109 protein-coding genes, 2 pseudogenes and 1 riboswitch (2 of these 112 only partly in view) are annotated in these 113,052 nt (G+C 55.6%); of the genes and pseudogenes, 72 read left to right on the top strand and 39 right to left on the bottom strand.

What is annotated here, in order from left to right:
* The 11 genes from JOE09_RS09705 to xylB all read left to right on the top strand — a co-directional run.
* A protein-coding gene (locus tag JOE09_RS09705; protein WP_105590683.1) for an amino acid ABC transporter permease crosses the window boundary here: on the top strand, positions 1-309 show its 3' portion. It extends 357 nt beyond the left edge of the window; the window shows 309 of its 666 coding nt (coding positions 358-666); the start codon falls outside the window, past its left edge; it ends in the stop codon at positions 307-309.
* Positions 309-965: an amino acid ABC transporter permease gene (locus tag JOE09_RS09700; protein ID WP_123335480.1), complete on the top strand. Its 657-nt coding sequence runs from the start codon at positions 309-311 to the stop codon at positions 963-965. The genes JOE09_RS09705 and JOE09_RS09700 overlap by 1 nt, the downstream gene beginning before the upstream one ends.
* Positions 946-1,680: an amino acid ABC transporter ATP-binding protein gene (locus JOE09_RS09695; RefSeq protein ID WP_105590685.1), complete on the top strand. Its 735-nt coding sequence runs from the start codon at positions 946-948 to the stop codon at positions 1,678-1,680. Before JOE09_RS09700 ends, JOE09_RS09695 begins: the two co-directional genes overlap by 20 nt.
* Positions 1,681-1,823: 143 nt before the next feature.
* Entirely contained in the window at positions 1,824-3,059 is a 1,236-nt protein-coding gene (locus tag JOE09_RS09690; RefSeq protein ID WP_200547633.1) for a pyridoxal-phosphate-dependent aminotransferase family protein, read from the top strand.
* Positions 3,059-4,321 (top strand): allantoate amidohydrolase, encoded by a 1,263-nt coding sequence (hpxK, locus tag JOE09_RS09685; RefSeq protein ID WP_205065605.1) that lies wholly within the window; start codon positions 3,059-3,061, stop codon positions 4,319-4,321. The genes JOE09_RS09690 and hpxK overlap by 1 nt, the downstream gene beginning before the upstream one ends.
* Before the next feature lie 141 nt (positions 4,322-4,462).
* Positions 4,463-5,350, top strand: coding sequence for a helix-turn-helix transcriptional regulator (locus JOE09_RS09680; RefSeq protein ID WP_205065604.1), 888 nt, complete (start codon positions 4,463-4,465; stop codon positions 5,348-5,350).
* Positions 5,351-5,593: 243 nt separating this feature from the next.
* The gene (locus JOE09_RS09675) at positions 5,594-6,967 is read left to right on the top strand and encodes a glycoside-pentoside-hexuronide (GPH):cation symporter (protein WP_205065603.1); all 1,374 of its coding nucleotides are present in this window, start codon (positions 5,594-5,596) and stop codon (positions 6,965-6,967) included.
* Positions 6,964-8,568: a glycoside hydrolase family 43 protein gene (locus JOE09_RS09670; RefSeq protein WP_205065602.1), complete on the top strand. Its 1,605-nt coding sequence runs from the start codon at positions 6,964-6,966 to the stop codon at positions 8,566-8,568. Before JOE09_RS09675 ends, JOE09_RS09670 begins: the two co-directional genes overlap by 4 nt.
* Before the next feature lie 37 nt (positions 8,569-8,605).
* Positions 8,606-9,802, top strand: coding sequence for a XylR family transcriptional regulator (locus tag JOE09_RS09665; RefSeq protein WP_205065601.1), 1,197 nt, complete (start codon positions 8,606-8,608; stop codon positions 9,800-9,802).
* Positions 9,803-9,995: 193 nt separating this feature from the next.
* Positions 9,996-11,315, top strand: coding sequence for a xylose isomerase (gene xylA, locus JOE09_RS09660; protein WP_205065600.1), 1,320 nt, complete (start codon positions 9,996-9,998; stop codon positions 11,313-11,315).
* Between the two features lie 45 nt (positions 11,316-11,360).
* Positions 11,361-12,821 (top strand): xylulokinase, encoded by a 1,461-nt coding sequence (gene xylB / locus JOE09_RS09655; protein WP_205065599.1) that lies wholly within the window; start codon positions 11,361-11,363, stop codon positions 12,819-12,821.
* 47 nt (positions 12,822-12,868) lie between these two features.
* Here xylB and JOE09_RS09650 read toward each other — a convergent pair whose 3' ends face one another.
* Positions 12,869-13,636 carry an amidohydrolase gene (locus JOE09_RS09650; RefSeq protein WP_205065598.1) on the bottom strand — a complete coding sequence of 256 codons (768 nt, stop codon included), beginning with the start codon at positions 13,634-13,636 and terminating at the stop codon, positions 12,869-12,871.
* On the bottom strand, positions 13,624-14,784 hold the full coding sequence (locus JOE09_RS09645; protein WP_205065597.1) for a pyridoxal phosphate-dependent aminotransferase: 1,161 nt from the start codon (positions 14,782-14,784) through the stop codon (positions 13,624-13,626). The genes JOE09_RS09650 and JOE09_RS09645 overlap by 13 nt, the downstream gene beginning before the upstream one ends.
* Positions 14,785-14,931: 147 nt before the next feature.
* On the opposite strand from JOE09_RS09645, the gene JOE09_RS09640 reads away from it, so the two are divergent.
* The 3 genes from JOE09_RS09640 to JOE09_RS09630 are packed head-to-tail and all read left to right on the top strand — an operon-like array spanning position 14,932 to position 16,771.
* Positions 14,932-15,546, top strand: a complete 615-nt coding sequence (locus tag JOE09_RS09640; protein ID WP_205065596.1) for a methylthioribulose 1-phosphate dehydratase — start codon at positions 14,932-14,934, stop codon at positions 15,544-15,546.
* Positions 15,543-16,232 carry an acireductone synthase gene (gene mtnC, locus JOE09_RS09635; protein ID WP_205065595.1) on the top strand — a complete coding sequence of 230 codons (690 nt, stop codon included), beginning with the start codon at positions 15,543-15,545 and terminating at the stop codon, positions 16,230-16,232. The genes JOE09_RS09640 and mtnC overlap by 4 nt, the downstream gene beginning before the upstream one ends.
* Positions 16,229-16,771: a 1,2-dihydroxy-3-keto-5-methylthiopentene dioxygenase gene (locus JOE09_RS09630; protein WP_105590698.1), complete on the top strand. Its 543-nt coding sequence runs from the start codon at positions 16,229-16,231 to the stop codon at positions 16,769-16,771. Before mtnC ends, JOE09_RS09630 begins: the two co-directional genes overlap by 4 nt.
* Positions 16,772-16,977: 206 nt before the next feature.
* Here the strand turns inward: JOE09_RS09630 and mtnA are convergent, their stop codons facing one another.
* Entirely contained in the window at positions 16,978-18,003 is a 1,026-nt protein-coding gene (mtnA, locus tag JOE09_RS09625) for an S-methyl-5-thioribose-1-phosphate isomerase (RefSeq protein ID WP_205065594.1), read from the bottom strand.
* Between the two features lie 110 nt (positions 18,004-18,113).
* Here mtnA and mtnK point away from each other — a divergent pair, with 110 nt between their 5' ends.
* Entirely contained in the window at positions 18,114-19,313 is a 1,200-nt protein-coding gene (gene mtnK, locus JOE09_RS09620; protein WP_205065593.1) for an S-methyl-5-thioribose kinase, read from the top strand.
* 162 nt (positions 19,314-19,475) lie between these two features.
* On the top strand, positions 19,476-19,640 hold the full coding sequence (locus JOE09_RS09615; RefSeq protein ID WP_205065592.1) for a hypothetical protein: 165 nt from the start codon (positions 19,476-19,478) through the stop codon (positions 19,638-19,640).
* 167 nt (positions 19,641-19,807) lie between these two features.
* Here JOE09_RS09615 and fadE read toward each other — a convergent pair.
* Positions 19,808-22,216: pseudogene (gene fadE / locus JOE09_RS09610) on the bottom strand (acyl-CoA dehydrogenase FadE); the annotation flags it as partial.
* A gap of 218 nt (positions 22,217-22,434) precedes the next feature.
* Here fadE and lpcA point away from each other — a divergent pair.
* Together lpcA and JOE09_RS09600 are read left to right on the top strand one after the other, a co-directional pair.
* The gene (gene lpcA / locus JOE09_RS09605; RefSeq protein ID WP_105590702.1) at positions 22,435-23,013 is read left to right on the top strand and encodes a D-sedoheptulose 7-phosphate isomerase; all 579 of its coding nucleotides are present in this window, start codon (positions 22,435-22,437) and stop codon (positions 23,011-23,013) included.
* Between the two features lie 81 nt (positions 23,014-23,094).
* A complete protein-coding gene (locus JOE09_RS09600) occupies positions 23,095-23,862 on the top strand; it encodes a class II glutamine amidotransferase (RefSeq protein WP_105590703.1) in 768 nt (255 codons plus the stop codon).
* On the opposite strand, the gene dpaA is transcribed toward JOE09_RS09600, so the two are convergent.
* Entirely contained in the window at positions 23,833-24,567 is a 735-nt protein-coding gene (dpaA, locus tag JOE09_RS09595; RefSeq protein WP_205065590.1) for a peptidoglycan meso-diaminopimelic acid protein amidase, read from the bottom strand. The two genes, JOE09_RS09600 and dpaA, sit on opposite strands and share 30 nt — an antisense overlap.
* 225 nt (positions 24,568-24,792) lie before the next feature.
* Here dpaA and dinB point away from each other — a divergent pair, with 225 nt between their 5' ends.
* Complete coding sequence (dinB, locus tag JOE09_RS09590; RefSeq protein WP_205065589.1) at positions 24,793-25,848, top strand: DNA polymerase IV; 1,056 nt, start codon at positions 24,793-24,795, stop codon at positions 25,846-25,848.
* A 215-nt stretch (positions 25,849-26,063) separates the two neighbouring features.
* On the opposite strand, the gene pepD is transcribed toward dinB, so the two are convergent.
* Positions 26,064-27,521 carry a beta-Ala-His dipeptidase gene (gene pepD / locus JOE09_RS09585; RefSeq protein ID WP_205065588.1) on the bottom strand — a complete coding sequence of 486 codons (1,458 nt, stop codon included), beginning with the start codon at positions 27,519-27,521 and terminating at the stop codon, positions 26,064-26,066.
* A gap of 258 nt (positions 27,522-27,779) precedes the next feature.
* Here pepD and gpt point away from each other — a divergent pair, with 258 nt between their 5' ends.
* From gpt to crl, 3 genes are all read left to right on the top strand, one after another.
* Positions 27,780-28,238, top strand: a complete 459-nt coding sequence (gene gpt / locus JOE09_RS09580; RefSeq protein WP_105590707.1) for a xanthine phosphoribosyltransferase — start codon at positions 27,780-27,782, stop codon at positions 28,236-28,238.
* 118 nt (positions 28,239-28,356) lie between these two features.
* Positions 28,357-29,607 (top strand): esterase FrsA, encoded by a 1,251-nt coding sequence (frsA, locus tag JOE09_RS09575; RefSeq protein WP_205065587.1) that lies wholly within the window; start codon positions 28,357-28,359, stop codon positions 29,605-29,607.
* 56 nt (positions 29,608-29,663) lie between these two features.
* Positions 29,664-30,065, top strand: a complete 402-nt coding sequence (gene crl, locus JOE09_RS09570; protein WP_205065586.1) for a sigma factor-binding protein Crl — start codon at positions 29,664-29,666, stop codon at positions 30,063-30,065.
* An 83-nt stretch (positions 30,066-30,148) separates the two neighbouring features.
* Here the strand turns inward: crl and ompC are convergent, their stop codons facing one another.
* A complete protein-coding gene (ompC, locus tag JOE09_RS09565; RefSeq protein ID WP_205065585.1) occupies positions 30,149-31,261 on the bottom strand; it encodes a porin OmpC in 1,113 nt (370 codons plus the stop codon).
* Positions 31,262-31,562: 301 nt separating this feature from the next.
* Between ompC and proB the strand changes: the two genes are divergently transcribed.
* The 4 genes from proB (at position 31,563) to JOE09_RS09545 (ending at position 36,456) form a co-directional block, all read left to right on the top strand.
* Positions 31,563-32,666, top strand: a complete 1,104-nt coding sequence (proB, locus tag JOE09_RS09560; protein WP_105590711.1) for a glutamate 5-kinase — start codon at positions 31,563-31,565, stop codon at positions 32,664-32,666.
* Positions 32,667-32,675: 9 nt separating this feature from the next.
* On the top strand, positions 32,676-33,929 hold the full coding sequence (gene proA / locus JOE09_RS09555) for a glutamate-5-semialdehyde dehydrogenase (RefSeq protein ID WP_205065584.1): 1,254 nt from the start codon (positions 32,676-32,678) through the stop codon (positions 33,927-33,929).
* A gap of 848 nt (positions 33,930-34,777) precedes the next feature.
* Positions 34,778-35,407: a LysE family translocator gene (locus JOE09_RS09550; RefSeq protein WP_205065583.1), complete on the top strand. Its 630-nt coding sequence runs from the start codon at positions 34,778-34,780 to the stop codon at positions 35,405-35,407.
* 299 nt (positions 35,408-35,706) lie between these two features.
* On the top strand, positions 35,707-36,456 hold the full coding sequence (locus JOE09_RS09545; protein WP_205065582.1) for a glycosyltransferase family 2 protein: 750 nt from the start codon (positions 35,707-35,709) through the stop codon (positions 36,454-36,456).
* 250 nt (positions 36,457-36,706) lie between these two features.
* Here the strand turns inward: JOE09_RS09545 and JOE09_RS09540 are convergent, their stop codons facing one another.
* The 3 genes from JOE09_RS09540 to JOE09_RS09530 all read right to left on the bottom strand — a co-directional run bounded on the left by JOE09_RS09540 (position 36,707) and on the right by JOE09_RS09530 (position 39,131).
* The gene (locus JOE09_RS09540) at positions 36,707-37,189 is read right to left on the bottom strand and encodes an Hcp family type VI secretion system effector (protein ID WP_205065581.1); all 483 of its coding nucleotides are present in this window, start codon (positions 37,187-37,189) and stop codon (positions 36,707-36,709) included.
* Positions 37,190-37,420: 231 nt separating this feature from the next.
* Positions 37,421-38,071 carry a hypothetical protein gene (locus tag JOE09_RS09535; protein WP_205065580.1) on the bottom strand — a complete coding sequence of 217 codons (651 nt, stop codon included), beginning with the start codon at positions 38,069-38,071 and terminating at the stop codon, positions 37,421-37,423.
* A gap of 277 nt (positions 38,072-38,348) precedes the next feature.
* On the bottom strand, positions 38,349-39,131 hold the full coding sequence (locus JOE09_RS09530; protein ID WP_200562464.1) for a DeoR/GlpR family DNA-binding transcription regulator: 783 nt from the start codon (positions 39,129-39,131) through the stop codon (positions 38,349-38,351).
* Positions 39,132-39,440: 309 nt separating this feature from the next.
* Between JOE09_RS09530 and gatZ the strand changes: the two genes are divergently transcribed.
* From gatZ to JOE09_RS09500, 6 genes are read left to right on the top strand one after another with little or no spacing between them, the layout of a single operon-like run.
* Complete coding sequence (gene gatZ, locus JOE09_RS09525) at positions 39,441-40,736, top strand: tagatose-bisphosphate aldolase subunit GatZ (RefSeq protein WP_205065579.1); 1,296 nt, start codon at positions 39,441-39,443, stop codon at positions 40,734-40,736.
* On the top strand, positions 40,729-41,187 hold the full coding sequence (gene gatA / locus JOE09_RS09520; protein WP_200547591.1) for a PTS galactitol transporter subunit IIA: 459 nt from the start codon (positions 40,729-40,731) through the stop codon (positions 41,185-41,187). The genes gatZ and gatA overlap by 8 nt, the downstream gene beginning before the upstream one ends.
* Positions 41,188-41,224: 37 nt before the next feature.
* Positions 41,225-41,509, top strand: a complete 285-nt coding sequence (gene gatB, locus JOE09_RS09515; protein ID WP_105590718.1) for a PTS galactitol transporter subunit IIB — start codon at positions 41,225-41,227, stop codon at positions 41,507-41,509.
* A gap of 4 nt (positions 41,510-41,513) precedes the next feature.
* A complete protein-coding gene (locus tag JOE09_RS09510) occupies positions 41,514-42,887 on the top strand; it encodes a galactitol-specific PTS transporter subunit IIC (protein WP_205065578.1) in 1,374 nt (457 codons plus the stop codon).
* Between the two features lie 39 nt (positions 42,888-42,926).
* A complete protein-coding gene (locus JOE09_RS09505) occupies positions 42,927-43,991 on the top strand; it encodes a zinc-binding dehydrogenase (protein WP_205065577.1) in 1,065 nt (354 codons plus the stop codon).
* Positions 43,991-44,845 (top strand): tagatose bisphosphate family class II aldolase, encoded by an 855-nt coding sequence (locus JOE09_RS09500; protein ID WP_200562453.1) that lies wholly within the window; start codon positions 43,991-43,993, stop codon positions 44,843-44,845. The genes JOE09_RS09505 and JOE09_RS09500 overlap by 1 nt, the downstream gene beginning before the upstream one ends.
* A 143-nt stretch (positions 44,846-44,988) precedes the next feature.
* Here JOE09_RS09500 and JOE09_RS09495 read toward each other — a convergent pair whose 3' ends face one another.
* Positions 44,989-45,807, bottom strand: coding sequence for a shikimate 5-dehydrogenase (locus JOE09_RS09495; RefSeq protein ID WP_205065576.1), 819 nt, complete (start codon positions 45,805-45,807; stop codon positions 44,989-44,991).
* Between the two features lie 106 nt (positions 45,808-45,913).
* On the opposite strand from JOE09_RS09495, the gene JOE09_RS09490 reads away from it, so the two are divergent.
* A complete protein-coding gene (locus JOE09_RS09490; RefSeq protein ID WP_205065575.1) occupies positions 45,914-47,677 on the top strand; it encodes an SgrR family transcriptional regulator in 1,764 nt (587 codons plus the stop codon).
* A 62-nt stretch (positions 47,678-47,739) separates the two neighbouring features.
* Positions 47,740-47,812: riboswitch (Fluoride riboswitch) on the top strand.
* A gap of 81 nt (positions 47,813-47,893) precedes the next feature.
* On the top strand, positions 47,894-48,271 hold the full coding sequence (gene crcB, locus JOE09_RS09485; RefSeq protein WP_123335560.1) for a fluoride efflux transporter CrcB: 378 nt from the start codon (positions 47,894-47,896) through the stop codon (positions 48,269-48,271).
* Positions 48,272-48,378: 107 nt separating this feature from the next.
* Here the strand turns inward: crcB and JOE09_RS09480 are convergent, their stop codons facing one another.
* Positions 48,379-48,549: a hypothetical protein gene (locus tag JOE09_RS09480; protein ID WP_205065574.1), complete on the bottom strand. Its 171-nt coding sequence runs from the start codon at positions 48,547-48,549 to the stop codon at positions 48,379-48,381.
* Between the two features lie 230 nt (positions 48,550-48,779).
* Between JOE09_RS09480 and JOE09_RS09475 the strand changes: the two genes are divergently transcribed.
* The gene (locus JOE09_RS09475; RefSeq protein ID WP_205065573.1) at positions 48,780-49,010 is read left to right on the top strand and encodes a hypothetical protein; all 231 of its coding nucleotides are present in this window, start codon (positions 48,780-48,782) and stop codon (positions 49,008-49,010) included.
* Between the two features lie 94 nt (positions 49,011-49,104).
* On the opposite strand, the gene JOE09_RS09470 is transcribed toward JOE09_RS09475, so the two are convergent.
* Positions 49,105-49,359: a hypothetical protein gene (locus JOE09_RS09470; RefSeq protein WP_205065572.1), complete on the bottom strand. Its 255-nt coding sequence runs from the start codon at positions 49,357-49,359 to the stop codon at positions 49,105-49,107.
* Positions 49,360-49,564: 205 nt separating this feature from the next.
* Positions 49,565-49,768 (bottom strand): KTSC domain-containing protein, encoded by a 204-nt coding sequence (locus JOE09_RS09465; protein WP_205065571.1) that lies wholly within the window; start codon positions 49,766-49,768, stop codon positions 49,565-49,567.
* A gap of 356 nt (positions 49,769-50,124) precedes the next feature.
* On the opposite strand from JOE09_RS09465, the gene JOE09_RS09460 reads away from it, so the two are divergent.
* On the top strand, positions 50,125-50,319 hold the full coding sequence (locus tag JOE09_RS09460) for a hypothetical protein (RefSeq protein ID WP_200547585.1): 195 nt from the start codon (positions 50,125-50,127) through the stop codon (positions 50,317-50,319).
* Between the two features lie 65 nt (positions 50,320-50,384).
* Here JOE09_RS09460 and JOE09_RS09455 read toward each other — a convergent pair whose 3' ends face one another.
* Together JOE09_RS09455 and JOE09_RS09450 are read right to left on the bottom strand one after the other, a co-directional pair.
* Positions 50,385-51,965 carry an ABC transporter substrate-binding protein gene (locus JOE09_RS09455; protein WP_205065570.1) on the bottom strand — a complete coding sequence of 527 codons (1,581 nt, stop codon included), beginning with the start codon at positions 51,963-51,965 and terminating at the stop codon, positions 50,385-50,387.
* A gap of 112 nt (positions 51,966-52,077) precedes the next feature.
* A pseudogene (locus tag JOE09_RS09450) lies at positions 52,078-52,248 on the bottom strand (ABC transporter ATP-binding protein); the annotation flags it as partial.
* Between the two features lie 68 nt (positions 52,249-52,316).
* On the opposite strand from JOE09_RS09450, the gene JOE09_RS09445 reads away from it, so the two are divergent.
* Together JOE09_RS09445 and JOE09_RS09440 are read left to right on the top strand one after the other, a co-directional pair.
* Complete coding sequence (locus tag JOE09_RS09445; RefSeq protein WP_205065569.1) at positions 52,317-54,653, top strand: AAA family ATPase; 2,337 nt, start codon at positions 52,317-52,319, stop codon at positions 54,651-54,653.
* A gap of 1 nt (position 54,654) precedes the next feature.
* Positions 54,655-55,383, top strand: a complete 729-nt coding sequence (locus JOE09_RS09440; protein ID WP_205065568.1) for an HNH endonuclease family protein — start codon at positions 54,655-54,657, stop codon at positions 55,381-55,383.
* Positions 55,384-55,426: 43 nt separating this feature from the next.
* On the opposite strand, the gene JOE09_RS09435 is transcribed toward JOE09_RS09440, so the two are convergent.
* The 6 genes from JOE09_RS09435 to JOE09_RS09410 all read right to left on the bottom strand — a co-directional run bounded on the left by JOE09_RS09435 (position 55,427) and on the right by JOE09_RS09410 (position 61,206).
* Entirely contained in the window at positions 55,427-56,092 is a 666-nt protein-coding gene (locus JOE09_RS09435; RefSeq protein WP_205065567.1) for an ABC transporter ATP-binding protein, read from the bottom strand.
* The gene (locus JOE09_RS09430; RefSeq protein WP_105590732.1) at positions 56,085-56,933 is read right to left on the bottom strand and encodes an ABC transporter ATP-binding protein; all 849 of its coding nucleotides are present in this window, start codon (positions 56,931-56,933) and stop codon (positions 56,085-56,087) included. Before JOE09_RS09430 ends, JOE09_RS09435 begins: the two co-directional genes overlap by 8 nt.
* Positions 56,923-57,774 (bottom strand): ABC transporter permease, encoded by an 852-nt coding sequence (locus tag JOE09_RS09425; RefSeq protein WP_105590733.1) that lies wholly within the window; start codon positions 57,772-57,774, stop codon positions 56,923-56,925. Before JOE09_RS09425 ends, JOE09_RS09430 begins: the two co-directional genes overlap by 11 nt.
* Positions 57,771-58,838, bottom strand: a complete 1,068-nt coding sequence (locus tag JOE09_RS09420; protein ID WP_205065566.1) for an ABC transporter permease — start codon at positions 58,836-58,838, stop codon at positions 57,771-57,773. Before JOE09_RS09420 ends, JOE09_RS09425 begins: the two co-directional genes overlap by 4 nt.
* Positions 58,838-60,406, bottom strand: a complete 1,569-nt coding sequence (locus JOE09_RS09415; RefSeq protein ID WP_205065565.1) for an ABC transporter substrate-binding protein — start codon at positions 60,404-60,406, stop codon at positions 58,838-58,840. Before JOE09_RS09415 ends, JOE09_RS09420 begins: the two co-directional genes overlap by 1 nt.
* A gap of 143 nt (positions 60,407-60,549) precedes the next feature.
* Positions 60,550-61,206: a CPBP family intramembrane glutamic endopeptidase gene (locus tag JOE09_RS09410; protein WP_200547580.1), complete on the bottom strand. Its 657-nt coding sequence runs from the start codon at positions 61,204-61,206 to the stop codon at positions 60,550-60,552.
* Positions 61,207-61,637: 431 nt separating this feature from the next.
* Here JOE09_RS09410 and JOE09_RS09405 point away from each other — a divergent pair, with 431 nt between their 5' ends.
* The gene (locus JOE09_RS09405; protein WP_205065564.1) at positions 61,638-61,934 is read left to right on the top strand and encodes an I78 family peptidase inhibitor; all 297 of its coding nucleotides are present in this window, start codon (positions 61,638-61,640) and stop codon (positions 61,932-61,934) included.
* A gap of 27 nt (positions 61,935-61,961) precedes the next feature.
* Here JOE09_RS09405 and JOE09_RS09400 read toward each other — a convergent pair whose 3' ends face one another.
* The 3 genes from JOE09_RS09400 to JOE09_RS09390 form a co-directional block, all read right to left on the bottom strand.
* Entirely contained in the window at positions 61,962-62,495 is a 534-nt protein-coding gene (locus JOE09_RS09400) for a redoxin domain-containing protein (protein WP_239552999.1), read from the bottom strand.
* 280 nt (positions 62,496-62,775) lie between these two features.
* On the bottom strand, positions 62,776-63,021 hold the full coding sequence (locus tag JOE09_RS09395) for a biofilm development regulator YmgB/AriR family protein (RefSeq protein WP_205065563.1): 246 nt from the start codon (positions 63,019-63,021) through the stop codon (positions 62,776-62,778).
* Positions 63,022-63,260: 239 nt separating this feature from the next.
* Positions 63,261-63,932: a MarC family NAAT transporter gene (locus tag JOE09_RS09390; protein WP_205065562.1), complete on the bottom strand. Its 672-nt coding sequence runs from the start codon at positions 63,930-63,932 to the stop codon at positions 63,261-63,263.
* 430 nt (positions 63,933-64,362) lie between these two features.
* On the opposite strand from JOE09_RS09390, the gene cspE reads away from it, so the two are divergent.
* Both cspE and JOE09_RS09380 read left to right on the top strand, forming a co-directional pair.
* Positions 64,363-64,575, top strand: a complete 213-nt coding sequence (cspE, locus tag JOE09_RS09385; protein ID WP_012442280.1) for a transcription antiterminator/RNA stability regulator CspE — start codon at positions 64,363-64,365, stop codon at positions 64,573-64,575.
* Positions 64,576-64,795: 220 nt separating this feature from the next.
* Complete coding sequence (locus tag JOE09_RS09380) at positions 64,796-66,016, top strand: multidrug efflux MFS transporter (RefSeq protein WP_205065561.1); 1,221 nt, start codon at positions 64,796-64,798, stop codon at positions 66,014-66,016.
* Here JOE09_RS09380 and JOE09_RS09375 read toward each other — a convergent pair.
* Positions 66,005-69,085 (bottom strand): beta-galactosidase, encoded by a 3,081-nt coding sequence (locus JOE09_RS09375; RefSeq protein WP_275584421.1) that lies wholly within the window; start codon positions 69,083-69,085, stop codon positions 66,005-66,007. The two genes, JOE09_RS09380 and JOE09_RS09375, sit on opposite strands and share 12 nt — an antisense overlap.
* A gap of 297 nt (positions 69,086-69,382) precedes the next feature.
* On the opposite strand from JOE09_RS09375, the gene JOE09_RS09370 reads away from it, so the two are divergent.
* The 4 genes from JOE09_RS09370 (at position 69,383) to lpxO (ending at position 71,615) form a co-directional block, all read left to right on the top strand.
* Positions 69,383-69,547 (top strand): hypothetical protein, encoded by a 165-nt coding sequence (locus JOE09_RS09370; protein WP_172606523.1) that lies wholly within the window; start codon positions 69,383-69,385, stop codon positions 69,545-69,547.
* 219 nt (positions 69,548-69,766) lie between these two features.
* A complete protein-coding gene (gene iraP, locus JOE09_RS09365; RefSeq protein WP_105590744.1) occupies positions 69,767-70,027 on the top strand; it encodes an anti-adapter protein IraP in 261 nt (86 codons plus the stop codon).
* A 134-nt stretch (positions 70,028-70,161) separates the two neighbouring features.
* The gene (locus JOE09_RS09360) at positions 70,162-70,467 is read left to right on the top strand and encodes a PsiF family protein (RefSeq protein WP_105590745.1); all 306 of its coding nucleotides are present in this window, start codon (positions 70,162-70,164) and stop codon (positions 70,465-70,467) included.
* A 236-nt stretch (positions 70,468-70,703) separates the two neighbouring features.
* On the top strand, positions 70,704-71,615 hold the full coding sequence (gene lpxO / locus JOE09_RS09355) for a lipid A hydroxylase LpxO (protein ID WP_205065559.1): 912 nt from the start codon (positions 70,704-70,706) through the stop codon (positions 71,613-71,615).
* 82 nt (positions 71,616-71,697) lie between these two features.
* On the opposite strand, the gene proC is transcribed toward lpxO, so the two are convergent.
* The gene (gene proC / locus JOE09_RS09350) at positions 71,698-72,510 is read right to left on the bottom strand and encodes a pyrroline-5-carboxylate reductase (RefSeq protein WP_105590747.1); all 813 of its coding nucleotides are present in this window, start codon (positions 72,508-72,510) and stop codon (positions 71,698-71,700) included.
* A gap of 202 nt (positions 72,511-72,712) precedes the next feature.
* On the opposite strand from proC, the gene JOE09_RS09345 reads away from it, so the two are divergent.
* The 6 genes from JOE09_RS09345 (at position 72,713) to ppnP (ending at position 76,351) form a co-directional block, all read left to right on the top strand.
* Positions 72,713-73,168 (top strand): YaiI/YqxD family protein, encoded by a 456-nt coding sequence (locus JOE09_RS09345; protein WP_105590748.1) that lies wholly within the window; start codon positions 72,713-72,715, stop codon positions 73,166-73,168.
* A gap of 169 nt (positions 73,169-73,337) precedes the next feature.
* Entirely contained in the window at positions 73,338-73,862 is a 525-nt protein-coding gene (aroL, locus tag JOE09_RS09340; protein ID WP_205065558.1) for a shikimate kinase AroL, read from the top strand.
* A gap of 156 nt (positions 73,863-74,018) precedes the next feature.
* Positions 74,019-74,210, top strand: a complete 192-nt coding sequence (locus JOE09_RS09335) for a YaiA family protein (RefSeq protein ID WP_105590750.1) — start codon at positions 74,019-74,021, stop codon at positions 74,208-74,210.
* A gap of 298 nt (positions 74,211-74,508) precedes the next feature.
* Complete coding sequence (locus JOE09_RS09330; protein WP_205065557.1) at positions 74,509-75,294, top strand: IclR family transcriptional regulator; 786 nt, start codon at positions 74,509-74,511, stop codon at positions 75,292-75,294.
* Positions 75,291-75,968: an AroM family protein gene (locus JOE09_RS09325; RefSeq protein WP_205065556.1), complete on the top strand. Its 678-nt coding sequence runs from the start codon at positions 75,291-75,293 to the stop codon at positions 75,966-75,968. The genes JOE09_RS09330 and JOE09_RS09325 overlap by 4 nt, the downstream gene beginning before the upstream one ends.
* A gap of 92 nt (positions 75,969-76,060) precedes the next feature.
* Positions 76,061-76,351: a pyrimidine/purine nucleoside phosphorylase gene (gene ppnP, locus JOE09_RS09320; protein WP_205065555.1), complete on the top strand. Its 291-nt coding sequence runs from the start codon at positions 76,061-76,063 to the stop codon at positions 76,349-76,351.
* A 50-nt stretch (positions 76,352-76,401) separates the two neighbouring features.
* On the opposite strand, the gene rdgC is transcribed toward ppnP, so the two are convergent.
* Positions 76,402-77,313, bottom strand: coding sequence for a recombination-associated protein RdgC (gene rdgC / locus JOE09_RS09315; protein ID WP_105590754.1), 912 nt, complete (start codon positions 77,311-77,313; stop codon positions 76,402-76,404).
* A gap of 145 nt (positions 77,314-77,458) precedes the next feature.
* Between rdgC and mak the strand changes: the two genes are divergently transcribed.
* A complete protein-coding gene (gene mak, locus JOE09_RS09310; protein WP_200545339.1) occupies positions 77,459-78,364 on the top strand; it encodes a fructokinase in 906 nt (301 codons plus the stop codon).
* A 115-nt stretch (positions 78,365-78,479) separates the two neighbouring features.
* Here the strand turns inward: mak and eat are convergent, their stop codons facing one another.
* Positions 78,480-79,844 (bottom strand): ethanolamine permease, encoded by a 1,365-nt coding sequence (gene eat / locus JOE09_RS09305; RefSeq protein ID WP_105590756.1) that lies wholly within the window; start codon positions 79,842-79,844, stop codon positions 78,480-78,482.
* Positions 79,845-80,074: 230 nt separating this feature from the next.
* Between eat and JOE09_RS09300 the strand changes: the two genes are divergently transcribed.
* The 3 genes from JOE09_RS09300 to JOE09_RS09290 all read left to right on the top strand — a co-directional run bounded on the left by JOE09_RS09300 (position 80,075) and on the right by JOE09_RS09290 (position 83,362).
* A complete protein-coding gene (locus tag JOE09_RS09300) occupies positions 80,075-81,079 on the top strand; it encodes a phosphotransferase enzyme family protein (RefSeq protein ID WP_205065554.1) in 1,005 nt (334 codons plus the stop codon).
* Between the two features lie 149 nt (positions 81,080-81,228).
* Positions 81,229-82,296 carry an AraC-like transcriptional regulator QhpR gene (gene qhpR / locus JOE09_RS09295; RefSeq protein ID WP_239552998.1) on the top strand — a complete coding sequence of 356 codons (1,068 nt, stop codon included), beginning with the start codon at positions 81,229-81,231 and terminating at the stop codon, positions 82,294-82,296.
* A 580-nt stretch (positions 82,297-82,876) separates the two neighbouring features.
* The gene (locus JOE09_RS09290) at positions 82,877-83,362 is read left to right on the top strand and encodes an Hcp family type VI secretion system effector (RefSeq protein WP_205065553.1); all 486 of its coding nucleotides are present in this window, start codon (positions 82,877-82,879) and stop codon (positions 83,360-83,362) included.
* A 27-nt stretch (positions 83,363-83,389) separates the two neighbouring features.
* Here the strand turns inward: JOE09_RS09290 and JOE09_RS09285 are convergent, their stop codons facing one another.
* From JOE09_RS09285 to sbcD, 4 genes are all read right to left on the bottom strand, one after another.
* Positions 83,390-83,650, bottom strand: a complete 261-nt coding sequence (locus tag JOE09_RS09285) for a hypothetical protein (RefSeq protein ID WP_205065552.1) — start codon at positions 83,648-83,650, stop codon at positions 83,390-83,392.
* A complete protein-coding gene (locus JOE09_RS09280) occupies positions 83,619-84,146 on the bottom strand; it encodes a DUF2778 domain-containing protein (protein WP_205065551.1) in 528 nt (175 codons plus the stop codon). Before JOE09_RS09280 ends, JOE09_RS09285 begins: the two co-directional genes overlap by 32 nt.
* 406 nt (positions 84,147-84,552) lie before the next feature.
* Complete coding sequence (locus JOE09_RS09275; protein ID WP_205065550.1) at positions 84,553-87,924, bottom strand: AAA family ATPase; 3,372 nt, start codon at positions 87,922-87,924, stop codon at positions 84,553-84,555.
* Entirely contained in the window at positions 87,921-89,141 is a 1,221-nt protein-coding gene (gene sbcD / locus JOE09_RS09270) for an exonuclease subunit SbcD (RefSeq protein ID WP_205065549.1), read from the bottom strand. The genes JOE09_RS09275 and sbcD overlap by 4 nt, the downstream gene beginning before the upstream one ends.
* 219 nt (positions 89,142-89,360) lie before the next feature.
* On the opposite strand from sbcD, the gene phoB reads away from it, so the two are divergent.
* From phoB to proY, 6 genes are all read left to right on the top strand, one after another.
* On the top strand, positions 89,361-90,050 hold the full coding sequence (gene phoB, locus JOE09_RS09265; protein ID WP_105590763.1) for a phosphate response regulator transcription factor PhoB: 690 nt from the start codon (positions 89,361-89,363) through the stop codon (positions 90,048-90,050).
* Between the two features lie 23 nt (positions 90,051-90,073).
* Entirely contained in the window at positions 90,074-91,387 is a 1,314-nt protein-coding gene (phoR, locus tag JOE09_RS09260; RefSeq protein ID WP_105590764.1) for a phosphate regulon sensor histidine kinase PhoR, read from the top strand.
* An 18-nt stretch (positions 91,388-91,405) separates the two neighbouring features.
* Positions 91,406-92,329, top strand: coding sequence for a PstS family phosphate ABC transporter substrate-binding protein (locus tag JOE09_RS09255; protein WP_205065548.1), 924 nt, complete (start codon positions 91,406-91,408; stop codon positions 92,327-92,329).
* Positions 92,330-92,538: 209 nt separating this feature from the next.
* Positions 92,539-93,639, top strand: coding sequence for a cobalamin-independent methionine synthase II family protein (locus tag JOE09_RS09250; RefSeq protein WP_205065547.1), 1,101 nt, complete (start codon positions 92,539-92,541; stop codon positions 93,637-93,639).
* Positions 93,640-94,047: 408 nt separating this feature from the next.
* Positions 94,048-95,370: a branched-chain amino acid transport system II carrier protein gene (gene brnQ / locus JOE09_RS09245; protein WP_105590767.1), complete on the top strand. Its 1,323-nt coding sequence runs from the start codon at positions 94,048-94,050 to the stop codon at positions 95,368-95,370.
* A gap of 53 nt (positions 95,371-95,423) precedes the next feature.
* Positions 95,424-96,773 (top strand): proline-specific permease ProY, encoded by a 1,350-nt coding sequence (proY, locus tag JOE09_RS09240; RefSeq protein ID WP_105590768.1) that lies wholly within the window; start codon positions 95,424-95,426, stop codon positions 96,771-96,773.
* An 82-nt stretch (positions 96,774-96,855) separates the two neighbouring features.
* Here proY and JOE09_RS09235 read toward each other — a convergent pair whose 3' ends face one another.
* The 3 genes from JOE09_RS09235 to JOE09_RS09225 all read right to left on the bottom strand — a co-directional run bounded on the left by JOE09_RS09235 (position 96,856) and on the right by JOE09_RS09225 (position 99,455).
* Positions 96,856-97,845: a LacI family DNA-binding transcriptional regulator gene (locus JOE09_RS09235; protein ID WP_205065546.1), complete on the bottom strand. Its 990-nt coding sequence runs from the start codon at positions 97,843-97,845 to the stop codon at positions 96,856-96,858.
* A 227-nt stretch (positions 97,846-98,072) separates the two neighbouring features.
* On the bottom strand, positions 98,073-98,675 hold the full coding sequence (locus tag JOE09_RS09230) for a peroxiredoxin C (protein ID WP_056233921.1): 603 nt from the start codon (positions 98,673-98,675) through the stop codon (positions 98,073-98,075).
* A gap of 198 nt (positions 98,676-98,873) precedes the next feature.
* Positions 98,874-99,455, bottom strand: a complete 582-nt coding sequence (locus tag JOE09_RS09225) for an ACP phosphodiesterase (protein ID WP_200545518.1) — start codon at positions 99,453-99,455, stop codon at positions 98,874-98,876.
* 125 nt (positions 99,456-99,580) lie between these two features.
* Here JOE09_RS09225 and queA point away from each other — a divergent pair, with 125 nt between their 5' ends.
* From queA to secF, 5 genes are all read left to right on the top strand, one after another.
* Positions 99,581-100,654: a tRNA preQ1(34) S-adenosylmethionine ribosyltransferase-isomerase QueA gene (queA, locus tag JOE09_RS09220; protein WP_205065642.1), complete on the top strand. Its 1,074-nt coding sequence runs from the start codon at positions 99,581-99,583 to the stop codon at positions 100,652-100,654.
* A gap of 73 nt (positions 100,655-100,727) precedes the next feature.
* Complete coding sequence (gene tgt, locus JOE09_RS09215; protein ID WP_105590771.1) at positions 100,728-101,858, top strand: tRNA guanosine(34) transglycosylase Tgt; 1,131 nt, start codon at positions 100,728-100,730, stop codon at positions 101,856-101,858.
* 17 nt (positions 101,859-101,875) lie between these two features.
* Entirely contained in the window at positions 101,876-102,205 is a 330-nt protein-coding gene (yajC, locus tag JOE09_RS09210; protein WP_056233931.1) for a preprotein translocase subunit YajC, read from the top strand.
* Positions 102,206-102,231: 26 nt separating this feature from the next.
* Positions 102,232-104,079, top strand: coding sequence for a protein translocase subunit SecD (gene secD / locus JOE09_RS09205; RefSeq protein ID WP_205065545.1), 1,848 nt, complete (start codon positions 102,232-102,234; stop codon positions 104,077-104,079).
* Positions 104,080-104,116: 37 nt separating this feature from the next.
* A complete protein-coding gene (gene secF, locus JOE09_RS09200) occupies positions 104,117-105,058 on the top strand; it encodes a protein translocase subunit SecF (protein ID WP_234471790.1) in 942 nt (313 codons plus the stop codon).
* A gap of 47 nt (positions 105,059-105,105) precedes the next feature.
* Here the strand turns inward: secF and JOE09_RS09195 are convergent, their stop codons facing one another.
* On the bottom strand, positions 105,106-105,675 hold the full coding sequence (locus JOE09_RS09195) for a DUF3251 domain-containing protein (protein WP_205065544.1): 570 nt from the start codon (positions 105,673-105,675) through the stop codon (positions 105,106-105,108).
* Positions 105,676-105,864: 189 nt separating this feature from the next.
* Here JOE09_RS09195 and nrdR point away from each other — a divergent pair, with 189 nt between their 5' ends.
* From nrdR to pgpA, 6 genes are all read left to right on the top strand, one after another.
* A complete protein-coding gene (gene nrdR, locus JOE09_RS09190) occupies positions 105,865-106,314 on the top strand; it encodes a transcriptional regulator NrdR (RefSeq protein ID WP_105590775.1) in 450 nt (149 codons plus the stop codon).
* 4 nt (positions 106,315-106,318) lie between these two features.
* The gene (ribD, locus tag JOE09_RS09185) at positions 106,319-107,428 is read left to right on the top strand and encodes a bifunctional diaminohydroxyphosphoribosylaminopyrimidine deaminase/5-amino-6-(5-phosphoribosylamino)uracil reductase RibD (RefSeq protein WP_205065543.1); all 1,110 of its coding nucleotides are present in this window, start codon (positions 106,319-106,321) and stop codon (positions 107,426-107,428) included.
* Between the two features lie 132 nt (positions 107,429-107,560).
* On the top strand, positions 107,561-108,031 hold the full coding sequence (gene ribH, locus JOE09_RS09180) for a 6,7-dimethyl-8-ribityllumazine synthase (protein WP_105590777.1): 471 nt from the start codon (positions 107,561-107,563) through the stop codon (positions 108,029-108,031).
* 15 nt (positions 108,032-108,046) lie between these two features.
* Positions 108,047-108,466 carry a transcription antitermination factor NusB gene (gene nusB / locus JOE09_RS09175; RefSeq protein WP_105590778.1) on the top strand — a complete coding sequence of 140 codons (420 nt, stop codon included), beginning with the start codon at positions 108,047-108,049 and terminating at the stop codon, positions 108,464-108,466.
* Positions 108,467-108,518: 52 nt separating this feature from the next.
* A complete protein-coding gene (thiL, locus tag JOE09_RS09170) occupies positions 108,519-109,493 on the top strand; it encodes a thiamine-phosphate kinase (protein ID WP_205065542.1) in 975 nt (324 codons plus the stop codon).
* Positions 109,474-109,980 (top strand): phosphatidylglycerophosphatase A, encoded by a 507-nt coding sequence (gene pgpA, locus JOE09_RS09165; RefSeq protein WP_200545355.1) that lies wholly within the window; start codon positions 109,474-109,476, stop codon positions 109,978-109,980. The genes thiL and pgpA overlap by 20 nt, the downstream gene beginning before the upstream one ends.
* Positions 109,981-110,138: 158 nt before the next feature.
* On the opposite strand, the gene JOE09_RS09160 is transcribed toward pgpA, so the two are convergent.
* Both JOE09_RS09160 and dxs read right to left on the bottom strand, forming a co-directional pair.
* Positions 110,139-111,113, bottom strand: coding sequence for an aldo/keto reductase (locus tag JOE09_RS09160; protein ID WP_105590781.1), 975 nt, complete (start codon positions 111,111-111,113; stop codon positions 110,139-110,141).
* A 77-nt stretch (positions 111,114-111,190) separates the two neighbouring features.
* Positions 111,191-113,052 carry the 3' portion of a 1-deoxy-D-xylulose-5-phosphate synthase gene (gene dxs / locus JOE09_RS09155; protein ID WP_205065541.1) on the bottom strand. 4 nt of this gene lie beyond the right edge of the window, so the window shows 1,862 of its 1,866 coding nt (coding positions 5-1,866); the start codon falls outside the window, past its right edge; it ends in the stop codon at positions 111,191-111,193.

Here is a 113,052-nt window from a genome sequence, read left to right as displayed (position 1 = left end):
CAGTGGGAGGCCGGGCGGGTGCTGGGCTTAACCCGCACTCAGACGTTTATCCGCGTGGTGCTGCCGCCGTCAATGAAGCGTATTTATCCGGCGCTGGTGAGCCAGTGCATTATCGTGATGCTTGGCTCCTCGGTGGTGTCGCAGGTCTCTTATGAAGAGCTGACCTTTGCCGCCAACCTGATCCAGTCGCGGACGTTTTTGAGTTTTGAAGTGTATCTGGTGACCACGCTGATGTATCTGGCGCTGTCGATTGCCATGCGTCAGCTGCTGCTGGCCGCCGGGCGTAAATGGTTCGGGGAGCAGCCGTAATGACGACCTTTACCGACTGGGACATTCTGCGCAATCTGCTGCTCGCGGCGCGCTGGACTATCCTGCTGTCGCTGACGGCATTCTTTGGCGGCACGCTGGTGGCGATGCCGCTGGTGATGGTTCGCCTGACCCGTCGCCGCTGGCCGTGCCGCTTTATCCGCGCCTGGACCGAACTGTTCCAGGGAACGCCGCTGCTGATGCAGCTGTTTCTGGCCTTCTTCGGCGTGGCGCTGTTCGGCATTGACGTTTCGCCGTGGACCGCCGCCTCGCTGGCGCTGACGTTTTACACCAGCGCCTTCCTGATTGATATCTGGTACGGCAGCATCCAGGCGCTGCCGAAAGGGCAGTGGGAAGCCTGTCGCTGCCTCGGTCTGAGCTTTGGCCAGACGCTGTACCGCGTGGTTCTGCCACAGGCGCTGCGCATCGGCATCGCGCCGACCGTGGGCTTTGCCGTACAGGTGGTGAAAGGCACGGCGCTGGCGTCGATTATCGGCTTTATCGAGCTGACCAAAGCCGGAACCATACTGAACAATGTGACGTATCAACCGTTTAAAGTTTTCGGGCTGGTGGCGCTGGGCTACTTCCTGATGTGTTATCCGCTGTCCCGCTACAGCCAGTATCTGGAGAAGAAATTCAATGCCGCTCATCACCATTAATCAGGTGCAGAAATACTATGGCGACAACCACGTACTGAAAGGCGTGGATCTCGACATCGAAATGGGCCAGGTGATCTCCATCATCGGCCGCAGCGGTTCGGGGAAAAGTACCCTGCTGCGCTGCATGAACGGGCTGGAAGGCTATCAGGAAGGTAGCATTAAACTGGGCGGGATGACCATCACCGATCGTGAATCCCAGGCGCGTGAAATCAGCCATTCTGTCGGCATGGTGTTCCAGAACTTTAATCTGTTCCCGCATATGACCGCGCTGGAAAACGTCATGCTGGCACCACGCCGCGTGCTGAAAAAAAGCGACGCCGAGTGCCGGGCGCTGGCGGCGGAAATGCTCAATAAAGTCGGGCTGGGGGATCGCATGGATTACTATCCTGCCAACCTGTCCGGCGGCCAGCAGCAGCGCGTGGCGATTGCTCGTGCGCTGGCGATGTCACCGAAAGTATTGCTGTGTGATGAGATTACCTCGGCGCTCGATCCCGAGCTGGTTGGCGAAGTACTGAAAGTGCTGGAGCAGCTGGCGAAAGAGGGCATGACGCTGATCCTCGTGACGCATGAAATGAATTTTGCCCGCGAAGTGGGCGACCGCGTAGTGTTTATGCATCAGGGCCGCGTTTGGGAGCAGGGCGACAGTAAAACCCTGTTTGCCAACCCACAGACCAATGAGCTTAAACAGTTTATCTCCTCGGTGCGTGGGCTTTAGGCTACTTTGTTTGCCATTTTGCACCTGGGCAGTGCTCAGAATCCTCACGTACTACGTGTACGCTCCGGTTCTTGCGCGCTGTCCGTGTGCAAACTGCCTGCACCAGTAACGCCTGAAGCGTTATTTACATATAGGAATCGATGATGGATTTATCTAAATTTACCCAGATCAACCCGCCGCAGCGTTTACTGATGGGGCCGGGGCCGATTAACGCTGACCCGCGCGTGCTTCGCGCCATGTCCAGCCAGCTGATCGGGCAGTACGATCCGGCCATGACCCAGTATATGAACGAAGTGATGGCGCTGTATCGCGGCGTGTTCCGCACCAAAAATCAGTGGACCATGCTGATTGACGGCACGTCGCGCGCGGGTATCGAGGCCATCCTGCTGTCTGCTATTCGTCCGGGTGACAAAGTTCTGGTGCCGGTCTTTGGCCGTTTCGGCCATCTGCTGTGCGAAATTGCCCGCCGCTGCCGCGCGGAAGTTCACACCATTGAAGTACCGTGGGGCGAAGTGTTCACCCCGGATCAGATTGAAGACGCGATCAAAAAAGTGAAGCCGCGCCTGCTGCTGACCGTGCAGGGCGACACCTCGACGACCATGCTGCAACCGCTGGAAGAACTGGGTGCCATCTGCCGTAAATACGGCGTGCTGTTCTACACCGACGCGACCGCTTCCTTCGCCGGTAACGCGCTGGAAACCGATGCCTGGGGACTGGATGCGGTCTCTGCCGGCATGCAGAAATGCCTGGGCGGCCCGTCAGGAACTTCGCCGATCACCCTCAGCCCGCTGATGGAAGAGGCGATCCGCAAGCGCAAATGCGTGGAAGCGGGCATCCGTACCGATGCGCACCAGGACGGCGACGATGAGATGATCTACTCCAACTATTTCGATCTCGGCATGATCATGGATTACTGGGGGCCTGAGCGCCTGAATCACCATACCGAAGCTACCTCTGCGCTGTTCGGTGCCCGCGAATGCGCGCGCCTGATTCTGGAAGAGGGGCTGGATAACGGCATCGCCCGCCACAAGCTGCACGGCGACGCGCTGCTGAAAGGCATTCAGGGAATGGGGCTGGAAACCTTCGGTGACCTTAACCACAAAATGAACAACGTGCTCGGCGTGGTGATCCCGCAGGGCGTCAACGGCGATCTGGTGCGTAAGCTGGTGCTGGAAGATTTCGGCATTGAGATCGGCACCTCGTTTGGCCCGCTGATTGGCAAAGTGTGGCGCATCGGCACCATGGGCTATAACGCGCGTAAAGACTGCGTGATGCAGACCCTGAGCGCGCTGGAAGCCGTGCTGAACCACCTTGGATTCCGCACAACCCAGGGCGCTGCGATGCAGGCAGCCTGGGATCACTATAACGGGAGCCGTTAATGAGTGAGTGCCTGATGACGGCCGACGCCGCCGCTGAGGCAGCGGCGCGTGTGATGGCCCGCTGCGATGCGCTGGCAGAAATCAGCGAAACGCCGGGCGAACTGACCCGCGTTTATCTGTCGCCGGAGCTGCTGCGGGCTAACGCGATGGTTGGCAAGTGGATGACGGCGGCAGGGATGAAAGTGTGGCAGGACAGCGTCGGCAATATCTGCGGGCGCTATGAGGGCCAGCAGGTCGGCGCGAAAGCGCTGCTGCTGGGTTCTCACCTGGACACGGTGCGCAATGCAGGGCGCTATGACGGCATGCTCGGTGTGCTGACCGCGATTGAAACCGTGCAGTACCTGCACGATCGCGGCGAGCGCCTGCCGCTGGCCATTGAGATTATCGGTTTCTGCGATGAAGAAGGCACCCGTTTTGGTATCACCCTGCTGGGCAGTCGCGGCCTGACCGGCAGCTGGCCGGAAAGCTGGGTCGATCACCCGGATGCCAACGGCATTACCGTGGCGCAGGCGATGAAAAACTGCGGGCTGAATGCCGACCGCATCTGGCAGTCGGCGCGCGATGTCGAAGACTTCGTGGCCTATCTGGAGTTGCATATCGAGCAGGGACCGTGCCTGGAACAGGAACAGCTGGCGCTGGGTGTGGTGACGGCGATTAACGGTGCGCACCGCCTGAACTGTCGCTTTGTTGGCGAGGCCGGTCATGCCGGAACCGTGCCAATGAGCCACCGTAAAGACGCGCTGGCCGCCGCCGCCGAGTGGATAGTGTATATCGAACGCCGCACGCCGCAGATTGGTCCGCAGCTGGTGGCCACGGTCGGCACGCTGCAGTGCCAGCCGGGCGCGGTCAATGTGATCCCTGGTGATGTGGCGCTGTCACTCGACGTGCGCGGCCCGGAAGACGGTCCGCTCTCCGCACTGTTGGCCGATCTGCTGGCCGAAGGCGAGGCGATTGCCCAGCGTCGCGGCATCCGCTTCAGCGCCGAGGAGTTTTACTGCATTGCCGCCACCGCCTGTGATACAGAACTGCAGGCCGCGCTGACCCGCGCCGTGGTTCAGGTGCAGGGGCGCAGCGTATCGCTGCCGAGCGGTGCCGGGCATGATGCCATCGCCGTGGCCGAGCGCTGGCCGTCGGCGATGCTGTTCGTGCGCTGCGATCGCGGCATCAGCCATAATCCGGCAGAGTCGGTGACCACGGAAGATGTGGCGCAGGCGGTTCAGGCGTATGTGCAGGTGGTGAATGAGGTGGCGGGCAGGGCGTAATCCCGTGCATCAGCCCGCGTTTATCATGGCGTAGTGTTCCAGGTGGCGGCGCAGGGTGGGAGAAAGTTATATTGATTTTCTACCTTAAAACCTCTGATAGTGGGGGTTCCCTGCCGCCATTTTGTAAGAATCTTGCGCCTGATGTGGAACGACGATCGCTTTTTCGAAAAAATTGAAACCACCCTCGGCGTGGACTACCTGCTGCGCGCGCGCGAGGGGGTGCCCGAAAAAGGGGTATATATTCGCCCTCATGTGCATCTGGAACACGAGATTATGTGGTTCCGCCGCGCCGAGGGATCGTACTCAATCGGCAGTGAAAAACTCGCGCTGCGCGACAATACGCTGGTTTTTGTAGGATCGATGATCCTGCATGATATGGAGCTGGCGTTTACCCCCGATCACGAACGATTTTTACTGCAGTACAGCAATGCGGTGATGAACCGGCTCAAATGCCCGCTGCCCTTTACCGGCCAGCACGCCGGGTTTGTTCTTCAGCTCAATGAACGTGATGCGGAACGCATGCAGTTTCTGTTTACCTGGTTTACGCAGCTGCACGACGAGCCGCACAGCTCCCGCGAATCCAACCCGTTATTAACGCTGCTGCTGAATACGGTTTACGGCCACGCCGAGCAGGCCGTTAAGGTGAACGTTAGCGAAGACAAGAACAGCACCTTCGACAGCCTTATCGATTTTGTCGTGCAGATTGAACGGGATCGGACTTTCAGCATCACGCTGAACGACGCCGCCGAACGCTGCGGGCTTTCATCCAGCCACTTTTCCCGCACCTTCAAAAAAATCATGCAGATCAGTTTTAAAGACTATCTGGTCAGAAAGAAAATTGCCGTCTCAGCCGAGCTGCTGAGAAATACCGAATTGAGCATTACGGATATCGCCTACCAGTGTGAATTCACCGACAGCGCCTATTACTGTTTTAAATTCCGAACGCTGATGGGCGTAACGCCAAAAAAATTCAGGACCTACAGCCGCTCGACAAAGCAGCTATCCACGAAACACGACCCGCTGCCCTGACCGGTCCGCCGTTGGATCGCGAAAATATGCTCTCTGTGCTGACCGGCCGCCGGTGCGCTTCCTGAAGCTGTCGCTTAGACGAATTGCTTTTTTCAAAAGGGTGATCGTCGTTACACCCAAAGCGCAAAAAAATTATATAAAGCCGCAATCTCTCTACATTAACCCGCCCCGATAAAGCCTATTTTTGATACCAGCTGGCCCGCTACCCCCTGAACCTGCAGACACAACACCAGAAGGTAATCTATGTCCAAGCTGACGATTAAAGAGAAAATTGGCTACGGGCTGGGTGATGGCGCATCGAACATCATCTGGCAAACCATCATGCTGTTTATGGCCTACTTCTACACCGATATCTACGGCCTCAGCCCCTTTCATATGGGCGTGATGTTTCTTTTTGTCCGCATCGTTGACGCCTTTTTTGATATTTATATTGGCTTCCTGGCGGATCACACCTCAACCCGGCACGGCCAGTTCAGGCCTTACTTACTCTGGTTTGCCCTGCCGTTCGGCATTCTCGGCTCGCTGACCTTCTTCACGCCGGATCTGGGTGAAAGTGGTAAAATTATCTATGCCTACGTGTCGTATACGGCGCTGTCCCTGCTGTACACGCTAGTGAATGTGCCGTACTGCGCGATGATCAATAATTTATCTCAGGACCCCGATGAACGGCTGTCGATGCAGTCCTACCGCTTTGCCTTCGCGGCGCTGGGCGGGATTATCGTCTCCGCCGTGGCGCTGCCGCTGACCAAAGTGCTGGGCGGCGGCAACCTTCAGCAGGGCTATTTCTATGCCATGGTGCTGATGGGCGTGGCCAGCACCGTGATGTTTTATCTCTGCTTCGCCCTGACCCAGGAACGCTATATCCGCCCGGTGGATAAATCACAAAAATTCAGCATGGTATTCAGCGAGCTTCGCTATCTGACGTCGGATGCCAACTGGCGGCGTTTATTCCTGCTAAACGTAATTAACCTGACGGCGGGAATATTAAAGACCGGTGGGGCGATGTATTTTGTTACCTATTATCTTCATCGGCCCGAGCTGGTCGGCGTGGTTCTGACCATCATTCTCGGGGCTAAGTTTTTTGGTTCAATGTTTACCACTACCCTCTATTCCCGATTAGAGCGGGTGTTTGCCTATAAATTGGCGATGACGGTGCAGGCATTGATTATGATTGCGCTGTTCTTTATTCCGTCGCAGCATGCGGTGCTGATTTGCTGCATTATCGGCTGTATTCACGTTATCAACTCAACGGCAACACCGCTGCAGTGGAACCTGCTCAGCGATATTATCGACAATATTGAGAATAAAGCCGGCAAGTCCTTCAGCGGTCTGGTTTTCTCCACCAATATTTTTGCGATCAAGGTTGGTATTGCCGTGGGTGGCGCACTGATGGGGTGGATACTCACCGTCGGCGGCTACGTGGGCAACGTGCCAACCCAGTTGGATTCGGCCACGCTCTGCATCAGATTAATTTTTACTATTATCCCCGCACTGTTAATTCTCAGCCTGATTCTGGTATTGAGAAATTACGATCTCAGCCCGAAACATCCTGACGGCAGCAATGAGAACGAGGCCGCTAACGGCGTGCTGTCAGACGTGAAAGGAGAAGCAAGATGACCACCATTATTAATCCCATCTTACCCGGTTTTAATCCCGATCCGTCGATTATCTTTGCGAACAATGCTTATTATATTGCCGCTTCGACGTTTGAATGGTTCCCCGGCGTGAGCCTGTATAAATCATACGATTTAAAAAACTGGAAATTGATATCTTATCCCTTAAATCGGGTCAGCCAGCTGGATATGAAAGGCAACCCGGATTCCGGTGGCGTTTTTGCACCCTGCCTGACGTTTGATAAAGGTATTTTTTATCTGGTTTTTAGCGATGTTAAAAATCTGACAGGCCGCTTCTGGGATGTGAATAATTATATTGTCAGCACGACGGACATCGAAGGTGAATGGTCAGAACCCACCTATCTCAACAGCCGGGGCATCGATCCCTCTCTGTTCCATAAAAGCGACGGCACCAAGTGGCTGGTCAGCATGGAAATGAGCTATCGCGATGGCGGCAAGCCGGGATTCCCAAAATGGAACGGCATCATCATCCAGCAGTACGATGAACAGCGTAAGCAGCTTATCGGGGAATGCCGAAAAATTTATAACGGCAGCGAACTGGGGATCACCGAAGGCCCGCATCTTTATGAACGCGATGGCTGGTTCTACCTGCTGACCGCCGAAGGAGGCACTTTCTATAATCACGGCGTGACCATGGCGCGATCCCGGCAGCTAATGGGGCCGTATGAAACCGATCCCTGCGGCCAGATGATGACCTCTCGCTATGACTGCCGGCTGCCTCTTCAGCGCGCCGGCCATGCGGATCTGATTGAAACCGGGCAGGGGGAGTGGTTTATCGTTCACCTGTGTGGCAGGCCGCTGCCATCGCGGGGCAGAAGTCCGATGGGCAGGGAAACGGCCATCCAGAAAGTGTACTGGAACCAGGACGGCTGGCTGCGGCTGGTGAATGAGAAAAACACCCCGGAGCTGGTGGTTCATACGCTGCTGCCGGAAAAACCCTGGCCAGCGATGACGGGACGGGATGATTTCGATACGCCTGTGCTGCCGCTGCACTACCAGAGCCTGCGCATTCCCCTGACCGACGCGTTTTGCAGCCTGACGGCGCGGAAGGGCTGGCTTCGCCTGCATGGCCAGGAATCCCTCAGTTCTCATCATCATCAGAGCTTAGTGGCCAGAAGGCAGACCGATTTTGCCTTCCGGGCGCAGACCCGTATCGATTTCCAGCCCGCTTCCTTCCAGCAGATGGCCGGGCTGGTCTGCTACTACGACACGACCAATTACCTGTACCTTTATCTCACGCGTGATGAGCACGGCAGACGCACCGTCAATCTGCTGATTAACGATCTCAACCGGTTCAGTGAACCGAGCCGGAACGGCATCGCGCTCGACGATGACGGCCCGGTATACCTGAAAGTGGAAGTGGACCACGATGCCGCCTGGTTCTTTTACTCCCTTGATGAGCGGGAGTGGCATCGCGTGGGGGGCTATGTGGAATACAGCAAACTGTCCGATGAATACTTTAAGGAGCGTGGACACGAGCGCTTTACCGGGGCTTTTGTTGGGATCTGCTGCCAGGATTTCACCGGGCAGAACGCCTTTGCCGATTTCGACTACTTCTCTTATCAATCGCTGGACGAGGGCTGAGCGCTATCTTCGAATGGCCCGGCGTAACGGAGACGATATGGCATGGCATCCCCATCGCCGGGATACCCGGCGCCATCGTATTACCCTGTTGTTCAATGCCAACAAAGCCTATGACCGGCAGGTTATTGAGGGCGTGGGCGAATACCTTCAGGCATCGCAAAGCCGGTGGGATATCTTTATCGAAGATGATTTTCGTATGCGCTCAGCTCCGGCTGCTGACCGGCTGGGTGACGGGGTTATTGCAGACTATGACGATGCGGATATCGAGGCGCAGCTTGCTGGCGTTGCGGTGCCGGTGGTGGGGGTGGGCGGTTCCTTCCTGCATTCGCCGTATCCGCCGGTTCACTATATCGCCACGGATAACGCGGCCCAGGTCGAACTGGCCTGGCGGCACCTGCAACAAAAAGGAATTTCGCAGTTTGCCTTCTATGGCCTGCCGGACAGCCTGAATCACCGCTGGGCGAAAGAGCGTGAAATGGCCTTTCGACAGCTGGCCAGCCGCAACGGCTACCCGCTGCGCGTTTATCAGGGAAGCGAAACCTCGGCGGTAAACTGGCAGCATGCGCAAAATCGGCTGGCTGACTGGCTGCAACAGCTTCCTGCTCACTGCGGCATCATTGCCGTCACCGATTCTCGTGCCCGCCATATCCTTCAGGCCTGCGAGCATCTGAACATTCCGGTACCGGACACGCTGTCCGTTATCGGTATTGATAACGAAGAGCTGACGCGCTATTTGTCGCGCGTGTCTCTCTCATCCGTGGTTCAGGGAACCCGGCAGATGGGCTTTCAGGCCGCCAGGCTTCTCCAGCGGCTGCTTGACGGCGAGCCGCTGCCGCTGCAACGCATTCTTATCCCCCCGCAACGGGTGATTGGTCGGCGTTCGACCGATTATCGTTCTCTGAACGATCCCGTGGTGATTCAGGCAATGCACTTTATCCGTGGTCATGCCTGTCAGGGTATCCGCGTGGAGCAGGTACTGGATGCGGTTGGCCTCTCCCGGACCAGCCTCGACGGCCGATTTAAGGCAGAAACGGGGCAATCGTTGCATGCGATGATCCACGCGGAAAAACTGACCCGCGCCAGAGAGATGCTCAGCGCCTCGCCGCTGCCCGTGACTGAGATTGCACAGGTCTGTGGCTATCCCTCACTGCCGTACTTCTATGCGGTATTTCGAAAAGCGTATGGCATCACCCCCGGAGAATACCGGGAGCACAATCGCCACAGTGATCCCTGATTTGTCTTATTTTTATCTTTTAATTTCAATGAATTGATGTTGTGTCGCCGTGGGGGCTGCTGAAGAGTGTGATCGCCAGCACGGTTGCAAATTCTCGCAATCGGGTCGTGAAATATCGCAATTGAGGCGTCGGGCCATTACGAAGAGGATGAGGCAACACGGAGATTCATCATCCCTCAACCCGGAGTCTGCAATGAGCATCTATTTCGACAGGTTAGATAAAGTTCGCTACGAAGGCACACAGAGCCGCAACCCGCTGGCATTTCGCCACTACAACCCGGATGAGATAATCCTGGGTAAGAGCATGAAAGATCATCTGCGCTTTGCCGCCTGTTACTGGCATACGTTCTGCTGGAACGGCGCAGATATGTTCGGCGTTGGGGCTTTTGACCGCCCGTGGCAGAAAGTGGGGAATGAACTTGAGCTGGCTAAACTGAAAGCGGACGTCGCCTTTGAGTTTTTCCACAAGCTGGATGTGCCGTTCTATGCCTTCCATGATGTCGATGTGTCGCCGGAAGGCCAGTCGGTGCGGGAGTATCAGAGCAACCTGGCGGAAATGACCGATGTCCTGGCCCGCAAACAGGAAGAGAGCGGCGTCAGGCTGCTGTGGGGCACCGCGAACTGTTTCACTAACCCCCGTTATGCTGCCGGTGCCGCGACCAACCCAAACCCTGAGATTTTCTGCTGGGCGGCGACGCAGGTCTTTCATGCAATGAACGCCACGCACAAACTGGGTGGAGAAAACTATGTGCTGTGGGGCGGTCGTGAAGGCTACGAAACGCTGCTGAATACCGACCTGCGCCAGGAGCGCGAGCAGATCGGACGCTTTATGAATCTGGTTGTTGAGCATAAATATAAAATCGGCTTCACCGGCCCTCTGCTGATTGAGCCGAAGCCACAGGAGCCGACTAAACATCAGTACGACTATGATGCGGCGAACGTGTATGGCTTCCTCAAGCAGTTCGGCCTGGAGAATGAAATTAAGCTGAATCTGGAAGCGAACCACGCCACGCTGGCGGGTCACTCGTTCCATCATGAAATTGCGACCGCCATCGCGCTGGGTATCTTTGGCTCCGTTGACGCCAACCGCGGCGATCCGCAGTGCGGCTGGGATACCGATCAGTTCCCGGTCAGCGTGGAGGAAAATGCGCTGGTGATGTATGAAATTCTGAAGGCCGGTGGCCTGACCAGCGGCGGGCTGAACTTTGATGCCAAAGTCCGTCGTCAAAGCACGGACAAATACGATCTGTTCCACGGCCATATCGGCGGCATGGATACCATGGCGCTGGCGCTGAAAGTGGCTGCGCGGATGATTGAGGACGGCGAGCTGGAGCAGACGGTAGCCGATCGCTATGCCGGCTGGAGCAGTCCGCAGGGGCGTCAAATCCTGCAGGGCAATCTGTCACTGGAAGCGCTTGCTGACTACACCAGCGGAAACAACCTTGCCCCTCAGCACCAGAGTGGTCGCCAGGAGCAGTTGGAAAATCTCGTTAATCGTTACCTCTTCGGTTAATTCTTTTGCGCCACCTGCCGGTGGCGCCTGTTCAGGATACTCAACATGTACATTGGTATCGATCTCGGCACGTCGGGCGTCAAAGCGATCCTCGCGGATGAACAGGGACGAGTGATGGCCTCTCATACGGCAGCACTGACGTTGCAGCGGCCTCATCCGCTCTGGTCCGAACAGAACCCGGAAGCCTGGTGGCAGGCCACCGATAGCGCCGTTCGCTCACTGGGCCAGCAGCATTCGCTGATGGGCGTGAAGGCGATCGGGCTGGCGGGGCAGATGCACGGTGCCACGCTGCTGGATAAGCAGCAGCGGGTGCTGCGCCCGGCCATTCTCTGGAACGATGGCCGCAGCGGCGAAGAATGCCGCGATCTTGAGGCGGCCATTCCTGATCAAAGACGCATAACCGGCAATCTGATGATGCCGGGCTTTACCGCGCCAAAGCTGCTCTGGCTGGCGCGCCATGAGCCGGATGTGTTTCGCCAAATCGATAAAGTGCTGCTGCCGAAAGATTATCTGCGCTTTCGCATGACGGGCCGCTTTGCCAGCGATATGTCGGATGCGTCCGGCACGCTGTGGCTGGATGTGGCTCGCCGCGACTGGAGCGACCGCATGCTGGAAAGCTGCGGCCTGACCCGCGGCCATATGCCTGAACTCTTTGAGGGCAGCGCCATCACCGGCGTCCTCCACGCGGCCGTTGCCCGCGAATGGGGTGTTCCGGCGGTGCCGATCGTCGCGGGCGGCGGGGATAACGCGGCCGGGGCCATCGGAGCTGGTATTGTCGATCCCGGTGCGGCGATGCTGTCGCTGGGGACATCCGGCGTCTACTTTGCGGTCAGCGAGGGCTACCAGAGCAATCCTGAAAGCGCGGTTCATGCCTTCTGCCACGCGCTGCCCGACCGCTGGCATTTAATGTCGGTGATGCTCAGTGCGGCTTCCTGTCTGGACTGGGCCGCACGCTTAACCGGCGTGGATAGCGTTCCCGCCCTGATCGAAAAGGCACGGTCTGCCGCGCCCGGCGCAGGCGGACCGATCTTCTTACCTTATCTTTCCGGGGAGCGTACGCCGCACAATAACCCGCATGCCCGGGGCGTGTTTTTTGGCTTAGGCCATGAACACGGTCAGGCGGAACTGGCGAAATCGGTGCTGGAAGGTGTGGGCTATGCGCTGACAGACGGGATGAGCGTGGTGAACGCCGCCGGAGTTAATCCAGACAGCATCACGCTGATTGGCGGTGGCGCGCGCAGCCCCTGGTGGCGGCAGATGCTGGCCGATATTTCCGGCAAAGTGCTGGATTATCGCACGGGGGGAGATGTGGGGCCGGCGCTGGGAGCGGCCAGACTGGCACAGCTTGCCCTGTCGCCGCACTGCACCTTTAGCGATCTCCTGCCGCCGCTGCCGCTTGAACAGCAGCATATTCCTGATGCCGATCTGCACGCGCAGTATGCCGGGCAACAGGCGCGATTCCGTTCGCTGTATCGCCAGCTTTCGCCAATGATGTCGGGGGAATAAGCCACCTGCATGGTAAAGAAACGGCCCGTAGCGGGCCGTTTGTGTGATTAGAGGCTGAATGCGTCGGCATCCCGCCATGCCGGAAACTTCTCGCGATACTCGCGCAGGCTCTCCAGCGACAGCTCCGCTTCAAGAATCGCAGGCTGATGCGGCTCTCCGGCGGCAAGCACTTCACCCAGCGGGCTGAAAATCCGGCTGTCGCCGCTGTAGCCGTGACCGTTGCCGTCGGTGCCCACGCGGTTGCAACCGGCAATATAGGCCTGATTCTCAATCGCTCGTGCCTGCAACAGCGTCTGCCAGTGCAGGGCACGCGGGGCCGGCCAGTTCGCCACGTACAGCGCCAGATCGTAATCATTCTGGTTGCGGGCAAACACCGGGAAGCGCAGGTCGTAACACACCTGCGGCAGAATGCGCCAGCCGCGCCACTCGAACACTTCGCGGCGATCGCCCGCCAGATAGTGCTCGTGCTCACCGGCCATGCGGAACAGATGGCGCTTATCGTAGAAGTGCACCGCGCCGCCCGGCTCAACCAGGAAGAAGCGGTTAACCGCGCCTTTTGCCGTCTGGATCGCCGCGCTGCCCGCCACCATGGCGTGGGTCGCGGCGGCTTTCGCCTGTAGCCAGCTAATCACTTCGCTTTCGGGCAGCGAGCTTTTTGCCGCTTCCATCGCAAAACCGGTGGTGAACATCTCCGGCAGCACAATCAGGTCGCGGTCGTTCAGGCCGTCCAGCAGCGAATCAAAGAAACGCAGGTTGGCTTCGCCATCCATCCAGACCAGCGGTTGCTGGAGTACGCTAATTTTTAAAGTTGACACAGTCGCTCCGCAGCAGCATCCAGCGTGGCTTCCTGTTTGGCGAAGCACAGGCGGATCAGTTTATGAGGGAAGGCATCGGCACAGAACACCGACAGCGGAATCGCCGCCACGCCCACTTCTTTTGTTAACCACTGGCAGAATGCCACATCATCGAGATCCGAGATAGCGCTGTAATCCGCCAGCAGGAAGTAGGTGCCTTCGCAGGGCAGCAGCTTGAAGCGGCTGGCGGAGAGCGCCTCAACAAAACGATCGCGGCGGGCACGATAAAATTCCGGCAGCTCGCGGTAGTGTTCCGGGTGCTGCTGCAGCATGTCGGCCAGCGCCAGCTGCGCCGGTGTGTTGACCGAGAAGGTCAGATACTGGTGAACCTTACGCACTTCCGCGCTCAGCGCAGAAGGAGCTACGCAGTAACCCACTTTCCAGCCGGTCATATGGAAGGTTTTACCAAAGGAAGAAACGGCAATCGCCCGCTCGCGCAGCTGCGGATGTGCCAGCACGCTGGCGTGTCCGGCTTCATCAAAGCAGATGTGCTCGTACACTTCATCACTCAGGACATAAATTTCCTGCGCGGCAATGGCCTCCCACAGCTGGGCGAAATCACTTTTTTGCCACACGGTCGCGGAAGGGTTGTGCGGCGTATTGAGAATCACCAGACGGGTGCGCGGCGACAACAGAGCGGTGAATTCCGCCCAGTCAACGCGGAAGCCGGGCGGCTGTAGCGCGATACGCTTCATAACACCGCCTGCCAGCGTCACCGCCGGGGCGTAGCTGTCGTAGCTCGGGTCGAAGCAGATTACCTCATCGCCCGGGCGCACCAGCGCGGTGATCGCCGCGTACAGCGCTTCGGTGGCACCGGCGGTGACGGTAATTTCGCTGTTTACATCCGGCTGATAGCCGTACAGCTCAGCGGTTTTCTGTGCAATGGCTTCACGCAGCGGCGCCACGCCGATCATCGGCGCATACTGGTTTGCACCCTGACTGACATGATAAGCCAGGCGCTCCTGCAAATAGGCCGGGCCGTCAAAATCGGGGAATCCTTGGGAAAGATTGATCGCGTTGTGCTGCTGGGCGAGCGCGCTCATCTGTGTGAAGATGGTAGTACCCAGTGCGGGCAGCTTGCTCTCTGGCGTGAATGACGTCTGGCTCATGGTTACAACCCTTGCTGAATGCGGTTTTATGATGTTGTGTCCTGTGTTGCTGCCAATATATCACGGTGATACTATTTGGCAATCGAGACGCTTAGACGGCTAAATGTAAGCCCGGAATAAAATAGTCCCAGAGGAATAAAAAAAGAGATGACCCAGACCTCACAATTGGATCAGCTGGTTAGCGCCTGTCACTGGATTGGCGAACGCGGCTGGGCTCCGGCCACCGGCGGCAATATGTCCGTTCGTCAGGACGCGGAGTTTTGCCTGCTGAGTGAATCCGGTAAAGACAAGGGCAGCCTGACCCGTGATGACTTTATTCAGGTAGAAATTGCCAGTAATCGCGTGCCTTCGGGGCGTAAACCTTCCGCAGAAACCGGTCTGCATACGCTGATCTATCGCCTGTTCCCCGAAGCCGGAGCCGTTCTGCATACCCACACCGTTAACTCAACGGTGCTGTCACGCGTGGAGAAAGGCGCTGCGCTGGAGTTGCAGGGTTACGAAATGCAGAAAACGCTGGCGGGCCAGCACAGCCATCTGGACTGTGTGCCGATTGCACTGTTCGATAACGATCAGGATATTGATGGCCTGGCGAAGCGCATCGAGCAGTTTGCCGCGCAGAATCCGCTGCGCTACGGTTTTCTGCTGCGCGGCCACGGTCTGACCTGCTGGGGCAAAGACGTTAACGAGGCGCGCCGCCATCTTGAAGGACTGGAATTCCTTTTCCAGTGCGAACTGCAACGCCGCGTTCTGGAGAGCCAATGATCCGCGCTATTGTTACCGATATTGAAGGCACCACCAGCGATATTCGCTTTGTTCATAATGTTCTTTTCCCCTATGCCCGTGAAAACCTGCCTGCCTTTATTAAAGGCAACGAGCAGCAGCCTGCGGTGGCTCAGGCGCTGGCCGATCTGCGCGCTGAAGTGAACCGCCCGGATGCCACGGCACAGGAGCTGATTGAAGTGCTGTACGGCTTTATGGATGAAGATCGCAAGTCCACCGCGCTGAAAGCGCTACAGGGCATGATCTGGCGCGACGGCTATCTGAACGGCAGCTTTACCGGCCATCTGTATGCCGATGTGCTGCCTGCGCTGAAACAGTGGCAGCAGCAGGGCATCGCGCTGTATGTATATTCATCTGGCTCAGTAGCAGCGCAGAAATTGTTATTTGGCTACAGCGATGCGGGTGATATCACTGATCTGTTCAGCGGTTACTTCGATACTCACGTCGGTGCCAAGCGCGAAGTGAATTCCTATCGCAACATCGCGGAGCAGATTGCGCTACCCGCGGCGGAACTGCTGTTTTTATCCGATATCCACCAGGAGCTGGACACCGCACGGGAAGCGGGCTGGAATACCCTTCAGTTAATACGTGGCGAGGCCGATGCCGAAAGCAGCCATCGCCAGGTTTCAGGTTTTGATCAGATTAACCAGGAGCTGTTGAATTCATGAGTGCACTGACTATTTTTACCGATACCGATGCGGCCACCCAGGTCTGGCACAGTACCGATGCGGCGGAAATCGCCGAGAAGCTGAAATCCAAAGACGTGCGCTTTGAGCGCTGGGAAGCCGATCGCGATCTGGGGGAAAACCCGGATTCTGAAACGGTTATCAAAGCTTACCAGCATGCTATCGATCGCCTGGTCGCCGAGAAAGGCTATCAGAGCTGGGATGTGATCAGCATGCGTGCGGATAACCCTCAGAAAGACGTATTGCGCACCAAGTTCCTCTCGGAGCACACCCACGCGGAAGATGAAGTTCGCTTCTTTGTTGAGGGCGCAGGTTTGTTCTGCCTGCATCTGGATGGTCATATTTACCAGATCCTGTGCGAGAAGAACGATCTGATCTCAGTGCCGGAAGGCACCGCGCACTGGTTTGATATGGGTTCCGCGCCGCACTTCACCGCAATCCGTATTTTCGACAATCAGGAAGGCTGGATCGCCAATTTCACCGGCGACACCATCGCCGATGCCTATCCGCGCCTGCCGTAATTTGCATAACGGGGGCGCTGCTTCAGCCCCCGTACCCTTTACCCCGAACCCCTTTACCCCGAACCCCGTACTTCACACTCCGTTCACTTCGGAATACCCGTGTCGAGGAGAAGCGAGCGTCAGCCATAGCTTTGCAGCGATCCGTGCGCAAGGGGTAATGGCATTCTCGGTGCAGCGGACCCTTTCCGACCCGCTGATTCTATTCGTTAAACGCGTGGCTGGAAGACACCCGCAGTCACCTGCTCCGGTGTGACCACGCCGGTATCCAGAACCCATCCGCTGATTAACGACGCTGGCGTAACGTCAAACGCCGGGTTGTAAACCTGCGCGCCTTCCGGTGCCCAGGTGACGTCACCGAAGCTGCCCGCCACGCCGGTCACTTCGCTGGCCGCGCGCTGCTCGATCGGAATGGCGCTGCCGTCCGGGCAGTGGCGATCCAGCGTGGTGTGCGGTGCGGCAACGTAGAACGGCACATTATGATACTGCGCCAGTACCGCCAGGCTGTAGGTGCCGATCTTATTGGCAACGTCGCCATTGGCGGCAATGCGGTCCGCTCCGACCCAGATCGCATCAACTTTGCCCTGGGCCATCAGGCTGGCGGCCATTGAATCGCAAATAAGATGGTAGGGGACGCCGAGTTCACCCAGTTCCCACGCCGTTAAGCGTCCCCCCTGCAATAAAGGACGGGTTTCATCGACCCACACACTGGCGACTTTTCCCTGCTGCCAGCCGCGGGCGATGACCCCCAGCGCGGTGCCGACGCCAGCGGTCGCCAGTCCACCGGTATTACAGTGGGTCAGCAGGCGGCTGCCCGGAACGATCAGCGTGCTGCCCGCTTCGGCGATGTTGTCACACAGCGTTTTATCCTCAGCAACCAGACGCAGCGCCTCATCGGTCAGCGCGGTGGCATAATTGTCCTGCGCCAGCACTAACTTCATACGATCGAGATTGTTCATCAGGTTAACGGCCGTCGGGCGTGAAGCGCGCAGGATTTCCAGTGCCTCCGCAAGTTCAGCTCGCGGCATTCCCTGTTCCGCCAGCAGCGCCAGCAGCAGGCTGGCAGACAGTCCAATCAGCGGCGCACCGCGCACCCGCAGTGTTTTGATGTGTTCAACCAGGCTGGCCACATCGGGCGTCGGACACCAGGTTTTTTTCTGCGGGAGGGCCTGCTGATCGAGTACCCACAGTTGATTGTCGCGGATCTGTAGGCTGGTGGTGCTGAGTGTCTGCATAAGTGAAATCCTGGTTGCATTAATGCGACACATTGTGCCAACATGTCTGATGGATGTATAGACGTCTGAACGGCTTATTAAAACGAATTTGTCTTATGGGGGTTAGGGTAATGTCGCAATACCGTACGTTCACTGCAGCGGATGCCGTGGAATATGCTCGCCAGTTTGGCGGCGTGGATAATCCTGACAGCCTGGTTGATTCGCTGGAAGTGGGCGATGGTAATCTTAACCTGGTGTTTAAGATTTTTGATACCCAGGGCGTGAGCCGGATTATCGTCAAGCAGGCGCTGCCTTACGTCCGCTGCGTGGGCGAATCCTGGCCACTGACCCTCGACCGGGCAAGGCTGGAAGCGGAAACCCTGATTGAGCACGGCAGGTTTTGCCCGGAGCATACGGTTAAGATCCTGCATTACGATGCCGATCTGGCGGTGATGGTGATGGAGGATCTCTCCGATCACGCCATCTGGCGCGGCGAGCTGGTAAAAGGGAAAAACTATCCTCTGGCCGCGACGCAGCTGGGCGGTTACCTGGCGCAGACGCTGTTCCATACCTCTGATTTCTTCCAGCATCCGTATCAGAAGAAAAAGGACGTGATCCGTTTTACCAACCCGGAACTGTGTGACATCACCGAGGAGCTGTTCTTCAATGAACCGTACGAGCAGCACGATCGCAACGCCTATCCGCGTGAGCTGGAGCGCCTGGCCGAAGCCCTTCGCGACGATGAAGAGCTGAAAGTGGCGGTTGCCGGGCTGAAGCATCGTTTCTTCAGTAATGCCGAAGCGCTGCTGCACGGGGATATTCACAGCGGCTCGATTTTCGTTGCTGAAGGCCGCCTGAAGGTGATCGACGCTGAGTTTGGTTTCTATGGCCCGATTGGTTTTGATATCGGCACGGCGATCGGTAACCTGCTGATTAGCTACTGCGCCGCGCCGGGGCTGCTGGTGCCACGGGAAGCTGCTGATGCCCGCGAACAGCGCCTGAACGACGTGCGCGATACCTGGAACAGTTTTGCCGAAGGCTTCCTGGCGCTGGCCGCCGAGAAGAGTACCGATCGCGCGCTGGCGACGCCGGGATACGCGCGTGAGTTCCTCGGTAAGGTGTGGAGCGACACTATCGGCTACTGCGGCACCGAGCTGATCCGCCGTACCGTCGGCATGTCACAGGTCGCTGATATTAAAAACATCGATGACCGTGCGATGCAGGTGGAGTGCGTGCGCCAGGCGATTACCCTCGGCCGCAGCCTGATCCTGCTGGCTAACCACGTGCCGGATATTGATGCGCTGATTATGCGTATCCGCCAGAATGGCTGAATGCTGAATGCTGAATGCTGAATGCTGAATGCTGAATGCTGAATGCTGAATGCTGAATGCTGAATGCTGATGGCATGGGCAGGTTGCCCGTCGCGATAGCATGTGTAGCAGCTTAGTCAGCGAAATAAAAACGCCAACCCTTGCAGGCTGGCGTTTCTTTTATTGCGCGTTTCTGATGCGGTTGAGCTGCCTGAGCTGCCTGAGCTGCCTGAGCTGCCTGAGCTGCCTGAGCTGCCTGAGCTGCCTGAGCTGCCTGAGCTGCCTGAGCTGCCTGACAAAGGTAACCGCCAGGCAGCATCGTCAGGCCGTCAAACGCAGGCAGCCTGAAGCTACGCCGCTTCGGTTTTACCCGCCCCCTGCGGCTTTACCGCAGCGGGTTTCTCCAACGTGACCGTGGCTGCATCATCCTGCTTGCCCGATTGAGCCTGTACTGTCGCCGAAGATTCCCCAGACTTAGCGGATTTATCCAGCGCGACCTTACCAGAACCCTCGGCTTTCACCGGACGGGTCGCCAGCGAATCAGCGTCGAATTCGTCAACGTTAATGGAACGCAGGCGGCTGGCCTCGGCGCGGATCAGCACGTCGGCTTCGGCTTTGGTCAGCCACCCGGCCTGCTGACCTTCGGCGGCCAGCACGTCCAGGCGGGTGAACGGCAGGTGTTTTTTCTGCTCTTTCGACACGCGTTCGTGGATCACTTCCGCCGCCATGACATCGGTTAAGGCCTGCTCCAGCTGGCCCGCCGGATTGTGTTCACTCGGTGCCAGATACTGACCCCGTCCCAGACGGCTGCGAGTAGCCGAAGGCAGCTGCAGAATACGCGCCAGCTGGTGGTCCAGGCGATCGGACGGCGCACGACAGTGGCGGCCGGTCGGGAAGATCACCACGCGCAGCAGGCCCGCGACCATTCTGTTCGGGAAGTTACGCAGCAGATCGTCAATCGCCGTTTCAGCCTGATTCAGCGCATCCTGCACGCCCCAGTGCACCAGCGGCAGATCGGCTTCGTTACGGCCCTCATCGTCGTAGCGCTTCAGTGCCGCCGAGGCGAGGTAAAGCTGGCTGAGAATATCGCCGAGGCGCGCCGAGATACGTTCGCGGCGCTTCAGGCTGCCGCCAAGTACCGACATGGAAATATCCGACAGCAGGGCGAGGTTCGCGCTGATGCGGTTCAGATGCTGATAGTAGCGACGGGTGGCGTCGCGGGTTGGCGAGGCGCTGGTCAGGCCGCCGGTCAGGCCCAGCCACAGGCTGCGCATTTTGTTGCTGCCAACGTGGCCGATATGTTTAAACAGCGCCCGGTCAAAGGCCGCCACGTCGTTATTCTGCGCGGCTTCCATCTCTTCCAGCACGTAAGGGTGGCAGCGAATCGCCCCCTGACCGAAGATGATCATGCTGCGGGTCAGAATATTTGCGCCTTCAACGGTAATTGCAATCGGTGCACCCTGATAGGCGCGGGCGAGGAAGTTACTGTTGCCGAGCATAATGCCCTTGCCCCCGGCGATATCCATCGCATCCATAATCGCCCGCTGGCCGCGGTGGGTGCAGTGGTATTTCACAATCGCCGACAGCACCGCCGGTTTTTCTCCCTGCATAATGCCGTAGGTAATCAGCGACGCGGCGGCATCCATCACATAGGCGTTACCGGCAATGCGCGCCAGCGGCTCTTCAATGCCCTCCATCTTGCCAATCGGCAGACGGAACTGGCGGCGAATATGAGCGTAGGCACCAATCGCCAGCGCAATGCTTTTCAGGCTGCCGGTGGAGTTAGACGGCAGGGTGATGCCGCGACCAACAGAGAGGCACTCAACCAGCATCCGCCAGCCCTGACCGGCCATCGCCGGGCCACCGATAATAAAATCAATCGGCACAAAGATGTCTTTACCGCGGGTTGGGCCATTCTGGAACGGCACGTTAAGCGGGAAGTGGCGGGTACCGATTTCCACGCCCGGAGTTTGGGTTGGGATCAGCGCGCAGGTGATGCCCAGCTCTTCGGTGTTGCCCAGTAGATTTTCCGGGTCAGACAGTTTGAACGCCAGGCCCAGCACGGTGGCAACGGGAGCGAGGGTAATGTAGCGTTTGTTCCAGGTCAGGCGCATGCCCAGCACCTGCTCGCCCTGCCAGTCGCCCATGCAGACCACGCCGGTATCCGGGATCGCCCCGGCATCGGAGCCCGCTTCCGGGCTGGTCAGTGCAAAGCAGGGAATTTCGTCGCCGCGCGCCAGGCGTGGCAGGTAGTGATTTTTTTGCTCTTCGGTACCGTAGTGCTGCAGCAGTTCGCCCGGGCCGAGGGAGTTAGGTACGCCGACGGTGATCGCCAGAATACCGGACACACCGGCCAGCTTTTGCAGAACCTGCGCCTGCGCGTAGGCGGAAAACTCCAGCCCGCCGTACTCTTTTTTAATGATCATCGCAAAGAAACGATGCTGTTTCAGGAAGGCCCACAGTTCCGGCGGCAGATCGGCCATTTCATGAGTGATTTCAAAGTCATTGGCCATGCGGCAGGCTTCTTCAACCGGGCCGCTAAGAAATGCCTGCTCTTCTTCGGTCAGGCGTGGCTGCGGATAGTTGTGCAGCTTTTTCCAGTCCGGCGCGCCGCGGAACAGATCGCCTTCCCACCAGGTTGTCCCGGCATCGATGGCTTCTTTTTCGGTACGCGACATCGGCGGCATGACTTTGCGGAAGGTGTTCAGCACCGGCTTGCCAAACATCGCCTGACGCATCGGCAGCAGGTTTAACGGCAGCAGGATAATGGCCAGTGGGATTAACAGCCAGAAGGTCCACAGACCCACAAGGCTGAGAACGGCGGTCCACGCCAGTAGGGCGATGCTGCCAGCCAGAAGGCTGACGCGGTGATAAAACAGGGCACCAATCAGCACGATTGTCGCCACAATACTGAGAACCATCATAACGTGCGCTCCGTAAGTTGTAAGAGGTCCGACCTGTTGGTTATATGTTTAGATTAGCACTGGCTCAGATGCAATCTGTTTACATAATAATTACAACCTGGCTCACAAAGCGCCGCACATCCGGGTAAACCTCGCGGTGGAAAGGGAGATTGCTTCACGCCCTTCTGGCAAGTTGATAAACTTAAGCCGTCACTTATTCCTAAAAAGGATCTCTCCCTATGTACCAGGACATCATTCGCGCCGAGCTAAACGAAGCCGCCGACACGCTGAATAAGTTTTTAAGCGATGACGCTAATATCCACGCCATTCAGCGGGCGGCCGTGCTGCTGGCCGATTCCTTTAAGGCGGGTGGCAAGGTGCTTTCCTGCGGTAACGGCGGCTCGCACTGCGATGCCATGCACTTCGCTGAAGAGCTGACTGGCCGCTATCGTGAAAACCGTCCGGGCTATCCGGCGATTGCGATCTCTGACGTCAGCCATATCTCCTGCGTAGGCAATGACTTTGGCTTTGACGCCATCTTCTCCCGCTATGTTGAGGCGGTAGGCCAGGCGGGTGATGTTCTGCTGGGGATCTCCACTTCCGGCAATTCCGCCAACGTGATTAAAGCGATTGAAGCTGCCCGTGCCAAAGGGATGAAGGTGATCACCCTGACCGGTAAAGACGGTGGGAAAATGGACGGATCGGCAGATGTTGAAATCCGCGTGCCGCACTTTGGTTTTGCCGATCGCATTCAGGAGATCCACATTAAAGTGATTCATATCCTGATCCTGCTGATCGAAAAAGAGATGGCGAAGTAATCCCTGCCGTTGCCCGCTGGCGCTGCTGCGCGGCGGGCACTCCACGGTTATCCGTTTCAAGGTTGTTGACGAGGAATCACTATGTGCGAACTGCTCGGGATGAGCGCGAACGTCCCGACGGACATCTGTTTTAGCTTTACCGGGCTGGTGCAGCGCGGAGGCGGAACGGGTCCGCATAAAGATGGCTGGGGTATTACCTTCTACGAGGGTAAAGGCTGCCGCACATTTAAAGATCCGCAACCGAGCTTCCAGTCGCCGATTGCGCGTCTGGTGCAGGATTACCCAATCAAGTCGTGTTCGGTGGTGGCGCATATACGCCAGGCCAACCGCGGCGAAGTGTCGCTGGAAAACACGCATCCTTTCACCCGCGAACTGTGGGGCCGCAACTGGACCTACGCCCATAACGGTCAGCTGAAAGGCTACAAGAATCTGGATACCGGGCCTTATCGACCGATCGGCGAAACCGACAGCGAGCTGGCGTTCTGCTGGCTGCTGCATAAGCTGACCACGCGCTATCCGCGTACACCGGGCAACTGGCCTGCGGTGTTCCGCTATATCGCCGAGCTGGCGGGGGAGCTAAGGGAGAAGGGCGTATTCAATATGCTGCTGTCGGACGGTCGCTATCTGATGGCATTCTGCTCCACTAATCTGTTCTGGATCACCCGTCGTGCGCCGTTTGGCAAAGCGAAGCTGCTGGATCAGGATGTGGAAATTGATTTTCAGAAGCAGACCACGCCGAACGACGTGGTCACGGTGATAGCAACGCAGCCGCTAACGGCTAACGAAACCTGGAACAAGATTGCCCCAGGTGAGTGGGCGCTATTTTGTCTGGGTGAGCGCCAGAGCTGAATCCGGTGCACCTGTGCCGTTCATCATCGGGCGGCTCAGCACATACTTACCGCCGCTGACGCTCACTGACGGCGGCTGTTTGGTCTGCACAAACTGCGCATAGCCAGGCTGCAGCTCTTTCCAGAAGCTGAAATAGGTCGAGTAGCGGTGGCGCTGCATATTGCTTTCGGTCATGCGGAAGGGATAAATGCTGACATCAACGCGCTGCTGGCCGTTACGCAGGGCGGCTTCCACATAGTGATAAATTTCGTCCATATAGGCATCGGTCATGGCATAGCAGCCAATCGACACGCAGTTGCCGTGGATCATCAGATATTTCCCTTCATAACCCTGCTGGCGGTCATATTCATTCGGGAAGCCGACGTTAATCGCACGATAAAAGCGGCTGTCTGGCTTCAGCTGGGAAAGCCCGACAGTGTAAAAACCTTCCGGGCTTTTAAAATCGCCCTGGCGACGTTTTGGCCCCAGTCCGCCGGAAAAATTACAGATGCGATAGCTGTCGAGCAGGCGATATTCGTTACCGATCTTGCCGTAAAGCTCGAGAGTGCGTTCTTCTTTAAAGATCTGCAGATACACCGGTGTACCCAGCAGTTGTTTCTTTAACTCTTTGCTGACCGGCGCCAGTGGCTGTACCGCATCGGGTACGCTGGCAAAGACAACGGCAGGCAGAAAAATCATCGCAAACAGCAGTGCGATTTTGGCCATTCTTGTTCCCTTGAAAAAGAGGGTGGAGTGCAACGCCAAAAGGCGTCTGTTTCTTGCAATATAGGACAATTCCGCTATCGCGGCGATACCATAGCATTGTCTATTTTTTTCTCAAGATTAGAAAGATTAAATACCTTAATAGCGCCATGATTGCGGGTGAACCGACATTTATTGATATCGCCTGATTTAACTGTATACTTATACAGTGCATTGTCGGGGGGCGTTATGCGTAAGATCATTCACGTTGATATGGACTGCTTTTTTGCCGCAGTAGAAATGCGTGACGATCCCAGCCTGCGCGATATCCCGATTGCGATTGGCGGCAGCCGCGTTGCGCGTGGGGTCATCAGCACCGCCAACTATCCTGCACGCAAATACGGTGTGCGCAGCGCGATGCCAACGGCCATGGCCTTAAAACTTTGCCCCCATCTTAAAGTGATCCCCGGGCGCTATGACGCTTATAAAGAGGCCAGCGCCCATATCCGTGAAATTTTCTCCCGCTATACCTCGCTGATCGAACCGTTGTCGCTGGATGAAGCCTATCTTGACGTATCCGACAGCCCCCACTGCCAGGGATCGGCAACGCTGATGGCGCGGGAAATCCGCCAGACTATCCAGCAGGAACTAAACCTGACCGCTTCTGCCGGCGTGGCACCGATTAAATTCCTCGCCAAAATCGCCTCTGATATCAATAAACCTAACGGACAGTGCGTAATTACCCCCGAGGAGATGCCCGACTTTCTGCTGGCCCTGCCGCTGGCAAAAATTCCCGGCGTCGGCAAAGTGACCGCCCGCAAGCTGGAAGAGCTGGGGCTGAATACCTGTGCCGATGTGCAAAACAGCGATCTGGCAATGCTGCTTAAGCGGTTTGGTAAATTTGGCCGCGTGTTGTGGGAGCGAAGCCACGGTTTTGACGATCGAGAAGTGATCACCGAGCGCCAGCGTAAATCCCTCGGCGTGGAGCGTACGCTGTCTGAAGATATCCACGATTGGGAAGATTGCTTGAATATTATTGATTCACTCTATGAAGAGCTGGAACGGCGGCTGATCAAAATCAAGCCGGACCGCCAGATTGCCCGTCAGGGCGTGAAGCTGAAATTTAATGACTTCCAGCTGACCACTCAGGAACACGTCTGGCCGGAGCTGAATAAAGCCGATCTGATTGCCGTGGCGCGTAAAAGCTGGGACGAACGGCGGGGAGGGCGCGGGGTCAGGCTGGTCGGGCTGCACGTTACGCTGCTGAATCCGCAGATCGAGCGGCAGCTGCTGCTGGGGCTGTAGTGAGGGAAACGGCTGCACGTTGCATAATAAGAACGCTGCCACAGTGTTATGCGGCAGCGTTCATCAGATAACGCATTCCATGAAGAGCACAGGCAGAGTTCGCATATATCCTGTTTTGTGAACACTCACATGGCTTAGCGCGGGTATTGTGCGCTGCGGTGTCGGCTTGCTGGCAAAAATTATCCAACCCGGGGATCCCCGGGCTGGGAATACTTTTATTTCGCCGGAATAGCCTTCAGCAGTGCGGTCAGCAGCTGCCAGTACAGGCCAACGCTGGCGATATGCACCTGCTCATCCGGCGAGTGTGGGCCGGTGATGGTGGGGCCGATAGAGACCATATCCATTTCCGGGTACGGTTTTTTGAACAGACCGCACTCCAGACCCGCGTGAATCACCTGAATATTCGGCGTGCGGTTAAACAGCTTCTCGTAGGTTTCACGCACCAGCGCCATCACCGGGGAGGTGGCATCCGGCTGCCAGCCTGGGTAGCTGCCTTTTGCCAGGGTTTTTGCCCCTGCCAGCTGGCCGAGCGCGGTGAGCATTTCCACCACGTACTCTTTCCCGCTGTCGATCAGGGAGCGCACCAGGCTGTTGATGACCGCTTCGTCGCCTTCAAACTTCACCACGCCGACGTTCAGCGAGGTTTCCACCACGCCTTTCATCACGTCGGAGTTGCGGATCACGCCGTTCGGGGTGCTGTTCAGCAGAGCAATGAAAGCATCGCGGCTTGCGGCATTCAGCGGCTGTTCGCTGCTTTCCACGGCTTCGGTCACGATAGCGATATTTTTCTCAACCAGGCTCAGTTCATTTTGCAGCGTGGTCAGGTAACCTGCCGCCAGCGACTTCAGACGATCGACCTTATCGGCCGCAACCGCGAGGGTAGCGAACGCCTCACGCGGAATGGCATTACGCAGCGTACCGCCGGTAAAGTCGATCAGGCGCAGGTCGAGTTCCGCCGCGTGGGCAAACAGGAAGCGGGAAAGCAGCTTGTTGGCGTTGCCCAGACCGACGTGAATATCACAGCCGGAGTGGCCGCCTTTCAGACCTTTTAAGGTCAGCTTCAGCGTTTGATAGCCCGCTGGCAGCGCTTCGCGAGTCAAGGGCAGGGTGCTGGTAAAGTCGATACCGCCCGCGCAGCCCATATAAATCTCACCTTCCTCTTCCGAGTCGGTGTTGATCAGAATATCGGCCTGCAGCCAGCCGGCCTGAAGGCCAAATGCACCTGCCATGCCGGTTTCTTCGGTCATGGTCAGCAGCACTTCCAGCGGACCGTGCTCAACGCTGCTATCGGCTAAAACGGCCAGCGCAGAGGCCATACCGATGCCGTTATCGGCACCCAGCGTGGTTCCGCGCGCCTTCACCCACTCCCCATCAACCCACGGTTGGATCGGGTCTTTGGTGAAATCATGCACGGTATCGTTATTTTTTTGCGGCACCATATCCAGGTGCGCCTGCAGCGCCACCGGCTTACGGTTTTCCAGGCCCGGCGTGGCCGGTTTACGAATCAGGATATTGCCGACCTGGTCACGTTCATGCCAGAACCCCTGCTCTTTGGCCCACGACATAATGTGGCTGGCCAGCGCTTCTTCATGATAAGAAGGGTGAGGAATGGAGCAAATTTTGGCAAAAATATCCCACAGCGGCTGCGGAGATAATTGAGACAATTCAGACACGTTGGCTCTCCTGTGTCAGCACCACCGACCGCCATCAAGGCAGGGGCGTGCGTTAAATTCGGTTGGACAATTCCCGTCAGCGGATCTGACGCGATGGGGAAATAGTATCACCGTTTATCAGACGCTGCTTACTTCGCCCCGGCAAAAAAGCGGTTATCGACGCCTCTGGTGCTGGTTTTTAGCGCCTCAGATCTCTATAATTTCGCGCAACCTTTCCCATTGCACATTTTTAAGCCAGTTTCTGGTCGGGATCTTTTTATGAGTGAAAAATACGTCGTCACCTGGGACATGCTGCAGATTCATGCCCGTAAACTGGCACAGCGCCTGCTTCCTGTAGAACAGTGGCAGGGCATTATTGCCGTCAGCCGCGGTGGCCTGGTACCTGCTGCACTGCTGGCTCGCGAGCTGGGCATTCGCCACGTTGATACCGTCTGCATCTCCAGCTACGACCACGATAATCAGCGTGAAATGAAAGTGCTGAAGCGTGCAGAAGGGGACGGCAAAGGGTTTATCGTAATTGATGACCTGGTGGACACCGGCGGCACAGCGCAGGCGATTCGCGATATGTATCCGCAGGCGCGTTTTGTCACTATCTTTGCCAAACCGGCCGGCCGCCCTCTGGTTGACGATTACATCATCGACATCCCGCAAAACACCTGGATTGAGCAGCCATGGGATATGGGCGTTGCCTATATTCCACCCATTGTTAAAAACTGATTGATGCTGCTCAATGCGCGCCCGGTTTTACCGGGCGCGTCTGTTTTTATCCTTCGCGTGCGAGCTGTGGCTACGATAGACTGGATATCTGTCCAGAATGCCGGAGGAACTCCCAGTCATGTCGCCGAAAAACCTCAGCGAAGAACTGTTCAAACCGCGTTTTAAGCATCCTGAAACCTCGTCGCTGGTGCGGCGTGTGCATCATCACCGCCCGATAAACATTAACTCCGCGCTGGATGGCGAAAGCCATGCTGGCTGGTATCGCATGATTAACCGCCTGCTGTGGACCTGGCGAGGGCTGACGCCGCAGGAAATCAGCGAAGTACTGGCACGCATTGCGGTCAGCCGGGTGGAGCATACCGACGATCGGCTGCTGGATACGGTAATTGGCTATCGCAGCGGCAACTGGATTTATGAATGGTCAAAACAGGGGGCGCAGTGGCAGCAAAAGGCCAGCGAATGTGAAGACGATCTGCTGTCCGGCCAGCACTGGCTGCACGCGGCGAATCTGTACAGCCTGGCGGGCTATCCCTATCTGAAAGAAGACGAGCTGGCCGAGCAGGCACAGCTGCTGGCAAACCGTGCCTATCAGGAAGCGACCAGCCGCCTGTCGGGCGAACTGCGCGAGCTGACGTTCAACATTCCCGACGGCAGTCCGGTGACCGGCTTCCTGCATATGCCGCCGGGCGTATCGGCACCCTATCCGACGGTGATGCTGTGCGCTAACCTCGATTCGCTGCAAAGCGATCACTACCGCCTTTTCCATGACTATCTCGCGCCGCGAGGTATCGCCATGCTGACCCTGGACGTGCCGTCGGTGGGCTTTTCCGCTAAATGGAAGCTAACGCATGATTCCAGTTTCCTGCATCAGCACGTACTGCGCCAGCTCGAGCAGGTGGCGTGGGTCGATCATACCCGTGTAGCCGCCTTCGGCTTCCGCTTCGGTGCGAACGTCGCCGTCCGTTTAGCTTATCTTGAACCTCAGCGTCTGCGTGCGGTGGCCTGCCTTGGCCCCATCGTTCATAGCCTGCTGAGTGATATCGCCCTTCAGGATCGGGTCCCGGAAATGTATATGGATATGCTGGCCAGCCGTCTGGGGATGTCCAGCACCTCCGACAGCGCGCTGCGTATTGAGCTGAGCCGCTTCTCGCTCAAGCTACAGGGCCTTCTGGGCCGCCGCTGCACCGTGCCGATGCTTTCCGGCTATTGGGCTAACGATCCGTTCAGCCCGGAGGAGGAGTCACGCGCTATTGTGAATTCCTCCGTCAGCGGCAAGCTATTACCGATTAAGCCTTCGCCCTCAATGAACAATTTCGACCGTGGCCTGCGAGATATTTGCGACTGGCTGGCCCGGCAGTTAAGCGCATGAGTTGCTAAAATCCATGACTTTGCTACAACTATAGGCCCAACCAAGGAGGTTTAACGATGACGTTACCGAGTGGACATCCTAAGAGCCGTTTAATGAAACGCTTTGGCTCTTTAGGCCCTTACATCCGTGAGAACAAGTGTGAAGACGATCGCTTTTTCTTCGACTGTCTGGCAGTTTGCGTCAATGTGAAACCTGCACCGGAAGAACGAGAATTCTGGGGCTGGTGGATGGAACTGGAAGCGCAGGCGGACCATTTCACCTATGAGTACTACTTTGGTCTGTTTGACAAGGAAGGCAACTGGAAGCCGACAGCCGTAAAGGGTAAGGATAACAATGCCCGCCTCGAAGAGACGTTACGCAATTTCCATGAGCGCCTGAAGGCCCTGCTGCTTGAACTGGAACTGGATTTGCGTCCTGCGGCTAATTTTGCCGAGGAGCCGGTAAAGCTGAGTGCCTGATTCAATCTGAGAATAAGAAAAGGCTGGATAATTCCAGCCTTTGTTTTAAGTAGACACAGCGAGGGGTGGTACAGTTTTACAACTTAGAACTGGTAAACCAGACCAACAGCGACAACGTCGTCGGTGTTCAGAGACAGTTTGTTGTCGTCTTTCAGCTGGTTAATTTTGTAGTCAACATAGGCGTTCATATTCTTGTTGAAGTAATAAGTTGCGCCCACATCGATGTATTTCACTAAATCTTCATCGCCGATACCGTTCTCGATATCTTTACCTTTGGTCTGGATATAGCCCAGTGATGGACGCAGACCGAAGTCGAACTGGTACTGCGCCAGCAGTTCCACGTTCTGAGTTTTGTTCGCCATGCCGCTGACGGAAGAACCGGTTACGGTGCTGGTGCCGCTGATTGGCGTCATGTTGCGGGTTTCAGAGTAGATCGCTGCCAGATACAGGTTGTTGGCATCGTACTTCAGGCCCGTACCCCAGGAATCCGCTTTGTCGCCGTGGCCGTAAGCCTGAGCCTGCTGCTGGTTAGTACGGTCAGACGAGGTGTAGGCACCGCTGATGCTCACGCCGCTGTCGCCCAGTGCGTAAACCAGTGAACCGCCGTAGCCGTCGCCGTTCTGGCGCGCTACGCTGGTACGGTCGTTAGCGCCGCCCGCATCGTTTTTACCCTGATACTGCAGGGCGAACTTCAGGCCATCAACCAGGCCGAAGAAGTTGGTGTTACGGTAGGTCAGCACGCCGGTAGTACGCGCGGTCATGAAGTTGTCGGTACGTGCAGTACCGTCACCGCCGAACTCTGGGAACATATCGGTCCAGGCTTCCACATCGTACAGTACGCCGTAGTTACGGCCGTAGTCGACGGAGCCGTAGCTGCCGAATTTCAGACCAGCGAAGCCCAGACGGGTTTTGTTACCGGTCTGTGCGTCGGTGCTCTCAGTGTTGTTGGTGTTGAACTGGTATTCCCACTGACCGTAACCGGTCATCAGGTCGTTAATCTGGGTCTGGCCCTTGAAGCCAAGACGAACGTAAGATTTGTCGCCGTTGTTTCCAGCGCTGTCGCTGAAGTAGTGCAGGCCTTTCACTTTGCCGTACAGGTCCAGCTTGTTGCCGTCTTTATTGTAAACTTCAGCAGCCTGAGCGGCGGTGGACAGGGCCAGTGCGGCGGTTAAAATTGCCAGTGCGCTTTTCTTCATTGCTATCAATCCCGAAAGAGTAAAGTTTATGTCCCTTCATATTCCAGACGGCTGCGGGGCAGACTTCGACTGAACTACTTTGGGCTAAGTGGCCCGGAGGCTCTTCTAAGACAGGAACGTTTTACCTTTTCTCTATTAAAGTTTTATTACAGTTTTAAACATTTCTTGTTAATCACGAACTTTTCGACTAGCGAATGGTCAGGGCTTTTTCACGCTTTTCCCCGCCTGGCTGTTGGCTTCCTGCACGACTCCTGTTAAAACGTTTCTTTGCACTCTTTTATGACAAAAACGGCAGGAAATAATGAGCAGCAGCCAGACCCTGGTGGTGAAACTGGGGACCAGCGTACTGACCGGCGGATCGCGTCGGTTAAATCGGGCACATATCGTTGAGCTGGTGCGTCAGTGCGCACAGCAACATGCGGCTGGCCACCGGATTGTGATTGTCACCTCGGGCGCGATGGCGGCCGGGCGAGAGCATCTGGGCTACCCCGAACTGCCGCCCACCATCGCCTCAAAGCAGCTGCTGGCTGCGGTGGGGCAGAGTCGTTTGATTCAGCTGTGGGAACAGCTGTTTTCCATCTACGGCATTCATATCGGTCAGATGCTGCTGACTCGTGCCGACCTGGAAGATCGTGAGCGTTTTCTTAACGCTCGTGACACCATGCGCGCGCTGCTCGATAACCATATCGTCCCGGTCATTAATGAAAATGACGCGGTGGCGACCGCCGAGATCAAAGTGGGCGATAACGATAACCTGTCGGCGCTGGCGGCGATTCTTGCCGGTGCCGATAAGCTGCTGCTGCTGACCGATCAGCAGGGCCTGTTTACCGCCGATCCGCGTAATAATCCTGAAGCAGAGCTGATTAGCGACGTTCACGCCATTGATGACGCGCTGCGTGCGCTGGCCGGAGACAGTGTTTCCGGGCTGGGCACCGGCGGCATGACCACCAAACTGCAGGCCGCCGACGTTGCCTGCCGCGCGGGCATCGACACCATCATTGCCGCAGGCAGCCGCCCGGGCGTAATCGGTGATGTGATCGCCGCAACGCCGGTTGGTACACGCTTCCACGCCTTTGCCACCCCGCTGGAGAACCGCAAGCGCTGGATCTTCGGTGCGCCGCCTGCCGGTGAGCTGGTGGTGGATGACGGTGCGCTGTCCGCCATTCTGGAGCGCGGTAGCTCGCTGCTGCCGAAGGGTATTCGTGAGATCAGCGGCAACTTCTCCCGTGGTGAAGTGATCCGCATCCGCAGCCTGCAGGGGCGCGATGTCGCCCACGGTGTGTCGCGCTACAACAGCGACGCCATGCGGATGATTGCCGGTCATCACTCCCAGCAGATTGGCGATATTTTAGGTTATGAATATGGTCCGGTTGCCGTGCACCGCGACGATATGATTGTCAGCTAAGGAATACCAATGCTTGAGCAAATGGGTAAAGCGGCCAAGGCCGCGTCATATCAGCTTTCGGTGCTGTCTACCGAACAAAAAAATCAGGTGCTGCTGACGATCGCCGACAGCCTGGAAGCACAAAGCGCGGAGATTCTGGCCGCAAACGAGCTTGATCTGGCCGATGCGCGCCAGAACGGCATGAGCGCCGCGCTGCTGGACCGGCTGATGCTGAATCAGGCACGCCTGAAAGGCATTGCCGACGACGTGCGTCAGGTGTGCCATCTGGCCGATCCGGTTGGCGTGGTGATTGACGGCGGCAAGCTGGATAGCGGTCTGCGCATTGAGCGTCGCCGCGTGCCGCTCGGCGTGGTGGGCGTGATTTATGAAGCGCGCCCGAACGTTACCGTTGACGTCGCCAGCCTGTGCCTGAAAACCGGTAACGCGGTGATCCTGCGCGGCGGCAAAGAGACGTATCGTACGAACGCCGCGACCGTACGGGTGATCCAGAATGCCCTGCAGCAGCACGGCCTGCCTGCCGGTGCGGTTCAGGCGATTGAAAGCCCGGATCGCGAGCTGGTTAATCAGCTGCTGAAGCTGGATCGCTACGTGGATATGCTGATCCCACGCGGCGGTGCCGGTTTACATAAGCTGTGCCGTGAAAATTCAACCATCCCGGTAATCACCGGCGGTATCGGCGTTTGCCATATCTATGTCGATCGCAGTATCGAGCAGGAAGCGGCGCTGAAAGTGATCGTTAACGCCAAGAAGCAGCGCCCAAGCGCCTGCAATTCGGTGGAAACGTTGCTGATTGACGCTGCCATTGCCGACAGTTTCCTGCCGGCGCTGAGCGCGCGGATGGCGGAAGAGGGTATTACCCTGCACGCCGATCCGCGTTCGCTGCCGCTGCTGGAAAACGGCCCGGCAAGCGTTAGCGCGGTGACCGATGCCCAGTACCGCGACGAGTGGCTGGCGCTGGATCTGAACGTGAAGCTGGTGGACGATCTGGATGAGGGGATTGCCCATATTCGCGAGTACGGCACGCAGCATTCCGATGCGATCCTGACGCGCACCATTCAGCATGCCGATCGTTTCGTTAACGAGGTGGATTCTTCGGCGGTGTATGTGAATGCCAGCACCCGTTTTACCGACGGCGGCCAGTTTGGTCTGGGAGCCGAGGTGGCGGTGAGCACGCAGAAGCTGCACGCTCGCGGCCCGATGGGGCTGGAAGCGTTAACCACGTACAAGTGGGTGGCGTTTGGGGATGATACGATCCGCGGGTGATTGGCTGGAGCCATAGTCAGCCGGGACTTTAGCTTTTGTGTCGTCTGACTGCTTTTTTCCGTATCAGCGATAGCCGAAGCTTTCAGCGAATGCTGTAGTTTTTGTATTACTCGGCATTTTTCCCGCGTTGGCAGTGTTCGGAGCCTGCGCAGGCTGGCGGCTCCTCCGTCGGGCGGGTCCTCGCGCCGCTTTGCGGTGCCTTCACTCCGTTAGTCAGCCTGCCGGACCGCCACAGACGCGCGTCCTGCGCGGCTGTGACTTTCGCCCACGTCCGTGTGGGCGAATCCTGGCTTCCTCACTGCGTTCAGCGCTGTGGATGGCCCGATCGCAGGTGCCGCCAGCCCGCGCTTTGGCTTTCGCGTTGCCTGACTGTTAATCCCTGCGTTGGCGATGGTTGAAACTGCCTGCCTGCCTGAGTTTTGAGTTTTGAGTTTTGAGTTTCGTGTTTCCTGGCTAGTTTATCTCGCGTTGATGATGGTCGAAAATTGTCAGTCAGTGCTGTAGATTTTATCTGGCCGGTGTTTAAAGTTGCCCCAAAGCAGCGATGCCATAGTTTGAAGGGGATCGACCTCTGCGGCTGACGGGTAATCCGCAGCGCAGAGGTGCAGGCTGTGGGACCGGAGATGGCCGCATGGACGCGGACATCAGGCCTGGCGCGGGCAGGACGCCCGCTCCAGGCCGATCCGTAAGGCCCGCAGCCGGAACCGAGGGCACCGCGCCCGGCGCGGCGCGAGGACCGGCCGGCAGCCGCAGAGGTCGATTCCCGATCACCGGCCAGTGCCGAACTCAGACCGAAATTCGATCGCTGGCATATGATCTTGAAGCACCCGATACAAGGACCCGAATTCATGATGACACTCAGCCAGATCCTGCCGTTTGCCGCCGTCTCACTCGGTATGGTCCTCACGCCCGGGCCTAACATGATCTATCTGATCTCCCGATCGCTGTGTCAGGGAAAACGCGCGGGCTTCACCTCACTCACCGGCGTGGCTCTGGGCTTTATGTTTTACATGCTTTGTGCCGCGTTGGGCATCACCGCACTGGTGATGGCGGTACCGCTGGCGTATGACGCACTGCGCTTTGCCGGAGCCGCTTATCTGCTGTGGATGGCGTGGCAGGCGATTTTTGGCGGAAAATCTCCCTTTGAAGTGCGTGAACTCCAGCCCGATAGCCCGCGCAGGCTGTTTACCATGGGGCTGTTGACCAATCTACTGAATCCCAAAGCTGCGGTGCTGTATCTCACGTTGCTGCCCCAGTTTATTCGCCCGGAGTTGGGCAACGTCCTCGGGCAGTCGCTGACGCTGGGCTTTACCCAGATTGCGATTAGCATGCTGGTCAACGGCTTGATTATCTTTGCCGCTGGCTCCATTGCCGCATTCCTCGCTCAGCGCCCCCTCTGGCAAAAAGCACAGCGCTGGCTGATGGGTACGGTGCTGGCGGGTTTGGCTGTGAGAATGGTGGTGGACAGCAAACGCTGAATAAAATCCTGAAATACCGGTTACGCGAATCCTGCCACCTGCTCTGAGCAACTCACCGCTTACCGCTGGCTATCCGCTGTTGTCCGCCTGAAGCGGCGGTGGCCTGTTTATCGGTCGTTTTCTATGCATCCATCCGGCATTTTTTGTTAATTTAGCAAATGGAGCTATCCACTATACTCGGCGGGTTTTTATATTGGATTTTTTTTCGGAAATAACAGCCCGAGTTTTACTTCTCCCTGCCCGGGAGAAATCTTTCTCTCTTAGGGAATAAGAGAGGTTGTAAATATATAGAGGGATCTATGCTGTCAGTTTGTCTGCTTACCTGTAACTCCGATCGTCTGCTCAATGATGTCGTTAAGTCATTAATTCCCATTGCTGATGAATTTATTGTGATTGATTCCGGCAGCACCGACCGCACCCTCGAAATTCTCGCTGAATTCGGCATCACCTGTCACTATCACGCCTACACCACTCACGCACAACAAATGAACTACGCGGTCTCGCTGGCAAAAAATGACTGGGTGCTCTGCATGGACAGTGACGAGATCCTCAATGACGACACTATCGCTGATATCAGACGAATAAAAAAAGAAGGCCTGAAAAATGAAGGGATTGCCTGGTGCCTTCCCCGTTACTGGTTCGTATTAGGTAAGCCCGTACGTACTATTTACCCGGTCTCCTCTCCTGATTTTCCTGTCCGGCTTTATAACCGGAATCGGGTTAAGTTTAACGATCGTCCGGTTGACGATGCTGCAGAAGGCGATGTGCAGCGGAAGATATTAGCGGGGCGCGTCAGGCATGATACGTTTTATTCTCTGCATGAGGTGTTTAATAAGCTTAATGTTTATACTTCTCGGGTAGTGAAATATAAAAAAATAAGACCGTCATTAAGCCGGGGGGCAATAAGCGCGTTTGGGGCGATGTTTAAATGGTATCTGCTGAACGGCTCTTGGAAAGATGGCAAAGTCGGGTTTGTCACCGGTGTGTATGCCGTTGCTTACAGCTTCCTTAAATATTTTAAGGCCTGGTTTTATGCTGCAAAAAAATAAGCAGTGAGCGCGATAGCTGCTGTTAGTTAAATAACGATGAAACGACGGCAGCCGGTATACCATCATTGATAAAGCTGTTTCGGCACGGGTATCGGTATTTACACTGCACTTGTACAGGCATTTCAACCACCAGTTTGACAGGAGACTACACTGCCTGTACGTCGGTGAACGGAACTTGAGTTATTGATACTGTGCATATTCTAATGCTTTCGGTGCGGAAGATTGGCTTTTTTCATAAGGATGATTACAATCATTTTGAAACCTTATCCCAATAATCATCAGCCTTTATATTACCAGGTAAATAATTCCACTCGATACCTCTATATCTAAGTTTAATTACTTCATTCATATTAGGATTTGTTGAGCCGGGAATGTATGAATGGTTAAATACTATGGAACTTACCACCACGCTTTCAAGCTTGATGTTATATACCTCTGCCTCCATGCCCGCATTGTTTATAGCATAAAATCTTATTATTGCGTTTTTAAGTCTTTTACAGGAACAAACGGAATCAAAGAGATAAGGTGATGATTTGTCCACCTCTTTACTCATTATTACAGGTTCATGCATTCTCGTTCCAGTCATTGATCCTGTATGTGGATCTGTCGGCAATGTGATACCATGTTGCGTATTCATTACCTCAATCGCGCCTTCACGACCTAATGCAGAACAAGATCCTTTAATTTGAACACCATTTTCATCATATAAAAAAAGGTAAGCTGGTAAAGACATGTAATTCTCCTTGTGTTAAAAAACTATTCCTCTGGTCTTTCAGGTAGAACCTTAACAATGAAGCAAACGACAGCGATACTGATGGAAATATAAATGAATCTTTCATGCCACGTTTCAAAATGAAAGAAAAAATAAATACATATAAAAACCAACATGCCACCAAGCAAGGAAACAGTATATTCTATGAAACTATGAAATACGCGCTTGCAAAGTGATGGTTTTTCCGGTTTATCATCGGGCATACTTTACCTCTTTTTCTACAAGGTCCAGAATCTGAATGAACGCTGTTTCTCCTTGGTTTTTTCTAATCCTTAGTGCTTCAACAAAAGGATTTAGAGCAGGCTCCACGAGAAAATAAAGAAAATCATAATCTCTTTCACGTAATGCATAATATATTTCAGGGTCAGTGCTCTGGAGTTTTTGTGAGTTATAAATGCTACGCTCCGCCATACCACCAGCTAACAGCGTATTGCCAACAACACCGCCCCGTAGAGCGACCATAAGTGAACTACGTTGAGCTATTATGGTGGCTATTTTTTTAGAGATAATTGAATTGGTAATTGCGCGCCCAAGTACAGATGCTCCCATTTTTGCGTAAATTCCGTCTCTCTTTTCAATCGGCATGTATTGATTGAATTTATTCAATACGATTTCTATCGTTCTTACAAAATTTTCATTTTGAAGGATGCCAAACCTAATAGCTTTGATTAGCCTGATGCGTTCTGTTTCTCTATTGTACCTGGAGTCAGTATCAATATAGCCATATGCCAGATAGCCTAAATCTTGCGGAACTGATAACACACCATGAATAAAGCCAATTACTGCATCAGGTGAAACAATTATCTTTGCTATACGCTTTGCGATGTCTGTGTAAGTGCTCATAAGGATTCCATTCCTATTGTGTAGATACGGTGATTGATAAATCAATCTTCTAATCTGTCTGTACAACAGTGAACAGTTTGCCATTTTCAACCACTGTGCCGATTACTTTCCAGGCTTCCTGTGCGGCAGTTAATGCCCAAGCCGCAGAGGCCGAACTAAAGAGAAGTTTCTAACCTGCCTGCTCGACAGTGAACCATGCCGCTTTTACTACGGCGCGCCCTCGCCATTTCTAAGCGACCTGTTCGGCACTCCAAACAATTTGTTTAGTCGGCAAAAGCTAAACCAGAATCACCTTCTTGCCCTGCTTTTTCAGGCTGTTCACCATCTCTTCCGGCGCTTCGCGATCGCTGATGATGGTATCGATTTTTTCCACCGGCAGCACAATGTTGTAGCCCTTACGGCCAAACTTCGTCGAGTCGGTCAGCACGATCACCTGCTGCGCCGCGGCGGCCATCACGCCGCTGATGGCATAGCCTTCGTTAAAGGTGGTGATGCCGTTCTCATCATCCAGCCCGTCTGCACCCACAAACATCAGATTGGCAGAAACGTCACGCAGTGCATATTCCGCAATGTTGCCGTGCAGCGAGACGGTTTTATGCCGCAGGGTGCCACCGCAGATCACCAGGGTGATGTCTTTATTTTCAAACAAGATATTCGCCGCAGGCAGGCTGTTGGTGATCACCGTAATGCTGCTCATGGCCACCAGTTCCTCGGCCAGAAGCTTGGTGGTGCTGCCGCTGTCCAGAATGACCGTATCTCCTTCACGTACCAGCTTTGCCGCTTCGATAGCGATGCGCCGTTTCGGATCGGCAGCCAGCTGGTAGCGATCGGTCAGGCTAACCTCACTGGTTTCTATTGTGGTTTCAGCCGGAACGGAACCTTCTTTGCGTGCGGCACCGCCGTGGAAACGGCTCAGCAGCCCGCGCTCTTCCAGCAGTCGCAAGTCGGCCCGGACGGTTACTTCCGTCACCCCGAGCCTGGCGGAGATATCGTTTACCAGCACGCTGCCGGTACGGTTCACCATTTCGATAATTTTGTTTCTGCGTTCGAAGGTATTCATCAACACTCCTTTGAGCTGGTCGGGGAATCCTAAAACGAAAGAAATAGAAAGTAAAACAAAAATCTCAGGATTGTGAGCGTTCACTGGTACTGGAGAAACGGCTTAAAACAGTGATGTTTATAACCCATTGTATTGGATGTATAAAAATCAATTTGCGAGTAAATTATTCGATGAATTGATAAAAAGAAAGCAAACGAAAGATAAAGAATGACTTCGAAAATAAATAGATCACGATCACACAACGAAAGGAAAGGGATTGTGCAATTTGCGAAAACTAACGATTGTTTACGCATACTTTCGGAGGACGTGATGAAAACGATAATTCAGCAACATAAAGACGGTCTGGACTGCGGTATTTGCTCAGTGTGTTCTGCTCATCCACTGGTGATTGAAGCGGCACTGCGCTTCGACCTTAACAGCCAGCGTCAGGTCTTGATTGAAGCGACTTCAAATCAGGTTAATCAGTTCGGCGGCTATACCGGCATGCGCCCGGCGGCCTTCCGCGACTACGTACTGGCGATTGCCCGACGCGTTGGCTTCCCGGAACAGCGGCTGATCCTCGGCGGCGATCACCTCGGACCCAACTGCTGGCAGAATGAACCCGCCGACCAGGCGATGGAGAAATCCCGGGTGCTGATCGCGGAATATGTTCAGGCCGGTTTCAGCAAGATTCATCTGGATGCGTCGATGTCCTGCGCTGACGATCCGATCCCGCTGCCGCCGGAAACCGTTGCGCAGCGCGCTGCCGAACTGTGCCGTATTGCCGAAGAAACGGCGACCCCGCAGCAGAAGGCACTGCTGACCTACGTGATCGGCACCGAAGTCCCGGTGCCGGGCGGTGAAGCATCGGCTATCCATGAAGTTCACGTTACCCGCCCGGAAGATGCGGCACACACGCTGGCGCTGCACCATCAGGCCTTTAGCGAAGCGGGTCTTGAACAGGCGATTCCCCGAATTATCGGACTGGTGGTTCAGCCGGGCGTCGAGTTTGACCACAGCAGCGTGATCCACTATCAGCCGTCGGAGGCACGGGCGCTGAGCGAGTTTATTGCCTCCACGCCGGTGGTGTATGAAGCGCACTCCACCGACTATCAAACCCGCAGCGCCTATCGCGCGCTGGTAAAAGATCACTTTGCCATTCTGAAAGTCGGACCGGCGCTGACCTTTGCGCTGCGTGAGGCGATTTTCGCCCTCGCCAATATTGAAAAAGCGCTGGTTGCGCCTGAGAAACAGAGCCAGATCCTTGCTGTAATCGACCAGGTGATGCTGGATGAACCGGGCTACTGGAAAAAATATTATCGCCCGGCGTTCAGCCAGTCGCTGGTGGATATCCACTACAGCCTGTCCGATCGTATTCGCTACTACTGGCCGAATAGCCGCATTAGCGATGCGCTGAGCGCACTGACCGAAAATCTTAACCAGCAGGCGATCCCGCTGGGGCTGCTGAGTCAGTATCTGCCAAAACAGTTCGATCGCGTGCTGACCGGCTCACTGGCCGCTAACCCGCATTCGCTGATTATCGACAAAATCCAGGATGTGCTGCGCGACTACGCGTGGGGCTGCGATCCTGAATCCATCCAACACAAAGAGGTAAGCCATGCATGACTACCGCCTGATCGTCTCTTCGGCGATGAATTTTTCCAGCGCTACCGACGCCCTGCGGCATATCGGTGAGCGAATGGTGCAGGAGGGGCTGTGCCGCGACAGCTATCCTGCCGCGCTGCTGGAGCGCGAAGCCACGTACCCCACCGGGATTGCGCTTGACGGCCACGCGGTAGCGATTCCCCACTGCGATGCTTCGCACGCTATCGCACCCGCCATCTATCTGATCCGCCCGGAAAAACCGGTAGCGTTTCAGCAGGCGGATGATGACGGCAGCATCAACGCCGAACTGATTATCGCGCTGGTGGTGACCCACCCGCAGGAGCAGCTCAAGCTGCTGCGGGCGCTGTTTGGCCAACTGCAGCAGCCGGAATTTATTAGCAGCCTGTTAAATGCGGCGGAAGATGACGTCGCGCACTGCTTCAGCGAACGCATCCTGGCCGCTGCGGCATAACGTTATCCCTGACCCTGCAAAACGGAGAATAAAAAAAATGAAACGCAAAATCATTGTTGCCTGCGGTGGCGCGGTGGCTACCTCGACGATGGCCGCTGAAGAAATTAAAGAGCTGTGCGACGAGAACCACATTGAAGCCGAGCTGGTTCAGTGCCGGGTGAATGAGATCGAAACCTATATGGATGGCGTCCATCTGATCTGCACCACGGCGCGCGTCGATCGGCAGTTTGGCGATATCCCGGTGGTGCACGGCATGCCGTTTATCTCCGGCGTGGGTATCGACGCGCTGCGGGATAAAATCCTGACCATTCTGCAGGGGTGAACTCATGTTTACGGAAATAATGCGTTATATCCTCGATCTTGGCCCAACGGTGATGCTGCCGTTTGTGATCATTATCTTCTCCGTCAGTCTGGGGATGAAAGTGGGTGATGCCTTTAAGTCGGGCCTGCATATCGGGATTGGCTTCGTCGGTATCGGGCTGGTGATTGGACTGATGCTGGATTCCATTGGCCCTGCTGCCAAAGCGATGGCCGCCAACTTCGAAATCGGTCTTGAGGTGGTGGATGTCGGCTGGCCGGGATCGTCACCGATGACCTGGGCGTCGCAGATTGCCCTGATTGCTATTCCTGTGGCGATTGGCGTCAATATTCTGATGCTGGTCACCCGCATGACGCGGGTGGTGAACGTCGATATCTGGAATATCTGGCATATGACCTTCACCGGGGCGATGGTACATATTGCCACCGGCTCTTACTGGCTGGGGATGCTCGGCGTGGTAGTTCACGCGGCGTTTGCCTATAAGCTTGGCGACTGGTTTGCCCGCGATACGAAAAACTTCTTCGATCTTGACGGCATCGCCGTGCCGCACGGCACCTCCGCCTATATGGGGCCGATTGCGGTACTGGTGGATACCCTGATTGAGAAAGTGCCGGGTCTGCGCCGTATTCACTTCAGCGCAGACGATGTGCAAAAGCGCTTCGGTGCCTTTGGTGAACCGGTGACGGTCGGGTTTATCATGGGGATCATCATCGGCCTGCTGGCGCATTACGATGTGAAAGACGTCCTGCAACTGGCGGTAAAAACCGCCGCGGTGATGCTGCTGATGCCGCGAGTGATCAAGCCGATTATGGATGGCCTCAACCCGATTGCCAAACATGCCCGCAAACGCCTGCAGGCCCGCTTTGGCGGTCAGGAGTTTCTTATCGGACTTGACCCGGCGCTGCTGCTGGGGCAGACCTCGGTGGTTTCCGCCAGCCTGATTTTTATCCCGCTGACTATCCTGATTGCCGTGGTGCTGCCGGGGAACAAAGTTCTGCCGTTCGGCGACCTCGCGACCATCGGGTTCTTTGTGGCGATGGCGGTGGCGGTGCATCAGGGTAACCTGTTCCGTACGCTGATTTCCGGCACGGTGATTATGAGTATCACTCTGTGGATCGCCACCCAGACCATCGGGCTGCATACCCAGCTGGCTGCCAACGCCGGTGCGCTGAAGGCGGGCGGGCAGGTGGCTTCAATGGATCAGGGCGGATCGCCGATCACTTACCTTCTGATTCAGCTCCTGACCTGGCAAAACGTCACTGCGCTGGTGGTGATTGGCCTGATTTATTTTGCCGGTGTCCTGCTGACGTGGCGTCGCGCACGCAGCTTCGGCACGCCGCCGGAACCCACGCTTTCCAGCTCTAAAACCCTGTCTGAATAAACTGCGGGGGGAGATCCCCCGCCATTCTGGAGTTCTCTGATGAAATCTGTCGTGATCCACGCCGGAGGCAGCGTTACGGTTGAAGAAAGACCGTTGCCTCAGATTGAAGCCGCTGATGATGTGCTGGTTGAGGTGATCAGTTCGGGACTGTGCGGCTCCGATATCCCGCGTATTTTTCACAACGGCGCACATTTTTATCCGATTACCCTCGGCCACGAATTCTGCGGCCGGGTAAAGCTGACCGGCCACGCGGTCAACGATTTACAGCCCGGTAATCTGGTTTCCTGCGTGCCGCTTCAGCCCTGCTTTCAGTGTGAAGAGTGCCAGCGTCAGCTCTGGTCCCAGTGCCGCCACTACCGGTTTATCGGCTCCCGCAGCGACGGCGGCAATCGCGAATATATCGTGGTGCCGCGCAGCAATCTGTTCCTGCTGCCGGAGCACACCACGCCAACCGAAGGGGCGTTCTTTGAGCCGATGACCGTCAGCCTTCATACCATGCAGCTGGCCGGTGGCTGTGAAGGTAAAGAGGTGATTATCGTGGGCGCGGGCACTATCGGCCTGCTGGCGATGCAGTGTGCGAAAGCGCTGGGTGCACGTTCGGTCACGGCGATTGATATTAATCCTGAGCGGCTGGCGGTGTCGCAGAAACTGGGCGCGGACTACACCTTTAACAGTGCCGAGATGACCGCCGCAGAAATCCGCACCGCGATGGACTCCAGGCGCTTCGATCAGCTGGTTCTGGAAACCGCCGGCAGTCCGCAAACCGTGGAGCTGAGTATCCAAATCGCCGGACCGCAGGCGCAGATCGGCCTGATTGGCACGCTGCATCGTGATTTACCGCTGAGCAGCAGCACCTTCGGTCTGATCCTGCGTAAAGAGCTGCGGATTCTCGGCAGCTGGATGAATTACTCGGGTCAGTGGCCCGGCGTGGAGTGGCAGCAGGCCGTGCGGCTGTTCGAGCAGGGATCGATCGACCTTTCATCACTGATTGCGGTCCAGGCCGCGCCGCAGGATTACGCCGAGGCGGTCAGCGCGCTGGCGGGCAAGCCAATGAGCGGGAAAATCATGCTCGATTTCTCAGTCACGGATAAGGAGCAGGCATAATGTATCTGGTTTCTAATCGTACGATGCTGCTTAACGCGCAGCGCGAAGGCTATGCCGTACCGGCATTCAACGTTCATAACCTGGAAACCGTGCAGGCGATTGCCGAAACGGCGGCGGAACTGCGCTCGCCGGTGATTATGGCGGGCACCACCGGCACCTGGAATTACGCCGGGCTGGAGTATCTTGTCGCAATCTGCCAGCAGGCGGCGAAAAAGTACGATCTGCCGATCGCGCTGCACCTCGATCATCACGAAGATCTCAACGATATCAGCCGCAAAGTGCATGCAGGGGTGCGATCGGTGATGATCGATGCCTCGCATTATCCCTTTGCGCAGAATATTGAAAAAGTCCGCGAGGTGGTGCGTCTGTGCCATCGTTATGATGTCAGCGTGGAGGCCGAGTTGGGGCGGCTGGGCGGTCAGGAAGACGATCTGATCGTTGATGAAAGCGACAGCTTTTTTACCGACCCGGCCAAAGCACAGGAGTACGTCAGCCGTACCGGGATCGATTCGCTGGCGGTGGCGATCGGATCGGCGCACGGGCTGTATCAGGGGGAGCCAAAACTGGATTTCGATCGGCTGGCGCAGATCCGCGAACAGGTGGATATTCCGCTTGTGCTGCACGGTGCCTCAGGGATTCCGGAAGCGATGCTCAGGCGCTCCATTTCTCTCGGTATCTGTAAAGTGAATGTGGCTACCGAGCTGAAAATCGCCTTTTCCGGCGCGGTTAAGGCCTTCTTCAACGCGCATCCCGGTGCCAGCGATCCGCGCGAATATATGGAGCCGGGTAAGCAGGCGATGAAGCAGGTGGTGGCGGAAAAAATCAGGATCTGCGGCAGCGAAGGGCGTATTTAGCCAGGCCGACCGGCGGTCTGCATAACTGATGGTATGCAGAGCACTTTTGCTGACCGGCGGCCTGCATAAAGTACCCTGGCCGACCGGCTATTCGCGTAATGCGTGTCAGGCAGAGTACCCTGGCTGGCTGCCTCTGATGAGTGTTATTGCCGGGACCAGGCCGCTGCTTCCCTGAACAGCGCGTCGTCGGGGCGTATGCCGGTATAAAGCGCAAACTGTTCCACCGCCTGAATGGCAAACACTGCCGCCCCGGTTATCACGGTTTTATCTTTCTCCCGCGCGTAGCGCACCAGCGGGGTGATTTCCGGCAGCGCAACCACTTCAAAAATGACTTCGGCCGCGTCGACCTGGCGCGGCGTGAACGACATCAGCTCCGCTTCTGCACCGCCGCTCATGCCGGTCGGCGTAGCGTTAATCAGCAGGCCCGGCTGGAGGTCGCCCAGATCTTCTCGCCATTCAAATCCGTACAGCGCCGCCAGTTCCCTGCCGCTTTGCTCGTTGCGTGCAACAATATAGCCGTGGTTAAACCCGGCATCCTTCAGCGCGGCCGCCACGGCCTTGGCCATGCCGCCGCTGCCGCGCAGGGCAAAGGTCAGTCCATTATCAACCTGATGCTGTTTCAGCAGGCTGGCGATGGCGATGTAGTCGGTGTTATAGGCTTTCAGATAGCCGTCGGTGTTGACGATAGTATTGACCGAATCGATGGCCTTCGCCGACGGGTCAAGCTCGTCCACCAGGGCAATCACCTCTTCTTTAAACGGCATGGAAATCGCACATCCGCGAATGCCCAGCGCGCGAACGCCGCCAATAGCGGCGGTTAAATCTTTGGTGGTAAAGGCTTTGTACAGGTAGTTGAGATCCAGCGCGTCGTAAAGATAGTTATGAAAGCGGGTGCCAAAATTTCCCGGGCGGGATGCCAGCGACATACATACGGTTGTGTCTTTGTTCAGCTGTCGGGTCATGGATGCGGTCCTGTGATCGATGAAGGAGGATTGCCGTTCAGCGCAGAATGGACTAAAAAGGTGAGATTAAAAACAGCTGGATTTTTTTGCTCAAGGCTCCTCTTTTATGTACGGTCAACGACTTGAATATCACTACCTGCGGCTGCTGACGCTGTTTCCCGCTCGTGAAGCCGAGACGACTCTGCAGGCACTGGCGGACTCGCTGTGCTGCAGCAAGCGCCATATGCGGGCGCTACTGGTAAAAATGCAGAACGAGGGCTGGCTGAACTGGCAGGCTGCGCCGGGGCGAGGCCGGCAGGCTCAGCTGCGGCTGCTGCGCGATGAGCAGCAGCTTAAAGTGGAAAAAGCGGATCGGTTACTGGAAACGGGGAACCTTGCCGCCGTTGTTGAGCTATTGGGCGAGGAAAAAAGCCGTCTTGCCAGCCTGCTGCGCACCCGGCTGGGTTATCGCATCAGTGATGACTATCAGTCTTTACGCATCCCTTATTACCGCGAGATGCTGAACCTCTATCCCGGCACGCCGCTCAGGCGCTCGGAAAACCATCTGGTACGGCAAATCTTTAGTGGTCTGACGCGCATCAATCCGCAGAGCGGCGAAGTGGAGTGCGATCTGGCCCACCGCTGGCGTCGTTTGGATGCGCTGCGCTGGCGTTTTTTTCTCCGCCGAGGAGTACGTTTTCACGACGGGCGCGAGATGACCAGTGAGGACGTGATTTCTTCGCTGACCCGCAGTGCAGCACTGCCGCTGTTTTCACATATCAAACGGGTTGAGGCTGCGGGTGCATTGAGTGTGATCGTTGAACTGCACTACGCCGACGATCGGCTGCCGCTGCTGCTGACCGATCCTGCCGCGCTGATCCTGCCTGCCGATCATTCCCTGCGCGATGATTTTGCCGCACATCCGATCGGCACCGGGCCTTACCGGGTGATCGAAAACGATCGCTGGCATCTGAAAATGCAGGCGTTCGAGCACTACTTTGGTCTGCGCGGGCTGCTGGATGAGGTTGAACTGATCGTCTGGCCGGATCTGGCCCACGCGGCGGCCAGCGAGCAGTTTATTCCTGCCGGTCAGCCTGCGGCGTGGCTCAGTTCCAGCATCAGCGATATCGCCTATGTTTCCGGCGAGGCCGAACAGTTCACCGGCAAGCCTTCCGAACCGCTGGCGGAGATGTTCCTGGAGCAGGGCGGATATTTCCTGCTGTGCGACAGCCGCTCTGGCCGCTGGCAAACCCCCGAACGGCGGCGCTGGCTGCGGGAGATACTCAGTCCGTGGCAGCTGGCCTCGCAGCTGGTGGACTCGATCAGGCCGCTGTGGGTGCCAACGGGCAGCCTGCTGCCCGCCTGGTTTCACTGTATGGATGAGGGGAGTTGCCTTTCACCGTTTTCCGCCGATGAAAATCCGCTGCACGGCGCGGTGCTGCGGCTGGCCTGCCATCGGCAGCATCCTGAATACGCCATGCTGACGGGGATGATGCGCAAAAACCTGGCGGCGGAAGGGATCGCGCTGGAAGTGATCGAGCTGGACTATCAGCAGTGGGCAAGCGGCGAGGCCGGGGTCGATCTGTGGCTGGGTACGGTGAATTTTCCCGCGCCGGAACAGTGGAACGTGGGGGCCTGGCTGCTGGGAATGCCGCTGCTGAAGCCGCATATCTCCGGCGGCGATCCCAGCCAGTATCAACGCTGGCAGCAGCATTGGCGAAACGGCACCCTTGAATCACGCCAGCTGGTTCAACAGGTGGTCGGCGCAGGCTGGTTACAGCCGCTGTTCCATCACTGGATGCGACTAAAGGCACCGGAGAACGCACAGGGAATACGCCTGAACAACCTGGGCTGGTTCGATTTTCAAAGCACCTGGATGGAGCCTGAGTAGCCGGGGACGCCCGGCTGCGGCAGCTCGCCTGTTGCAAAAGCGGCGATGACTGATTATCTTGTGGTTCACAAGGTGATGGTGTTCCACCTTTCCCAACCGCCCTGCTCGTAAGGGGCTGATGACGCCTGATAACCCTGACCGTTAACACGAGGTCGGTGTGTCAGGCTATGCGTTTTCTGCCCGCTGGCACCCCGCCTCGAAAGTACTGAGGATTTTATGCTTAAACCTTTACTGGCCGTAATGATTGGCGGCTGCGCCGGCTGTGTGATCCGCTGGCTGCTTGCCGTGCGGTTGAATTCACTGTTTCCTAATCTGCCACCCGGCACGCTGCTGGTTAACCTGGTGGGCGGGCTGATCATCGGGGCGGCAATGGCGTGGTTTATCCGCAATCCACAGCTGGACCCGGCATGGAAACTGCTGATTACCACCGGATTATGCGGAGGCATGACTACGTTTTCTACTTTTTCGCTGGAAGTCGTCACGTTACTACAGGCCGGCAATTATCTTTGGGCGCTGACTTCGGTACTGGTCCACGTTATCGGATCGTTGCTAATGACGATTGCTGGTTTCTGGCTGGTCTCTCTGCTGTTCTGAGGCGAAAAGCATATTCAAGGCGGTTTTTCAGGAAAATGACGGAGTGAGGATGCCATCAGGCATCCTTCTGATGCTGGGCGCGACGATGAATGTCGCCAGCCGCTTTGCTAGCGGTAAACTTCTCCGCAAAGCAGTACCGCATTAGGGCGGCGTTCATGAAGCCTTTCTGCCATCTGTTCACATGCTTTGCGTGTGGGATAGATATGCTCTGATACCGGTAGTGCGTCACAGGCATCATGACCGCAGGCGCTGACGAGTAATACGAAGCCGATTAGCATTGCTCACTCCTTTGGCAGATTGGGATCGCTTTCAGTATAGGCGATAAGCCACACAATAGCCTTCGCGGCCTGTCTCACGCCAGTGGTTTCAACAGGCTACCGCACATTCCAGTCAATTTTGCGATTCGCATTTTCATTAAGGATGCGGCCGCTATCACGAATGTTCCGACTCTCACTGTCAGCGTGCGCAGATACGCTATGCTTTATATTTAACCAACGAGGAGGAGAGAATGAGCGGCGAAACAGATTTACCTATTTCTAGCGAAGAAGAAGTGTGCAACATCATCGGCAAGGCAGTGGTTGATCTCAGCGTTACCGGACAGCCCGTCAATAAAGCAACGCTTGGACTGAAGCTGTTATCCATGGCCGATCAGGATAAAGATGACGAACGTATTTTACTGTACTGGATTGCCCGCCGGGCGATCAATCAGCCGCATAAATTTGCGGAGGCAGGTTATTGATACTGCCTGCAACCGGTGCGACTGCCACCGGAGTCAGCGGTCCGCCCGGTTTCCTCCGGGCGGCCATTGCGGCCACGGCTAGATCCCATCGTATTTAGTGCTTATCGCGTTCTATCACGATCTCCGCCGGACAGTTTTCATCCGCTTTCACCCGACGATATTCCGCCTTGCCCTGGTAAACATAAATACAGGCACGTCCCGCATTACCCCCATCCTGCTCCTGGCTCAGTGAAACGGTGACCTGCTGCGCCCGGCTGCTGAGCGGCAAAAGGCTGCATGCCAAAGTGAACACGATTGGGAGCACGGATAGGTAGGCGCGGAAATTCGGGTGGCGGTTGCGCGAAGGCATCGGACGTCCTTATGAAACGGAATGTAACCTGAGGTAAATCTCTATTGATGCCGCTATTTTAACGCATTGTGCCGGTTAGCGCAGATGAAACGCAGGGTTAAATAAATTTTCTGTGAGAAAGGCTGCATTGCAGGTAGAGCCAGGAAGCCATCCGGGGGATTCGCTCTCTATCCGGCGGGCTAACTTGACTCCGCCGGATAAAAAATCAGTGCTGCGGATAGTGCTGCTTTATCTGTTCGTAAAAAAAGAGTCCCTTCGATGGGGCGGCCATAAAGAAGTGCCAGGTGGTCAGGGGAACGTTATTGTAGGTTAACGTTCCATGCTTCAGCGTTTCTACCTCTAGAATCCGTTTTTCCACGTCATAGGCCACGGTTCGAATAACGGATGAGGCTACGGACCGTCTTTTCATTCTGCACCTCTCAGCTGTCATTGGTGGTTAAAATTTAGACGACAGAGGGCATTTTGGCATTGTTTTCGATCAATTATTTATTTTTTTTAGATTGAAAAATAATCAGGCGGGAAAAAATTACCTCGGAAAGTGGAAATCCAACTGCACTTTCCGAGGCTATGCAAATGCACAATACGTTACGGGGATTACTTTAACGTCTTTTTTTAATCTGTACAGATTTATTTTTATTGTACAACTTTGTCTGCTGCGGGAGACTGAACCAGTCAGGTGGGGGATACGGGCTTTCAGGCTGCAAAAAGGGTAACGAAAGGCGGCTAAACTTGCTAAAGTTCGCTTTTCACTGTGTTAGGATTTTTATGTCGAACGAAATTGCACATCCATCCAGCAGCCCGAAGCAGGCTGCCCTTCAGTTGGTTATTGAACTGGTCAGAGCCGGTAAACTCAGTCCGTTACAGGGTGATGCCAGCAATATGATCTCGATTTATGAGCAGTTTAAGGCTCACTTTGAAGCGGATAAGCACAAGCACTCCTCGGATTCTGCTATCTCCTGAGTGGCGTAGCCAATTCTCCTGGCGGGTAGGGCAGTCGCCATACCCGCTATTTCTCACGGCGTGTTCTAGCTTTTCTTACTCACGCGGTCGAAGTAGAGCAGGCTAACGCCAATTCCCTGATACGCCCCCTGAATCTGCTTGCCCAGTCCAACCTGTTTCTGCCCCTGTAGCGTCACTACGTACGGTGAGTTCTGCTGGATATCCGTTTGTAGCTGCTGATACAGCGCGGTACGCTTTTTCACATCGCTTTCGGCGGCCGCTTCTCGCGTACGTGCGCTCAGGTCAGGTATCGTCCAGCCAACGCGCCAGGCCAGGGTTTTTGGCCCGCCGGGAACGTTATAGGCGAAGGTGCTGGCGTTGCTGTTGGCGTCAACGTAGTCCGCGCCCCAGTAAATAAAGATCGACTGGAAGTTGCGGCCGCGCATTTTGCTCCACAGCTCGGCTTCCGCGACCGGTTGAATATCCAGATGAATATCCGCTTTCGCAAAGCTGGCCTGCAGCGCCTGTGCCACATCGCTGTAAGGCGGCTGATTGACGATAGTCAGAGCAAAGCGCGTGCCCGGTTTGATGCCTGCCTTCGCCAAAATGGATTTGGCTTTTTCCACATCGTAGTGGAACGGTTCGTTGGTCAGTGCGCCGTCAAAGCCTGCGGGCAGAAACGTCTGATGAACCTGATACTGGCCTTTCAGTAGCTGTTCAGAAATCGACTTGTAGTCCACCAGCCAGCGTGCGGCCTGCCACAGCGCCGGGTTTCCCAGCGCGGGCTGCTGCTTATCCTGGGTATTGAATCCAAGATAGTAGATCAGGCTGGAAGGGAAGCTGGCGACGTTAACCTTACCCTGCTGTTTGAGGGTAGCGAACTGATCGGCACCGAGGTCGTAGGCCACATCCGCATCGCCGTTTTCCAGCAGCAGCCGCCGCGAACCGGCGTCGGTGACGCTTTTCAGGATCACCCGCTTCAGGTGCGGCGGGGTTTGCGCATACGGATTCTGTTCCAGCACCAGCGCCTGCTGCGGTACATAGTTGCTTATCGTATAGGCGGCACTGCCGGCGGAATGGGTATGCAGCCAGCCGTTACCCAGGTCATCACCCTGTGCATGCTGCTGTACCAGCTTGCTGTCCACCACTGAGGCGATCGGCGAGGTCAGCAGGCGCAGAGCCAGATCCTGACCGATTGGCGTGGTCCAGCGGATTTCAATCTGGTTGTCGCCGTGCGGCGTAAACTGGGTGTCGATATTTTCCGGCGTCCAGCCAAACTCCGCGAGGATAAACGCCGGGGTTTTATTCAGTTTCACCGCGCGGGTGAGCGAGTAGATCACGTCCTGGCTGGTCACCGGATTGCCGCTGGCGAACTTCGCGCCGGGCTTTAGCGTAAACAGCAGGCTGTGCTCACGACTGCCCGCCTGCCATTCGGTGGCCAGTGAAGGGGCCAGTTTGCGCGGATCGTCGATATCCGGCGTCACCAGCGTTTGATAAACATTTATCAGGCTGCTGTTGCTGACCGTTTCAAAGCTTTCTGCCGGATCGAAGCTGATAATGCCATCAAGCGAGATAGCGACAATCAGCGTATCGGCAGGCGTTGCCGCCTGCACCGTGTGTCCGAAAACCAGGGCGCAGGCCAGCGCCAGAGGAGCAATTTTTCGCATGATGATGTCCTGAAATCGTTGGATATATCAGGACTATAGGCGCGTCATGCAGGATCGGAAATGCCGGATCTGACTAAGGTTAGCTGATAAAGATAATTGGTGGATCAACGGCTTAGCCGACGATCCTGCCTTTATCCATATGCACCGAGCGATCGCACATATAATCGATAACATCGGGATCGTGACTCACCAGGACCATGGTCAGATGATCCTGCTGCTTAAGTTGATTAAGCAGGTTGAGGATCTCCGCCTGTACCGACATATCCCTCGCTGCCTCATTCTCCCCGCGCTATGCATGAATTTTAGAAACTGGTAAAGTTATCTTATGTAAACTTCGTTAAATTGCTGATTATGGAAAACCTCGATCGCCGCGATAACTTCGCTAATGAATTCTCTAAAATAATAGAAAAAGAGAGTCAATATTTTACCCTGAATTTTGAAGATTTACTGGAAGTCGTTCTGTATCTGATGGCCTATGATCTTATTTATCGTGCCAGGGATGATTTTTTTTCTGAAACTCTTGCAGTAGACGATTATCAATCACTTATTGAAAATATAAGCCGGATTATGAAATTTTCTGCCAGGTTTAACGATGCTCATAAAGAGATAGTAATTTCTCTTGAGGAGAGAGTAAGTCTGAATTATCAGTTGTTTAATTTTTCATCTGAAGAAGTTAAACAATTGGGGAATATTTTTACTCATTATTATCGTCATATGGGAGATTTTGACTATGAAGATATCGTCTACTGCTACGATAAACTGTTTTATCGTTTAAAATCCCTGGAAAAGAAAACTTCGTTAGCGCTCGATGCGTTTATGGCAGGCTTTTCTGTACGCTATTTTTACGGTGAGGATGAGGGCGGATACAGAGAAATACCGTTAAACAACGGTGGGTTTTCTATTCTTTCAGGGAAGCCAGTAGTTTATGACTCTTCACAAAGACTTCCGCTGGAACTGTATTTTCGAGGGATATTGCATCATCAAAAATTTACGCAGGTCAGATACGATAAAGAAATTATTGATATTATTTACACTGACTTGAATAAGCTTAAGTTTTCGACAAAAAGAAGTCGTTGGGAGAATGCAGTTCTTGCACAGCTAAAAAATGGCAGGGCACAAAAACAAGTTTTTCTTCTGGGTGGCCAGGATATGTCTTTACTGCAGGATGTCCAAAGCGATTTAATGGAATCGCTGAACAGCCATTCTGTCGTCACTATCATTTCACTGCCAGCAAAAATAACCCCACTCACTAATGTGCAGCTCTATATGCTGGTGATTAACCCCGACAAGCGTAAAAACGATCGCGTCCTGTTTGTTAACGCCGATAAACTGGCCAAAAAACTGAATATCTCCAGTAGTAAAACTGCATCGCTGGTGGCCGATATTGTCAGATTGCATGAGGGTAAGTCACTGTCGCTGAGTGATGCCGATGGGCATATCAACTTCCTGAATAAATATTATCAGGAGGGTTACCGAGATATCAGCGAGATCAGCGCTTCAGTAACCATCAGCCAGATTTTTAAGAACGGGATGAAACTGAAGCCTTCCGTTTATATTGCCAAAGACCCACAGGCGATATCGCTCAGCCTGTTGGATGTTGGCCCCGTCATGCGTGAGATGGAAAAGGCCAGCGGGCAGGCGCTGGCGGCCTATATTATCGGGCGCAACGGTGAGGGGAAAAGCCTGCTGCTACGCGAGATCGCCAGCATACTGCTGTCGGAAAATCGTCCGGTCATTGCGCTGCCGCAGAGCATCCACGATCGTATCCACACGCTGGTGCAGAAAAAAAACAGCGGATTTACCTATCTTGGGGTGCGCAGCCCCTCAGGTGGAGTCAACATAGTGGCACGCGAAAAGGCGCTGGTGGATAAGATTATTCACACGCTTTCGCACCCTGACCGGGCGAATATTCAGCTGATGTGTACCGTGCTGCAGAAGATTGGTTTTGGTAAGCAGATCTACCTGCTGTCCCGTGGCCGAATCGCAGCTGAAACCATTGATACGCAGGTTGTTGACAAAGACAGCGGGGCTCTGGACACCGCATTGTTTACCTCGGATGGTTATACTTTTGGCGTGTTGAAAGACAAAAACAATATTGTGCCGTTCCAAAATCTGAGCTCGGGTGAGCAGCTGATGGTGCAGTTTGCTTTGCAAGTGACGCTGTATGCCAGCCGGGGGGCGACTATGCTGATTGACGAACCGGAAATCAGTCTGCACGTTGAGTGGCAACAGCTCATCCCCTCTATTCTTGAGCTGGTTAATCAACAAATCGCCATGCACATCGTGGTGGCGACGCATGCCCCCGTGGTCATCGCCGCGACAAAAAACCGGCAAAGCTGCTGCTTTATCGCAGAAAACCGGGCGTTGGAGCCGATTGATGCCAACAGCGTGCGCAGTGTGGAAAGTATCCTGTTAGAGCTGTTTAAGGTCACTACACTCAACAGCCGGAGCGTTTATGAAAACTGCGCGCGAATGATGGCGGAGATTGCCGAGATGGCTAACAGCGGAGAAGACATCAGCCAGAAAGTGAGCGAAGCACATCAGCGCATCTCGGCGCTGAAAACACTGGTGACACTGCAGAAGGAAAAAATCGCTATCGGGGCGGAAGAGCTGGTTTTTCTTAACCAGGCCGAACGGGCATTGAACGAGTTCTCTGTGTTTCAGCAGAATGATGCTAGCGGTGAGTAAGATGACGATCAAAAAAATCATCAAAAAAGCGGCTAAGAATAAATCTGTTACAGAGGAGTATTATCTGCAACTGTACAAAACCTATTATGCCCGTTCCAGAGTTGAGAAGGAAAATCTATGGAGCGACATGTATCAATTCAAAGGCCCGATCACAGTTAATGGCGTGACCAAACAGGTCGAAGGTAAAAAAATTCAGGCGTTTATTAAATCTCACCTGATGACGACACAGCGGCAGCGCTGTTGTTACTGTAAACGTTACCTGGTGAGCAGCGGACATGCCCGTCATGTTGAACATGTTCTACCGGGATCCGTTTATCCGCAATATGTTTTTATGCTGCGAAATCTGGCGGTCTCCTGTGTTGAGTGCAATCTGCTAAAGACAAAAGATGTCTGGTGGGCGTTAGCGTCGACATCGTTAAAATATCCGATACCCGATAAATTACGCACCTGCTTCCATCCGAATATCGACACCTATGATAGTGAAATTCGCTTTGTGCGTATCAGTACTAATCATTTCTCCTTCAGCTGTTATTACGGTCTGACCGATAAAGGCAGACATCTTTGTAAAGAACTACTGTCGAAGGTGTCTCATAAAGAGTTAATTCTTGCTAATGATACGGTGATGAACGATGCGATTACCAAAGTGGCTAATTTTAGTGCGGGTTTTACGGTCAGTAGCGAAACTGAAAAGTTCCTGATGGGAATTTATGACTATCTTGCCCGGCGTTAAGTGATGGTAAAGGCCAGTGCATAGCCTGGCCTGCGACCTGATCTTAGCCGACAATACGCCCCTGTTTCATATGCACCGCGCGATCGCACATATGATCGATGACATCGGGATCGTGACTCACCAGCACCATGGTCAGATGATCCTGCTGCTTAAGCTGATTAAGCAGGTTGAGGATCTCCGCCTGTACCGACATATCCAGCGCGGAGGTCGGCTCGTCCAGCAGCAGTATCTTCGGCTCTAACAGCAGCGCGCGGACGATAGCCACGCGCTGGCGCTGACCGCCTGAGAGCTGGTGCGGATAGCGATCGGCCATCGCCGGGTCCAGTCCAACGTGGCGAAAACCGTCGTCGATGCGATCGTTGATGTTATCCGCCTTAAGCAGCTTCAGCGGCTCGGCCAGCGTACGTCGCAGGCGATGTCGAGGATGCAGCGAGGCGTAGGGGTCCTGAAACACCATCTGCACGTCGCGTCGCAGCTGGCCGGTAAAAGCTTTACCCGGCTCGGCCTGATGGTCCGCCAGCCGCATTGTGCCCTGCCAGTGCGGATTCAGCCCGGCCATTACCCACAGCAGCGAGGATTTACCGCAGCCTGACGGGCCGACCAGGCCGAAGCACTCACCGGCGTTAACCGACAGGGTGACATCTTCCACCACGGTGCGCAGCTCATAACCCTGGCGGTGAGCCACGCTGAGCTGGTTTAACTCAATCATGTTTAACTCCCCCGATCAGCGCGGCGCGATCCAGCACCGGCAGCGGTTTACCGTGGGTGGATTTATTGGGCCGACAGGACCACAGCGTCCGGGTATAGGGATGCGTGGCGTGCGGTAAATCAGCGGCGGGCAGGGTGTCGAGGATATCGCCCTGATACATCACCATGACTCGCTCGCAGTGTTCGGATACCTGCTGTAAATCGTGGCTGATCAGCAGCAGGCCCATATTGCGATCTTCCACCAGCTGGCGGATCAGCCCCAGCACCTGATCGCGCATCGCGTGATCGAGCGCGGAAGTTGGCTCGTCGGCAATCAGGAAGCGCGGTTCAGCGATCAGCGCCATCGCCAGCATCACGCGCTGGCCCATCCCACCAGAAAGCTGGTGGGGATAGCGTTGCATCAGCTGTACGGGCTGCGGTAGCCCTACCGCTGAGAGGATATCGCAGACCTTCTCTTTAATTTCGCTGCGGCTAAAACGGCCGTGCAGCTTGAGTGGTTCCGCGACCTGCCAGCCGATAGTGCGCATCGGGTTAAGCGCGTACTTTGGGTCCTGCATCACCATGCCCAGCTGGCTGCCGCGCAGCTGACTCCAGCGGCGTTCGCTCAGGGTCAGGGCATTTTCACCGGCGATACTCAGCGTGCGCGCCTGCAGGTGCAGGGAAGGGGAGAGCAGGCCCATCAGGCTGCGGGCGGTGAGCGATTTACCGGAGCCGGATTCACCGACCAGCGCCACCCGCTCGCGGCCAAGGGTAAAGCTGATATTTTTTACCAGCGCCGCGCCGCCTGGGGCGGAAATCGTCAGGCCATCCGCCACAATCGGCGCATCAGCATTAGTCAGCATTACGGGTATCCAGTCGGTCACGCAGGCCGTCGCCTGTCAGGTTAAAGGCCAGGCTGGCAAACAGAATGGCACCGCCGGGAACGGCAGCGACCCACCACTGGTCAAAAATCACTTTACTGCCTTCGGCCACCATCGATCCCCACTCCGCGGTAGGTGGCTGAATGCCCATACCGAGGAAGCCCAGGCCAGCGGCGGAAAGAATAATGCCACCGAGGCTGAGGGCCGCGCGCACAACGGCGGTCGGCAGGCACAGCGGCAGAATATGACCAAACATCAGGCGCAGGCCGTTAATACCCTGCATCCGCGCGGCGGCCAGATAGTCGCTGCGGCGCAGTGCCAGGGTTTCCGCGCGCGCCTGGCGGGCAAACGGCGGCCAGCTGGTCAGCGCCAGCGCCAGCGCACCGTTCATCAGTCCTGGCCCCATCATCGCGACCAGCGCCAGTGCAATCACCAGGTTAGGCAGCGAAAGGAAAATATCGGTAATGCGCATCAGCACGCGCTCGCTCCAGCCGCCGAGGTAACCGGCGCTGATACCGATTAACATCCCCACCGGGATGGTCAGCACCAGAATCAGTGACACCAGCAGCAGCGTCGGGCGCGCACCGTAAATCACGCGGGAAAGCAGATCGCGGCCAAAGCCGTCGGTGCCCAGCCAGTGACTGGCCGAAGGCGGCATCAGGCGCACCGCCATTTCCTGCGCGTTCGGATCGAAAGGTGCCAGCAGCGGTGCGAACAGGGCGGCAAAAATCAGTATTCCGACCAGCGTCAGGCCAATGGTCAGGGTGATATTGCGCCGTTTTTTAAACGGTTTTACCGTTTCGGAATCAAGAGCCTGCGTCATCGTGTCCTCGGGTCGGTCAGGTAGGTGAGCGCATCAGCCAGCGCGTTGATGACGATAAAGCAGCCGCCAATCAGCAGGGTCGAGCCGAGGATCGCGGGCGTATCGGAGGCGAACAGCGCGGTGGTCATGTAGCGCCCCACGCCGGGCCAGGCAAAGACGGTTTCAGTCAGCACCGAGCCTTCCAGCAGCGTGGCGTAGGAGAGCGCTAGCACGGTGATCAGCGTTCCCCGCACGTTAGGGAAAATGTGCAGCAGCAGGATGCGTCCCCGGCTGGCACCTTTTGCCCGCGCCAGCGTCACGTACTCTTTGCTGTTCTCTTCCAGCAGCGCGGCGCGTAGCAGACGGGTAATGGTCGCCATCGACAGCAGCCCCAGCACCACCACCGGTAGCCACAGGTGGGCGATGGCGTTGCGGAACATTTCCGGGTCGCCGGAGAGCAGGCTGTCGATCAGCACCAGCCCGGTTTTCGGTTCCAGGGTATAAATCCAGATATCATCCAGCCGCCCCGGCCCTGCCGACCAGTGCAGTACCGCATAGAACAGCAGCAGGCCCAGTAATCCAAGCCAGAACACCGGTACTGAATAGCCCAGCAGGGAGATCAGCCGCGCGACGTTATCCAGCAGGCTACCCGGCTTCCACGCCGCCAGCAGCGCAAGAGAAATGCCGAAAATCGCGCCGAAGATCATCGCACAGGTCGCGAGTTCAATGGTGGCCGGGAAGGTACGCAGTAAATCGCTGGCTACCGGCTGATTGGTGATGCTGGAGATGCCAAGATCGCCGCGCACCAGGTGTTCCAGATAGTGCCAAAACTGCACCGGCAATGGTTGATCGAGGCCAAGATCCCGCCGAACCTGGGCATAGGTGGATTCACTGGCGTGATCGCCGGCGATCTGTAGCACCGGATCGACCGGAGAAAGATGGGATAAGCCGAAGGTGAATACCAGCAGGCCGAGCAGCGTCACCACCAGCGAAATCACGACGCTGAAGGCACCGCTGCTGCGGCGCCAGAACAGCCGTGTACCGCTTTGACGCGGTACACGATCCTGAGCAGCAGGTGCCGCCATTATTTACTGACCTGGCTGTAGTAAACCATGTCCGGGTTGATCCCCTGAACGTAGCCTTTCAGATTATCGCGCAGGGCAACAAGGTTACGCGCCTGCAGGCCGACCACGTACGGTGAGTTCTGCTGAATTTCACGCTGCATTTTGTGGTACAGCTCAACGCGCTTCGCCGGATCGCTTTCGGCGGTGGCCGCCAGCGTCTGCTTGCTCAGCTCAGGGATATGCCAGTTGGAGCGCCATGCCAGCGTTTTGCTGCCGTCTTCCGGGTTGTAGGCGAAAGCAGCGGCGTTGGTGTTCGGATCGAAGTAGTCTGCGCCCCAGGCGTTCAGCGTGGCTTCATACTGATGCGCTTTCACTCGGGTCGCGACTTCTGAGCTGATCCCCGGCAGCACTTCGACCTTCACGCCGCCTTTAGCAAAGCTGGCCTGCAAAGCCTGAGCGATATCCAGATACGGCGGCTGGTTGCTGACTGCCAGCTTAAAGCTGACGTTTTTCAGCCCGGCTTTGGCCAGAATCGCTTTGGCTTTTTCCGGATCGTAAGTGAACGGGTTATCGTTCAGCGCGCCGAGGAAGCCTTCCGGCAGGAACGACTGGTGAACCTGGAACTGGCCTTTCAGCAGGTCGTTGGCGATGCCTTTATAGTCGAACAGATAGCGTGAAGCTTCCCACAGGGCCGGGTTTTTCAGCACCGGATTGGCGTCGATATTGAACTGCACGTAGTACAGCGAGGCCATCGGCACCGCGAGGGTTTTCACGCCCGCTTTATCTTTCAGCGAGGCGATCTGATCGGCACCCAGGTTACGTGCGATATCGGCGTCGCCCTGTTCCAGCAGCAGACGGCGAGCGGCCGGTTCCGGTACGTTTTTAATCAGCACGTTTTTCAGCTTCGGCGCACCGGCCGGGGAGCTCGGGTTAGCGCTGAGCAGCACCACTTCATGCGGAATGTATTTGCGGATCTGATAAGGGCCGCTGCCCGCAGAGTGCTGGGCCAGCCACTTATTACCGAAGTCGCCGTTCTGCACGTTGGCCGATACGGTTTTCTCATCCACGATCGATGAAACCGGGGCCGCCAGCAGACTCAGCACGTAGGTTGGGCTGACATCCGCCGTCCAGCTCAGCTGAACGTGTTTATCGTCGATTTTTTTAAGATGCGAGTCGACGTTATCTTTGGTCCAGCCCAGCTGCGCCAGAATAAAGGATGGATCGAGGTTCAGCTTAATCACGCGGGAGAGCGAGAAAATCACGTCTTCCGGGCGTAAAGGGTTGCCGGAAGAGAAGGTCGCGCCATCGCGCAGGGTGAAGGTCATACTGCGATTATCGCTGCCGGACTTCCACTCGGTAGCCAGCGTCGGTTTCAGATCGGTCGGGTTTTGCGGATCGGACTGAACCAGACGCTGATAAAGGTTGGTAAATGCCTGCACGGAGGTCAGTTCAAAACCATCTGCCGGATCGAAACTGTTGGCATCATCGATAGACTGCGCAATGACCAGCGTGTCGGCCGGGGTCGCCGCCGTTGCGGCAAAGGATGCCGCCAGCGCCAGTGCAATAACTGAGGGGACTGTAAATTTCATGACGTTTCCTTGCCTTACATTTTTTTCGCGAGTGTAAGTGAACAACCGATAAGAGCAATAGTAGATTATTCGCTATCGATATGCGCGAACGTTATAAGGGGAGTCGAAAGGTTATAACCTCGTCCTGTATGCAACCGATTACGCTAGCGGCTGAAGGTCAGCCACAGCCAGGGGGCAACGCCAAGCAGGTTATTAAGCATATGCAGGAAAATAGGTAACTTCAAACCGCCGGAGACCAGCCGCGCGGCACAGAGCAGAAGCGACAGGGCAACCAGCGCGATCAGCGTTTGCAGATGGGCATACTGCGTATGGATTGCGGCGAAGGCGAGGGAGGTCAGCACCGAGCAGGCAACCCGCTGGCGCGGAGCCCATAGTAAAAATCCCTGCATTAAATAACCGCGAAACAGAATCTCTTCGTATACCGGGGCCAGCAGAACCACGGCCAGTGCGAACAGTATAGAGCTGGTTGCATTACCGCTAAACTGCCCGCCCGTCCAGCTCTCACGCTGCATATAAAAGGCCTGGCTGACCAGCAGCAGAATCAGCAGCACGCTGAACACCATCACCTGACGCGGGAAGAGTTTTCCGACGTGAATATCGCCGTAATGACGTCTGTACCAGCGGAAGAGCGGGATCAGAACGGCAAATTCCAGCGTGCAGAGCACCGGCATCAGCAGGCCGCTGCTGACCAGCATGGCATGGTTAGGTAGATATCTTACCAGCAGGGTAATGGCGTACCAGATAATCAACATCCCGGCGCAGAGCAGGGTTTGGGACACTCTGTCGGGAGCGGTATTCATGGCAACAACCTGTCACGGAAGGTTTTTTTCGATGTTAACAACTGTTACGAGCACTGTCGAGTTTGGGGTGCGTCATAGCAAAGCGGGTTAAGTTTTCGCGGGGAAAAGCCTGTGACCGGGTAAGCTAAGATTGTGCTATCGGCTGCCCCGGTGAACTGCACCGGGGCCGGGAGGATGTTAGCGGACTCTCACCGCGACCAGCGTCATGATGACGGCAAAGGTGACAAAAATTGCCAGTTCCATAAGAATCTCCTCTTTGGGAAAACTCCTAAAATTATAGCTAAAAACTGGATGTTTTATGAACGATACGTGCTTGAAACGGCTAAACGTGCGGGGATATCAAAAACTCTTTTACCTGCGCATTATTGCGTTAATCTGTTAATCTTTAACTCAATTTGCCGATTATTCACGCGAAAAGAGGAGCAGGAACAGTGAAATACTATGGAAAAATAGCGTTCGTTGCGGCGTTGATGGCGCTGGCAGGCTGCCAGTCGTCTGGCCAGAAAACGGCGGCGAATGCGCCGGTTGACCCGGAAATGGATCGCTGTGGTGCATCGGAACTGCAGCAGTATGTTGGTAAGCCGCTTACCGCGCTGGAAACGCTGCGCTTCGAGAAGCCGGTGCGCGCGATCCCTTACAACTCTGCCGTGACCATGGACTTTAATCTGAATCGCATTAACTTCACAGGCGATCAGCAGGGTAACATTACTAAAGTCTACTGCGGTTGATCGATTCTGGCTGGCCGTACAGGCCAGTCAGTACTGCCATTTCCTCACCCACCACAGGCGCAACAGTACGCCGGTGTTGCTGGTCCAGCCGCTGCTGGTGCTGACCACTTCCCCCTTTGCGACAACAAGCAGTGTAGGTTTGCTGGTGACCTGCCAGTGAGCGGCAAGGCTGCCGTTACTGTCATTGACCACTGGCAGATTGAAATGATGCCCGTTCAGATAGCGTACAACGCTGATGTCATCTCCTGACATGCTGGCGACGGTGAGCACGTTGGTGCGTTTATCGTTGAGTTTGATCATCAAAGGGATGGTGTCGTGACAGGCTGCGCACCAGCGGTCCCAAAACAACACCAGCAGCGGCTTTTTTTCGCTAAGTTCCGCGAGCGTCAGGTCTCTGCCATCAATGGTATGCAACGACTGGCTGGCGAAATCGGCGGGCAGGTCCGGAGCCCGAATACCATCGACCAGTCGGATGATCAGAATAAGGGATAGAAGAGGTAATAGCAGGTAAAGACCGACCTTTTTAAAGCGGTTAATAAGAACGTTATACCAGTTATTCATCTGCCATCTCCAGCCTGCCTTCGGCGCATATCTTAATGACGCTATGCCGAATAACAATCGTTTGCCGTGTAAACATTCGTATAGGGAATATTCCCCACACGGGCAGGCGGGTTTGCGCTGTCATCATCCTGCAACGCGCTGATGGCAGTATCTTGCTGCACACAACGTGACTTCCTCGTCACTCCAGATATGCAATGCTCGTCTTTAACCCGCCGTGTGCGGGTTTTTTTTCGTGACAGACAGAGCAGCGGCTCAGTGTTTTGAGGCTGGCGTATCCTGTTTATTTGTTGCCGCTGAAAATCTGCGTCAGCAGGTTACGGTATCCCTGGAGTATGGCTTCATCGGCTTCTCCTTCCAGTCTGGCGATCACGCTGGCAATAATCGCGTCATTGCTGAGCGGTTTCCCGTTTTGCATTAACTCCATCATGATCGCTTCCAGCAGTTCGCTTTCTCTGGGAGCCTGGAAAGCCGGGCTGTTAAAATAGTCGGTAATTGCGCGGCCTGCGCCCTGAACGTGATAAGCCATGATAAACCTCCACAGACGCGTCCACTGAAGCGCGGAGCGGCTTCTGTGGAATCATAATGTTGTTGTGAATACGAGAGAGTAGGGCAAGAAACATCCGCTCCCGCTACCTGAAAAAGATGACCGGATATTCTGTAAACTGTAGATGTGCGGTGCCGGAATGCCAGTAACAGACAGAAATATTTCTAAGCACCCTGAAAAATATTCCGGGCGGAGGAACCCACCCGGAAGGGAACGTACGTTTATCCTGCGTGATAGGTCGTAATCACCTCAAGCGTACCGTTAATCATAAACTGTACGCCCATGCAGACCAGCAGGAAACCCATCAGGCGCGAGATGGCTTCAATACCGCCTTTCCCCACCAGACGCATAATTGCCCCGGAGCTGCGCAGGCAGGCCCAAAGAATCAGACTGACGGAAAAAAAGGTCAGTACGGGAGCCACAGTAATCACCCAGGGAGCAAAGGTGGTGCCGCTGTGAATCGTTGCTGCGGTGGAGATGATCATCGCAATGGTCCCCGGCCCGGCGGTACTGGGCATGGCCAGCGGAACGAAGGCGATATTGACGCTTTTACGCTCGTTCATCTCATCCATTTTATGCTCGGCTTCCATCGAATGCCCCGCCTGCTGCTGCGGGAAGAGCATGCGGAAACCGATAAAAGCAACGATCAGTCCACCAGCGATACGTAAACCGGGAATTGAAATACCAAAGGTATCCATGACAACGTTACCGGCGTAGTAGGCAACGGCCATAATAATAAACACATAGACAGACGCCTGAAGCGACTGCCGGTTACGCTCCTGATAGTTCATATCCCCGGCCAGCCCCAGGAACAGGGCCACGGTCGTCAGGGGGTTTGCCAGCGGTAGAAGCACTACCAGGCCAAGGCCTACGGCCTTAAACAGTTCAATCATCCTGTTATATCCTCATTGAACACAGACTTAGTCATTGATAGTGCATATTCTTCAACCAGAAAAAGAAGCCTACATTAACGCCGATCTATCCCGTTGACAAAAAATGACCTGAGACAAGAAAAGCAGAATGAAGATGGCGATGCAAAATGACTGACGTGATACAGGCAGTTAAATTGACATCTAAATCATGGTGTTGATTGTTTTTTTGTTTTTTTTAATTTTATTTCTCTTGAACCCGGGGCGGTGTTATGCGTAAATGCATGCGTTGGTTTTGATACAGACCCACGTATGCGAGCAATTTTAGTAAAGCAGTCTGCAGTTAAAGCGTTACACAGCTTATTCCTGACTTCCTTCTTGAGTGCCTCATAGTAATCCCCTGTTGAAAAACCTTGTGCCCCCGTGGCTTACTACATAATTGAAGGAAAGACTCATGTCTAACAAAATGACTGGTTTGGTAAAATGGTTCAACGCTGAGAAAGGTTTCGGCTTCATCTCCCCAACCGACGGCAGCAAAGACGTTTTCGTACACTTCTCTGCAATTCAGAACGGCGGCTTCAAGACGCTGGAAGAAGGCCAGAAAGTAGAGTTCACTATCGAAAACGGCCAGAAAGGCCCAGCAGCTGCTAACGTAACTGCACTGTAAGATAGTCACTCTTTTCATTAACTCGGCGTTTAACGCCTGAGATGATGAAAGTTAAAAAACCCGCTTCGGCGGGTTTTTTGCGTTTTCAGGCCTGAAGCACCACTCGTGTTAGTAGAAAATTCTGAAGTGATGTCCATCCCCTTATTTGCCCTCACTCCGTTGCTGACAGTTGTTACACTTGTCGCTCATGACGTTGTTATAAGGCCGCAAGTGCAGTCCGATGGAATCCTGGAAGGTTAATCTAATCTCAGTCTGGTTTGGCTGTCTGTTTACCGGGCTGGCGATCAGTCAGATAATCCCGTTTCTTCCCCTCTATGTTGAGCAGCTTGGCGTGACCGATCCCGCGTCGTTGACGCTGTGGTCCGGGCTGATTTTCAGTATCACCTTCCTGGTTTCAGCGATTGTGTCGCCGATGTGGGGAAGCCTTGCCGATCGAAAAGGGCGCAAGCTGATGCTGCTGCGTGCTTCGCTCGGTATGGGCGTGGTGATCCTGCTCCAGGCCTTTGTCACCAACGTCTGGCAGCTGCTGGCACTGCGTGCGTTGATGGGGCTGACTTCGGGCTATATACCCAACGCGATGGCGCTGGTGGCGGCACAGGTACCGCGCGAACGCAGCGGCTGGGCAATGAGCATGGTATCCACCGCGCAAATTTGTGGTGTGATTATGGGACCGTTGATGGGGGGACTGCTGGCGGACTGGATAGGACTGCGGGCGGTATTCATCATTACCTCAGGATTGCTGTTGATAAGCTTTCTGATCACGCTGTTCCTGATTAAAGAGAGCGGCGTCATTCGGGTCAAGAAAGAAGACAATCTCAGTGGCAGCATGGTGTTTCGTACCCTGCCGTGGCCAACGCTGACTATTAGCCTGTTTTTTACCACGCTGGTTATTCAGCTGTGCAACGGCTCGATCAGTCCGATTCTGACGCTGTTTGTGCGCGAACTTGAACCGAACGTGCAGAATATTGCTTTTCTTAGCGGTGTCGTGGCGGCGATTCCCGGTGTCTCCGCGCTGCTGTCCGCACCTTCGCTGGGGAAACTCGGCGACCGCATCGGCGCGCAGCGTATCCTTTTTGCATCGTTGATCTTTTCCATCCTGCTGTTTATCGGCATGTCCTGGGCCAGCAGCGCCCTTGAACTGGGTATCCTGCGTTTCCTGCTGGGCTTTGCCGATGGCGCGATGATGCCTGCCGTACAGACCCTGCTGCTGCGTTATTGCAGCGACCGGGTGACCGGCAGAATTTTTGGCTACAACCAGTCGTTTATGTATCTGGGCAACGTGGTTGGGCCGCTGATGGGCTCGGGTATTTCAGCCGCTGGCGGGTTCCGCTGGGTATTCGCCGCAACGGCCGTTGTGGTTCTGGTGAACACCGTGCAGCTGATCTGGGTTTACCGCCGCCCGCGTGGCAATCGCGCAGGCGGCGTAACATCAGGCCAGTGACAGCGTTAGTTGATAACGGTACTGCCGGGCAGACAGCAGGAAGTCCGGGTTAACGCTCGGGCTCCAGGAGTCGTCGCCGCCTATGCCCATATGATGACCGTCAAGGATCAGCCAGCATCCTGGTTCATCACGCAGCAGGTGGCGATGTGATGTATCGCGGAGCTGTTCTACGCTGTGGCGGCTCAGTGAGAAGTGGAAATCTCCCTCAGCCTTGAGTCCGGCGTATTCCAGTTCGCGGGTGCCGCCCCGCAGCCCGTTCTCCCCCGGGAAGACATAGGCGGTGCTGAGTTCTGCCAGCGGTAGCTGCCAGCGGCTGAACTCTGCGGCCAGCCGCCGATCGGGATAGTTTTCGTGCGGCCCCAGTCCCAGCCAGCTGGCGTGCTCCGCCACTTCGGCGAGCTGACAGCGCAGGCCGATACGTGCCGGTTCCGGCTGCCCGGCGGCAATATCCACCTCAACCTCAATGCGCAGTTTGCCTTCACCGTCGAACAGATAGCGTTTGCGGCTGATAAAGCGCGTTTCCCCCGCGGCCTGCCAGGCGTGGATACTGGCGATCTGCACACCGTGGCTCAGTTCATCCGCCTGCAGGTTAATCAGTAATGGCTCAAGCTGGTTGTAACCGGCCCGCCGCCAGCGTTCAACCCATGCACGGGGATCGACGCGGGTGACCTCACTGATGCCTATATCATTATCCAGAGGCGCACGCACAAACAGATCGGAGAGCGGGGAGAGCAGCTGCGGTTTATCGCCCCGAAGCCACTGCGTCAGCTCGCCGCTGCTGCGGCTGAACTGCCAGCGCTGCTCACCGTGCTGCACGTCGAACCGCTGAGCGGTTTCGGTAAGCCGGGGGCGCTCAAGATTTTGCCGGGATCGTGGCAGCGAGAGGGCAGCCGGCAGGCGCCAGCCGTCCCATGCCATGCGGTGCCCGGCGGGTGACCACGCCGTGGCAGCTGGCTGTATCACTTCGACCCGCAGCCACAGTTCTCCGGCCAGTACGGGCAGATCGCCCAGTACCAGACTGATGCTTTGTTCCGCGGCCAGGTCAAGAGCCTGTTCTCCTCCACCAATCCGCTGCCCCTCATGCTCAATAGACCAGCGCAGCGTTTCGTTATCGCTGCTGCGGAACAGATATTCACTGGTAATCCGCAGTGTCAGCGGGGCATAGCTCTCCACGGCAAACTGGAAGAACTGTTGGGCGCGCTGGGCCTCAAACAGGGAAGGATGCGGTGTGCGATCGGCAAAGACCAGGCCATTCATACAGAACTGGCGATCGTTAGGCGTGTCGCCGAAGTCGCCGCCGTAGGCCTGCCAGCTGCTGCCGTCCGCCTCATGGCGGGTCAAACTCTGATCGACCCAGTCCCAGACGAATCCACCCTGCAGGCGCGGGAACTGGCGGAACGCCGCCCAGTAGCGGTCAAATCCGCCCAGGCTGTTGCCCATCGCGTGGGCATATTCACACAGGATCAGCGGGCGCTGCTCTTCCGGCAGGCCGATCCACTTTTTCAGCGACCACTTTGGTACGGCTTCAAACGGCTGATCCTGATCCACTCGGGCATACATCGGGCAGATGATATCGGTGGCGGCGGTATTGGCACCGCCACCTTCATACTGCACCGGACGGCTCGGATCGTGGCTTTTAATCCAGCGATAAAGCGCATCGTGCGTGCTGCCGTGGCCGGACTCGTTACCGAGTGACCAGATGATAATGCAGGCGTGGTTGCGATCGCGTTGCACCATACGCGTGACGCGCTCGCTGAACGCATTGAACCACTGCGGATCGTTAGACAGGCGATTCATCGGCTGCATGCCGTGGGTTTCAATATTGGCTTCATCAACCACATACAGGCCGAAGCGATCGCACAGGCGATACCACAGGGCGTGATTAGGATAGTGCGAGCAGCGTACGGCATTGAAATTGTGCTGCTTCATCAGTGTGATGTCGCGGATCATCGTTTCTTCATCCATCACCTGCCCGCGATCCGGATGGTGTTCATGACGATTGGTGCCGCGGATCAGCAGCGGCTTGCCGTTGAGCTTCAGCAGCCCTCCCTCTACCGCGATGTGACGGAAACCGACGTCATAGGCTTCACTTTCAAGAGGGTTACCGCTGGCATTAAGCAGCGTAACCACGGCACGGTAAAGATGCGGCGTTTCCGCGCTCCACAGCTGCGGCCGCGGCACATTGATGCTGAGGAGCGTACGGTCGGTATAGCTGCCGCGTTCATCAATAACGGCACTACCCAATGCCTGGCGGTGTTCTGCAATCAGCGTATCCTGCTGCCACAGCGTAACTTCAACCTGGTGGTCGCGTGCATCCTGCTCCGAGCAGACCGCCAGCACCCGCAAGTCGGCGCTGTGAAACTCTGCGCTCAGACGGGTTTCTATCTGAACATCCTGCAGGCGAACTGAGGGCTTATGCAGCAGGCTGACGTCGCGGAAAATGCCGCTCATCCGCCACATATCCTGATCTTCCAGATAGCTGCCGTCGCACCAGCGCAGCACCATCACCGCAATCCGGTTTGCGCCACTTTGCAGCACGGCGCTGAGGTCGAATTCAGCGGGTAATCGACTGTCCTGTGAATAGCCGACAAACGTACCGTTGCACCACAGATAGAAGGCGGAGTTCACGCCGTCGAAGATAATCCGCGTTTGTCCGCTTCGCAGCCAGTCGGCAGAACAATTGAATGTGAGCGAGTAACAACCTGTAGGGTTTTCCGCAGGAACGCGCGGCGGATCGACCGGGATTGGGTACTGCACATTCGTATAAATTGGTGCATCGTAACCGGAAAGCTGCCAGTTTGACGGCACGGTGGCGCGATCGGCTGAACCGAGGTCGTCTGCGATCCAGCTATCCGGAACGGCTTCCGGCCGGTTAAAGTAGCTAAATTTCCACTCACCGCTCAGAGACTGGATCGATGGGCTGGGGAGGTCCTGTCGCGCGGATTCGCTGTTGCGCCAGCTGGCGAAAGGAGGATGACTGGGTAAGCGGTTGATCTGGGTGACGGCAGGGTTCTCCCAGTAACGGAGAGATACCAGCTGCTGTAGAGAAAGCGAATTGCGATCGGTCATGGTCAAAACCTCATCAATGTTATGCGCTCACATTGTCGCGAATCGATGTTGTTGTAAAGTGAAAATCCCAGGGAATGCGAGGTGGATCGCGGCAATTAAATCTGGTGAAAGCGAATAGCACGTGTGACCAGGGCAGGGTTGTGCGCAGAAATTAACAGGAAATCGTTAAGCGCGGTTACGGCGAGTAAAAAGCGCCGCTAACCGGATTATTCTGCATTGTGAGCGGTCCAGGCGGCGCTTACTATCGCCGGAGAAATGAGGAGGGCATCCTCATATTGTGACCCGTGAGGTTTTAACATGATTCGTATTCTTAAGGCGGCGAGTATCGTCGCGCTGGTGGCAGCGCTCAGTGGATGCCTGTTCCCTCCTCCGGGCGGCGGTGGTGGCGGTTGGGGAGGCGGTGGTGGTGGCTGGGGCGGCGGCGGCGGTCCTCACGGTGGATTTATGGGGCCTGGCCGTTAATCACCGATGACCCCGGAGGTCGTTTGGGCTTCCGGGGTCTGTCCTGTATCATCCTTTCTGTTGTTTTCATCCCGATAAATTTCAGCGAAACGTTTCGAAAAATTAAAAATGATTATTTGCTCTTTTTCAGTGCATAAGTAACGAAAATATAAAGCGAATACTGTTTTCTTTTATTTAAACCAGTGTTACCGTCTTGCTTTACCTTGCTGAGACAGTCGCATGAAAAATCTCATTGCAGAATTACTGATCAGGCTTGCAGAAAAAGAAACGGAATCCAAAGAACTGGTTGCCCAGGTGGAAGCATTAGAGATTGTCGTAACGGCGCTGTTACGTAAAACAGATGCAGAGCAGCTGCGGCAGATAAATGAGAGTATTAACTCGGCAATCCAGACGGCCTCAACCGGGGAACAACAGCATCCAGAAGATCTCACGCTGCTGCAAAGCTATATTCAACGTTTGCTGAATCACCCCCGCCAGTAATTATTTAACCAGCGACGACGGCGTTACTGCCTGTCGCTGTGATATTGAATGCAAATCTCAGTACTTTTCCTCGCCGAATAGAAAAGCCGTGCCAAACTTTACCCGTACTGAAAACAATAAGGGATGGGAAGAGTATGAAGATGAAAATGACGATCGCAATATTAATGCTATCGGCCGTCGCGGCGGGCTATGCGGGAGCCGCTGAGAAAACCGCACAGCAGCAAAAAATGACGGTATGCAATCAACAAGCGGGTGAGAAAGCGCTTAAGGGCGATGAGCGTAAGGCTTTTATGAGTAACTGTCTGAAAAAAGACGCAAAAGCTGAGGGGATGACGCCGCAGCAGATGAAAATGAAAACCTGTAATGCTGACGCCAGCCAAAAAGAACTGAAAGGCGATGCGCGTAAAGCCTTTATGAGTACCTGTCTGAAGAAAAGTTAACCGTCTACCAGACAAGTATACAGGGCCATTCTAAATCAGGCGGCCACTCAGGCCGCTTATCTAAACCGCTATTAAACCGATAATCATTCACTTTTTCATGTCATCAATTTTGGCACTGGCGGATTAATTATTCCTGTTGCCTCTTATTAGAATTCCAGGCTTCACATTCTTTCCTGCGTGATCCGGGAGCACCGTACTCCTGTGTTTAACGTGGGCGTAAGCTAAGGAATACTTACATGGTGGCTTTAATTATTATTGGTATCTTTGTGATTAGCGTTATCTATGCGCATTCGCGAGGCGCGGAAAAGCAGAAGTTCTCCAGGCAATTGTTCGACCACTCAACCTTTATGGCACCGGTAAATATGTTTATGACCGGTTTTTCTAAACTCCCCGCAAAGCAGCCCTACTTCGATCCTGCTGAATTCCCTGAGCTACAGCAGATAACCGACAACTGGCAGGCAATTCGTCAGGAGGCCCTGCAGCTTCAGGATCATATCAAAGCTTCGCAGACTCAGCAGGATGCAGGTTTTAACACCTTCTTTAAGCGTGGCTGGAAGCGTTTTTACCTCAAATGGTATGGCGATGCGCACCCCTCAGCGACGTCGCTTTGCCCGGTTACCAGTGAGCTGCTGAGTAAGATCCCTTCAGTTAAAGCGGCCATGTTCGCCGAACTGCCCGCAGGGAGTCATTTGGGTAAACACCGCGATCCCTATGCGGGGTCCGTGCGTTATCACCTTGGGCTGGTAACACCGAACGACGATCGTTGCTTTATTGAGGTCGACAAAGAGCGTCATAGCTGGCGTGACGGCGAGGCGGTACTGTTTGATGAAACCTACGTTCACTGGGCGCAGAATAAGACGGAGCAGACGCGCATTATCCTTTTTTGCGATATTGAACGCCCGATGAAATGGCGCTGGGCACAGGCGGTCAATCATTGGGTAGGAGCGACGCTGATGTCTGCCGCCAGTTCGCCTAATGATGACAACGATCGGGTTGGGGGGATTAACCGCATCTTTAAGTACGTCAACCGCCTGCGGGATGCCGGTCAGCGACTAAAAAAACGTAATCGCAAGCTTTACTACTGGGTCAAGCACGGGCTTATTGCGTTGATTTTTGCCATTATTATCGTGCCGGGGCTGATTCTTTAATTTTCCGTTGAGCGGCGATAAATTACGCGGCGAGTAGCGCACTGGTTACTCGCCTTTGTTCTTGTGAACAACAGAACGTGAATTACGCCCGGCTCATCCGATCCGATTTAGCCATGCACTGCTGCATTGCTTCGATAACGGCAGCACGGAAGCCTTTCTCTTCCAGCACTTTTACCGCTTCGATAGTGGTACCGCCAGGAGAGCAAACCATATCTTTCAGCTCGCCCGGATGTTTACCTGTTTCGAGTACCATCTGTGCGGAGCCTTTTACTGCCTGGGCAGCGAAACGATAGGCCTGCGCGCGCGGCATTCCGCCCAGCACTGCCGCATCTGCCATCGCTTCAATAAACATAAACACGTAGGCCGGTGCCGAGCCGCTTACGCCAACAACGGAATGGATCAGGTATTCCGGCACCAGTTCGGCTTTGCCAAAACCGTTGAAAATCTCAACGACTTCTTTCGCTTCCTCATGGGAAACCAGTACGTTTGGCGTCACCGATGTCATGCCTTCGTTAACCAGCGACGGCGTGTTCGGCATGACGCGAATAATTTTGCGGTCGTGGCCCAGCACGCTGGCCAGCGAGTCAAGCGTCACGCCCGCGGCGATAGATACCACAACGCTCTCTTTATTCAGGCTGTTGGCAACGTCTTTCAGTACGTTGAGGATGACGTTAGGTTTCACCGCACCAAACAGAATATCGGCCTCACGGGCGACGTCTTCCGCGCTTGCGGCCGGGGTAATGCCATACTGCTCCTGCATCATTTTATTGGTTGCCGGTTTGCGGTCGTAAACCCAGATATTCTCCGGCGTAACCTGCCCGGCGGCGACCAGTCCTGCAATGATAGCTTTCGACATATTGCCGCAGCCAATAAAACCGATTTTCTTGTCCACCATATTCTCCCTGCGAGTTCGGTAAAAAAAGTGTGTGCTTATCTCATCCCTCCACCTTAACGCAGCTTTGGGCAGGCTTAAACCGAAAGGTTTTGACAGGGCACAGTACATGCTTATTAAGTGGTCGTAGCAGATTAAGTTTGCCATTCTGCAAAAGAATGGGAAGATCGCCATTATTATCAATTTTCAACGAAAGGAAGTGGTGATGCCAATTTGGGTCGATGCCGATGCATGTCCGAAAGTGATCAAAGAAGTGCTGTACCGTGCGGCAGATCGTGAGCAGGTGATGGTCACGCTGGTAGCGAATCAGTCGCTCAGCGTACCGCCGTCGCGTTTCCTTCGTACGCTGCGAGTCGCACCTGGTTTTGACGTCGCTGATAATGAAATTGTCCAGCGCGCAGAAGCGGGCGATTTGGTGATTACCGCCGATATCCCACTGGCAGCGGAAGTGATGGAAAAAGGCGCCGTGGCACTCAATCCTCGCGGCGAACGTTACAGCGAGGCGACTATCCGCGAGCGCCTGACGATGCGTGATTTTATGGATACGATGCGGGCCAGCGGAGTGCAGACCGGTGGGCCGTCAACATTGAACCAGCGCGATCGTCAGGCCTTCGCCAACGAGCTGGACAAATGGCTACAGCAGCAAAAAAGAGCAAAATAAGTCAGGTGTAATTTATTTTTTACAGGTAAATAGTTATTTAACTCAATGAGTTAAATGGAAAGAAGGGCTGTCTGACTGTAAATAAAACGTTACTGGTAGCTCCGGCAGAAAATGTCCGGTATTATGCCCGGCATCGTTCATTCTTCCGCTTTGTTAGGAAAGTCCTGCTATGTCATTACCCATCTATCTCATCGGCGCTCGCGGCTGCGGGAAAACTACCGTTGGCCAGGCTTTGGCTGCGGCACTGGGTTATGACTTCTGCGATACCGACTATTATCTGCAGCAGGTTAGCGGTAAGACCGTGGCGGAAATCGTTGCGGAAGAGGGCTGGCCGGGCTTTCGCAGCCGTGAGTCTACCTCGTTGATTGCCGTTACCGCGCCCGGCAAGGTGATCGCCACCGGTGGAGGCATGATTCTGGCTGCCGAGAATCGTCAGTTTATGCACGATAACGGGCACGTGATTTATCTCAACGCGCCGGCCGAAATTCTGGCCTCGCGGCTGGAAGCCTATCCTGAAAATGCGCAGCGCCCAACGCTGACCGGTCGTCCCATCGCTGAAGAAATGGCCGAGGTGCTTGCGGCCCGTGACCAGCTCTACCGGCAGGCTGCGCATCATATTGTTGATGCGATGCAGTCCCCGGAAGCCGTTGTGCAGCAGATCGTTAGCGCACTCTCGTTGGCCTGCGCCAGCTGATTTTCCTTGCCGCTCAGCGGTACGGATAATTCTGCTTCTCCTTCCTCCCGGCGTTAAGCCGCTGATAATGTCTATAATTACATCAGGTCCGGATACGGATCTGACTTCGTAGAGATATCAGCGGCTCAGATCGCTAACCACAGGAGGGAACGTGATATGCCAGGCAAACCACCCTATCCACGCCATGCCTCGGTTGTGCCGGTGAACAAGGGCGCACCCGACAACACCGTCATCTGGTACGAACTGCGTGCCGATCATCCTAAGCCAGATTCCCTGATCAGCGAGCACGAAACCGAACAGGAAGCGCTGGATGCCAAAGCGCGATACGAAGATCGTTCTAAAGAGTAAGCGCCGGGCAGGGATGCCGTATTACGATTTCTTCATCTTCCATTTTCAATCGGAGAGTATTTTCTACTTACCCGCCTCGGCGGTAGCATAACACTCTGCCGTTAAAGCCTGTTTCACTGCAATATTTTCTCTCACTTGTGATTCTCAACAGGAATATTTCCTCTCCACGTGGTTAAGCCACTTCCCGTGTTTTTGCCATGCTCAAGCTGGAATTTATAATTCTTGACCGGCGATCCTGCCGACCGTAGGGTGAATTAACAAAACAGGAACATGAGTTCCTGAAAATGGAACTCACCGAATGACAACGTTAGAAAACGCGACGGCGGTACTCAAATTATTTAACCAGCAGGGCCTGGTACAGGGGCAGCAGGGGCTGTCGTTTACTGACGTAGTGGCGGCGTTGAACCTGCCGAAAAGTACCGTCTCACGGCTGCTGGCGACCATGGAAAGCCAGGGGCTACTGGAACGAAACCCCGATACACGCTGTTTCCACCTCGGACAGATGCTGCTGTCTCTGGCCAGCCACTATCTCTCCACGCCGCTGGTCGATGGGGCATCATCGATGATGGCAAGGCTGGCCGCTGAATCCAGCTGCACCGGCTATATATCAGTGCTGGAAGGGCGCGATGTGCTGGTGATGCGTATGTTCCAGGGGCGAATGTACGTTCAGGCCGTCACGCCGCCGGGGAGCCGCTTTCCTGCGGCGGAAACCTCTGTTGGACGTGCGATTTTATCCCGTTACAGCGATGACTATGTGCGCAATCTTTATGCCGGAGCCTGGCGGGTCAGTTCGCCGAACTCACCGCAAACGATTCAGCAGCTGCTGGCAGAGTTAGATCGCATACGTGAGTGCGGTTGGGCGCTGGCTCGTAACGAAGCCCTGCCGGGCATTAGTGCTATTGCCACCACGCTTAGCAATAAACACCGGGGAGAGACCGTGGCATTGAGCCTCTCTTTCCCTACGCAAAGCCAGGATCAGCTGTTTTCACCTATCGCGCTGGATGCGCTGCAAATGGTTACCCGCCAGCTAGCTGGCAAGTACGGTGACCGTGCCGTTTTTACATCGCGGAGCAGTAATCTATGAATAATACCCTGGTCACGCTGACTCCCGGGCAGTCAACGAATAGTGACATTGTTCCCCTGCTGCTGGAGCATCTGCCAGCCGATCGTATTGTCCACAGTGGCCTGTTAGACGGCCTGACGCCGGTGCAGATTGAACAGCAGTACGGCGCCGTGGCGGCCGAAAACGTGATGTCGATTCATTTGAATGACGGCAGCAAACTACTGCTTTCTGCGGCCTGCATTGAGCGCGGTCTTCAGCAGCGTATTGATCAGTTAGAGCGCTCGGGCTACGAAATCATTCTGCTGCTTAGCAGTGAAAAATTCAGTGGGCTGACGACCCGACATGCCACGTTGCTGGAACCAGACCGCATTGTTCCACCGCTGGTTGAGGCTATCGTTGAAGGCCATCAGGTGGGGATTATGCTGCCGCAGGATGGCCTGAAGGATCGGCTGGCGGGAAAATGGAAAAATCTCTCTTATCCGCCCTGTTTTGCCGTTGCCAGCCCGGAGCACCCGGACGAGGAACTGTTAATCGATGCGGCGCTGTCGTTGCAGGAGCAGGGGGCGGATGTGGTGGTGCTCGACAGTATTGGCTACCAGCAGCGGCATCGTGATTTTTTACAGAAACTGTTAGGGATACCCGTGTTGTTGCCAAACGTACTGGTGGCCAGGCTGGCGGCAGAACTGCTGCTGTAAAGCTTACTCAGACCGGTGAAAAAGCGTGACAGCCCGGTAAAAATGCCTCTATATTGCCTGCTTACCTTTGTATCTGATTTTAAGGAATTTATATGCTCAACGTTAGTGAGTATTTTGACGGTAAAGTGAAGTCTATTGGTTTTGACAGCGCCAGCACTGGCCGCGCCAGCGTTGGCGTGATGGCGGAAGGTGAATACACCTTTGGTACCGCACAGGCGGAAGAAATGACCGTAGTGAGCGGTTCGCTGAAAGTGCTGCTGCCGGGTGAAGTGGAGTGGAAATACTATCAGCCGGGTGATGTGTTCAATGTACCGGGCCACAGTGAGTTCCATCTTCAGGTTGCCGAGCCTTCTGCTTATCTGTGCCGCTATCTGAAAGATTAATCTGCGAAATCCAGCAAAAGGCGCGCCCCCGGCGCGCCTTTTGCTATCCGTTAGCGCTGGGCTTCGCCGCCTAATGCTTCAACGGTATTGCTAATCAGTGCGGCCAGTTCACCGGTCATCAGAATAAAATCGGCATCGAAGCGGCCGGAAACATCTTCCCGATCGATATCATCATTCTGCTCACGCAGCGTATCGGCAAATTTCAGACGCTTGAGTGAGCCGTCATCCGACAGCACAAACTGAATGCGCTCCTGCCAGTCCAGCGCCAGTTTAGTCACCAGTTTGCCAGCTTCAATATGGTTAGCGATCTCATCGCAAACCAGATCCTGTTTTTTACAGCGGATTACGCCGCCGTCTTCCAGAATCGCTTTCAGTTCGGCTTCATCCATCAGCGCAAATCCGGCGGGCAGATCGCCTGAGCGCACCCATTCGGTCATCGTCAGCTCAATCGGGCTTTCCAGCGTCAGCGGCACCACCGGCAGTGAACCGAGGCTTTTACGCAGCAGGGCGAGCGTGTCTTCGGCTTTTTTCGCACTGGCACAGTCAACCATAATCAGGTTGTTCACCGTGTCGATCCACAGCCAGGTCTGGCTGAAGCGGCTGAAGGCGCGCGGCAACAGGCTGTGCAGGACTTCATCCTTCAGCGAGTCTTTTTCGGTTTTTTTCAGCTTGCGCGACTGTTCGTGTTCCAGCTTGCTGATTTTGGCTTCCAGCGCCTGCTTAATCACCGGAGAAGGCAGAATTTTCTCTTCTTTGCGGGCGCAGATCAGAATCTGACCGTTGGTGACGTGGGTTAGCGCGTCGCTGCGCGGGCCGATAGGGGAAACCCAGCCGGTTTTCGCCATATCCTGACTGCCGCAGGGGGTGAAAGAGAAGGCATCGAGCTGTTTTTCCATCTCGTCTGCCGCCAGTGGGATCTCGCGATTAAGACGATAAACCATCAAATTTTTAAACCACAGCATGGTGCATTCCCTCTCAGGGCGCGTAAATGGCGCGCAAGTTCAAAGTCAGCGCGCATGATAACGAATCAGCGGCGGTGTTTCATTGCCTTTCAGCCTTTCGCCTTCTAAGGTAATGATCTGAACGTTAAATTATAAGGAATAACGGGTGCGTATCGGTATCGATTTGGGCGGCACGAAAACAGAAGTGATTGCGCTGTCAGACCAGGGTGAAGAGCTGTATCGCTACCGCGTACCTACGCCGCGTAACGACTATGAGCAGACGCTGGCGGCTATTACCGATTTGGTGAAGCGAGCGGAAGCGGCCACGGGGCAGCGGGGAACGGTAGGGATGGGCATTCCCGGCACGCTGTCACCGGTGACCGGGCTGGTCAAAAACGCTAACTCCACCTGGCTGAACGGCAGGCCGCTGGATAAAGACTTACAGCGTCTGCTCGGGCGTGAAGTTCGTATTGCCAATGATGCGAACTGCCTGGCGGTTTCCGAAGCGGTGGACGGCGCTGCCGCCGGGATGCAAACGGTCTTTGCGGTGATTATTGGCACCGGCTGCGGTGCGGGCGTGGCGCTGAACGGCCAGGCGCACAGCGGTGGTAACGGTAACGCCGGAGAGTGGGGGCATAATCCGCTGCCGTGGATGGATGAAGACGAGCTGAACTACCGCCGCGAAGTGCCCTGCTACTGCGGTAAAGCGGGCTGCATAGAAACCTTTATTTCCGGAACCGGTTTTGCCACTGACTACCAGCGGCTCAGCGGCATCGACCGCAAAGGTGCGGAAATTATTCAGCAGATCGAGCAGCAGGACCCGGTAGCAGAGCTGGTGATGAGCCGCTATGAACTGAGACTGGCGAAATCGCTGGCGCACGTGGTGAATATTCTTGATCCGGATATGATCGTGCTGGGCGGTGGCATGAGTAACGTCAGCAGGCTGTATCAGACCGTGCCGCAGCTGGTCAAAAACTGGGTATTCGGCGGCGAGTTTGCCACCCCGATTCGCCAGGCGGTGCACGGTGACTCCAGCGGCGTGCGCGGAGCGGCGTGGCTGTGGCCGCTGTAAGCCTCTGAGTGCCTGTGCCTTTCTCCAGGCTGTAAACGAAAAGGGCACGGCCGTCGCGATGATGGCCGTACCCGGATGGTTAAGGTCTGCCCGAGCAGAACAACGGATTTAAGGTTTATTCCCCCTGTAGCATGACATCACGCGGTGCGTTATCACGCAGGCTTTTGGTCATCAGGAACCAGATGTAGGCCACCGCCATCAGTCCAACGAAGACGGCACCGATCAGCGGGTTAAACCACAGCATGGCAATCAGGCAAACCACCGCCAGCACCAGCGCAATACCCGGGACAATCGGATAACCTGGTGCAAGGAAGCTGCGATCCAGTTCCGGTGCGCTGCGGCGCAGGCGGAACAGGCTCAGCATACTCATCAGATACATCACAATGGCGCCAAACACGGCCATGGTAATCATCGCGGCGGTCAGCGTCATGCCCTGCAGGTTAATCCAGCTGTCGCTGAAAATGGCCGCAATACCAATCACGCCACCGGCGATAATTGCCCGGTGCGGTGTCTGAAAGCGTGACAGTTTAGCCAGACCGGCTGGCAGATATCCGGCACGGGAAAGGGCAAAGAACTGACGCGAATAGCCGAGAATAATGCCGTGGAAGCTGGCAATCAGCCCAAACAGCCCAATCCACACCAGCATATGCATCCAGTTCGAGTTGCTGCCGACGATCATCTTCATTGCCTGTGGCAGCGGATCGTTGATATTCGACAGGGTACGCCAGTCACCGGCACCGCCCGCCATCAGCATCACGCCAATCGCCAGCACTACCAGCGTCAGAATACCGGCGATATAGGCGCGGGGGATGGTCCGCTTCGGATCTTTCGCCTCTTCAGCCGCCATCGCGGCACCCTCGATAGCGAGGAAGAACCAGATGGCAAACGGAATAGCGGCAAAGATGCCGGATACCGCAGGCAGGCCAAAGTGTTCACCGCCCGCCCAGCCGTTAGCGGCAAAGTTTGCGATGCTGAACCCTGGCGCGACCACGCCCATAAATACCAGCAGCTCCAGCACTGCCAGCACCGTCACCACCAGTTCGAACATCGCTGCCAGCTTCACGCCAAGAATATTCAGCGTCATAAACACCACATAGGCCCCGACGGCGGCATATTTGGGGTTCAGTTCCGGGTATTGCACGTTCAGATACGCGCCGATAGCCATGGCGATTGCCGGTGGTGCGAAGACAAATTCGATCAGCGTAGCCATACCGGCAATCAGGCCACCGGTTTCACCAAATGCGCGGCGGCTGTAGGCAAACGGACCGCCGGCATGGGGAATGGCCGTGGTCAGCTCGGTAAAACTGAAAATAAAGCAGCTGTACATGGTGGCCACCATCAGCGTGGTAAGCAGGAACCCCAGCGTTCCCGCCACGCCCCAGCCGTAGCTCCAGCCAAAATATTCCCCTGAAATCACCAGCCCTACCGCAATGCCCCACAGGTGTATTGTCCCTAATGCGGGCTTCAAAGTGTTGTTCATAGCGTATTCCCCGTCATTGATGTTGTCGTGACCCGATAATGACGCTGGCCCCTGAGGGAAACTTGACGGCAGCAATGAGATTTGTCACCTGCGGTCAACTTAATCATGCGGAAAGCACGTCCTGTACGCTGCGGTCAAAACTGGGTCGTTTAAGGTCAAGCTGGAAACCGCCAGGTACAGGATGCTGAAGGCACGGAAGTAGAGCCCAACGCTGACTATGGAGCCTGATAATGACCGCCAAACAATATGACACCCTGAGCAATGAGGCGCTGCTGCGCCTGGCTGAACGCGCGTTAAGTCGCTACGCACCGCCGTTACAGGGAAAGCTGAGCCTGTTGTGCCGCTCTGAAAACGCGACCTTTTTGCTACAGGCAGCGGGAAAACGCTATGCCCTGCGGCTGCATCGCGCTGACTACCATCAGCGCGCGGATATTGAAAGTGAACTGCACTGGCTGGATGCGTTGCGCGAAGTCGGCATAGAAGTACCGCAGGCGGTCAGCGATGTTGAAGGGCAGAGAGTGCAGACTCTGACGATGGCGGACGGCTCCGTTCGTCACGCCGTGCTGTTCAACTGGATAGAAGGGGAGATGCCGGGCACCGACGTCGATCCGCGCGCTTTCCAGCAGCTGGGGCATATTACGGCGCGCCTGCATCAGCACAGCCGCAGCTGGCAGCGCCCGGCGGGATTCCAGCGGATCGTCTGGGATCACCACACCATGGTCAGCCCGCAGAGCCACTGGGGAGACTGGCGCGATGCGCCGAACCTCCGTCCTGCCGATCACCGGATCGTCGAGGAAGCCATTGCGCGGGTTGGTGAAGAGATGGCCGACTTTGGCAAAGATCCGCAGAGCTACGGCCTGATTCACGCCGATCTCCGCCTGACCAACCTGCTGCTGGATAACGGCCAGACGCGGGTGATCGATTTTGACGACTGCGGTTTCGGCTGGTATCTGCACGATCTGGCGGCAGCGATCAGCTTTGTTGAGCATCATCCCCGCGCTGGTGAATGGGTGGATAACTGGCTGCGCGGCTATGAGCAGGTGGCACACATCAGCGATGCGGAGATGGAGAAAGTGCCGACGCTGCTGATCCAGCGCCGTATTCAGCTACTGGCCTGGGCGGGATCGCACGCGGAAACGGAAATGGCCCAGAGCCTGGGATCGCGCTGGGCGGATCACTCGGTACGTCTTTGTCGCTTCTATCTGGAGAGCGACGGGTTGCCGATCGGTGCATAATCCTGCACCGCCAGCGCGCAGCATTGCCCGCTGGCGGTGCCCGATGAGGCATCGGCCGACGCTAACATGTTGATTTTCACTCAGGATGCAGTTGGTACGATATTTGCTGTTAATCAGGGTATCTACGGCGGCATAAGGTGATGATGATCATGCAAACTTTACTGAACAGACATCCCGATATCAGCCATGTTCTGCATAGCGGGAGCGTCAGCAATCGCGGCGTTCTGGCGGCAGCCGCCAGCGGATTAAGTGGCTTTATCAGTGAACGGGGCGGCGATGTGGATCGTATCTTTGGCATCAGCGGAATTGATGCCGAGCTGCTGGCTCAGCCGACGCTGAGCCTGGGGTTGATTAACTACTGCCGGGTGATGGAAGAATCGGCACGCTATTCGGACTGTGATAACTTCGGTTTACACTACGGCAGGCAGTTTAAACCGCAGTCATTAGGGTTGATTGGCTATATCGGGCTGTGTAGCGCAACGCTGGAACAGGCACTGCACAATGTCGTTCATGCTTTCCCGTGGCACCAGCGCGACACGCTGACCCGCCTGGTGGACAAAGGCGACAGCTGGCGGCTGGATTATCAGGTACGCCACGGCGCTATTCTCTGCCGTCGTCAGGATGCTGAGCTGACGCTGGGCATGTTCCTCAATCTTATTCGCCATGTCGCCGGAAAAAACTGGGCGCCGCGTGAGGTGCATTTTGAGCATCCGCGGCCAGAGCAGTGGCACGAGCACTGTAAGGTGTTTGATGCCCCGGTTTATTTCGATCAGCCGTTTAACTCGCTGGTGATCATGAAGCGCGATTTGGCACGTGCGATGCCGGACAGCGATCCGCTGCTACTGGGGGTGATGCAGGATGCCATCCGGCGGCTTAACGCCAGCGCCAGTCAGCAGAGCGTTGTCGATCGGGCGCGTTCTCAGGTCAATATGGCTCTGCTGCAAGGGGAGCCGACGCTGGAAGATGTGGCGGAAAATATGGGCATGTCGAGCTGGTCGTTGCAGCGCCGGCTGCGGGAAGAGGGGATAAGTTTTACCGCGCTGGTGGATAAGGTGCGCTGTGAGATGGCGACCCATTATTTGCAGCAGCGGCAGCTGCCGATTTCCGAGATGGCTTTGCTGCTGGGGTATTCCGAGGTGAGTGCATTTTCCCGCGCTTTTCGCCGCTGGTTTGGCGTGAGTCCGCGCCAGTGGCGGCAGGAGGAGCAGGCGAGTTAACGTTTGTATCGGGCACAGTGGCTGCCTGATTCATATGATCGGCAGATCAACGGCTAAATATTTCATAATGAGATGTCCACGGGTGTAGTCTGCACCACTGGCGCTCTGCGCTGACTGGCTGCTGCCCCGGACTGGCGGTCCTCGCGTCGCGCGCTGCGCGATGCCTTCGCTTCGTTCGTCGGTCTGCCGGAGCGGCACGGACGGGACGTCCCTGTCCCGGCCGCACCTTGCGCCCGCGTCCTGCGGGCTTATCCTGACCTTCTCACTGCGCTCAGCGCTGCGGATTGCCAGTCCGGGGCAGCAGCCGGTCTTCGCATTGACGCCGGAGTGGTCTTTAATTTGTGTTTTGTATCGGTTTTTGATGTTGATGAATAGAGTGATAAAAATTAGTAATTATTTAGTCTGTTGAAAAAATGGAGTTTCAGTGTCTTGGTTCTGATAGTTAGGGGAATAGTATTTTCTCTGATTGATGCTTTCAAGAAATAACTGTTATTTTTACTTTTACTGAAAAGGTTTATTATATTTCGAGTGCTGTTTAGTTAATGGTGTTTTCACATGTATAAGTTTAAGGAAAAACTTTATGCCAATTCCCGCTTATCTTTGGCTCAAAGATGATGGTGGTGCCGATATACACGGTACTGTCGATGTACAAGATCGAGAAGGTAGTATCGAAATTCTTGGTTTCTCGCACGGTGTAAATCTGCCGGTTGACGCTGCTACAGGTAAAATTACCCGGAAACGCCTTCATGCCCCGATCTCCTTCGAAAAAGAATTCGATTCATCGAGTCCATACCTTTATAAAGCTGTGTCTAAGGGGCAGACACTAAAATCGGCTGAATTCAGATGGTATCGGATCAACCATGCCGGGCAGGAAGAAGAATATTTCAACATGCTGCTTGAAGGTGTCAAGGTGGTGTCTGTCAATCCTGGTATGCCCAATGCGAAAATGGCAGGGATTTCCGCAATAAATCACATGGAGTCAGTTTCATTCATGTATGAAAAAATCACCTGGAAATATTGTGACGGAAATATTTTGTTTTCTGATAGTTGGGAAGACCGTTCGTAGGAGCAACCGGGCTAAGCCCGGTTATTATCATTTATTGTTCAGTTTTTTTTCTATCTGACGAATCACAATCTTGTAGCACAATATAGTAAAAATTGTGCATCCGGTCAGTAATGCAATCCCAACAAAACCTTCTATGTCACTTTCTCCGAACAGGCTGGCTGTTTTTTTCCAAAAATCTATTTGGCTCTTAGTTGCAGGATCGGATGGTCGTGCCAAAAGAAATACCAGTAAAAAAATCGCTACACCGATAAATATTCTAAACCCCATCGTGACACGTCGAGCTTCCATTTAGAATAACCTCAATCGTTCCGTATGACATAAGACCGTTAACCCGTTTCACGCTTTGTGTCGAGAGTAATGCCTGACGAATTGCGAGAAAATCTGTTCTGTGTTGAAGCGTAATACATCCGAGGGAAATTCCAAGTGGCCCGGGCGGATGCAGGCGGAAATTCCCCCTCTCAACACCATTGATCCATGTATGATCATCAATTTTTCCATCATCGCGGTATAGAGCAAACCACTCGTATTTAATTACCGGCCTTGAAGTCGGCCAGGAGTAAAAATCACGAAGATCGGTGCGAATTACGCCTTTCCAGCCACCCGTAGGCCTTTTGACTATATGGTAACGGCCACCAGGTATTGGTCCGTTATTTTGAACGCCGACACATCCGGACTGATTGCGATAGTGATCATTACCGGAATAAGCGAGAAATGTACCAACACCATAAAATATCAGAGGACTAAAATCGGCACTATTAACAATAAACTTTCCTTGCAAAGCCATAAGGTGATGAGCCCCTTTTCGTAAATTCCATAAACGATGGCACGACTTTATCACACGTTAATATTAATTTTTATGCGATGTTTTTTTATTCAGTAATATAGTTATTATCAACTCACAGTTTGATTGATGAATGGCCTCAGTAAAAACGATTAAAATGGAAAAAGGGGAACGGCCTCTGCCGGGGCTGCCGGGTCATCCGCAGCGCTGAGGGGAGGGCATCTGGCCAGGAGCCGCCAACAGGGATGTTGCCGTCAGGCCTTTTGCCAGTTCGGCAGCAAGGGCTTTGAGTTTTTGTTCATCCATAATAATTACCTGTCTCCGTGTTTTGTGAACATATCAAAAACAGGCAATTACACAATTTAAATTACAGGCTCCAGCGACGCCAGCACCTCTCTACCGACGACACTTACCCCGTTGGCGTCTCCAGCCTACTGTAGCCCAGGCCGTTAATCTTACGCACCCGAATCTGCACCGGAATGCGCTCCTTCATCGCCTCAACGTGGCTGATCACCCCGATGGTTTTACCGCTGGCGTTTAATGCATCCAGCGCATCCAGCGCGCTGTCCAGCGTCTCTGCATCCAGCGTACCGAAGCCCTCATCCAGGAACAGCGACTCGATTCGCGTCTTGTGGCTGACGAGATCGGAAAGCGCCAGCGCCAGCGCCAGGCTGACCAGGAAACTCTCGCCGCCGGACAGCGTGCGCGTGTCGCGGCGGGCGTCCGCCTGCCAGGTGTCCACCACCTCCAGTTCCAGCACTTCCTGCGTTTTGCGCTGTAGCAAATAGCGGCCGTGCAGGCGGTTGAGCTGATTGTTTGCCAACCATACCAGGTGATCGAGCGTCAGCCCCTGGGCAAACCGGCGGAACTTATCACCATCACGTGAGCCGATCAGCTGATTCAGATACGCCCAGTCCTCCACCCGCTGCTCGTTCTCAGCGATCTGCGCCAGAAGCGACTGAAGCTGCTGGCGGCGCGAGGCATCATAGCTCAGCTGCTGGCGAAGCTGCCCCTGCAGTCCGGCATTCTCACGCAGCTGGCGGTTCAGCTCCGCCACGCTGGCGGCCAGCGCTTCGCGCACGGCACTGCTATCCTGGCTGCCTTCCTTCTGCTGGTTGAGCTTCTCTTCGCACTCCTTCAGACGTGCCACAAGCACCAGCTGCTGTGCATCCAGCGACTGAAGCTGGCCGAGCTGGGTGTTCACCAGGTCCTGCTGTTGCTGCCAGAGCTGTTGATAGCGGCGGGTGGCCGTCGCATGCTCGGTGGCCTGTTCGCGCAGCTGCTGCTGAACATGAGCGATGATGCGATCGCCGAACAGCTGCTGACGCTGCTGCTGGCAGTGAGCCAGTGCCTGCTGCTGCTCGGCGATGCGCTGGTTTTGTGCCTCCAGCTGTGCCTGCTGCTGCGCCAGCTCCTCGTCCAGCGCCTGCTGACGGCTGCTCAGGGTTGCCAGCTCCGGTATCAGCTGCGTCAGCGCGGTGGCGTTCTGCTGCCACTGCTGCCAGTGCTGTTCACGCAGCTGCAGCCAGCCGTGATAGTCGCCGTTTTCCGGCAGCGTCAGCTCCAGCGGCAGCAGGCTTTCGGCCAGTGCGCTGCGCTGTTGAGCAGCCTGCTGCTCTTCCTGTACCAGCTGTTGACGCTGTTCCTCCAGCTGGCGGCTGGCGGAATCATGCTGCTGCTGATGGAGCTGCGTTTGCTGCTGCAGCGTTTGCATCGCCTGCTGCTGCTGGTAGAGATGTTCTTTTTGCTGCTGGCAGTGGCGCTCAGCCTGCTCAAGCGCATTCAGCTGCTGCTGCTGTTTCTGCTCCTGCCGCTCCTGTTCTTGCAGCCAGGCCGTGACCTGCTCGCCGTCGTCAGGGGTGAAGGTGAGCCCCAGCGCCTGCACCGCATTTTGCCACCGCTTTTCCAGCTGGACAGCCTGCTCGTCGGCCTCCTGCCGATCCTGCTTCAGCCGCTCCGCCTGCCGCTGCCATTGCTTCAGCTGTTCGGCACAGGCGCTGCCGCGCTCTTTTAATTCCTGTTCCTGCCGTTCTAGTTCCGCCAGCCGCTGCTGCGTTTCCGACAGCTGCAGCGCCTGATATTCCGCGACGGCAGGATGAGCGGCTGAACCGCACAGCGGGCAGGGGTGACCCGGCTCCAGTCGGGCGCGATGTTCTTCAAGGCTGGCAATGCGCTGTTCAAGGTCGCGGCGCGCCTTAACATCCTGCAAATGCTGGTTTTTCTCTTTCCAGCTGGTGCGTAGCGTAAGTAACTGCTCACTAGTCTGCGTTATTTCACGTGCCAGCTGCTGGTCATCCTGCTGCAAACGGCTGCGCCGGGTGGTTAACAGCTGCCACTGTGGTTGTAGCGTAGCCAGCTGCTGACGCTGTGGGCGCTGCTGGGAAAACTGTTCCAGCTCGCCGCGCAGGGATTCGGCAGAATGCTGCTGTTGCAGGGGGCTCAGTGCCTGCTCAGCCTTTTCCAGCGCCTGCTGCGCTCCGGTCAGCTGCTGCTGGAGCGGTACAGCCTGCTGAGCGAGCTGCTGACGGGTACGGTCAAGCTGGTACAGTTCCTGCTGCTGGGCCTCAATACGCAGGCGCAGTGCGGAGAGTGACTGCTCACTTTTTTGCTGCTGGCTGAAACGTTCGCGCCACAGCGGCAGGGATTCGCCATACTGTGCGAAGCGGGGATGAGCATCCTGCCACTGCTGAAGTTTCTGCTGCGCCGCCAGTTTATCCTGCTGAATCTGCTGATTTTTTATTCGCTCCTGCTGGCGTGCCTGATGCGACTGTTGGTGCTTACTTCGCTCTTGCTCCAGCTGTTTCAACAGATCGCCCAGTGAAGACAGCTGATGATCGAGGGGAATGACCTGCTCGGCAATCAGCGTTTCCTGCACCAGCCTTTGCGCCTGATGCTGCTCTTCCGCCTGCTGCGCCTGCTGCCGCTGTTGTGCAGCACTGTCCAGTGCGTCCCGCGTTTGCCTGAGTTGCTCCGTCAGCCTCTGCTGTTGCTGGACAAGATGACTCTGGTCCTGCCGGAGCTGCTCAAGCTGCTGCCATTCCTGTAGCTGCTGTTGCTGCTGATGCTGTTGCGAAGTGAGTACCTGCTCATCGGCCACCAGTTGCGCCAGGCGGTCGCTGAATTCCTGCTGCTGCTCATCGCTGAGCAGATCCATTCCCGAGGCCTGGGTGCGCATGCCGTCGAGTTCGGTTTTTGCCAGCTTGTGGCGCTCAAAGACCTGCGCCGACAGACGACCGTAGATTTCAGTTCCGGTCAGCTCTTCCAGCAGCTCGGCACGTTTGTTGGCATCGGCGTTCAGGAAGGCGGCGAACTGCCCCTGCGACAGCATCATCGATTTAGTAAAGCGCTCAAAGTCCAGGCCGGTAAGGCTGGCAATCATTTCCAGCTTATCTTTGACCTTGTCGGCGACGATTTGATTGTCTTCGCAGCGCGCCAGCTCCACGCGCGGTGCCTGAAGATTGCCGTCGGCGGCACCGCGCGCGCGGTTCTGGCTCCAGAAGGCACGCCAGGCCACGCCTTTTACCTCAAACTCCACTTCCGCCAGACATTCTGCCGTATCGCGGGTCATCAGGTCGTTCTGTGACTGGGTGATACTCTTCAGGCGCGGGGTTTCGTGATACAGCGCGAGGCAGATGGCGTCCAGCAGGGTGGTTTTACCCGCTCCGGTGGGGCCGGTAATGGCAAACAGCCCGTTGCTGGCAAAAGGCTCGGCGCTGAAGTCGATTTTCCATTCGCCCTTCAGCGAGTTCAGATTCTTAAAGCGTAAGGTTAAAATTTTCACGGCTGTTCCTCATGGCGTACCGCTTCCAGCGTCTGCGCGAACAGGGCTTCTGCGCGAGCCAGCCGTTCCGGCTCGCCCTCCTCCAGCGCCAGACGGCGGGCAAACACCTCTTCCACGCTAAGCTCGCTGAGGGTTTCATTATTCTGCCGGGCGATAACCCGTTCACGCTGCTCGCGGCTGCGGCGAAGCAGTACCACCTCTACCGGCAGCGTTTCGGTCAACTGCTGAATGCGGCGCTGAAGTTCGCTGAGCCAGTCGTCGGTGACGATTTCGATATCCAGCCAGATTAATTTTCCCTGCGGGTCCGGCTCCAGTGCGGCCAGCTGCGCTTCAATCTCTTCCAGAGAGCCTTTGATCATCCGCATCGGCTGGAACAGCGGAATCGATAGCGGGGTGACCTGGCTTAGCGCGCCGTCGGCAAAATCCACCACAAAAACGCTTTTCTCTTTGCCCAGCTCATCAAAACTGAGTGGAATCGGTGAACCGCTGTAGCGAATGTGTTCGCTGTTGGCCACGCGCTGGGCGCGATGGATATGACCGAGCGCAATATAGTCGGCAGGTGGGAAGGCATCGGCCGGGAAAGCATCCAGCGTGCCGATGTAAATATCACGCACCGCGTCGCTTTTGGTCACACCCATGGTAGTCAGATGTCCGGTAGCGATGACCGGCAGCGTCAGATTCAGGGCTGTCCGCTGAGCCAGCGCCTCCTGCCAGCAGCGTTGATAGTGGTCGGTAATTGCCTCCAGCAATGTTTGCTGCTTGTCGCGCCCCGACTGGCCGCTCTGGCTGCGCATAATGTCACGTGGGCGCAGGAAGGGAATGGCGCACAGCATCGCCCCCGGCTGGCCGTCACGGGTGTTGAGCACCAGCACCTGGTCACGGATATCGTCACTGGCGGCGGCGATCACCCGGGTGTTCAGGCAGGCCAGCAGCTCGCGCGATTCATTCAGTGTCGCCACCGAATCGTGGTTGCCGCCCAGCACCACCAGCTGGCAGCCGGTCTGCTGTAAATTCACCACGAAGCGGTTATACAGCTCGCGGGCATAGCTTGGCGGCGATCCGGTATCAAAAATATCACCGGCGACTATAATCGCATCAGCCTGCTGCGCTTCTGCCTGCTCCAGCAGCCAGTCGAGAAAGGCCTGATGTTCAGCCGCCCGGCTTTTGGTATAGAAAAACTGCCCGAGATGCCAGTCGGCGGTATGAATGATGCGCATGTCACTCCCTGCATAGCCTGATGATGTTGCGAGGGATTATAAACGCTGTTGCTGTTCACGGGGCAAGTGATTGCCGGCGGTCAGGTTGAAATCATCCACGCTGCTTTTTCGCTATGCTCCCGATTTCGGGGGTGTTTTTTTCATAAAAGTGTCATAAAACTGACGCATAATGACGCCGCATATCCCCCGTGACAGCCTGTCACATTAGCAGGAGCAATAATGGCTAAGCGTATTTTGGTAGTTGAAGATGAAGCCCCAATCCGCGAGATGTTGTGTTTCGTTCTTGAACAAAACGACTATCAACCCATCGAAGCTGAGGATTACGACAGCGCGGTTAGCCTGCTGATTGAACCCTGGCCGGATTTGATCCTGCTGGACTGGATGCTGCCCGGCGGCTCCGGCATTCAGTTTATTAAGCATCTGAAGCGAGAAGCAATGACTCGCGATATTCCGGTGATGATGCTAACGGCGCGCGGCGAAGAGGAAGACCGCGTGCGTGGCCTGGAAGTGGGGGCCGACGACTATATTACCAAGCCGTTCTCGCCGAAGGAGCTGATGGCGCGAATCAAGGCCGTAATGCGCCGTATTTCGCCGATGGCGGTGGAAGAGGTGATCGAGATGCAGGGACTTAGCCTTGACCCGTCTTCTCACCGCGTGATGTCAGACACCCAGCCGCTGGAAATGGGGCCGACAGAATATAAGCTGCTGCACTTCTTTATGACTCACCCGGAGCGGGTTTACAGCCGTGAACAGTTGCTAAACCACGTCTGGGGGACTAACGTTTACGTCGAAGACCGTACCGTTGACGTGCATATTCGTCGCCTGCGTAAAGCGCTGGAGCTGACCGGGCATGACCGTATGGTACAAACCGTTCGTGGAACAGGTTACCGTTTCTCTGCACGCTACTGATCGTTCGCACTGGAGTCTGAACCGTGTTGGAACGCCTCTCCTGGAAGAGATTATTTCTGGAGCTGCTGCTCGCCAGCCTGCCCGCGCTTCTGCTCGGGCTGCTGATCGGGTATCTGCCCTGGCTGCTGTTAGTCTCAGTGCTCTGCGTGCTGGGTTTCCACTTCAATAACTTGCTTCGCCTTTCTCACTGGCTGTGGGTTGACCGCAGTATGACCCCGCCAAGCGGACGGGGTAGCTGGGAGCCGCTTTTCTACGGGCTTTATCAGATGCAGGCGCGTAACCGCCGTCGCCGTCGCGAGCTGGGGCATCTGATTAAACGTTTTCGCAGCGGTGCGGAATCGCTGCCTGATGCGGTGATTCTCACCACCGAAGAAGGGACGATTTTCTGGTGTAACGGCCTGGCCCAGCAGATGCTGGCGCTGCGCTGGCCTGAGGATAACGGCCAGAATATCCTCAACCTGCTGCGCTATCCTGAATTTACCCGCTATCTACGCCAGCGTGATTTCAGCCGCCCGCTGACGCTGGTGCTGAATAATCACCGCCATATTGAGTTCCGCGTGATGCCCTACAGTGAAGGCCAGTGGCTGATGGTCGCCAGGGACGTCACGCAGATGCATCAGCTGGAGGGGGCGCGTCGTAACTTCTTTGCCAACGTCAGCCATGAACTGCGCACGCCGCTGACCGTTTTGCAGGGTTATCTGGAAATGATGAATGATTCAGTGCTGGAGGGTGGGGTGCGTGACAAAGCGCTGCATACCATGCAGGAGCAGACCCGGCGGATGGACAGTCTGGTGAAGCAGTTGCTGACGCTGTCGCGCATTGAGGCCGCACCGGCGCTGGATATGCAGGAAAAAGTGGATGTGCCCAGAATGCTGCGCATTTTGCAGCGTGAGGCAGAAACTCTCAGTAATGGCCGCCATGAGATTCACTTCCACACCGACCCGCATCTGCGCGTATACGGCAACGATGAGCAGCTGCACAGCGCTATCTCTAATCTGGTGTATAACGCGGTAAACCACACCCCGGAAGGAACGCGTATCGATATCAGCTGGCTGCGCAATAGCCACGGCGCGCAGTTTAAGGTGCGGGATAACGGTCCTGGCATTGCCGCCGAGCATATTCCGCGCCTGACGGAGCGATTCTATCGGGTGGACAAGGCACGTTCCCGTCAGACCGGAGGCAGCGGGCTGGGGCTGGCGATTGTTAAGCACGCGCTGAGCCACCATAATGCCCGGCTGGATATCACCAGCGAGCCGAATAAAGAAACCTGTTTCAGCTTCCAGCTGCCGCCAAGGTTGATTGTCAGCGCCGAACTGGTTGAGAATGCGGTTCGTTAATCTGACGGGTTTCTTGCTATGAAAAAGCTGATGGCGCTGGCGCTGCTGCTGTTTACTTCCCTTGCTCCGGCCCGCGAAGGCATGCTGGCGGGGAATTTGTCCAGCGTGGGTTCGGATACGTTGGGCAATTTGATGGCGCTGTGGGGCGAGAGCTTTAACCGTCAGTATCCGGGGATCAATGTGCAGATCCAGGCGGCGGGATCGTCTACCGCCCCTACCGCGCTGGCGGCCGGTGCCGCGCAGCTCGGGGCGATGAGCCGCCCGATGCAGGCCCCGGAACGCCAGCTGTTTGAGGACAGCTATGGTTATCCGCCGCTGGCAGTACCGGTGGCGATGGATGCGCTGGTGGTGGTGGTCAATCAGGACAACCCGCTGCCCGGGCTGAACGTGCAGCAGCTGGACGCTATATTTTCGATTACCCGCCGCTGCGGGGCGCGCAAAGTGCCGGTGACCTGGGGCGATCTACAGCTGACGCAGCCGGGCTGGTCCGATCGTGGTCTTCAACGCTTTGGCCGCAACTCTGCCTCCGGCACCTGGGGGTTCTTCAAGCAGCAGGCGTTATGTAACGGCGATTTCCGCAAAGATGTCGGCGAGTATCCCGGTTCGGCGGCGGTGGTGCAGGCAGTGGCCGGTACGCTGAACAGCATTGGCTACGCCAGCGCGGGCTTTCATATCAGCGGGGTGAAAACCGTGCCGGTGGCCCGCAGTGGTAGCGACTGGATCGCGCCAACCCCGGAAAATATTCGCAGCGGGCTCTATCCTTATGCCCGCCCGCTCTATATTTACGTCAATAAAGCCCCCGGAAAGCCGCTGGAGCCGCTGACGGCCGCGTTCCTGCGTCTGGCACTGTCGCCGGACGGTCAGAAGCTGGTCAGCCAGGCCGGTTATCTGCCGCTTTCACAGCAGCAGCGCGAGCGCGCGCTGAGCCTGCTGACACCGTAATCATCTTTTTATCTGTCTTAATCGCGGTTGCTGCTCATTGGTAAGATGAATTTTTTTCAACTGCGATGAATTTTCCTCGTTTGCCGCTGCCTGTTTCTCATGACACTCTTAACGCCAGACATGTAGACATCCAGATGTCCAAAAATAACCAGTGGTAATTATTACTACCCTAAATTATGTGCCGGATGGCAGGCCAGGAGTAACCGACTATGACAACATCTACCCATTATCGCGCCGAAGTGGTTGGCAGCTTTCTGCGTCCTGCCGCGATCAAGCAGGCACGTAAGCAGTTTGAAGCTGGTGAAATTGACGCCGCCGCGCTGCGCCGCATTGAAGATGCTGAAATTCGTAAGGTTGTCGATCTGCAGCGTGAAGCGGGCCTGCAGGTCGTGACCGACGGCGAATTCCGCCGCGCCTGGTGGCACTTTGATTTCTTTGACGGCCTGGACGGCGTGGAGCGCTATGAAGCCGAGCAGGGCATTCAGTTTAACGGCGTACAGACCAAAGCGCGCGGCGTAAAAGTGACCGGCAAGCTGGGCTTCAGCAACCACCCGATGCTGGAAGATTTTCGCTTCCTGCAAGGCATCAGCGGTGATGCCGTGGCGAAGATGACTATCCCAAGCCCGAGCGTGCTGCACTTCCGCGGCGGCCGTAAGGTGATTGATGCCACCGTCTATCCCGATCTGAAAGACTACTTCGACGATCTGGCCCAGACCTATAAAGATGCGATCAAAGCGTTCTACGATGCCGGATGCCGCTATCTGCAGCTGGATGATACCGTCTGGGCCTACCTGTGCTCCGATGACCAGAAGCGTGAAATCCGCGAGCGCGGCGACAACCCTGAAGAGCTGGCGCAGACCTATGCCCGCGTGCTGAACAAGGCGCTGGAAGGGAAGCCGGATGACCTGATTGTCGGGCTGCATGTGTGTCGTGGAAACTTCCGCTCAACCTGGATCTCGGAAGGTGGCTATGAGCCGGTGGCGGAGATCCTGTTCGGCGGCGTGAACATTGATGCATTCTTCCTGGAGTACGATAACGAGCGCTCGGGTGGCTTTGAGCCGCTGCGCTTTATCAAGCCGGGCAACCAGCAGGTGGTACTGGGCCTGATCACCACCAAAACCGGCGAGCTGGAAGAGGCGGCCACAGTGGAGCAGCGGATCAAAGAGGCGACGCAGTACATCAGCCTCGACCAGATCTGCCTCAGCCCGCAGTGCGGCTTTGCCTCGACCGAAGAGGGCAACAGCCTGACGGAAGCACAGCAGTGGGCCAAACTGCGTCTGGTGGTGGATATCGCTAACCGCGTCTGGTAAGGCGTTAACCCCTGTCATTTTGTGTATAAGGCGCGTTTTTACGCGCCTTTTGTGCATCATGTGAGGTAAAAATGCAGAAATTAACGCCGGGTCGGATAAAAAAGATACAAATCATGTAACGCGATATTCCCGTTAACTAATGATATGCGCTGCCTGTTGTTATTTTTACGCTATATACTACTGCTTTTTAGATCCCGTATTGCCTTTCTCCGCTATAAACGTTTTACTTACCACCGTTTTTTCATCATCCCCCTGCATACAGAAAATAAACAGCTCTGATTCGCTGCCCGTTCGGCTCATACACGGTGGTTTCCACTGCATTGACTTGATTTTGCAACGTTTACAGTGCGACCCAGGGGATAAATCTGACATCACGATTCAATACCAGTACAGGCAGCACCGTTCCTTATGACGCATCGTTTAACTCCAAAAGATATTCTGGCGCTGGGCTTTATGACTTTTGCCCTCTTCGTAGGTGCCGGAAACATTATTTTCCCGCCGATGGTGGGTATCCAGTCCGGCGAATTTGTCTGGACCGCCGCAATCGGCTTCCTGATTACCGCCGTGGGTCTGCCGGTGATCACCGTGATCGCACTGGCGCGCGTCGGTGGCGGCATTGATGCCCTCAGCTCGCCAATCGGTAAAGCGGCCGGCGTGGTGCTGGCAACGGTCTGCTACCTGGCCGTGGGCCCGCTGTTTGCCACCCCGCGTACCGCTACCGTTTCCTTCGAAGTGGGTATTGCCCCGCTGACCGGCGATGGCGCTCTACCGCTGCTGGTGTACAGCCTGATCTACTTTGCGCTGGTGATTGGCATTTCTCTTTATCCCGGCAAACTGCTGGATACCGTGGGCCACGTGCTGGCACCGCTGAAAATCGTTGCGCTGACCATCCTGGGCCTTGCGGCGCTGCTGTGGCCCGCCGGTGGCCTTGCTCCGGCAACCCACGACTATCAGCGTGCGGCATTCTCCAGCGGCTTTGTTAATGGCTATCTGACCATGGATACGCTGGGCGCGCTGGTGTTCGGTATCGTCATTGTCAACGCCGCGCGTTCACGCGGTATTGATAATGCGAAGTTGCTGACCCGCTATACGGTGATCGCCGGTCTGATCGCCGGTGTTGGCCTGACGCTGGTTTACCTCAGCCTGTTCAAACTGGGTTCAGACAGCGCATCGATTGTCGATCAGCAGGCTAACGGTGCCGCTATTCTGCATGCCTATGTGCAGCACACCTTTGGCGGTATGGGCAGTTTCTTCCTGGCCGCGCTGATTTTTGTGGCTTGTATGGTCACCGCCGTTGGCCTGACCTGTGCGTGCGCGGAGTTCTTTGAAGGCCTGTTGCCTTTAACTTACCGCCAGCTGGTGTTTATCCTTGGCCTGTTCTCCATGGTGGTGTCTAACCTGGGCCTGAGCCATCTGATCCAGTTCTCTATTCCGGTGCTGACGGCGATTTATCCGCCGTGTATTGTGCTGGTTCTGTTGAGTTTCACCCTGAAGTGGTGGCACAAAAGTAGCCGAATCATCGCTTTACCGATGTTAGTGAGCCTGATTTTCGGTATTATTGACGCCATCAAAACCACGGAATTTAAGGCCTTGCTGCCTGGGTTTGCCCAAAATCTGCCGCTGGCGGATCAGGGACTGGCATGGTTGCCACCTTCACTGGTGATGCTGGTATTGGTAGCCGTATACGATCGCGTGTCAGGCCACCAGTCGGTTACTGCGCATCAGCAATAAGCGTTGTAAAACTTCCCCTTACCTCATCAGGTAAGGGGTCGACAGGTGTATAGATGACAAGTTCGACACTTAAAAAGGGACTGAGCACCCGCCATATTCGTTTTATGGCCCTGGGTTCGGCAATCGGAACCGGGCTGTTTTACGGTTCGGCAGATGCTATCAAGATGGCCGGTCCCAGCGTTATTCTGGCCTATCTGATCGGCGGTGCGGTGGCGTATATCATTATGCGTGCACTGGGCGAAATGTCGGTCAACAATCCTCAGGCCAGCTCCTTCTCGCGCTATGCGCAGGACTACCTCGGCCCGCTGGCAGGTTATATCACCGGCTGGACCTACTGCTTTGAAATTCTCATCGTAGCGATTGCCGACGTTACCGCGTTCGGTATCTATATGGGCTTCTGGTTCCCGGATGTGCCGCACTGGATCTGGGTGCTGAGCGTGGTGATGATTATTGGCGCTATTAACCTCGCCACGGTGAAAGTGTTTGGTGAGGTAGAGTTCTGGCTGTCGCTGTTCAAAGTTGCCACCATCATCATCATGATTGTCGCCGGTATTGGTATTATTGTCTGGGGCCTCGGCAACGGCGGCCAGCCAACCGGCATCAGTAATCTGTGGGCCAATGGCGGATTCTTCCCCAACGGCTGGATCGGCATGATGCTGTCGCTCCAGGTGGTGATGTTTGCCTACGGTGGTATTGAGATTATTGGTATTACCGCCGGTGAGGCGAAAGATCCACAGACCTCAATTCCACGGGCAATTAATGCAGTACCGCTGCGTATTCTGGTGTTTTATGTCGGTACGCTATTCGTCATTATGTCCATCTACCCGTGGAACCAGGTGGGCACCAACGGCAGTCCGTTCGTGCTGACTTTCCAGCATATGGGCATTGCGGCAGCGGCAGCCATCCTCAACTTTGTGGTGGTCACAGCGTCACTGTCGGCGATTAACAGCGACGTCTTCGGCGTTGGGCGAATGCTGCACGGTATGGCTGAACAGGGACATGCACCCAAGGTCTTTGCAAACGTTTCCCGCAGGGGCGTGCCGTGGGTCACGGTGATGGCCATGATGGCCGCTATGCTGGTGGCGGTGTATCTGAACTATCTGATGCCGGAGAAAGTATTCCTGGTGATTGCTTCGCTGGCGACGTTTGCGACCGTTTGGGTGTGGATTATGATCCTGTTCTCCCAGATTGGCTTCCGCCGCACGCTGAGCGCCGAGCAGAAGAAGGAACTGGCATTTGCCTTGCCGGGCGGGCCATTTACCGCAACGGTGGGTATTCTCTTCCTGGTCTTTATTATTGGCCTGATCGGCTACTTCCCGGATACCCGCGTATCGCTGTACGTCGGTATTGCGTGGATTCTGCTGCTGTTAGTGAGCTGGCAGTGGGTGAAGCGACGCAAATAACCGTTAATGGGTTAAATGGTCTGGTAGCTGTAGGTGAAGTTTAAAAAAAACCGCGATCCGTGAGGATGGCGGTTTTTTTGTATCAGGCAGAACAGCGGCGAACCAGATCAACCGGTACGGACTGCTCGAGTGAAGGGCGGGAAAAGTTCTCAATGCGCTTGAGCAGGGAGTCAACGGAAAACAGCGCTAACCGATCGGTATCCTGGCGTACGGTCGTCAAGCTGTAGGCGGCATAACTCGCCTGTGGGATATCATCAAACCCGACCACTTTGACATCGGTGCTTTGTGCTGACTGGCGAAGGTAGTCCATCGCTCCCATCGCCAGCATATCGCTGGCACAGAAAATTCCCTCGAGATCGGGCTGTGCTCTTAAGACCGTTTCCGCTGCATCCCAACCGCACTGATAGCTGTCCCGATCGCAGAAATGGGCCACGGGCGGTGTTGCTGGTAGCGCGGCACGAAAGGCTCGCCAGCGCTCAGCGGTATTAAAGCTGTGCCGGTTCTCTCCAATAAAAGCCAGCTGTCGCAGATTTTGTTCAACAAACAGCTCTGCAACCTGGGTTGCGCCCTGAGTATTATCACTGCAAATGCGATCGATGCCAGGCAGACAGGCATAGCGGTTAACCAGCACGACCGGGATTTTCTTTGCCAGATACTCGCGGGCCAGAGCAAGGGGGGGCGCACCCGAGGTCATGATCACTCCGGTGATATGGTAGCTAAGTAGCTTGTACAGTGCGGATTCGAGCTGATGTGGCCCGTTTATATTCAACAGCAGCGGCATAAAACCGTGCAGCGTCAGATGATGAATCAACGAAACCAGCAGCCTGCTGTTAAAGGGATTGTCGAAACTGGTGGAAATCAGGCCAACGAAATTGCTGCTGCCGGTTATCATCGTTCTGGCAATAATGTTGACCTGATAACCCAGTTCATTTGCCGAGGCCAGAACCCGCTGGCGGGTTTGCTCCGAGACGGAGGCCCCGGGTGTAAACGTACGTGATACCGCTGAACGTGAAACCCCTGCATGACGGGCAACATCGGCTGCCGTAATCCAGTTTTTATTATCTGACGCCATTGCAACTCCCTGTCTATTGTCGCAAGCATGAAATCTTTAGCCCTGCCGCCGTAATCCGGTTACTGGCGGTTGGTGGTTGCGGGGCGGGTCCAGATATAATGGATAAAAACCGTATTCTTCAGCCTGGCAAAAGGTGCCTTCAACAAGTTAGTAACAATAATTGCAGGGGCGGGAGGAAATTCAGGCAAAAAAAAACTCGCCGAAGCGAGTTTTTTGCAGAGCTGAAATTACAGCTTAGCGGCGTTTTCAGACAGGTATTTCGCCACGCCTTCTGGCGATGCGCCCATACCTTCTTTGCCTTTTTCCCACTGAGCCGGGCACACTTCGCCATGCTCTTCGTGGAACTGCAGCGCATCAACCATACGCAGCATTTCATCAACGTTACGACCCAGTGGCAGATCGTTAACAACCTGGTGGCGAACCACACCGGCTTTGTCGATCAGGAAAGAGCCGCGCAGGGCAACGCCCGCGTCCGGATGCTCAATACCGTAGGCTTTCTGGATTTCACGTTTGATGTCGGCAACCATTGCGTACTGCACTTCGCCGATGCCGCCTTTATCAACCGGAGTTTTACGCCACGCGTTGTGGACGAACTCTGAGTCGAAGGAAACACCAACAACTTCAACGCCGCGCTTCTGGAATTCAGCATAACGCTTGTCGAAAGCGATCAGCTCAGAAGGGCAGACGAAGGTGAAGTCCATTGGCCAAAAGAACACAACGGTGGCTTTACCAGCGGTGTGTTTTTTAAAGTTGAAGTTCTCTACGATCTCACCGTTGCCCAGTACGGCTGCGGCGGTAAAATCAGGGGCTGGACGAGTTACCAGGACCATGTTCACTCCTGTAAAAGTAAGTTGGATGAAGGTGACAAGATGCGGGAAGTATAAGGTGTGCATCCTGCCGCGAGCCAGCGTAATACGCCGATTATTCAGATAGGTTACGCCTATCAAAAGAAAGGTTAATACTAAAACAGTATCATACAATAACCTTTTTATTGAAAAGGGCAACCGCTAAGTCAGTCTGGGGCTATGTCACAGAATTTGCCGTGCCGCCCGATCCATCATCTGCGGATACAACTGCCAAAAAAAGTCTTCAAGTTGTTGATAATTTTCTTCAAAATCGTAATAACTCTCGCTCAGTGCCGCCAGGCGCGGACGGCGGCTGGCCATTCCTCGTAGCACATTTTGTAAATAGGGCGCGGCGGCATAACGCTCCATCCAGCGGTCTCGCCATAAGTAATGATTAAGAGTCTGAAAACCTTCCGGCGTACCCGGCAATTGTGGCTCGATCACACTTTTAACATGAGACAAAAAAGCTGGCAGGGAAATTTCCGGCACCAGTTTAGCCCAGTGATGTGACAGGAAATGATCCCAGATAACGTCCAGCGTAATGGGCGCAACGCGCTTCGTTTCCGGACGAAACAGCTGCCGCGCAGCACGGACTTCCGGCAGCGAATCGGTCAGCGCATCGATACGTCGGTGCAGGGCAATCCCTTCGGCAATATCGGCAGAAAACTGCTGCTGTGGATTGCCGCGGATGTAATCGGCCATCAAATTGCCCAGCAGCGAACTGTTGGCAAGCGTGGCAAGATGGAGGTGAGCGAGATAGTTCATGCGCCTACTATATCTTATTTTTATCCACGGCTTTGCAACGACGGCATGAAAGATCAAGGGCAGGTTTAGAAGTTGCCGTTTTTCAGCTAGAATATGCGCCCTGATTTCCCTGAATGTGAATGACCATGCGCGTTGCCGATTTTTCTTTTGAGTTACCAGAATCTTTGATTGCCCACTATCCGCAGGCCCAGCGCAGCGGGTGCCGTCTGCTGTCGTTAAACGGTGAGGATGGCGCGCTGACGCACGGGGTGTTCACCGACTTACTGGACAAACTTAATCCCGGTGACCTGCTGGTGTTTAACAATACGCGGGTGATCCCGGCACGTATTTTTGGCCGCAAGGCCAGCGGCGGGAAAATTGAAGTGCTGATTGAGCGCATGCTGGATGACAAGCGTGTGCTGGCCCACGTGCGCTCGTCCAAATCTCCGAAACCGGGCAGCGCACTGCTGCTGGGCGAAGATGAAAACGTGCAGGCAACGATGACCGCACGCCATGACACGCTGTTTGAAATTGAATTTAACGACCCGCGCGCGGTGCTGGATATTCTGAACGACATCGGCCACATGCCGCTGCCGCCGTATATCGATCGTCCGGATGAAGAAGTAGACCGCGAGCTTTATCAGACGGTTTACAGCCAGAAACCTGGCGCCGTTGCGGCTCCTACCGCCGGTCTGCATTTCGACGAGCCTCTTCTGGCCGCGCTGCGTGAAAAGGGCATTGAAACCGCATTTGTTACCCTGCACGTTGGTGCGGGGACATTCCAGCCGGTGCGGGTAGACAGCATTGAAGACCACATTATGCACGCCGAATATGCGGAAGTGCCGCAGGATGTGGTGGATGCGGTACTGGCCTGTAAGGCGCGCGGCAATCGGGTGATCGCCGTGGGCACCACCTCGGTTCGTTCGCTGGAGAGCGCGGCGCAGGCCGCCGGCGATGCGCTGATTGCGCCGTTCTTTGGCGATACCAAAATCTTTATCTATCCGGGTTATCACTATCAGGTCATTGACGCGCTGGTGACTAACTTCCACCTGCCGGAGTCTACGCTGATTATGCTGGTGTCTGCCTTTGCTGGTTATAAAAATACCATGCATGCCTATCAGCAGGCGGTAGCACAGGAATATCGCTTCTTCAGCTACGGTGACGCGATGTTTATTACCCGTAATTCGCAGGCCTGCCACGAGATCCCGGGGCAGGGCTGATTTTTCCAAAGGACGGCATCGGCTGTCCCTTTGATCACCATTAACATCGAACTGTTTCTTCGGTGGAGGCAATGTGAAGTTTGAATTAGATACGACCGACGGCCGCGCCCGTCGTGGTCGCCTGGTTTTTGACCGTGGCGTGGTAGAAACCCCGGCCTTTATGCCCGTGGGCACGTACGGCACGGTGAAAGGCATGACCCCGGAAGAAGTCGAAGCGACGGGTGCGCAGATTATTCTGGGCAACACCTTCCATTTATGGCTGCGTCCTGGCCAGGAAATCATGAAGCTGCACGGCGATCTGCATGATTTTATGCAGTGGAAAGGACCGATTCTGACAGACTCCGGCGGTTTCCAGGTCTTCAGTCTGGGTGATATTCGTAAGATCACTGAAAAAGGCGTACATTTCCGCAACCCGATCAACGGTGATGCGATCTTCCTCGATCCTGAAAAATCGATGGAAATTCAGTACGATCTCGGTTCTGATATCGTGATGATTTTCGATGAATGTACGCCATACCCGGCCGACTGGGATTATGCCAAGCGTTCTATGGAAATGTCTCTGCGCTGGGCGCAGCGTAGCCGCGATCGCTTTGATTCGCTTGGGAATAAAAACGCGCTGTTCGGCATCATCCAGGGTAGTGTTTACGAAGATTTACGCGATGTCTCGGTTAAAGGACTGGTGGAGATCGGCTTTGATGGGTACGCTGTGGGCGGCCTGGCGGTCGGCGAGCCAAAAGAGGACATGCACCGTATTCTGGAGCACGTTTGTCCGCAGCTTCCTGAAGATAAACCGCGCTACTTAATGGGCGTGGGTAAGCCACAGGATCTGGTTGAAGGCGTCCGTCGTGGTATTGATATGTTCGACTGCGTGATGCCAACCCGTAATGCGCGTAACGGACATCTGTTCGTCACCGATGGTGTGGTGAAAATCCGTAACGCGAAGTATAAAGATGACACGTCTCCGCTGGATGCCGAGTGTGATTGCTACACCTGTCGCAATTACAGCCGTGCCTATTTGTACCATCTCGATCGCTGTAATGAGATTTTAGGAGCGCGACTGAATACCATTCATAATCTGCGTTATTACCAGCGCCTGATGGCGGGTTTACGCAAGGCTATTGAAGAAGGTAAATTAGAGCACTTCGTGACTGAATTTTACCAACGGACGGGGACGGCGGTTCCGCCATTAACGTCTGATAATTAAACAATGAGGGAATTTTAATGAGCTTGTTCATTTCTGATGCCGTGGCAGCTGCAGCACCATCACAGGGAAGTCCTTACTCTCTGGTGATTATGCTGGTTGTATTTGGTCTGATTTTCTACTTCATGATCCTGCGCCCTCAGCAGAAACGTGCGAAAGAGCACAAAAAACTGATGGACTCAATCTCTAAGGGTGATGAAGTGCTGACCACCGGTGGCCTGGTAGGCCGCGTTACGAAAGTAGCGGAAACTGGTTATGTCGCTATCGCGCTGAACGAAACCACTGAAGTTGTGGTCAAACGTGACTTCGTAGCTGCCGTTCTGCCGAAAGGTTCGATGAAGGCGCTGTAATTTTTGATGTCCCTAAGGGAACTGCCGTGTTAAACCGTTATCCTTTATGGAAGTACATCATGCTGATCGTCGTATTACTCGTCGGTCTGCTGTATGCACTGCCTAACCTTTATGGTGAGGATCCGGCTGTTCAGATCACTGGTGCGCGCGGAAGCGCCGCCAGTGAGCAAACGCTGGTTCAGATCCAAAACGCATTAAAAGAAGATAATATCCAGAGCAAATCTATTGCCCTGGAAAACGGCGCTATTATGGCGCGTTTCGCCAATACCGACGTGCAGCTGCGCGCTCGTGAAGCGATTATGAAGGTTCTTGGCGAGAATTACGTTGTGGCGCTTAATCTTGCGCCGGCTACACCCACCTGGCTGTCAATGCTGAACGCAGAGCCGATGAAACTCGGTCTTGACCTGCGCGGCGGCGTGCATTTCCTGATGGAAGTCGATATGGATACTGCTCTGGGTAAACTCCAGGAGCAAAATATCGATAGCCTGCGTAGCGATCTGCGTGAAAAAAATATTCCTTACGTTAACGTTCGTAAAACTGACAACTACGGCATGGAGATTCGTTTCCGCGATGCGGATGCGCGTAATCAGGCCGTTAGCTATCTGACGAGCCGTCACCGCGACATGGTCATCAGTAGCAGCGGCAGCAATGCGTTGACTGCGGTAATGAGCGACGAACGTCTGCGTGAAGCGCGTGAATATGCGGTACAGCAGAACATCAACATTCTGCGAAATCGTGTTAACCAGCTGGGCGTAGCCGAGCCGCTGGTGCAGCGCCAGGGTGCGGACCGCATTGTGGTTGAACTGCCGGGTATTCAGGACACCGCGCGTGCGAAAGAGATCCTCGGTGCAACGGCAACGCTGGAATTCCGCCTGGTTAACACCAGCGTGGATGCAACAGCGGCCGCAAACGGCCGCGTTCCTGGTGACTCTGAAGTGAAAGATACGCGTGATGGCCAGCCGGTTGTGCTGTACAAACGCGTGATCCTCACCGGTGACCATATTACCGACTCTACCTCAAGCATGGATGAGTACAACCAGCCACAGGTTAATATTTCCCTGGACAGCGCTGGCGGTAACATCATGTCCAACTTCACCAAAGACAGCGTCGGTAAGGCGATGGCTACCCTGTTTGTTGAATATAAAGACAGCGGGAAGAAAGATGCCAACGGCCGTTCGATTCTGGTGAAGCAGGAAGAGGTGATCAACGTTGCGAACATCCAGTCTCGTCTGGGTAACAGCTTCCGTATTACCGGCATTAACAACCCGAACGAAGCACGTCAGCTGTCGCTGCTGCTGCGTGCCGGTGCGTTGATTGCGCCAATCCAGATTGTTGAAGAGCGTACGATTGGCCCGACTATGGGTCAGCAGAACATCACTCAGGGTCTGGAAGCCTGCCTGTGGGGCCTGATCGCTTCGATCATCTTTATGGTGCTGTGGTACAAGAAATTCGGTCTGGTGGCGACCAGCGCGCTGTTAGCTAACCTGGTGCTGATTGTCGGCATTATGTCGCTGCTGCCGGGTGCGACGCTGACGATGCCGGGTATTGCCGGTATCGTACTGACGCTGGCGGTTGCGGTCGATGCTAACGTACTGATCAACGAGCGTATCAAAGAAGAGCTGCGTAACGGGCGTTCCGTCCAGCAGGCGATTCATGAAGGCTATAAAGGTGCGTTCTCCAGTATCGTTGATGCCAACGTGACTACGCTGATTAAAGTTATCATTCTGTACGCAGTGGGTACCGGCTCGATTAAAGGGTTTGCTATCACCACGGCGATTGGTGTGGCAACGTCCATGTTTACCGCGATTATCGGCACCCGTGCCATCGTTAATCTGATGTACGGCGGCAAACGCATCAACAAGTTGTCTATCTGAGGAGTGCGTTGTGTCACAGGAACATAGTGTTGAACAAATGAATCACGGGCGTAAAGTCGTCGACTTTATGCGCTGGGATACGCTGGCGTTCATCATCTCTGGTCTGCTGCTGATTATCTCGGTAGCGATTATCGGTGTACGTGGGTTTAACTGGGGGCTTGATTTCACCGGTGGTACGGTGATTGAGATCAACCTGGAAAATCCGACCGATCTGGACGTGATGCGCGAAAGTCTGGTGAAAGCCGGCTTCGCAGAACCGCAGGTGCAGAACTTTGGCAGCAGCCGTGATGTGATGGTGCGTATGTCACCGAACGAAGGCAATGCGGGCCAGGAGCTGGGCAGCAAGGTGCTGGCGGTGATTAATGACACCACTAAGCAGCATGCTACCGTTAAGCGTATTGAGTTCGTTGGGCCGACGGTGGGTAGCGATCTGGCGACGGCAGGCGGCATGGCGCTGCTCTCCGCGCTGATTGCCATTCTGATCTATATCGGTTTCCGCTTCGAGTGGCGACTGGCGCTGGGTACTGTGTTGGCGCTGGCGCACGACGTGGTGATCACCATGGGGCTGCTCTCTCTGTTCCATGTTGAGATCGATCTGACTATCGTTGCCTCGCTGATGTCGGTTATCGGCTACTCGCTGAACGATAAGATCGTGGTCTCGGATCGTATTCGTGAGAACTTCCGCAAAATCCGTCGCGGATCGTCTTACGATATCACCAACGTCTCTCTGACGCAGACGCTGAGCCGTACCATTATCACCTCGGCAACGACGCTGGCGATGGTTCTGATCCTGTTCATTTTTGGTGGCGAGCTGCTGAAAGGTTTCTCTCTGACCATGCTGATCGGTATCACCATCGGTACTATCTCGTCGATTTATGTCTCTTCAGCGCTGGCGCTGAAACTGGGCATGAAGCGTGAACATATGATCCAGCAGAAAGTGGAAAAAGAGGGCGCAGACCAGCCTTCGATTCTGCCTTAATGGTTGAACAGCCATAAAGCTAAGGGCCACATTATGTGGCCCTTTTTTTATGGTGCGCTGACCGCCGCCGCTGGCGACGCCACCACCACATCATGCACGCGCACGTAACCCAATTGCTCCGGTGACAGATTGCTCAGCCGCAGCGGCACGCTGACCTGGCTGCGCGGCAATAGCGTGCTGGCGACCTCAATTTTTTGCGACATACTGCTGATACTCAACGGCTGACCGGTAGCGCTATCCAGCTCGCCCCATTCCACTTCCGCACTGAACGACGGCAGCACAGCGTCGCCGGTTGCACGAATATCCAGGGTGGCACGCGTGCCGTTAGCCTCGCTCTGAACGTGGCTTAACGAAAGCTTCAGATCGCCTGCCTGGCTTTTCAGGATCACCCCGGTATTCGCCTGCGGCAGCAGCCAGGCCCCCTGAGCAGTACCGCTATTAAGATGCCCCTGCTGTTCCAGCGCGCTCGCCTGGCGGGTGAGCTGACGCATTTCCTTGCTCAGCTTGCCGACTTCATTATGCAGCTGGCTGATTTTTGGCTGCGATGGTGCGCTGTTACAGCCGGCCAGCGCCAGCAGCGACGCTACCAGTGACAGTTTCAGATAAGCCGTTGTCATTGTTCATTTCCTTCTGATTTAACGTTTGCTTTTATCTTAGAGCAAAGCGGTCTGAATAGCCTGCCGCGAAAAGCTGTCTTTTGCGGCCCGCGCCGCATAAAGTCATGCAGTTTTGCGCCGCGTGGCTTTGGCAGGCGGCTTCGTTCGCGTTACACTAACCGTCAATTTCAAGGATTATCAGGACGCATCATGCATTGCCCATTCTGTTCCGCCGTGGATACCAAAGTGATCGACTCCCGCCTGGTGGGGGAAGGGACTTCGGTGCGTCGCCGCCGCCAGTGCCTGGTGTGTCATGAACGCTTTACCACCTTCGAAGTTGCCGAACTGGTGATGCCGCGTGTGGTGAAAAGCAACGATGTGCGCGAACCGTTTAATGAAGACAAGCTGCGTAGCGGCCTGATGAAAGCGCTGGAGAAACGCCCGGTTAACTCCGATGCGGTCGAGACCGCGCTCAGCCATATCAAAAGCCAGCTGCGTGCGACCGGCGAGCGTGAAGTGGCCAGTAAGATGATTGGTAATCTGGTGATGGACGAGCTGAAAAAGCTGGATAAAGTGGCTTATATCCGTTTCGCCTCGGTCTATCGCAGCTTTGAAGATATTCGGGAATTTGGCGAAGAGATCGCCCGCTTACAGGACTGATGCGATGCGTGATGAATTCTATATGGCGCGTGCGCTTGAGCTGGCGCGTCTCGGTTGCTTTACCACTACGCCTAATCCAAACGTTGGCTGCGTTATTGTTCGTGACGGCGAAATTGTGGGTGAGGGCTATCACCGTCGAGCCGGTGAGCCGCATGCCGAAGTGCATGCGCTGCGAATGGCGGGCGATAAAGCCCGCGGTGCCACCGCCTATGTCACCCTTGAACCCTGTAGCCACCATGGACGCACGCCCCCCTGCTGTGACGCGCTGACGGCGGCAGGCGTGAGTCGGGTGGTTGCGGCGATGCAAGATCCCAATCCGCAAGTGGCCGGGCGCGGGCTTTATCGTCTGCAACAGGCCGGTATCGACGTCAGTCACGGCCTGATGATGCAGGAAGCGGAAGCGCTGAACCACGGCTTCCTGAAGCGGATGCGCACCGGATTCCCGTGGGTGCAGCTAAAGCTGGGGGCCTCGCTGGATGGCCGTACGGCAATGGCCAGCGGTGAAAGTCAGTGGATTACCTCGCCTGAAGCAAGGCGCGATGTGCAGCGACTGCGGGCGCAAAGCTCTGCCATTCTCAGCACCAGCGCAACCGTACTGGCCGATAATCCGTCGCTGACGGTGCGCTATGATGAGCTGGATGCCAGCACCCGTTCACGCTATGCCGCAGAAGATTTGCGCCAGCCGGTGAGAATTATCGTAGACAGCCAGAATCGCGTCACGCCGCAGCATCGACTTATTGGACAATCCGGTGAAACCTGGCTGGCGCGTAACGAAATTGATACGCAATCGTGGCCGGATAATGTGACCCAGTTCAGCGTGCCGCGCCATAACAACCGGATCGATCTGGTATCAATGTTTATGCTGCTGGGTAAAAAACAAATCAACAGCGTTTGGGTGGAAGCCGGGGCACAGTTTGCCGGCGCGTTGTTGCAGACGGGCGTAGTCGACGAGCTGATTGTTTATCTGGCACCGAAACTGCTGGGCGATGCGGGACGTGGTCTGTGCCATCTGCCTGGGCTGGAGCATCTGGCCGATGCGCCGGAATTTTCCTTCAGCGATGTTCGCCAGGTGGGGCCTGATGTGCGCCTGACGCTGACGCCGAGATACCGCTGAGTTAACGGCTCGCCCTCAGCGAAGATTTTTGCCTGCATTCCGTTTGCGCAAAAGCAAGCAGACGGATTAAGAGTGTGATAGAATCCGCCCCCCTGCGGGGCCAAACAGAACAGAACCCTGAAAGGAAGATTTATGAACGTTATTGAAGCTGCTGTTGCTACTCCTGATGCGCGCGTTGCCCTGGTTATTGCGCGTTTCAACAACTTTATCAACGACAGCCTGCTGAGCGGCGCGATTGATGCCCTGAAACGTATCGGCCAGGTGAAAGATGAAAATATCACCGTGGTCTGGGTTCCGGGTGCCTATGAGCTGCCAATGACCGCTCGCGCACTGGCAAAAGCCGGTAAGCACGATGCCGTTGTGGCGCTGGGTACCGTTATCCGTGGCGGCACCGCTCACTTCGAATATGTGGCAGGCGAGGCCAGCTCCGGTCTGGCCAGCGTTGCCATGAACAGCGATATCCCGGTTGCCTTTGGCGTGCTGACGACTGAAAACATCGAGCAGGCCATCGAACGCGCCGGAACCAAAGCGGGTAATAAAGGTGCTGAAGCAGCCCTGACCGCACTGGAAATGATTAACGTATTAAAAGCCATCAAAGCCTGATTTAAGGGGAATTTCGTGAAACCTGCTGCTCGTCGCCGCGCCCGTGAATGTGCTGTTCAGGCACTTTACTCGTGGCAGATCTCCAAAAACGACATCGCTGATGTCGAATACCAGTTTCTGGCGGAACAGGACGTTAAAGACGTCGATATCAATTATTTCCGTGAGCTGGTCGGCGGCGTTGCAACTAACAGTGCATACCTCGACGGCCTGATGAAACCCTATCTGTCACGTCAGCTGGAAGAGCTGGGACAGGTAGAAAAGGCGATCCTGCGTATTTCTCTGTTTGAACTGAGCAAGCGTTCAGATGTTCCCTACAAAGTGGCCATCAACGAAGGGATCGAGCTGGCGAAAGTGTTCGGTGCTGAAGACAGCCATAAGTTTGTCAACGGCGTGCTGGATAAAGCCGCTCCGCAGATCCGTCCAAACCGCAAATAATCTCTCAAGAGGCCGCTAACCCGGCCTCTTCTTTTTACTCCCGGAATGCATTATGGCTTGTGGCGAATTTGAACTGATAGCACGCTACTTTGATCGTGTAACAAGCTCCCGTCGCGATGTCGAAAAAGGTATTGGCGACGACTGCGCCTTGCTGAGCGTACCTGAAAAACAGTCCCTGGCGATCAGTACCGATACGCTGGTGGCGGGTGTCCATTTTCTTGCCGATATTCATCCAGCCGACCTCGGCTACAAAGCGCTGGCGGTAAATCTTAGCGACCTTGCTGCGATGGGCGCCGATCCTGCATGGCTGACTCTGGCGCTGACGCTGCCGACCGTGGATGAAAGCTGGCTGGAAAGCTTCAGCGACAGTCTGTTTGAGCTTCTCGATTATTACGATATGCAGCTGATCGGCGGTGATACCACGCGCGGTCCGCTTAGCATGACGCTCGGTATCCATGGCCTGGTGCCGCAGGGCCGCGCGCTGCGCCGTTCCGGTGCGCGCATCGGCGACTGGATTTACGTCACCGGCACCTTGGGTGACAGCGCCGCCGGTCTGGCCCTGTTGCTGGGCCAGGAGCAGTTGAGCAACCCCGCTGCCCATGAAGCACTCATTAAGCGCCATCTGCGACCTATCCCGAGAATCCTGCAGGGCCAGGCATTGCGCGATCTGGCAACTTCGGCGATTGATATTTCCGACGGGCTTATTTCCGATCTCGGCCATGTGCTGAAAGCCAGCGACTGCGGCGCGCGGATCAATCTGGATGCCTTGCCGCTCTCAGAGCCGCTGAAACAGAACTTCAGTTCTGAGCAGTGTCTGCACTGGGCGCTGAGCGGTGGCGAAGATTACGAACTGTGCTTCACGGTGCCGGAAATCAATCGCGGTGCGCTGGATGTGGCGCTCGGCTATCTTGGCGTACCGTTTACCTGTATTGGCCAGATGGGCCCGCAGTCAGAGGGGCTGGTTCTGTTGCAGGATGACAGAGTCGTGGAGTTTAACCATAAAGGATTTGACCATTTTGGCTCGTGAAAAAGATGTGGCGAAAAGCCGCCTGAAGATGAGTAACCCGTGGCACCTGCTGGCCACCGGTTTCGGCAGTGGGCTCAGCCCGTGGATGCCCGGCACCATGGGGTCGATTGCAGCGATCCCCTTCTGGTATCTGCTGAATCTGCTGCCGCAGGATCTCTACGTGCTGGTGCTGCTGTTGGGGATCAGTATCGGCGTCTATCTCTGTCATCGCACCGCGAAGGATATGGGTATTCACGACCACGGCAGCATCGTCTGGGATGAGTTTATCGGGATGTGGATTACCCTGATGGCGATTCCGGTCAATAGCTGGCAGTGGGTGCTGGCGGGATTCCTGGTGTTCCGTCTGTTTGATATCTGGAAGCCGTGGCCGATCCGCTGGTTCGATCGCAACGTTCACGGCGGAATGGGGATTATGGTGGACGATATCGTGGCCGGGATTGTTTCTGCCGCTATTCTCTACCTTGCTGGTCACTACTGGCTGATGTAACTCCCGCAGTCGGGGCCAATGCCATTCTGACAGGATAGCCCGCCTGATACAGGACGAAAAAGTTATCGTCCTGTATCAAGAATCCAGCTATTTGTTAGCTCAACACGCCAACACGCCAACACGCCAACACGCCAACACGGCAGGCTGGTTTTACTCGCTTACTCGAACCCAACAACCGGATGCGGCTGATAGACGCTTTCCAGCTCGATAATCTCTTCCTGCGTGAGTTCGACTTCCGTTGCCTTGACCAGGTCGGCCAGCTGTTCGCTGCGTGATGCACCAATAATCGGTGCGGTCACCGCGGGTTTACTGAGCAGCCAGGCCAGCGCTATCTGCGCCCGGCTTACCCCTTTGTCCCTGGCAATTGCCTCAACGCGGGCGGCAATCGCGGCGTCGTTATCCTCATTGGCGGTGTAGAGCGTCTGGCCGTACTGATCCGATACCGTCCGCGCGGTGGCTTCCCCCCACGGCCGGGTCAGGCGACCTCGCGCCAGCGGGCTCCACGGCAGTACGGCGATGTTCTCCGCCAGGCACAGCGGATGCATTTCCCGCTCCTCTTCACGCTGGATCAGGTTGTACTGGTCCTGCATGCTGACAAAACGCGTCCAGCCGTAGCGATCGGCGGTATACAGCGCTTTGGCAAACTGCCAGGCATACATCGAAGAGGCACCGATATAGCGGGCTTTACCGGCTTTCACCACGTCGTGCAGCGCCTCCAGCGTCTCTTCCAGCGGCGTGTTGTAGTCCCAGCGATGGATTTGCAGCAGATCGACGTACTCCATACCCAGTCGGTTCAGGCTGTCATCAATTGACTGCAAAATATTCTTCCGCGACAGGCCGCCGGAAAGGTTGCTCATCGGGAAGAACACTTTGGTCGCAACCACGACCTCATCGCGGCGGGCATAGTCGCGCAGGGCCCGGCCGACGATCTCTTCGCTGCTGCCGTCGGAGTAACTGTTGGCGGTATCAAAGAAGTTAATGCCGGCTTCCAGCGCCTGTTTGATTAGCGGGCGGCTGCTCTCTTCCGGTAGCGTCCAGGCGTGCTTGCCGCGATCGGGTTCACCATAGGTCATGCAGCCCAGGCTCAGGCGTGAAACGGTCAGGTCGGTGTTCGCTAACTGAATGGTTTTCATGAAGACTCCTGCTATTTATCGTTGCGTAAGCATAGCAGGTGAGGAGCTCCCCCGAAGGCCGGGGGAGCACAGGATGTTTACTGCTGCAGCCATCCGGCAATTTGCTGCTGAATCCCTGAGGCATCCAGCTGGAAGTCGGTGCGGATCTCTTCCTGAGTGCCTTGCGGAATAAACACGTCCGGCAGGCCAAGGTTAAGCACCGGAACCGGTTTGCGCTTCGCCATCAGCAGTTCATTCACACCGCTGCCTGCGCCGCCTTTAATCGCGCCTTCTTCCAGCGTAACCAGAGCATCGTGACTCGCAGCCAGCTCCAGAATCAGCGCCTCATCCAGCGGTTTAACAAAGCGCATATCCACCAGCGTGGCATTAAGTGCTTCTGCAGCAGCGGCCGCTTCCGGTAACAGAGTACCGAAGTTGAGGATCGCCAGCTTCTCGCCCTGACGCTTAACGACACCTTTGCCCAGCGGCAGCGAAGCCAGTGGCTCGATAGTGGCACCGGTTCCGGTGCCGCGCGGGTAGCGTACCGCACTCGGGCCGTCCTGGTAGTGATAGCCGGTATAGAGCATCTGGCGGCACTCGTTCTCATCGCTCGGCGTCATGATCACCAGGTTCGGGATGCAGCGCATAAAAGCGATATCGAAAGCGCCCTGATGCGTCTGGCCGTCTGCACCCACGATGCCACCGCGGTCGATAGCAAACAGCACCGGGAGTTTCTGAATCGCCACATCATGAATCAGCTGATCGTAAGCGCGCTGGAGGAACGTCGAGTAGATTGCCACGATCGGCTTGTAGCCACCAATAGCCAGACCGGCGGCGAAGGTCACCGCGTGCTGTTCGGCAATCGCAACGTCGAAATACTGTTTCGGGTATTCGCGTGAGAAAGTCACCATGCCCGAGCCTTCACGCATCGCCGGCGTCACCGCCATCAGTTTTTCATCCTGAGCCGCGGTTTCACACAACCACTGGCCGAAGATTTTTGAATAGGACGGCAATCCTTCGGCGCTCTTTGGCAGCAGACCGCTGGCCGGGTCGAACTTCGGCACCGCGTGCCAGGTAATCGGGTCCTGCTCGGCCGGGGCGTAGCCTTTGCCCTTTTTGGTCATAATGTGCAGGAACTGCGGCCCTTTCAGCGCGCGCATATTGCGCAAAGTCTGCACCAGCGCCAGCACGTCGTGGCCGTCTACCGGGCCGATGTAGTTAAAGCCCAGCTCTTCGAACAGCGTGCCGGGAACCACCATGCCTTTCAGGTGTTCTTCGGTGCGCTTCACCAGTTCTTTAATCGGCGGCAGGCCGGTCAGGACTTTTTTACCACCTTCACGCAGACGTGCGTAGGTTTTGCCGGAGAGCAGCTGTGCCAGGCGGTTATTCAGCGCGCCCACGTTTTCAGAAATCGACATTTCGTTGTCGTTGAGGATCACCAGCAGGTCGGCTTTGATATCGCCGGCATGGTTCATCGCTTCAAACGCCATACCGGCCGTGATCGCACCGTCGCCAATAATGCAGGCGGTACGGCGATCCTTGCCTTCTTTACCGGCGGCAACGGCCATGCCCAGCCCGGCGCTGATAGAGGTTGAGGAGTGACCGACGTTCAGCACGTCGTATTCACTTTCATCACGCCACGGGAACGGATGCAGTCCGTTTTTTTGGCGGATTGTCCCGATGCGATCGCGGCGCCCGGTAAGGATTTTATGCGGATAGGCCTGATGGCCTACGTCCCATACCAGGTGATCGAATGGCGTGTTGTAGACGTAGTGCAACGCAACGGTCAGCTCTACGACGCCCAGCCCCGAAGCAAAGTGGCCGCTGGAGCGGCTCACGCTGTCGAGCAGATACTGGCGCAGCTCATCACAGAGTTTTGGCAGGCTCTCTTTCGGTAGCAAACGTAATTCTTGCACCGTTTCTGCCAGCGCCAGCGTCGGGTATTTTCCAGGTTCAAAAC

The sequence above is a fragment of the Pantoea coffeiphila genome (genome assembly GCF_016909495.1).
GTDB lineage: Bacteria > Pseudomonadota > Gammaproteobacteria > Enterobacterales > Enterobacteriaceae > Erwinia > Erwinia coffeiphila.
This window is presented reverse-complemented; position numbering and strand designations above follow the sequence as displayed.

Excerpts from the sequence above, each read along its gene's own strand:
- yajC (WP_056233931.1), top strand. The coding sequence starts at position 101,876 with ATGAGCTTGTTCATTTCTGATGCCGTGGCAGCTGCAGCACCATCACAG.
- JOE09_RS09630 (WP_105590698.1), top strand. The coding sequence starts at position 16,229 with ATGAGTGCACTGACTATTTTTACCGATACCGATGCGGCCACCCAGGTC.
- iraP (WP_105590744.1), top strand. The coding sequence starts at position 69,767 with ATGAAAAATCTCATTGCAGAATTACTGATCAGGCTTGCAGAAAAAGAA.
- JOE09_RS09290 (WP_205065553.1), top strand. The coding sequence starts at position 82,877 with ATGCCAATTCCCGCTTATCTTTGGCTCAAAGATGATGGTGGTGCCGAT.
- crcB (WP_123335560.1), top strand. The coding sequence starts at position 47,894 with ATGCTTAAACCTTTACTGGCCGTAATGATTGGCGGCTGCGCCGGCTGT.
- ppnP (WP_205065555.1), top strand. The coding sequence starts at position 76,061 with ATGCTCAACGTTAGTGAGTATTTTGACGGTAAAGTGAAGTCTATTGGT.
- JOE09_RS09455 (WP_205065570.1), bottom strand. The coding sequence starts at position 51,965 with ATGCGAAAAATTGCTCCTCTGGCGCTGGCCTGCGCCCTGGTTTTCGGA.
- JOE09_RS09550 (WP_205065583.1), top strand. The coding sequence starts at position 34,778 with ATGATGACACTCAGCCAGATCCTGCCGTTTGCCGCCGTCTCACTCGGT.
- JOE09_RS09325 (WP_205065556.1), top strand. The coding sequence starts at position 75,291 with ATGAATAATACCCTGGTCACGCTGACTCCCGGGCAGTCAACGAATAGT.
- JOE09_RS09415 (WP_205065565.1), bottom strand. The coding sequence starts at position 60,406 with ATGAAATTTACAGTCCCCTCAGTTATTGCACTGGCGCTGGCGGCATCC.
- JOE09_RS09410 (WP_200547580.1), bottom strand. The coding sequence starts at position 61,206 with ATGAATACCGCTCCCGACAGAGTGTCCCAAACCCTGCTCTGCGCCGGG.
- ompC (WP_205065585.1), bottom strand. The coding sequence starts at position 31,261 with ATGAAGAAAAGCGCACTGGCAATTTTAACCGCCGCACTGGCCCTGTCC.
- ribD (WP_205065543.1), top strand. The coding sequence starts at position 106,319 with ATGCGTGATGAATTCTATATGGCGCGTGCGCTTGAGCTGGCGCGTCTC.
- JOE09_RS09360 (WP_105590745.1), top strand. The coding sequence starts at position 70,162 with ATGAAGATGAAAATGACGATCGCAATATTAATGCTATCGGCCGTCGCG.
- JOE09_RS09465 (WP_205065571.1), bottom strand. The coding sequence starts at position 49,768 with ATGAAAAGACGGTCCGTAGCCTCATCCGTTATTCGAACCGTGGCCTAT.
- JOE09_RS09390 (WP_205065562.1), bottom strand. The coding sequence starts at position 63,932 with ATGATTGAACTGTTTAAGGCCGTAGGCCTTGGCCTGGTAGTGCTTCTA.
- JOE09_RS09400 (WP_239552999.1), bottom strand. The coding sequence starts at position 62,495 with ATGAATAACTGGTATAACGTTCTTATTAACCGCTTTAAAAAGGTCGGT.
- JOE09_RS09285 (WP_205065552.1), bottom strand. The coding sequence starts at position 83,650 with ATGGAAGCTCGACGTGTCACGATGGGGTTTAGAATATTTATCGGTGTA.
- JOE09_RS09675 (WP_205065603.1), top strand. The coding sequence starts at position 5,594 with ATGTCCAAGCTGACGATTAAAGAGAAAATTGGCTACGGGCTGGGTGAT.
- eat (WP_105590756.1), bottom strand. The coding sequence starts at position 79,844 with ATGAACAACACTTTGAAGCCCGCATTAGGGACAATACACCTGTGGGGC.
- JOE09_RS09670 (WP_205065602.1), top strand. The coding sequence starts at position 6,964 with ATGACCACCATTATTAATCCCATCTTACCCGGTTTTAATCCCGATCCG.
- lpxO (WP_205065559.1), top strand. The coding sequence starts at position 70,704 with ATGGTGGCTTTAATTATTATTGGTATCTTTGTGATTAGCGTTATCTAT.
- queA (WP_205065642.1), top strand. The coding sequence starts at position 99,581 with ATGCGCGTTGCCGATTTTTCTTTTGAGTTACCAGAATCTTTGATTGCC.
- gatZ (WP_205065579.1), top strand. The coding sequence starts at position 39,441 with ATGAAAACGATAATTCAGCAACATAAAGACGGTCTGGACTGCGGTATT.
- secF (WP_234471790.1), top strand. The coding sequence starts at position 104,117 with ATGAATCACGGGCGTAAAGTCGTCGACTTTATGCGCTGGGATACGCTG.
- JOE09_RS09495 (WP_205065576.1), bottom strand. The coding sequence starts at position 45,807 with ATGACCCGACAGCTGAACAAAGACACAACCGTATGTATGTCGCTGGCA.
- JOE09_RS09335 (WP_105590750.1), top strand. The coding sequence starts at position 74,019 with ATGCCAGGCAAACCACCCTATCCACGCCATGCCTCGGTTGTGCCGGTG.
- mtnA (WP_205065594.1), bottom strand. The coding sequence starts at position 18,003 with ATGCAGACACTCAGCACCACCAGCCTACAGATCCGCGACAATCAACTG.
- JOE09_RS09645 (WP_205065597.1), bottom strand. The coding sequence starts at position 14,784 with ATGAGCCAGACGTCATTCACGCCAGAGAGCAAGCTGCCCGCACTGGGT.
- JOE09_RS09510 (WP_205065578.1), top strand. The coding sequence starts at position 41,514 with ATGTTTACGGAAATAATGCGTTATATCCTCGATCTTGGCCCAACGGTG.
- JOE09_RS09500 (WP_200562453.1), top strand. The coding sequence starts at position 43,991 with ATGTATCTGGTTTCTAATCGTACGATGCTGCTTAACGCGCAGCGCGAA.
- aroL (WP_205065558.1), top strand. The coding sequence starts at position 73,338 with ATGTCATTACCCATCTATCTCATCGGCGCTCGCGGCTGCGGGAAAACT.
- JOE09_RS09460 (WP_200547585.1), top strand. The coding sequence starts at position 50,125 with ATGTCGAACGAAATTGCACATCCATCCAGCAGCCCGAAGCAGGCTGCC.
- cspE (WP_012442280.1), top strand. The coding sequence starts at position 64,363 with ATGTCTAACAAAATGACTGGTTTGGTAAAATGGTTCAACGCTGAGAAA.
- JOE09_RS09700 (WP_123335480.1), top strand. The coding sequence starts at position 309 with ATGACGACCTTTACCGACTGGGACATTCTGCGCAATCTGCTGCTCGCG.
- xylB (WP_205065599.1), top strand. The coding sequence starts at position 11,361 with ATGTACATTGGTATCGATCTCGGCACGTCGGGCGTCAAAGCGATCCTC.
- JOE09_RS09665 (WP_205065601.1), top strand. The coding sequence starts at position 8,606 with ATGGCATGGCATCCCCATCGCCGGGATACCCGGCGCCATCGTATTACC.
- JOE09_RS09680 (WP_205065604.1), top strand. The coding sequence starts at position 4,463 with ATGTGGAACGACGATCGCTTTTTCGAAAAAATTGAAACCACCCTCGGC.
- JOE09_RS09470 (WP_205065572.1), bottom strand. The coding sequence starts at position 49,359 with ATGCCTTCGCGCAACCGCCACCCGAATTTCCGCGCCTACCTATCCGTG.
- JOE09_RS09695 (WP_105590685.1), top strand. The coding sequence starts at position 946 with ATGCCGCTCATCACCATTAATCAGGTGCAGAAATACTATGGCGACAAC.
- JOE09_RS09435 (WP_205065567.1), bottom strand. The coding sequence starts at position 56,092 with ATGATTGAGTTAAACCAGCTCAGCGTGGCTCACCGCCAGGGTTATGAG.
- crl (WP_205065586.1), top strand. The coding sequence starts at position 29,664 with ATGACGTTACCGAGTGGACATCCTAAGAGCCGTTTAATGAAACGCTTT.
- dinB (WP_205065589.1), top strand. The coding sequence starts at position 24,793 with ATGCGTAAGATCATTCACGTTGATATGGACTGCTTTTTTGCCGCAGTA.
- frsA (WP_205065587.1), top strand. The coding sequence starts at position 28,357 with ATGTCGCCGAAAAACCTCAGCGAAGAACTGTTCAAACCGCGTTTTAAG.
- JOE09_RS09370 (WP_172606523.1), top strand. The coding sequence starts at position 69,383 with ATGATTCGTATTCTTAAGGCGGCGAGTATCGTCGCGCTGGTGGCAGCG.
- mtnK (WP_205065593.1), top strand. The coding sequence starts at position 18,114 with ATGTCGCAATACCGTACGTTCACTGCAGCGGATGCCGTGGAATATGCT.
- JOE09_RS09330 (WP_205065557.1), top strand. The coding sequence starts at position 74,509 with ATGACAACGTTAGAAAACGCGACGGCGGTACTCAAATTATTTAACCAG.
- ribH (WP_105590777.1), top strand. The coding sequence starts at position 107,561 with ATGAACGTTATTGAAGCTGCTGTTGCTACTCCTGATGCGCGCGTTGCC.
- JOE09_RS09445 (WP_205065569.1), top strand. The coding sequence starts at position 52,317 with ATGGAAAACCTCGATCGCCGCGATAACTTCGCTAATGAATTCTCTAAA.
- JOE09_RS09375 (WP_275584421.1), bottom strand. The coding sequence starts at position 69,085 with ATGACCGATCGCAATTCGCTTTCTCTACAGCAGCTGGTATCTCTCCGT.
- JOE09_RS09280 (WP_205065551.1), bottom strand. The coding sequence starts at position 84,146 with ATGGCTTTGCAAGGAAAGTTTATTGTTAATAGTGCCGATTTTAGTCCT.
- nrdR (WP_105590775.1), top strand. The coding sequence starts at position 105,865 with ATGCATTGCCCATTCTGTTCCGCCGTGGATACCAAAGTGATCGACTCC.
- JOE09_RS09225 (WP_200545518.1), bottom strand. The coding sequence starts at position 99,455 with ATGAACTATCTCGCTCACCTCCATCTTGCCACGCTTGCCAACAGTTCG.
- gatB (WP_105590718.1), top strand. The coding sequence starts at position 41,225 with ATGAAACGCAAAATCATTGTTGCCTGCGGTGGCGCGGTGGCTACCTCG.
- gatA (WP_200547591.1), top strand. The coding sequence starts at position 40,729 with ATGCATGACTACCGCCTGATCGTCTCTTCGGCGATGAATTTTTCCAGC.
- lpcA (WP_105590702.1), top strand. The coding sequence starts at position 22,435 with ATGTACCAGGACATCATTCGCGCCGAGCTAAACGAAGCCGCCGACACG.
- JOE09_RS09230 (WP_056233921.1), bottom strand. The coding sequence starts at position 98,675 with ATGGTCCTGGTAACTCGTCCAGCCCCTGATTTTACCGCCGCAGCCGTA.
- JOE09_RS09345 (WP_105590748.1), top strand. The coding sequence starts at position 72,713 with ATGCCAATTTGGGTCGATGCCGATGCATGTCCGAAAGTGATCAAAGAA.
- JOE09_RS09160 (WP_105590781.1), bottom strand. The coding sequence starts at position 111,113 with ATGAAAACCATTCAGTTAGCGAACACCGACCTGACCGTTTCACGCCTG.
- JOE09_RS09195 (WP_205065544.1), bottom strand. The coding sequence starts at position 105,675 with ATGACAACGGCTTATCTGAAACTGTCACTGGTAGCGTCGCTGCTGGCG.
- qhpR (WP_239552998.1), top strand. The coding sequence starts at position 81,229 with ATGCAAACTTTACTGAACAGACATCCCGATATCAGCCATGTTCTGCAT.
- JOE09_RS09545 (WP_205065582.1), top strand. The coding sequence starts at position 35,707 with ATGCTGTCAGTTTGTCTGCTTACCTGTAACTCCGATCGTCTGCTCAAT.
- phoB (WP_105590763.1), top strand. The coding sequence starts at position 89,361 with ATGGCTAAGCGTATTTTGGTAGTTGAAGATGAAGCCCCAATCCGCGAG.
- rdgC (WP_105590754.1), bottom strand. The coding sequence starts at position 77,313 with ATGCTGTGGTTTAAAAATTTGATGGTTTATCGTCTTAATCGCGAGATC.
- mtnC (WP_205065595.1), top strand. The coding sequence starts at position 15,543 with ATGATCCGCGCTATTGTTACCGATATTGAAGGCACCACCAGCGATATT.
- sbcD (WP_205065549.1), bottom strand. The coding sequence starts at position 89,141 with ATGCGCATCATTCATACCGCCGACTGGCATCTCGGGCAGTTTTTCTAT.
- proB (WP_105590711.1), top strand. The coding sequence starts at position 31,563 with ATGAGCAGCAGCCAGACCCTGGTGGTGAAACTGGGGACCAGCGTACTG.
- xylA (WP_205065600.1), top strand. The coding sequence starts at position 9,996 with ATGAGCATCTATTTCGACAGGTTAGATAAAGTTCGCTACGAAGGCACA.
- JOE09_RS09535 (WP_205065580.1), bottom strand. The coding sequence starts at position 38,071 with ATGAGCACTTACACAGACATCGCAAAGCGTATAGCAAAGATAATTGTT.
- JOE09_RS09395 (WP_205065563.1), bottom strand. The coding sequence starts at position 63,021 with ATGGCTTATCACGTTCAGGGCGCAGGCCGCGCAATTACCGACTATTTT.
- JOE09_RS09530 (WP_200562464.1), bottom strand. The coding sequence starts at position 39,131 with ATGAATACCTTCGAACGCAGAAACAAAATTATCGAAATGGTGAACCGT.
- JOE09_RS09600 (WP_105590703.1), top strand. The coding sequence starts at position 23,095 with ATGTGCGAACTGCTCGGGATGAGCGCGAACGTCCCGACGGACATCTGT.
- proC (WP_105590747.1), bottom strand. The coding sequence starts at position 72,510 with ATGGTGGACAAGAAAATCGGTTTTATTGGCTGCGGCAATATGTCGAAA.
- JOE09_RS09640 (WP_205065596.1), top strand. The coding sequence starts at position 14,932 with ATGACCCAGACCTCACAATTGGATCAGCTGGTTAGCGCCTGTCACTGG.
- JOE09_RS09380 (WP_205065561.1), top strand. The coding sequence starts at position 64,796 with ATGGAATCCTGGAAGGTTAATCTAATCTCAGTCTGGTTTGGCTGTCTG.
- proY (WP_105590768.1), top strand. The coding sequence starts at position 95,424 with ATGACAAGTTCGACACTTAAAAAGGGACTGAGCACCCGCCATATTCGT.
- hpxK (WP_205065605.1), top strand. The coding sequence starts at position 3,059 with ATGAGTGAGTGCCTGATGACGGCCGACGCCGCCGCTGAGGCAGCGGCG.
- JOE09_RS09505 (WP_205065577.1), top strand. The coding sequence starts at position 42,927 with ATGAAATCTGTCGTGATCCACGCCGGAGGCAGCGTTACGGTTGAAGAA.
- JOE09_RS09420 (WP_205065566.1), bottom strand. The coding sequence starts at position 58,838 with ATGGCGGCACCTGCTGCTCAGGATCGTGTACCGCGTCAAAGCGGTACA.
- JOE09_RS09425 (WP_105590733.1), bottom strand. The coding sequence starts at position 57,774 with ATGACGCAGGCTCTTGATTCCGAAACGGTAAAACCGTTTAAAAAACGG.
- JOE09_RS09440 (WP_205065568.1), top strand. The coding sequence starts at position 54,655 with ATGACGATCAAAAAAATCATCAAAAAAGCGGCTAAGAATAAATCTGTT.
- JOE09_RS09480 (WP_205065574.1), bottom strand. The coding sequence starts at position 48,549 with ATGCTAATCGGCTTCGTATTACTCGTCAGCGCCTGCGGTCATGATGCC.
- JOE09_RS09690 (WP_200547633.1), top strand. The coding sequence starts at position 1,824 with ATGGATTTATCTAAATTTACCCAGATCAACCCGCCGCAGCGTTTACTG.
- JOE09_RS09475 (WP_205065573.1), top strand. The coding sequence starts at position 48,780 with ATGAGCGGCGAAACAGATTTACCTATTTCTAGCGAAGAAGAAGTGTGC.
- proA (WP_205065584.1), top strand. The coding sequence starts at position 32,676 with ATGCTTGAGCAAATGGGTAAAGCGGCCAAGGCCGCGTCATATCAGCTT.
- JOE09_RS09250 (WP_205065547.1), top strand. The coding sequence starts at position 92,539 with ATGACAACATCTACCCATTATCGCGCCGAAGTGGTTGGCAGCTTTCTG.
- brnQ (WP_105590767.1), top strand. The coding sequence starts at position 94,048 with ATGACGCATCGTTTAACTCCAAAAGATATTCTGGCGCTGGGCTTTATG.
- JOE09_RS09300 (WP_205065554.1), top strand. The coding sequence starts at position 80,075 with ATGACCGCCAAACAATATGACACCCTGAGCAATGAGGCGCTGCTGCGC.
- thiL (WP_205065542.1), top strand. The coding sequence starts at position 108,519 with ATGGCTTGTGGCGAATTTGAACTGATAGCACGCTACTTTGATCGTGTA.
- JOE09_RS09235 (WP_205065546.1), bottom strand. The coding sequence starts at position 97,845 with ATGGCGTCAGATAATAAAAACTGGATTACGGCAGCCGATGTTGCCCGT.
- JOE09_RS09255 (WP_205065548.1), top strand. The coding sequence starts at position 91,406 with ATGAAAAAGCTGATGGCGCTGGCGCTGCTGCTGTTTACTTCCCTTGCT.
- dpaA (WP_205065590.1), bottom strand. The coding sequence starts at position 24,567 with ATGGCCAAAATCGCACTGCTGTTTGCGATGATTTTTCTGCCTGCCGTT.
- JOE09_RS09430 (WP_105590732.1), bottom strand. The coding sequence starts at position 56,933 with ATGCTGACTAATGCTGATGCGCCGATTGTGGCGGATGGCCTGACGATT.
- JOE09_RS09490 (WP_205065575.1), top strand. The coding sequence starts at position 45,914 with ATGTACGGTCAACGACTTGAATATCACTACCTGCGGCTGCTGACGCTG.
- gpt (WP_105590707.1), top strand. The coding sequence starts at position 27,780 with ATGAGTGAAAAATACGTCGTCACCTGGGACATGCTGCAGATTCATGCC.
- JOE09_RS09540 (WP_205065581.1), bottom strand. The coding sequence starts at position 37,189 with ATGTCTTTACCAGCTTACCTTTTTTTATATGATGAAAATGGTGTTCAA.